Annotated in this window: 111 protein-coding genes, 1 pseudogene and 1 riboswitch (2 of these 113 cut by a window edge); of the genes and pseudogenes, 51 read left to right on the top strand and 61 right to left on the bottom strand. The window is 60.7% G+C overall.

All coding sequences use genetic code 11. The features are described from left to right. The 4 genes from gcvP to LOY67_RS21615 all read right to left on the bottom strand — a co-directional run. A protein-coding gene (gcvP, locus tag LOY67_RS21630; protein ID WP_265064358.1) for an aminomethyl-transferring glycine dehydrogenase crosses the window boundary here: on the bottom strand, positions 1-1,371 show its 5' end (the start). It extends 1,479 nt beyond the left edge of the window; 1,371 of the gene's 2,850 nt are visible here — the first part of the coding sequence; the start codon lies at positions 1,369-1,371; its stop codon lies off the left edge, out of view. 10 nt (positions 1,372-1,381) lie between these two features. Continuing rightward, the gene (gene gcvH, locus LOY67_RS21625) at positions 1,382-1,765 is read right to left on the bottom strand and encodes a glycine cleavage system protein GcvH (RefSeq protein ID WP_265064357.1); all 384 of its coding nucleotides are present in this window, start codon (positions 1,763-1,765) and stop codon (positions 1,382-1,384) included. 430 nt (positions 1,766-2,195) lie between these two features. Continuing rightward, positions 2,196-3,704, bottom strand: a complete 1,509-nt coding sequence (locus LOY67_RS21620) for a sigma-54-dependent transcriptional regulator (protein ID WP_265064356.1) — start codon at positions 3,702-3,704, stop codon at positions 2,196-2,198. Between the two features lie 212 nt (positions 3,705-3,916). Then, on the bottom strand, positions 3,917-4,822 hold the full coding sequence (locus LOY67_RS21615) for a LysR family transcriptional regulator (RefSeq protein ID WP_265064355.1): 906 nt from the start codon (positions 4,820-4,822) through the stop codon (positions 3,917-3,919). A 112-nt stretch (positions 4,823-4,934) separates the two neighbouring features. Here LOY67_RS21615 and LOY67_RS21610 point away from each other — a divergent pair, with 112 nt between their 5' ends. Both LOY67_RS21610 and LOY67_RS21605 read left to right on the top strand, forming a co-directional pair. Continuing rightward, a complete protein-coding gene (locus LOY67_RS21610) occupies positions 4,935-5,813 on the top strand; it encodes an MBL fold metallo-hydrolase (protein WP_265064354.1) in 879 nt (292 codons plus the stop codon). 193 nt (positions 5,814-6,006) lie between these two features. Continuing rightward, the gene (locus LOY67_RS21605) at positions 6,007-6,621 is read left to right on the top strand and encodes an NAD(P)-dependent oxidoreductase (protein WP_265064353.1); all 615 of its coding nucleotides are present in this window, start codon (positions 6,007-6,009) and stop codon (positions 6,619-6,621) included. 152 nt (positions 6,622-6,773) lie between these two features. Here the strand turns inward: LOY67_RS21605 and LOY67_RS21600 are convergent, their stop codons facing one another. The 10 genes from LOY67_RS21600 to glpK all read right to left on the bottom strand — a co-directional run bounded on the left by LOY67_RS21600 (position 6,774) and on the right by glpK (position 18,345). Continuing rightward, positions 6,774-7,103, bottom strand: a complete 330-nt coding sequence (locus tag LOY67_RS21600; RefSeq protein ID WP_265067802.1) for a GlpM family protein — start codon at positions 7,101-7,103, stop codon at positions 6,774-6,776. A 26-nt stretch (positions 7,104-7,129) separates the two neighbouring features. Continuing rightward, positions 7,130-8,458: a sigma-54-dependent transcriptional regulator gene (locus tag LOY67_RS21595; protein ID WP_265064352.1), complete on the bottom strand. Its 1,329-nt coding sequence runs from the start codon at positions 8,456-8,458 to the stop codon at positions 7,130-7,132. Continuing rightward, complete coding sequence (locus LOY67_RS21590; RefSeq protein ID WP_265064351.1) at positions 8,455-10,356, bottom strand: sensor histidine kinase; 1,902 nt, start codon at positions 10,354-10,356, stop codon at positions 8,455-8,457. The genes LOY67_RS21595 and LOY67_RS21590 overlap by 4 nt, the downstream gene beginning before the upstream one ends. 160 nt (positions 10,357-10,516) lie before the next feature. Beyond that, complete coding sequence (locus LOY67_RS21585; protein WP_018614195.1) at positions 10,517-11,251, bottom strand: amino acid ABC transporter ATP-binding protein; 735 nt, start codon at positions 11,249-11,251, stop codon at positions 10,517-10,519. Next, positions 11,248-11,919 carry an amino acid ABC transporter permease gene (locus LOY67_RS21580; RefSeq protein ID WP_265064350.1) on the bottom strand — a complete coding sequence of 224 codons (672 nt, stop codon included), beginning with the start codon at positions 11,917-11,919 and terminating at the stop codon, positions 11,248-11,250. The genes LOY67_RS21585 and LOY67_RS21580 overlap by 4 nt, the downstream gene beginning before the upstream one ends. Then, the gene (locus tag LOY67_RS21575) at positions 11,919-12,665 is read right to left on the bottom strand and encodes an amino acid ABC transporter permease (RefSeq protein WP_041020252.1); all 747 of its coding nucleotides are present in this window, start codon (positions 12,663-12,665) and stop codon (positions 11,919-11,921) included. Before LOY67_RS21575 ends, LOY67_RS21580 begins: the two co-directional genes overlap by 1 nt. 192 nt (positions 12,666-12,857) lie before the next feature. Then, positions 12,858-13,772: a glutamate/aspartate ABC transporter substrate-binding protein gene (locus tag LOY67_RS21570; RefSeq protein ID WP_265064349.1), complete on the bottom strand. Its 915-nt coding sequence runs from the start codon at positions 13,770-13,772 to the stop codon at positions 12,858-12,860. 440 nt (positions 13,773-14,212) lie between these two features. Further along, positions 14,213-15,751, bottom strand: coding sequence for a glycerol-3-phosphate dehydrogenase (gene glpD / locus LOY67_RS21565; protein ID WP_265064348.1), 1,539 nt, complete (start codon positions 15,749-15,751; stop codon positions 14,213-14,215). A 238-nt stretch (positions 15,752-15,989) separates the two neighbouring features. Next, entirely contained in the window at positions 15,990-16,745 is a 756-nt protein-coding gene (locus tag LOY67_RS21560; RefSeq protein ID WP_265064347.1) for a DeoR/GlpR family transcriptional regulator, read from the bottom strand. Positions 16,746-16,839: 94 nt separating this feature from the next. Then, on the bottom strand, positions 16,840-18,345 hold the full coding sequence (glpK, locus tag LOY67_RS21555; RefSeq protein ID WP_265064346.1) for a glycerol kinase GlpK: 1,506 nt from the start codon (positions 18,343-18,345) through the stop codon (positions 16,840-16,842). Positions 18,346-18,541: 196 nt separating this feature from the next. On the opposite strand from glpK, the gene ybaK reads away from it, so the two are divergent. Continuing rightward, a complete protein-coding gene (ybaK, locus tag LOY67_RS21550) occupies positions 18,542-19,012 on the top strand; it encodes a Cys-tRNA(Pro) deacylase (RefSeq protein ID WP_265064345.1) in 471 nt (156 codons plus the stop codon). A gap of 106 nt (positions 19,013-19,118) precedes the next feature. Beyond that, on the top strand, positions 19,119-19,901 hold the full coding sequence (locus LOY67_RS21545; RefSeq protein WP_265064344.1) for a PhzF family phenazine biosynthesis protein: 783 nt from the start codon (positions 19,119-19,121) through the stop codon (positions 19,899-19,901). 567 nt (positions 19,902-20,468) lie between these two features. Here LOY67_RS21545 and LOY67_RS21540 read toward each other — a convergent pair. Further along, positions 20,469-21,578, bottom strand: a complete 1,110-nt coding sequence (locus LOY67_RS21540; RefSeq protein ID WP_265064343.1) for an ABC transporter ATP-binding protein — start codon at positions 21,576-21,578, stop codon at positions 20,469-20,471. Beyond that, positions 21,575-22,495 (bottom strand): ornithine carbamoyltransferase, encoded by a 921-nt coding sequence (argF, locus tag LOY67_RS21535; protein WP_265064342.1) that lies wholly within the window; start codon positions 22,493-22,495, stop codon positions 21,575-21,577. Before argF ends, LOY67_RS21540 begins: the two co-directional genes overlap by 4 nt. Before the next feature lie 404 nt (positions 22,496-22,899). Here argF and LOY67_RS21530 point away from each other — a divergent pair, with 404 nt between their 5' ends. The 3 genes from LOY67_RS21530 (at position 22,900) to grxD (ending at position 25,865) form a co-directional block, all read left to right on the top strand. Beyond that, positions 22,900-23,184, top strand: coding sequence for a hypothetical protein (locus LOY67_RS21530; RefSeq protein WP_041020244.1), 285 nt, complete (start codon positions 22,900-22,902; stop codon positions 23,182-23,184). Positions 23,185-23,315: 131 nt separating this feature from the next. Further along, positions 23,316-25,424, top strand: coding sequence for a molybdopterin oxidoreductase family protein (locus tag LOY67_RS21525; protein WP_265064341.1), 2,109 nt, complete (start codon positions 23,316-23,318; stop codon positions 25,422-25,424). A gap of 99 nt (positions 25,425-25,523) precedes the next feature. Beyond that, complete coding sequence (gene grxD, locus LOY67_RS21520) at positions 25,524-25,865, top strand: Grx4 family monothiol glutaredoxin (RefSeq protein WP_265064340.1); 342 nt, start codon at positions 25,524-25,526, stop codon at positions 25,863-25,865. A 209-nt stretch (positions 25,866-26,074) separates the two neighbouring features. Here grxD and bfr read toward each other — a convergent pair whose 3' ends face one another. Both bfr and LOY67_RS21510 read right to left on the bottom strand, forming a co-directional pair. Beyond that, positions 26,075-26,548 (bottom strand): bacterioferritin, encoded by a 474-nt coding sequence (gene bfr, locus LOY67_RS21515; protein WP_258627133.1) that lies wholly within the window; start codon positions 26,546-26,548, stop codon positions 26,075-26,077. Positions 26,549-26,746: 198 nt separating this feature from the next. Next, positions 26,747-26,965, bottom strand: coding sequence for a bacterioferritin-associated ferredoxin (locus tag LOY67_RS21510; protein ID WP_041020240.1), 219 nt, complete (start codon positions 26,963-26,965; stop codon positions 26,747-26,749). A gap of 296 nt (positions 26,966-27,261) precedes the next feature. Here LOY67_RS21510 and LOY67_RS21505 point away from each other — a divergent pair, with 296 nt between their 5' ends. After that, positions 27,262-27,864 carry a peroxiredoxin gene (locus LOY67_RS21505; RefSeq protein WP_042729349.1) on the top strand — a complete coding sequence of 201 codons (603 nt, stop codon included), beginning with the start codon at positions 27,262-27,264 and terminating at the stop codon, positions 27,862-27,864. A 229-nt stretch (positions 27,865-28,093) separates the two neighbouring features. Here the strand turns inward: LOY67_RS21505 and rnt are convergent, their stop codons facing one another. Next, positions 28,094-28,771 carry a ribonuclease T gene (gene rnt, locus LOY67_RS21500; RefSeq protein WP_041020238.1) on the bottom strand — a complete coding sequence of 226 codons (678 nt, stop codon included), beginning with the start codon at positions 28,769-28,771 and terminating at the stop codon, positions 28,094-28,096. Beyond that, on the bottom strand, positions 28,768-29,814 hold the full coding sequence (gene pyrC, locus LOY67_RS21495) for a dihydroorotase (RefSeq protein ID WP_265064339.1): 1,047 nt from the start codon (positions 29,812-29,814) through the stop codon (positions 28,768-28,770). The genes rnt and pyrC overlap by 4 nt, the downstream gene beginning before the upstream one ends. 191 nt (positions 29,815-30,005) lie before the next feature. Here pyrC and LOY67_RS21490 point away from each other — a divergent pair, with 191 nt between their 5' ends. After that, positions 30,006-31,034 (top strand): flagellar protein MotY, encoded by a 1,029-nt coding sequence (locus tag LOY67_RS21490; protein ID WP_265064338.1) that lies wholly within the window; start codon positions 30,006-30,008, stop codon positions 31,032-31,034. Positions 31,035-31,162: 128 nt separating this feature from the next. Further along, the gene (locus tag LOY67_RS21485; RefSeq protein WP_027619731.1) at positions 31,163-32,380 is read left to right on the top strand and encodes an argininosuccinate synthase; all 1,218 of its coding nucleotides are present in this window, start codon (positions 31,163-31,165) and stop codon (positions 32,378-32,380) included. A 95-nt stretch (positions 32,381-32,475) separates the two neighbouring features. On the opposite strand, the gene LOY67_RS21480 is transcribed toward LOY67_RS21485, so the two are convergent. Continuing rightward, positions 32,476-32,970 carry a hypothetical protein gene (locus LOY67_RS21480; RefSeq protein WP_265064337.1) on the bottom strand — a complete coding sequence of 165 codons (495 nt, stop codon included), beginning with the start codon at positions 32,968-32,970 and terminating at the stop codon, positions 32,476-32,478. A 479-nt stretch (positions 32,971-33,449) separates the two neighbouring features. Here LOY67_RS21480 and LOY67_RS21475 point away from each other — a divergent pair, with 479 nt between their 5' ends. Continuing rightward, positions 33,450-34,076 (top strand): response regulator transcription factor, encoded by a 627-nt coding sequence (locus LOY67_RS21475; protein WP_265064336.1) that lies wholly within the window; start codon positions 33,450-33,452, stop codon positions 34,074-34,076. Between the two features lie 54 nt (positions 34,077-34,130). Here LOY67_RS21475 and LOY67_RS21470 read toward each other — a convergent pair whose 3' ends face one another. The 8 genes from LOY67_RS21470 to metG all read right to left on the bottom strand — a co-directional run bounded on the left by LOY67_RS21470 (position 34,131) and on the right by metG (position 40,905). Continuing rightward, entirely contained in the window at positions 34,131-34,310 is a 180-nt protein-coding gene (locus LOY67_RS21470) for a PA3496 family putative envelope integrity protein (RefSeq protein ID WP_265064335.1), read from the bottom strand. Positions 34,311-34,417: 107 nt separating this feature from the next. Next, entirely contained in the window at positions 34,418-35,056 is a 639-nt protein-coding gene (gene nth, locus LOY67_RS21465) for an endonuclease III (RefSeq protein ID WP_265064334.1), read from the bottom strand. Beyond that, on the bottom strand, positions 35,053-35,586 hold the full coding sequence (locus LOY67_RS21460; RefSeq protein WP_265064333.1) for an Rnf-Nqr domain containing protein: 534 nt from the start codon (positions 35,584-35,586) through the stop codon (positions 35,053-35,055). Before LOY67_RS21460 ends, nth begins: the two co-directional genes overlap by 4 nt. Further along, entirely contained in the window at positions 35,579-36,190 is a 612-nt protein-coding gene (locus LOY67_RS21455) for an RnfABCDGE type electron transport complex subunit G (RefSeq protein WP_265064332.1), read from the bottom strand. The genes LOY67_RS21460 and LOY67_RS21455 overlap by 8 nt, the downstream gene beginning before the upstream one ends. Next, positions 36,187-37,173, bottom strand: a complete 987-nt coding sequence (locus LOY67_RS21450; RefSeq protein WP_265064331.1) for an RnfABCDGE type electron transport complex subunit D — start codon at positions 37,171-37,173, stop codon at positions 36,187-36,189. The genes LOY67_RS21455 and LOY67_RS21450 overlap by 4 nt, the downstream gene beginning before the upstream one ends. Continuing rightward, positions 37,160-38,173 carry an electron transport complex subunit RsxB gene (rsxB, locus tag LOY67_RS21445; RefSeq protein WP_265064330.1) on the bottom strand — a complete coding sequence of 338 codons (1,014 nt, stop codon included), beginning with the start codon at positions 38,171-38,173 and terminating at the stop codon, positions 37,160-37,162. Before rsxB ends, LOY67_RS21450 begins: the two co-directional genes overlap by 14 nt. Then, the gene (locus LOY67_RS21440) at positions 38,170-38,742 is read right to left on the bottom strand and encodes an Rnf-Nqr domain containing protein (protein ID WP_265064329.1); all 573 of its coding nucleotides are present in this window, start codon (positions 38,740-38,742) and stop codon (positions 38,170-38,172) included. The genes rsxB and LOY67_RS21440 overlap by 4 nt, the downstream gene beginning before the upstream one ends. Positions 38,743-38,859: 117 nt before the next feature. After that, a complete protein-coding gene (metG, locus tag LOY67_RS21435; protein ID WP_265064328.1) occupies positions 38,860-40,905 on the bottom strand; it encodes a methionine--tRNA ligase in 2,046 nt (681 codons plus the stop codon). 339 nt (positions 40,906-41,244) lie between these two features. Here metG and apbC point away from each other — a divergent pair, with 339 nt between their 5' ends. After that, entirely contained in the window at positions 41,245-42,339 is a 1,095-nt protein-coding gene (gene apbC, locus LOY67_RS21430) for an iron-sulfur cluster carrier protein ApbC (RefSeq protein ID WP_265064327.1), read from the top strand. A gap of 141 nt (positions 42,340-42,480) precedes the next feature. Here apbC and LOY67_RS21425 read toward each other — a convergent pair whose 3' ends face one another. After that, positions 42,481-43,239, bottom strand: coding sequence for an SDR family oxidoreductase (locus LOY67_RS21425; protein WP_265064326.1), 759 nt, complete (start codon positions 43,237-43,239; stop codon positions 42,481-42,483). Positions 43,240-43,295: 56 nt separating this feature from the next. Here LOY67_RS21425 and LOY67_RS21420 point away from each other — a divergent pair, with 56 nt between their 5' ends. From LOY67_RS21420 to groL, 4 genes are all read left to right on the top strand, one after another. Then, a complete protein-coding gene (locus LOY67_RS21420) occupies positions 43,296-44,027 on the top strand; it encodes a HugZ family protein (protein ID WP_265064325.1) in 732 nt (243 codons plus the stop codon). Positions 44,028-44,094: 67 nt separating this feature from the next. Further along, the gene (locus tag LOY67_RS21415) at positions 44,095-44,571 is read left to right on the top strand and encodes an FxsA family protein (RefSeq protein WP_265064324.1); all 477 of its coding nucleotides are present in this window, start codon (positions 44,095-44,097) and stop codon (positions 44,569-44,571) included. Between the two features lie 238 nt (positions 44,572-44,809). Continuing rightward, a complete protein-coding gene (locus LOY67_RS21410) occupies positions 44,810-45,103 on the top strand; it encodes a co-chaperone GroES (RefSeq protein WP_024779525.1) in 294 nt (97 codons plus the stop codon). Between the two features lie 50 nt (positions 45,104-45,153). After that, positions 45,154-46,797: a chaperonin GroEL gene (gene groL / locus LOY67_RS21405; RefSeq protein WP_024779526.1), complete on the top strand. Its 1,644-nt coding sequence runs from the start codon at positions 45,154-45,156 to the stop codon at positions 46,795-46,797. Between the two features lie 98 nt (positions 46,798-46,895). On the opposite strand, the gene LOY67_RS21400 is transcribed toward groL, so the two are convergent. After that, positions 46,896-47,639: a phosphatase PAP2 family protein gene (locus LOY67_RS21400; protein WP_265067801.1), complete on the bottom strand. Its 744-nt coding sequence runs from the start codon at positions 47,637-47,639 to the stop codon at positions 46,896-46,898. A gap of 206 nt (positions 47,640-47,845) precedes the next feature. On the opposite strand from LOY67_RS21400, the gene colR reads away from it, so the two are divergent. From colR to LOY67_RS21375, 5 genes are all read left to right on the top strand, one after another. After that, the gene (colR, locus tag LOY67_RS21395) at positions 47,846-48,529 is read left to right on the top strand and encodes a two-component system response regulator ColR (RefSeq protein ID WP_024779529.1); all 684 of its coding nucleotides are present in this window, start codon (positions 47,846-47,848) and stop codon (positions 48,527-48,529) included. After that, positions 48,519-49,796 (top strand): sensor histidine kinase, encoded by a 1,278-nt coding sequence (locus LOY67_RS21390; RefSeq protein WP_265064323.1) that lies wholly within the window; start codon positions 48,519-48,521, stop codon positions 49,794-49,796. Before colR ends, LOY67_RS21390 begins: the two co-directional genes overlap by 11 nt. 114 nt (positions 49,797-49,910) lie before the next feature. Further along, positions 49,911-50,579 carry a class I SAM-dependent methyltransferase gene (locus tag LOY67_RS21385; protein ID WP_265064322.1) on the top strand — a complete coding sequence of 223 codons (669 nt, stop codon included), beginning with the start codon at positions 49,911-49,913 and terminating at the stop codon, positions 50,577-50,579. Between the two features lie 4 nt (positions 50,580-50,583). Beyond that, on the top strand, positions 50,584-51,294 hold the full coding sequence (locus LOY67_RS21380; RefSeq protein WP_265064321.1) for a lipopolysaccharide kinase InaA family protein: 711 nt from the start codon (positions 50,584-50,586) through the stop codon (positions 51,292-51,294). 2 nt (positions 51,295-51,296) lie between these two features. Continuing rightward, on the top strand, positions 51,297-51,524 hold the full coding sequence (locus tag LOY67_RS21375) for a hypothetical protein (RefSeq protein ID WP_265064320.1): 228 nt from the start codon (positions 51,297-51,299) through the stop codon (positions 51,522-51,524). 93 nt (positions 51,525-51,617) lie between these two features. Here LOY67_RS21375 and LOY67_RS21370 read toward each other — a convergent pair whose 3' ends face one another. The 11 genes from LOY67_RS21370 to LOY67_RS21320 all read right to left on the bottom strand — a co-directional run bounded on the left by LOY67_RS21370 (position 51,618) and on the right by LOY67_RS21320 (position 64,049). Then, positions 51,618-54,644: a multidrug efflux RND transporter permease subunit gene (locus tag LOY67_RS21370; RefSeq protein ID WP_265064319.1), complete on the bottom strand. Its 3,027-nt coding sequence runs from the start codon at positions 54,642-54,644 to the stop codon at positions 51,618-51,620. Between the two features lie 13 nt (positions 54,645-54,657). Beyond that, the gene (locus LOY67_RS21365; protein WP_265064318.1) at positions 54,658-55,806 is read right to left on the bottom strand and encodes an efflux RND transporter periplasmic adaptor subunit; all 1,149 of its coding nucleotides are present in this window, start codon (positions 55,804-55,806) and stop codon (positions 54,658-54,660) included. Between the two features lie 153 nt (positions 55,807-55,959). Further along, positions 55,960-57,057: a DUF1513 domain-containing protein gene (locus tag LOY67_RS21360; RefSeq protein WP_265064317.1), complete on the bottom strand. Its 1,098-nt coding sequence runs from the start codon at positions 57,055-57,057 to the stop codon at positions 55,960-55,962. A 2-nt stretch (positions 57,058-57,059) separates the two neighbouring features. Next, on the bottom strand, positions 57,060-58,124 hold the full coding sequence (locus LOY67_RS21355; protein ID WP_265064316.1) for an imelysin family protein: 1,065 nt from the start codon (positions 58,122-58,124) through the stop codon (positions 57,060-57,062). A gap of 27 nt (positions 58,125-58,151) precedes the next feature. After that, a complete protein-coding gene (locus LOY67_RS21350) occupies positions 58,152-59,588 on the bottom strand; it encodes a di-heme oxidoredictase family protein (RefSeq protein ID WP_265064315.1) in 1,437 nt (478 codons plus the stop codon). A gap of 254 nt (positions 59,589-59,842) precedes the next feature. Then, positions 59,843-61,183 (bottom strand): sensor histidine kinase, encoded by a 1,341-nt coding sequence (locus LOY67_RS21345; protein ID WP_265064314.1) that lies wholly within the window; start codon positions 61,181-61,183, stop codon positions 59,843-59,845. 66 nt (positions 61,184-61,249) lie between these two features. Continuing rightward, positions 61,250-61,684 carry a Spy/CpxP family protein refolding chaperone gene (locus LOY67_RS21340; RefSeq protein ID WP_265064313.1) on the bottom strand — a complete coding sequence of 145 codons (435 nt, stop codon included), beginning with the start codon at positions 61,682-61,684 and terminating at the stop codon, positions 61,250-61,252. 258 nt (positions 61,685-61,942) lie between these two features. Next, complete coding sequence (locus tag LOY67_RS21335) at positions 61,943-62,620, bottom strand: response regulator transcription factor (RefSeq protein WP_024779541.1); 678 nt, start codon at positions 62,618-62,620, stop codon at positions 61,943-61,945. Positions 62,621-62,627: 7 nt separating this feature from the next. Continuing rightward, positions 62,628-63,038: a translation initiation factor 2 gene (locus tag LOY67_RS21330; protein WP_265064312.1), complete on the bottom strand. Its 411-nt coding sequence runs from the start codon at positions 63,036-63,038 to the stop codon at positions 62,628-62,630. Positions 63,039-63,151: 113 nt separating this feature from the next. Then, positions 63,152-63,451 (bottom strand): YciI family protein, encoded by a 300-nt coding sequence (locus LOY67_RS21325; RefSeq protein ID WP_265064311.1) that lies wholly within the window; start codon positions 63,449-63,451, stop codon positions 63,152-63,154. 1 nt (position 63,452) lies between these two features. Continuing rightward, positions 63,453-64,049 carry a septation protein A gene (locus LOY67_RS21320; RefSeq protein WP_265064310.1) on the bottom strand — a complete coding sequence of 199 codons (597 nt, stop codon included), beginning with the start codon at positions 64,047-64,049 and terminating at the stop codon, positions 63,453-63,455. An 87-nt stretch (positions 64,050-64,136) separates the two neighbouring features. On the opposite strand from LOY67_RS21320, the gene LOY67_RS21315 reads away from it, so the two are divergent. The 5 genes from LOY67_RS21315 to rluB all read left to right on the top strand — a co-directional run bounded on the left by LOY67_RS21315 (position 64,137) and on the right by rluB (position 68,911). Then, positions 64,137-65,000, top strand: a complete 864-nt coding sequence (locus tag LOY67_RS21315) for a PHP domain-containing protein (RefSeq protein ID WP_265064309.1) — start codon at positions 64,137-64,139, stop codon at positions 64,998-65,000. A 13-nt stretch (positions 65,001-65,013) separates the two neighbouring features. Beyond that, on the top strand, positions 65,014-65,643 hold the full coding sequence (locus LOY67_RS21310; protein ID WP_265064308.1) for an L-threonylcarbamoyladenylate synthase: 630 nt from the start codon (positions 65,014-65,016) through the stop codon (positions 65,641-65,643). Between the two features lie 132 nt (positions 65,644-65,775). Then, complete coding sequence (locus LOY67_RS21305; RefSeq protein ID WP_173668659.1) at positions 65,776-66,474, top strand: segregation and condensation protein A; 699 nt, start codon at positions 65,776-65,778, stop codon at positions 66,472-66,474. Positions 66,475-66,485: 11 nt separating this feature from the next. After that, positions 66,486-67,412, top strand: coding sequence for an SMC-Scp complex subunit ScpB (scpB, locus tag LOY67_RS21300; protein WP_265064307.1), 927 nt, complete (start codon positions 66,486-66,488; stop codon positions 67,410-67,412). 281 nt (positions 67,413-67,693) lie between these two features. Continuing rightward, positions 67,694-68,911 carry a 23S rRNA pseudouridine(2605) synthase RluB gene (gene rluB / locus LOY67_RS21295; RefSeq protein ID WP_265064306.1) on the top strand — a complete coding sequence of 406 codons (1,218 nt, stop codon included), beginning with the start codon at positions 67,694-67,696 and terminating at the stop codon, positions 68,909-68,911. 233 nt (positions 68,912-69,144) lie between these two features. On the opposite strand, the gene LOY67_RS21290 is transcribed toward rluB, so the two are convergent. Together LOY67_RS21290 and LOY67_RS21285 are read right to left on the bottom strand one after the other, a co-directional pair. Further along, the gene (locus LOY67_RS21290) at positions 69,145-70,110 is read right to left on the bottom strand and encodes a leucyl aminopeptidase (protein ID WP_265064305.1); all 966 of its coding nucleotides are present in this window, start codon (positions 70,108-70,110) and stop codon (positions 69,145-69,147) included. A 102-nt stretch (positions 70,111-70,212) separates the two neighbouring features. Beyond that, positions 70,213-70,350 carry a hypothetical protein gene (locus LOY67_RS21285; protein ID WP_003178782.1) on the bottom strand — a complete coding sequence of 46 codons (138 nt, stop codon included), beginning with the start codon at positions 70,348-70,350 and terminating at the stop codon, positions 70,213-70,215. A 635-nt stretch (positions 70,351-70,985) separates the two neighbouring features. On the opposite strand from LOY67_RS21285, the gene LOY67_RS21280 reads away from it, so the two are divergent. Continuing rightward, a complete protein-coding gene (locus tag LOY67_RS21280) occupies positions 70,986-72,398 on the top strand; it encodes an amino acid permease (RefSeq protein ID WP_265064304.1) in 1,413 nt (470 codons plus the stop codon). 225 nt (positions 72,399-72,623) lie between these two features. Beyond that, positions 72,624-73,037, top strand: a complete 414-nt coding sequence (gene arfB / locus LOY67_RS21275) for an alternative ribosome rescue aminoacyl-tRNA hydrolase ArfB (protein WP_041020761.1) — start codon at positions 72,624-72,626, stop codon at positions 73,035-73,037. On the opposite strand, the gene LOY67_RS21270 is transcribed toward arfB, so the two are convergent. From LOY67_RS21270 to LOY67_RS21245, 6 genes are all read right to left on the bottom strand, one after another. Then, entirely contained in the window at positions 73,034-74,233 is a 1,200-nt protein-coding gene (locus LOY67_RS21270) for an MFS transporter (protein WP_265064303.1), read from the bottom strand. The genes arfB and LOY67_RS21270 overlap by 4 nt on opposite strands. Positions 74,234-74,327: 94 nt before the next feature. Next, positions 74,328-74,522, bottom strand: coding sequence for a hypothetical protein (locus LOY67_RS21265; protein ID WP_265064302.1), 195 nt, complete (start codon positions 74,520-74,522; stop codon positions 74,328-74,330). Positions 74,523-74,597: 75 nt separating this feature from the next. Next, positions 74,598-74,741, bottom strand: coding sequence for a hypothetical protein (locus LOY67_RS21260; protein ID WP_178111823.1), 144 nt, complete (start codon positions 74,739-74,741; stop codon positions 74,598-74,600). Positions 74,742-74,883: 142 nt separating this feature from the next. Beyond that, positions 74,884-75,906 (bottom strand): transporter, encoded by a 1,023-nt coding sequence (locus LOY67_RS21255; protein ID WP_265064301.1) that lies wholly within the window; start codon positions 75,904-75,906, stop codon positions 74,884-74,886. Positions 75,907-76,068: 162 nt separating this feature from the next. Further along, positions 76,069-76,380 (bottom strand): PepSY domain-containing protein, encoded by a 312-nt coding sequence (locus LOY67_RS21250; RefSeq protein WP_265064300.1) that lies wholly within the window; start codon positions 76,378-76,380, stop codon positions 76,069-76,071. A gap of 158 nt (positions 76,381-76,538) precedes the next feature. Next, on the bottom strand, positions 76,539-77,666 hold the full coding sequence (locus tag LOY67_RS21245; protein WP_265064299.1) for a glycerophosphodiester phosphodiesterase: 1,128 nt from the start codon (positions 77,664-77,666) through the stop codon (positions 76,539-76,541). A gap of 241 nt (positions 77,667-77,907) precedes the next feature. On the opposite strand from LOY67_RS21245, the gene LOY67_RS21240 reads away from it, so the two are divergent. Continuing rightward, on the top strand, positions 77,908-78,234 hold the full coding sequence (locus LOY67_RS21240; RefSeq protein ID WP_265064298.1) for a DUF2025 family protein: 327 nt from the start codon (positions 77,908-77,910) through the stop codon (positions 78,232-78,234). A 28-nt stretch (positions 78,235-78,262) separates the two neighbouring features. Here the strand turns inward: LOY67_RS21240 and LOY67_RS21235 are convergent. From LOY67_RS21235 to LOY67_RS21225, 3 genes and pseudogenes are all read right to left on the bottom strand, one after another. Further along, positions 78,263-79,224, bottom strand: a pseudogene (locus tag LOY67_RS21235) (IS110 family transposase). A gap of 287 nt (positions 79,225-79,511) precedes the next feature. After that, a protein-coding gene (locus tag LOY67_RS21230; RefSeq protein ID WP_265067800.1) for an IS3 family transposase occupies positions 79,512-80,659 on the bottom strand; the annotation gives its coding sequence in 2 pieces (ribosomal slippage) (positions 79,512-80,404 and positions 80,404-80,659; 1,149 coding nt in all). A 580-nt stretch (positions 80,660-81,239) separates the two neighbouring features. Beyond that, positions 81,240-81,950, bottom strand: coding sequence for a CTP synthase (locus tag LOY67_RS21225; RefSeq protein ID WP_265064297.1), 711 nt, complete (start codon positions 81,948-81,950; stop codon positions 81,240-81,242). 14 nt (positions 81,951-81,964) lie between these two features. On the opposite strand from LOY67_RS21225, the gene LOY67_RS21220 reads away from it, so the two are divergent. Together LOY67_RS21220 and LOY67_RS21215 are read left to right on the top strand one after the other, a co-directional pair. Beyond that, the gene (locus LOY67_RS21220) at positions 81,965-82,912 is read left to right on the top strand and encodes a LysR family transcriptional regulator (RefSeq protein WP_265064296.1); all 948 of its coding nucleotides are present in this window, start codon (positions 81,965-81,967) and stop codon (positions 82,910-82,912) included. Positions 82,913-83,004: 92 nt separating this feature from the next. Continuing rightward, positions 83,005-83,538 carry a DUF1003 domain-containing protein gene (locus tag LOY67_RS21215; RefSeq protein ID WP_265064295.1) on the top strand — a complete coding sequence of 178 codons (534 nt, stop codon included), beginning with the start codon at positions 83,005-83,007 and terminating at the stop codon, positions 83,536-83,538. A 33-nt stretch (positions 83,539-83,571) separates the two neighbouring features. Here the strand turns inward: LOY67_RS21215 and LOY67_RS21210 are convergent, their stop codons facing one another. Beyond that, a complete protein-coding gene (locus LOY67_RS21210; RefSeq protein ID WP_265064294.1) occupies positions 83,572-84,180 on the bottom strand; it encodes a TetR/AcrR family transcriptional regulator in 609 nt (202 codons plus the stop codon). A 188-nt stretch (positions 84,181-84,368) separates the two neighbouring features. On the opposite strand from LOY67_RS21210, the gene LOY67_RS21205 reads away from it, so the two are divergent. After that, a complete protein-coding gene (locus LOY67_RS21205) occupies positions 84,369-85,427 on the top strand; it encodes an MBL fold metallo-hydrolase (RefSeq protein ID WP_265064293.1) in 1,059 nt (352 codons plus the stop codon). 20 nt (positions 85,428-85,447) lie between these two features. On the opposite strand, the gene LOY67_RS21200 is transcribed toward LOY67_RS21205, so the two are convergent. Further along, positions 85,448-85,765 (bottom strand): helix-turn-helix domain-containing protein, encoded by a 318-nt coding sequence (locus LOY67_RS21200; protein ID WP_265064292.1) that lies wholly within the window; start codon positions 85,763-85,765, stop codon positions 85,448-85,450. A gap of 240 nt (positions 85,766-86,005) precedes the next feature. Between LOY67_RS21200 and LOY67_RS21195 the strand changes: the two genes are divergently transcribed. Both LOY67_RS21195 and LOY67_RS21190 read left to right on the top strand, forming a co-directional pair. Then, positions 86,006-86,371: a hypothetical protein gene (locus LOY67_RS21195; protein ID WP_265064291.1), complete on the top strand. Its 366-nt coding sequence runs from the start codon at positions 86,006-86,008 to the stop codon at positions 86,369-86,371. A gap of 16 nt (positions 86,372-86,387) precedes the next feature. Further along, a complete protein-coding gene (locus LOY67_RS21190) occupies positions 86,388-87,059 on the top strand; it encodes a DUF6933 domain-containing protein (protein WP_265064290.1) in 672 nt (223 codons plus the stop codon). A 46-nt stretch (positions 87,060-87,105) separates the two neighbouring features. Here the strand turns inward: LOY67_RS21190 and LOY67_RS21185 are convergent, their stop codons facing one another. Continuing rightward, positions 87,106-88,095: a hypothetical protein gene (locus tag LOY67_RS21185; protein ID WP_265064289.1), complete on the bottom strand. Its 990-nt coding sequence runs from the start codon at positions 88,093-88,095 to the stop codon at positions 87,106-87,108. 166 nt (positions 88,096-88,261) lie between these two features. On the opposite strand from LOY67_RS21185, the gene LOY67_RS21180 reads away from it, so the two are divergent. Both LOY67_RS21180 and LOY67_RS21175 read left to right on the top strand, forming a co-directional pair. Then, positions 88,262-88,486, top strand: a complete 225-nt coding sequence (locus tag LOY67_RS21180; protein ID WP_265064288.1) for a type II toxin-antitoxin system Phd/YefM family antitoxin — start codon at positions 88,262-88,264, stop codon at positions 88,484-88,486. 99 nt (positions 88,487-88,585) lie between these two features. Further along, positions 88,586-88,936 carry a helix-turn-helix domain-containing protein gene (locus LOY67_RS21175; RefSeq protein ID WP_265064287.1) on the top strand — a complete coding sequence of 117 codons (351 nt, stop codon included), beginning with the start codon at positions 88,586-88,588 and terminating at the stop codon, positions 88,934-88,936. Between the two features lie 373 nt (positions 88,937-89,309). Here the strand turns inward: LOY67_RS21175 and LOY67_RS21170 are convergent, their stop codons facing one another. The 4 genes from LOY67_RS21170 to LOY67_RS21155 form a co-directional block, all read right to left on the bottom strand. Next, entirely contained in the window at positions 89,310-90,023 is a 714-nt protein-coding gene (locus LOY67_RS21170) for an HNH endonuclease (protein WP_265064286.1), read from the bottom strand. A 103-nt stretch (positions 90,024-90,126) separates the two neighbouring features. After that, positions 90,127-90,660 (bottom strand): Bro-N domain-containing protein, encoded by a 534-nt coding sequence (locus LOY67_RS21165; RefSeq protein ID WP_265064285.1) that lies wholly within the window; start codon positions 90,658-90,660, stop codon positions 90,127-90,129. Between the two features lie 386 nt (positions 90,661-91,046). After that, complete coding sequence (locus LOY67_RS21160) at positions 91,047-92,294, bottom strand: ribonucleotide-diphosphate reductase subunit beta (RefSeq protein ID WP_024776511.1); 1,248 nt, start codon at positions 92,292-92,294, stop codon at positions 91,047-91,049. 485 nt (positions 92,295-92,779) lie between these two features. After that, complete coding sequence (locus LOY67_RS21155) at positions 92,780-93,043, bottom strand: DUF2790 domain-containing protein (protein WP_265064284.1); 264 nt, start codon at positions 93,041-93,043, stop codon at positions 92,780-92,782. 427 nt (positions 93,044-93,470) lie between these two features. Here LOY67_RS21155 and acs point away from each other — a divergent pair, with 427 nt between their 5' ends. The 13 genes from acs to astE all read left to right on the top strand — a co-directional run bounded on the left by acs (position 93,471) and on the right by astE (position 108,554). Further along, positions 93,471-95,426, top strand: a complete 1,956-nt coding sequence (gene acs, locus LOY67_RS21150; RefSeq protein ID WP_265064283.1) for an acetate--CoA ligase — start codon at positions 93,471-93,473, stop codon at positions 95,424-95,426. Positions 95,427-96,147: 721 nt separating this feature from the next. Further along, positions 96,148-96,921, top strand: a complete 774-nt coding sequence (locus tag LOY67_RS21145; protein ID WP_265064282.1) for an ABC transporter substrate-binding protein — start codon at positions 96,148-96,150, stop codon at positions 96,919-96,921. A 90-nt stretch (positions 96,922-97,011) separates the two neighbouring features. Beyond that, positions 97,012-97,701, top strand: a complete 690-nt coding sequence (locus LOY67_RS21140; RefSeq protein WP_025215109.1) for an ABC transporter permease — start codon at positions 97,012-97,014, stop codon at positions 97,699-97,701. Continuing rightward, positions 97,698-98,396: an ABC transporter permease gene (locus LOY67_RS21135; protein ID WP_265064281.1), complete on the top strand. Its 699-nt coding sequence runs from the start codon at positions 97,698-97,700 to the stop codon at positions 98,394-98,396. The genes LOY67_RS21140 and LOY67_RS21135 overlap by 4 nt, the downstream gene beginning before the upstream one ends. Before the next feature lie 52 nt (positions 98,397-98,448). Further along, positions 98,449-99,213, top strand: coding sequence for an ABC transporter ATP-binding protein (locus LOY67_RS21130; RefSeq protein WP_175363326.1), 765 nt, complete (start codon positions 98,449-98,451; stop codon positions 99,211-99,213). A 113-nt stretch (positions 99,214-99,326) separates the two neighbouring features. After that, entirely contained in the window at positions 99,327-100,307 is a 981-nt protein-coding gene (gene argR / locus LOY67_RS21125; protein ID WP_047701099.1) for a transcriptional regulator ArgR, read from the top strand. A gap of 412 nt (positions 100,308-100,719) precedes the next feature. Continuing rightward, entirely contained in the window at positions 100,720-101,940 is a 1,221-nt protein-coding gene (locus LOY67_RS21120; protein WP_265064280.1) for an aspartate aminotransferase family protein, read from the top strand. A 200-nt stretch (positions 101,941-102,140) separates the two neighbouring features. Then, complete coding sequence (aruF, locus tag LOY67_RS21115) at positions 102,141-103,160, top strand: arginine/ornithine succinyltransferase subunit alpha (RefSeq protein ID WP_265064279.1); 1,020 nt, start codon at positions 102,141-102,143, stop codon at positions 103,158-103,160. A gap of 46 nt (positions 103,161-103,206) precedes the next feature. Next, positions 103,207-104,232, top strand: coding sequence for an arginine N-succinyltransferase (gene astA, locus LOY67_RS21110; protein ID WP_265064278.1), 1,026 nt, complete (start codon positions 103,207-103,209; stop codon positions 104,230-104,232). Beyond that, a complete protein-coding gene (astD, locus tag LOY67_RS21105; RefSeq protein ID WP_265064277.1) occupies positions 104,229-105,698 on the top strand; it encodes a succinylglutamate-semialdehyde dehydrogenase in 1,470 nt (489 codons plus the stop codon). Before astA ends, astD begins: the two co-directional genes overlap by 4 nt. Before the next feature lie 132 nt (positions 105,699-105,830). Beyond that, positions 105,831-107,177: an N-succinylarginine dihydrolase gene (gene astB / locus LOY67_RS21100; RefSeq protein ID WP_265064276.1), complete on the top strand. Its 1,347-nt coding sequence runs from the start codon at positions 105,831-105,833 to the stop codon at positions 107,175-107,177. 69 nt (positions 107,178-107,246) lie between these two features. Next, positions 107,247-107,534, top strand: coding sequence for a hypothetical protein (locus LOY67_RS21095; RefSeq protein ID WP_024776525.1), 288 nt, complete (start codon positions 107,247-107,249; stop codon positions 107,532-107,534). 12 nt (positions 107,535-107,546) lie between these two features. Next, on the top strand, positions 107,547-108,554 hold the full coding sequence (gene astE, locus LOY67_RS21090; RefSeq protein WP_265064275.1) for a succinylglutamate desuccinylase: 1,008 nt from the start codon (positions 107,547-107,549) through the stop codon (positions 108,552-108,554). 120 nt (positions 108,555-108,674) lie between these two features. Here the strand turns inward: astE and LOY67_RS21085 are convergent, their stop codons facing one another. Then, positions 108,675-109,181 carry a 6,7-dimethyl-8-ribityllumazine synthase gene (locus LOY67_RS21085; protein ID WP_265064274.1) on the bottom strand — a complete coding sequence of 169 codons (507 nt, stop codon included), beginning with the start codon at positions 109,179-109,181 and terminating at the stop codon, positions 108,675-108,677. A 100-nt stretch (positions 109,182-109,281) separates the two neighbouring features. After that, a riboswitch (FMN riboswitch) is annotated at positions 109,282-109,449 on the bottom strand. A gap of 241 nt (positions 109,450-109,690) precedes the next feature. Here LOY67_RS21085 and ltaE point away from each other — a divergent pair. After that, on the top strand, positions 109,691-110,695 hold the full coding sequence (gene ltaE / locus LOY67_RS21080) for a low-specificity L-threonine aldolase (protein ID WP_265064273.1): 1,005 nt from the start codon (positions 109,691-109,693) through the stop codon (positions 110,693-110,695). A gap of 145 nt (positions 110,696-110,840) precedes the next feature. Beyond that, positions 110,841-112,588, top strand: the 5' portion of a protein-coding gene (gene alaS, locus LOY67_RS21075) for an alanine--tRNA ligase (RefSeq protein WP_265064272.1). The gene runs 874 nt beyond the window's last position; 1,748 of the gene's 2,622 nt are visible here — the first part of the coding sequence; the start codon lies at positions 110,841-110,843; its stop codon lies beyond the right edge, outside the window.

Raw genomic sequence — 112,588 nt, 5'->3', positions numbered from 1 at the left:
GCAGCTCTGCACGCTGGCGGCGAGGGTGGCGAAGTCCGGCAGGGCCTTGCCGCCGGCCAACACGCTCCAGAGGGTTTCGATGTCGGCCTGGCAGGTGGTTTCGTCCAGGGACAGGCCCAGGCGTTCAGCATCCACTACTCGCAGGTTGATGCGCTGGGCGCGGGCCTGGTCGTGCAGGGCGGCGGTTTGCGCACCGGTGTGCAGGGTCAGGGTATCGAAGAAGCTGTCCTGTTCGACGCTCACGCCCAACGCGCCCAGGCCCTTGGCGAGGATCGCGGTGAGGTGATGGATGCGGTTGGCGATCTGCACCAGGCCTTTGGGGCCGTGGTAAACGGCGTACATGCTGGCGATGTTCGCCAGCAACACCTGGGCGGTGCAGATGTTGCTCGTGGCTTTCTCGCGGCGGATATGCTGCTCGCGGGTCTGCATCGCCAGGCGCAGGGCCGGCTTGCCGAAACGGTCCACGGACACCCCGACCAGACGGCCGGGCATGTCGCGCTTGAAGGCATCTTTTGTGGAGAAATAGGCCGCGTGCGGGCCGCCGAAACCCAGCGGTACGCCGAAGCGCTGGGCGCTGCCAATGGCGACGTCGGCGCCGAATTCACCCGGCGGGGTCAGCAGGGTCAGGGCCAGCAGGTCAGCCGCGACCGCCACCAGGGCGTTGGCCGCGTGGAAGCGTTCGGTCAGTTCGCGGTAGTCGAACAGGTCGCCGTTGCTGGCCGGGTATTGCAGCAGCGCGCCGAAGAACGGGCTGGCATCGGTCAGCTCGCGTTCGTCGCCGACCACCACGTCAATGCCCAGGGGCTCGGCACGGGTGCGCAGCACGTCGAGGGTCTGTGGATGGCAGTGGCTCGAAGCGAAGAAGGCGTTGCTGCCCTTGTTCTTGCTCAGGCGCTTGCAGAAGGTCATGGCTTCGGCGGCGGCGGTGGCTTCGTCCAGCAAGGATGCGTTGGCGATCGGCAGGCCGGTGAGGTCGCTGATCAGGGTCTGGAAGTTCAGCAGCGCTTCGAGACGACCCTGGGAAATTTCCGGCTGGTACGGAGTATAGGCGGTGTACCAGGCCGGGTTTTCCAGCAGGTTGCGCAGGATCGGTGCCGGCGTGTGGCAGTTGTAGTAGCCCTGGCCGATGTAGGTCTTGAACAGCTGGTTCCTGGCGGCGATGGCCTTGATCGAGGCCAGGGCATCGGCTTCGCTCTGGCCGTCGTCCATGTCCAGCACGCTGGTGCCCTTGATGCTTTCAGGGATGACGCTGGCGCTCAGGGCTTGCAGGGAGTCGTAACCCAGGCGCTCGAGCATGGCTTGCTCGTCGCTGGCCCGTGGGCCGATGTGGCGGGCGATGAATTCGTTGGCGGTGCCCAGATTAACGGTCATGTGGCGCTCCTCAGGCTTGGGCGTTGGCTTTGATCAGACGGTCGTAGGCGTCCTGATCCAGCAGTTGGCCAACTTCAGCGGCATTGGCTGGCTTGAAACGGAAAAACCAGCCTTCACCCAGCGGATCTTCGTTGACCAGTTCGGGATTGCTTTCCAGGGCCGGGTTGGTTTCGAGCACTTCACCGTCCAGTGGCATGTAGACACCGCTGGCGGCTTTCACCGATTCCACGGTCGAGGCTTCGGCACCCTTGGCGTAGGTTTGCAGTTCCGGTAACTGAACATAGACCACATCGCCCAAGGCGTTCTGCGCAAATGCAGTGATGCCGACTGTAACGCTGCCGTCGGCTTCGGCGCGCAGCCATTCGTGATCTTCAGTGAAACGCAACTCGCTCATGGAAACTCCTGGGGCCAGATTCGTCTGGTGGACGCGAAGAAAGGCGCGGGGCTTGGCCCGGCCGTATGGTTATACCCATAGCAAGAATGCGGCCAATGTTGATAAGTGCTTGTATCTCAAGGAATTGTTCGAGTTTCTCTGGGCGTGAAAACACCACGCTGTAGCGAAATCGCTACAGTGTTGCGCCTAAATAAAAATGTTGTGGGATCAAAGCCTTATACGGCGCTGTTTACCGCTGTCTGTAGCGATATCGTTCCGCTGTAGCGCTTTCAGTACATGTGGAGGTCGTTTTTGGCTGGGTTTGTATAACACCGCCGAACTCCTGTGGGAGCGAGCCTGCTCGCGATGGCGGAGTATCAGCCAATATTTCTGTAACTGACACGCCGCCATCGCGAGCAGGCTCGCTCCCACAAGGGGGACAGCGGTGGACCTACGGCTTGTTGGAAATCCCATACTTGCGCAACCGATGGGCAATTGCCGTGTGGGATGTTTGCAGGCGGCTGGCGAGCTGGCGGGTGGAGGGGTAGTTGACATAGAGGCTTTCGAGCAGGTGTTTCTCGAAGGTTTCCATGGCCTGTTCCAGGCTTTCGACGTCCACATCGCCTTGTCGTGCGACGGAGGTGCCGGCGATGTCCAGGTCGCCGATGTCCACCAGGCTGCTTTCGCAAATGGCCGCGGCGCGGAAGATCACGTTCTGCAGTTGCCGCACGTTGCCGGGCCAGCGGTTGCCCAGCAGCGCCGGATAGGTGCCGGGGGCCAGGCGACAGACCGGGCGCTGGATCTGCGCACAGGCCTGCTGCATGAAATACCGAGCCAGCAGCAGGATGTCCTGGCCGCGCTCACGCAGGGGCGGGACTTCGACGTTGAGCACGTTCAGGCGATAGAACAGGTCTTCGCGGAACGAACCTTCGTTGACCATCTTCTCCAGATTGCGATGGGTCGCGCTGAGGATCCGCACGTTGACCTTGATTTCCCGGTCGCCGCCGACCCGGCGGAAGCTGCCGTCGTTGAGGAAACGCAGCAGCTTGGCTTGCAGATACGGTGACATCTCGCCGATTTCGTCGAGGAACACCGTGCCCTGGTTCGCCAGTTCCATCAGCCCCGGTTTACCGCCCCGTTGTGCGCCGGTAAAGGCGCCGGGGGCATAGCCGAACAGTTCGCTTTCGGCCAGGTTCTCCGGCAGCGCGGCGCAGTTCAGGGCCAGGAACGGCGCGCCATGCCGCGCGCTGATGGCATGGCAGGCCCGGGCCACCAGCTCCTTGCCGGTGCCGGTTTCGCCCTGGATCAGCAGCGGTGCATCCAGCGCCGCAACCCGTTGCGCCCGGGCCTTGAGGGTGCGGATCGCCGGGGAGTCGCCGAGCAGCGCGTCAAAACCTTCGGCATGGTCGTGGTGCAGCGCCGACAGGCGTTCGCCGATGCGGTTCGGCTGATACAGCGTGAGCAGCGCGCCGGCGTCGGTGATGGGTGTGGCGTCCAGCAGCAAGGTCTGGCCGTTGAGGGTGATTTCCCGCAGCGGCAAGCGAAAGCCATTCTCCAGCAAGCTGCCCAGCAGCGCCTCGTCCCCGAACAGCCCGGCCACGCTTTCACCGGCCGGTTCGCGACCGTACAGGGCAATCAGCGCGGGGTTGGCCAGCAACACGTTGCCGGCGCTGTCGAGGGCCAGCACCGGATCGGTCATGGCCGCCAGCAAAGCATCGAGCTGTAGATGCCGACGCTGGCCCGGCAGGATGTCCACCACGGTGACCGCCTGCACCCCGCGCACGCTGAACAGCGCCTCGCGCAGCTCGTCCAGCACCTGCGGGCTGAGGGTCGGGGCGTCGATGTAGACGTTGGGCGGCACCATCTCCACCGCATCCAGATTGAGATTGCGCCCACCCAGCAAAGCCAGGACTTCCTGGGTGATGCCGACGCGGTCGATGAAACTGACGTGGATACGCATGGGGCGGTTTCGGGTTCTGGAATGCGAAGGGTGGCAAGTATGCCTTGGGGCGGGCTATTGGTGAAATCCAGGTGCAAGACTTGAGAGGCGCATTACCCCTGTGGGAGCGAGCCTGCTCGCGATGGCGATGTGTCAGTTGCAGAAATGTTGGCTGATACTCCGCTATCGCGAGCAGGCTCGCTCCCACAGGGGACAGTGGTGAAAAGGTACTTTTACAACCCCACATCCCACCCCGGCGTCTCGGGAAACCTCACCACCAGGAAATCCAGCAGGCTGCGCAGCGCCGACGGCATGTGCCGGCGGGAAGCGTACACCGCGTACATGTTCATCTGCCGGGGCTCGGCGTTGGTCAGCAGGCGAACCAGTTCGCCACTCTTGATGTGGGCGCCGGCCTGGTAGCTGGGCAGCATTGCCACGCCGGCGCCGGCGATGGTCGCCCGTAGCAGGGTGCTGGCGTCATTGCCGCTGATATTGCCCTGCACCGGCACCGAGACCTGCTCGCCGTCCTGCTCGAAATGCCAGAGGCTCTTGCCCACGTAGGCATGGGTCAGGCAGTTGTGCTGGCTCAGATCCTCGACCCGTTGCGGCGCCGGGTGTTCGCCCAGGTACCTGGGTGAAGCACAGATCACCGAGCGGCAGATGCTGAGACGTCGGGCGATCAGGCTGGGGTCCAGGTCGTTGCTCATGCGGATCGCCAGGTCGATGCGTTCATCCACCAGGTTCACGATGCGATCGAGCATCTGCAGGTCGACACTCACCCCCGGATAACGGGCGACGTACTCGGTAATGGCCGTTGCCAACTGGGCCTGGCCGAACGAAGTGCTGGAACTGATGCGCAACATGCCCCGTGGGGCGTCGTCCGGTGTGCTGACGGCCGCCTGCATGTCGCTGGACAGCTCCAGCATCTGCCGGCAGCGCGGCAATGTCTCCATGCCGGCGGCTGTCAGGCTCAGCTTGCGGGTGGTGCGGTGCATCAATCGGGCACCGACCCAGTCTTCCAGTTCCGCCAGATAGCGCGACACCACCGGCCGCGACAGGTCCAGGTATTCGGCCGCCGCCGACTGGCTGCCCAGGTCCACCACGGTGACAAACACCCGCATTGCTTGGAGACGATCCATGATTTGCCCGCTTTCAGAAACAAACTATGTCGTAGCATCGCATTTTTTGGAATGAACCAGATGACTAAGCTCCGTTTCATTGCCTTTCGGGCTATCGACAATGGAGCACAGCATGACCGGATTCACCTCACTCAAGCGCCTGTTACTGGCGGCCGCCGGCCTGGCCTTCACCGCCCACGCCTGGGCCGCCGACCTTACGCTGGACGTCTACAATCCTGGCGAGGCGGCGGTTTTCCCGGTGACCTCGGTACTGGTCAGCGGCGCAAAGGAGGCGATTCTGGTGGATGCCCAATTCGGCAAAGCCCAGGCTGAACAGGTGGTGCAGAAAATCCGCGCCAGCGGCAAGCAACTGACCACGATTTATATCAGCCATGGCGACCCGGACTACTATTTCGGCCTGGAAACCCTGACCGCCGCATTCCCTGAGGCCAAGGTGCTGGCGTCTGCACCCACCGTCGAGCACATCCGGCAGACCGTCGACGGCAAGCTTGAATACTGGGGGCCAATCCTGAAGGCCGATGCGCCGACCAAAGCGGTCGTGCCCCAGGTGCTCAAGGGCGACAGCCTGATGCTGGAAGGCCAGCGCTTGCAGATCGTCGGCCTCGACGGTCCGCAACCGGACCGCAGTTTCCTGTGGATTCCTTCGATCAAGGCAGTGGTCGGCGGTGTGGTGGTGGCCGAGAACATTCACGTCTGGATGGCCGATACCCAGACGCCGCAATCCCATAAGGACTGGCTGGCGACGCTGGCCGGCATTGAGAAGCTGCAACCGCGCACCGTGATTCCAGGCCATTACCTGGGCGAGAGCGCCCGCTCCCTGGCCGCGGTCACCTTCACCGCCGGTTACATCAAGGCGTTCGACGAGGAGACCGCCCGGGCCAAGGATTCCGCCGCGCTGGTCGCAGCCATGAAACAACGTTATCCGAACCTGGGCGATGACAGTTCGCTTGAGCTCAGTGCCAAGGTGGCGAAGGGGGAGATGAAGTGGTGAACGAGAGAGTAAATCCCTTTGAAACGCGCCGTAGGAGCTGTCGAGTGCAACGAGGCTGCGATCTTGCCCCAAACAATTGAATCCAGAGCGAACGCTTATCAGATCAAGATCAAAGATCGCAGCCTTCGGCAGCTCCTACAGGTCTCTGCCACAACAGCATGTCTATCAAACTTGTTAGTCACAGGAGAACACCATGAGCAAAATCGCAATCATCGGCGCCACCGGTCGTGCCGGCAGCCAACTGTTGGAAGAAGCCCTGCGTCGCGGTCACAGCGTGACGGCTATCGCCCGTAACACCGCGAAAATCGGTGCGAGGGCCGGGGTGACCAGCAAGCAACTGGATGTACTGGACAGCGAAGCGTTGACTGCAGCGGTCGCCGGCCACGACGTGGTCATCAGCGCTGCGCATTTTTCCACCGTCCCGGCCGACAAGGTCATTGCTCCGCTGAAGGCCGCCGGGGTCAAGCGGTTGCTGGTGGTGGGCGGCGCCGGTTCGTTGCTGCTGCCGGACAACAGTCGGGTGATCGACAGCGACGGTTTCCCTGAGGAATACCTCGCTGAAGCCACGGCCGGTGCACTGTTCCTGGACGTGCTGCGCAAGGAGCAGGACCTGGACTGGACCTTCCTCTCGCCTTCGGCGGAGTTCGTTGAAACCGAACGCACCGGTCAATTCCGGGTCGGCAAGGATCACTTGTTGTTCGACGCCACCGGGCGCAGCTGGATCAGCTTTGCCGACTACGCCATTGCGATGATCGATGAAGTGGAAACGCAGCAGTTTTCACGCACGCGGTTCACTGTCGGTTACTGATCCGCTGTGTGTAGGAGCTGTGTAGGAGCTGTCGAGCGAAGCGAGGCTGCGATCTTTTGATCTTTTGATCGTTCACTCATGACTCAATTGACTGGGGTAAAGATCGCAGCCTCGCTGCGCTCGACAGCTCCTACACCGCTCCTACACAGCTCCTACGCGTGAATCCTCACCCAGACGCTGACCAGCACCGTCGCCGCCATCAGCCACGCCACTGCCGCCACGGCCAGTGAAGCCTCGAGGCGCATGCGGTCGACCATGATGTACAGCGTCGCCAGATACACGAAGTACGGAATGATCGACCACATGCCAAACACGATGGTGGTCTTCAAGTCGTCCACCGAGCGGCCCTTGCCGACGATGTAATGGGCGATCAGGGCGAAGGTGGGAAACAGCGGCACCAGCCCGGCGATGTAATAGTTCCGGGTCTTGGCGAGCATCGCCAGGATCACCACCACGGCCGCGCCGAGCGCTGCCTTGAAAATCAGGTCCACAGCTTCATCATCTCCGGTCAGTGGCTCAGGCCGTACTTTTTGACTTTGTCGAACAGCGTGGTCTTGGCCATTCCCAGTTCCAGGCTGGCCTGGGTCAGGTTGCCGCCGCTGCGTTGCAGGGCGTCGACCAGCAGGTTGCGCTCGAAGGCTTCCACCGCTTCGGCGAAGGCCAGGCCCTGGCTGCCGCCGCCGGCCCCGGACCGCTTGAAGGCCGGCAGGCCGAGGGCAAAGCGTTCGGCGACGTTGCGCAGCTCCCGCACATTGCCCGGCCAGTCGTGGCTCATCAGGTTCGACAGGGTCTGGTTGTCCAGCTCCGGCGCCGTGCGATCGAAGCGCAGGGACGATTGCTGAAGGAAATGCTCGAACAACTGCAGGATGTCTTCGCGTCGCTCGCGTAGTGGCGGCAGTTCCAGGGTCACCACGTTGAGGCGGTAATACAGGTCGCTGCGAAACTGTCCGGCCCGGCCCAGTTCATCCAGGTCGGACTTGGTGGCGGCGATCACCCGGCAATCCACCGCCACGCTCTGGTTCGAGCCCAGGCGTTCGAGGGTGCGCTCCTGCAGCACGCGCAACAATTTGATCTGCAAGGGCAGGGGCATGCTTTCCACTTCATCGAGAAACAGCGTGCCGCCGTCGGCGTGCTCGATCTTGCCGATCCGACGCTTGCCGGCACCGGTGAAGGCATTGGCTTCGTGGCCGAAGATTTCGCTTTCGAACAGGTTCTCCGGCAATCCCCCGCAGTTGAGCGCGACGAACTGTTTGCCGTGGCGTCGGCTGAAATCATGCAGGCAACGGGCGACCAGTTCCTTGCCGGTGCCGGTTTCGCCTTCGATCAACACGTTGGCCGAGGTATCGGCGACGTTGGCGATCAGTTCCCGCAGGTGCTGCATGGCCGGCGAGCGGCCGATGATCCGGCCTTCCAGGGAGTCGCGTTCAGCCAGTTGCCGGCGCAGCGACGTCACTTCCCGGGCCAGGCTGCGCTGTTCCAGGGCGCGGCGGGCGACGTCCACCAGGCGTTCGGGGGAGAAGGGCTTCTCCATGAAGTCGTAGGCGCCTTTCTGCATCGCGCCGACGGCCATGGAGATGTCGCCGTGACCGGTGATCAGCACCACCGGCAGGCTGCGGTCCCGGGCCTTGAGGCGGGTCAGCAGTTCCAGGCCATCGATGCCCGGCAGGCGGATGTCACTGATGACGATGCCGGCAAAGTCATCGCCGACCCGTTTCAGGGCTTCTTCGGCGCTGCCCACGCCAACACAGGGAATGTCTTCCAGGGCCAAGGCCTGCTGGCAGCCCAGCAGGACATGGGGATCGTCTTCGACGATCAGTACGCTCAGGTCGTTGTTCATAGCGGCTCGGCAGATAAAGGGCTTACCAGCGGTAAACCGAGGACAAAGGTGCTGCCACCGCCATCCGGGTGCTCGACATCCAGATGCCCGCCAGCGGCGGCGGCCAGGCTTGCCGAGAGCGTCAGGCCCAGGCCCAGGCCTTGTTCGCCGGGTTTGGTGGTGAAGAAGGGTTCGAACAGATGCTTGCGCGTCTCCGGGTCTATGCCGTGGCCGTTGTCCCGTACCCGCAGGCGATATTTCCCCTCCTCGGCCTGGCCTTCGAGCCATAGCCGTGGCTCGGGCTGGTTCTGCATGGCGTCCAGGGCATTGCCGATCAGGTTCACCAGGATCTGTTCCAGGCGTGTCTGGTCGATCTGCACCTGGACGTCAGCGAAACCGGCATGCACCTGGATATGCTGGCTTTCGAGGCGACCACCCAGCAATTGCAGGGCGGCCTCGATGGCCTTGCCGAGGCTGGCCCGCCCCTTGTCGTCCCCGCGTCGGGCGAAGGAGCGCAGGCTGGCGGTGATCCGACCCATGCGATCGATCAGTTCGTTGATGGTCTTGAGGTTGGCGCTGGCGATGTCCAACTGACCGCGTTCCAGGAAGCGCACGGTGTTGCCGGACAAGGTACGCAGCGCGGCCAGCGGCTGGTTGAGCTCGTGGGCGATGCTGGTGGACATCTGCCCGATGGCCGCCAGTTTGCCGGCCTGCACCAGTTCGTCCTGGGCCCGGCGCAACGTCTCCTCGGCCTGCCGGCGTTCGCGGATCTGGCCCTTGAGCCGTTCGTTGCTGGCCCGCAGGTCGGTGGTGCGTTCGGTAATCCGACGCTCGAGCTGGCTGTTGGCTTCCTGCAAGGCTTCGCGGGCGGCGAGGCGGGTGGCGATGACCTTGCGCCGCTCGTTCCAGGCGATCAGCAGGAACGCCACCAGGGCGAAGGCCACCGCCACCAGGATGCCTTGGTTGATCGACTGGCGGCGCAGGTCTTCAAGGGGGGTCAGCAGGGTGAAGTTCCACGGCGTGTCGTTCAGGGGCCGGGTCTGCGAAAGATAACTGATGGCCTGCTTTTCAGCCGCCACCTCGGTATTGGCCGGGAACGTCAGTTTCTCCATGCCTTCGGTCAGCCGCTCCCGAGCCAGGGGAATCAGTTCGTTCAGCGGGAACCAGTAATATTGCAGGCTGCGGGCCAGGCGTTCCTTGGTTTCATCACTCAGCGGGCGCACGGACTTGAGCCGGCGTGCCGGGTCGCTGGAGAGGATGATGATGCCGTTCTCGTCGCTGACGAAAGCCTCCAGGCGCGCCCGTTGCCAGCGCTCCTCCATGGCTTCGAGGCGTACCTTGACCACGGCGACGCCGATGATCTTGCCCTGTTGTTCGAGACCGTGGGCCAGGTAATAGCCCGGCTCGCCGTTGGTGCTGCCGATCCCGTAGAAGCGCCCCGGCTGGCCGCGCACGGCATTCTGGAAATAGGCGCGGAAGGACAGGTCTTCGCCCAGGTAGCTGTCGACGTCGCGCCAGTTGCTGGTGGCCATGACCCGGCCGGTGGTGTCCATTACATAGATGGCCCGGCTGCGGCTGCGGCGGTTCAGGCCTTCGAGGTATTCGTTGACGGTCTTGCGATGTTCCGGCGTCGGGTCGTCGAGCAGTTGCGAGACGCTGGATTCAAGCTCCAGCAGGCTGGGCAGGTAGGTGTACTTGCTGAGCTCGCTCTCGACCGCGCGGGCGTGCAACTCCAGCTGGCGCTCGCCGTTCTCTGCAAGACCGCGGATGCCGTAGTGCTCGCTGATCCAGAAACCGAGGTAACCCAGGCCGATCATCAACGCGATGATCAACGGCGGCAGGAACAGGTGGCGGATCAGGCGGGGTTTCACGGCAAGTGATGGCGGCGCGGCGCGATAGAGGGTGGGGTCGCATTTCATCACAGAAGCCTTGGGTCAACCACAACACAAATCTACATACCAGCGCAGGCCCCTTGTGGGAGCGAGCCTGCTCGCGATGAGGGCAGTACAGTCAACATGGATGCTGACTGTCAGTCCGCTTTCGCGAGCAGGCTCGCTCCCACAGGGTTGCGCGGCGATCTTAGTGCTGCAGGATTTTCTCAAGGAAGTGCTGCGCACGTTCGGAGCGGGCGCTGATGTCGCCGAAGAACTCTTCCTTCGGGCAGTCCTCGATGATCTGGCCCTGGTCCATGAAGATCACCCGGTTCGCCACTTTGCGGGCGAAGCCCATTTCGTGGGTCACGCACATCATGGTCATGCCTTCGTGGGCCAGTTGCACCATCACGTCGAGCACTTCGTTGACCATTTCCGGGTCGAGGGCCGAGGTCGGTTCGTCGAACAGCATCACCACCGGGTCCATCGCCAGTGCACGGGCAATCGCCACGCGCTGTTGCTGGCCGCCGGAGAGCTGGCCCGGGTGCTTGTGGGCGTGGGCCGACAGGCCTACGCGCTCAAGCAGTTGCAGGCCCTTCTTGGTGGCTTCTTCCTTGCTGCGGCCCAGCACCTTGATCTGCGCGATGGTCAGGTTCTCGGTGATGGTCAGGTGCGGGAACAGTTCGAAGTGCTGGAACACCATGCCCACCCGCGAACGCAGTTTCGGCAGGTTGGTCTTCGGGTCGGCGATGGACGTGCCGTCGACCACGATGTCGCCTTTCTGGAACGGCTCCAGGGCGTTCACGCATTTGATCAGGGTGGATTTGCCCGAGCCCGACGGACCGCACACCACCACCACTTCACCCTTGCTGACCTCGGTGCTGCAATTGGTCAGTACCTGGAAGTCCCCATACCACTTGTTGATGTTCTTGATAGAGATCATACGGCGAACCTTTTTTGCAGACGCTTGACCAGCAGCGAGGCGGCAAAGCTGATTGTGAAGTACACGAGACCTGCGACGATCAGGAACTCATTGGAGCGGCCGATGATGTCGCCATTGGCTCGCGAAGCATTGAGGAAGTCCACCAGGCCGACGGTGTAGACCAGCGAGGTGTCCTGAAACAGGATGATGCTCTGTTGCAGCAGCAGCGGGGTCATCTTGCGGAACGCCTGGGGCAGGATGATCAGGCGCATGGTCTGGCCATAATTCATGCCCAGTGCCTGGGCGGCGCCCATCTGGCCCTTGGGGATCGACTGCACGCCGGCCCGGACGATTTCGCAGAAGTACGCCGCTTCGAACATCATGAACGCCACGACGCAGGAACCGAACGCGCCGATGGGCGTGTCTTCGCCGGTGATCCAGCGCAGCACGAACGGCACCGCCAGGTAGAACCAGGTGATGACCAGCAGCAACGGGATCGAGCGGAAGTAGTTGACGTAGGCGCCGGCGATATTGGACAGCAACCTGTTATGGGACAGGCGCATCAACGCCAGGATCGTCCCCAGGACAATCCCGCCGACCACGCCCAGGACCATCAATTGAAGGGTCATCACCATGCCGTTCCACAGGCCGGGAATGGCCGGGACGACACCGCTGAAATCGAATTCCATTATTTACCCCCCACGGAGATGAGGCCGGGCACCGCGACTTTCTTCTCGACCATGCGCATGAGCAGCATCAGGCTCATGTTCAGGGTGAAATAGATCAGCGTCGCCAGGGTGAAGGCTTCGAACAGGTTGGCGGAGAACTCGGCGGTCTGCTTGGTCTGCGCGAGCAGTTCCATCAGGCCGATCAGCGAGGCCACGGAGGAGTTCTTGAAGACGTTGAGGAACTCCGAGGTGAGCGGCGGAATGATGATCCGGTAGGCCTGGGGCAGCAGCACGTTCCAGTAGATCTGCGGCAGCTTGAAGCCCATGGCCCGGGCCGCGGATTCCTGGCCGCGTGGCAGCGCCTGGATACCGGTGCGCACTTGCTCGCAGACCCGGGCGGCGGTGAACAGGCCCAGGCAGACGACGACGCTCAGGTAGGCCGACGTGGTCGGGTTCAGGTCCTGCTTGTACCACTCCTGCAGGTTTTCCGGCAGCAGGTCGGGCACCAGGAAGTACCAGATGAACAGCTGCACCAGCAGCGGCACGTTACGGAAAAGCTCCACGTAGCAGGTGGCGATACCCGACACCAGCCGGTTCGGCACGGTGCGCATCACGCCCAGCACCGAGCCCAGCAGCAGGGCAATGATCCAGGCCACGACGGCAATGGCGATGGTCCAGCCCAAACCGGCGATGTACCAGTCGAGATAAGTCTCGCTGCCCACGCCGGTGGACTTGAAGAACACGCCCCAGTCCCAGTTGTAATTCATTAGGGTCTCCCCTCAGATCGTTCGATGTACAGATGCCCGCCTGGGGAAACTCCGTTCCCGCCCGACCTCGAAGGCCAGGCACACCCGTGGGGCTCGACAGCCACCGGTTCGAGTGTTTCCTTATTGTCAGCTGGGAGTGACCATCCCCTGAAAGGGCCGGGCCCCTTCAGGAGATAAGGTTAGCCAGATAAATCAGGACTTCTTGTCGTCAGCCGCTTTGTCGGTCGGATTGGCGATCAGTGCCTTGAGCTCGTCGCTCATCGGGAAGTTCAGGTTCAGGTTTTTCGGCGGGATAGGCTGGGTGAACCACTTGTCGTAGATCTTGTTGATCTCGCCCGACGCGTAGGTGGCCTTGATGGCGTCATCCACAGCCTTTTTGAACGGCTCGTCGCCTTTGCGCATCATGCAGCCGTAGATTTCGTAGGACTGTGGCGTACCGGTCACGGCCCAGTCTTCGGCTTTCTTGGCCTTGGCGGCTTCACCGGCCAGCAGGGCGTCGTCCATCATGAACGCGACGGCACGACCCGATTCCAGCATCTGGAAGGATTCGCCGTGGTCCTTGGCGGAGATGACGTTCATGCCCATCTGCTTGTCGGCGTTCATCGCCTTGAGCAGCCGCTCGGAGGTGGTGCCGGCGGTGGTCACGACGTTCTTGCCCTTGAGGTCGTCGAAATCCTTGTACTTGGAATCTTTCTTGGAGAGCAGGCGGGTGCCGATCTCGAAGATGCCAACGGAGAAGTCAACCTGCTGCTGACGCTCGACGTTGTTGGTGGTGGAGCCGCATTCCAGGTCCACGGTGCCGTTCTGGACCAGCGGGATACGGGTTTGCGAAGTGACCAGGTTGTACTTGACCTGCAGGTTCGGCATGTCCAGGTCTTTTTTCAGGGCTTCGACGACTTTCAGCTGGATGTCGTGGGAGTAGCCGACCGGTTTGCCGGAAGCGTCCGCGATGTAGGAGAACGGAATGGAAGCGTCGCGATGCCCGAGTGTGACGACGCCGGACTCTTTGATCTTTTTCAGCGTGCCGGTCAGTTCGGCAGCGAAAGCTGGGGTGCTGATCAGAGCGACAGCAACGGCTGCGCCCAGGAGGTGGGGAACGATACGCATCGATGTTTCCTCGACATTGTTTTTTTTATTTCAGCCGGTTCGGCCCTGAGTACTTCGAGTGCCAGGTTGCTCCTGTTGTGTCGGCGTCCGGGCATTCGTCTCGAGGAGTGTAGAGCATGACCCGTGCCAGGCCAGGGAGCTGTGGTTAACTATTTGTTTTATATGAAAATTAATGTTTTGTTTCGGGTTTTTAGCAAAGAAAATATCCGGTTAGCCGAACCGACCGTCGGGTCGTGTTCGGAAAACCGACTGCCTGAGCTGCGCCCCAATCCCTGTGGGAGCGAGCCTGCTCGCGAAAGCGGTCTGTCTGAATCGATGATGTTGGATGTGCAATCGCTTCGCGAGCAGGCTCGCTCCCACAGGGAGGCGTGGCGAGGTTTCAGATAGCAAAAAGCCCCTGAATCGAAGGATTCAGGGGCTTGGTTGAGCAGGCTGAGGGATCAGGCTGCTTCAATCTTGCGGCGGTTCTGTTCGACTTTATCCAGGTACTGCTGCAATTTTTCCTGTTCGGCCGCAGTGGTGAACAAGCCCAGCTTGCTGCGACGCCACAGAATGTCCCGGGCATCGACGGCCCATTCGTCGCTGCACAGGTAATCGACTTCCCGGGTATAGAGGTCGGCACCGATCAACTCGCCCAGGTCGCTCAGGTTGTGCACGCCTTCGAGCATGCGCCAGGTACGGCTGCCGTACGTTGTGGCCCAACGGCGTGCGAGGGCGGTCGGTACCCAGTCGAATTTGTCGCGGATCGCCGAGCAGAGCGCTTGCGGGGTGGTCATGTTCTCGCCGCCGGGCAGCGAGGCCTCGGCGGTCCAGCTCGGCCGCATCTGAGTGAAATACGGGGCCAGTTGCGCCATGGCCGATTCGGCCAGCTTGCGGTAGGTGGTCAACTTGCCGCCGAACACCGACAGCAAGGGCGCTTCTTGGCCGCCACCGGAAAGTGCCAGAGTGTAGTCCCGGGTCACGGCCGACGGGTTGTCGGATTCGTCATTGCACAGCGGACGCACACCGGAATAACTGTGCAGGATGTCGTCGCGGCCGATCTGTTTCTTGAAGTGAGCATTGACCACATTCAACAGGTAGTCGGTTTCGCCGTCGGTGATCGCCACCTTGGCCGGATCGCCGGTGTATTCGCGGTCGGTGGTGCCGATCAGGGTGAACTGGTTCAGGTAGGGAATGGTGAACACGATGCGCTGGTCTTCGTTCTGAAGGATATGCGCATGCTCGCCTTCGTAGAGTCTCGGCACGATCACGTGGCTGCCCTGAATCAGGCGGATGCCATAGGGCGATTCCATCTTCAGGTCATCGCGAATGAACTTGGCGACCCATGGACCGGCCGCATTCACCAATGCCTTGGCGCGGATCGAAAACAGGCTGCCGTCGGCGCGTTCCAGGTGCAAATGCCACAGGCCGTTGCTGCGGCGGGCGTTCACGCAACGGGTACGGGTGTGGACGTGCGCACCTTTCTCTCGGGCTGCCATGGCGTTGAGCACCACCAGCCGCGCATCGTCGACCCAGCAATCGGAGTATTCGAAGCCCTTGGTGATCTCGCTTTTCAGGGCGTTGTCGGCGCCGAATTTCAAACTCCTGGAGCCGGCGAGCTGCTCACGCTTGCCCAGGTGATCATAGAGGAACAGGCCGGCACGAATCATCCAGGCTGGACGCAGGTGCGGGCGGTGGGGCAGGACGAAGCGCATCTGCTTGACGATATGCGGAGCCTTGGCCAACAACACCTCGCGCTCGGCCAAGGCTTCACGCACCAGGCGGAATTCGTAATGTTCCAGATAGCGCAGCCCGCCGTGGATCAGCTTGCTGCTGGCCGATGACGTGTGGCTGGCCAAGTCGTCCTTTTCGCAAAGGAACACCGAAAGACCGCGACCGGCAGCGTCCGCGGCGATCCCCACGCCATTGATACCACCGCCAATGACGGCGATGTCGTAGATTTCGGCGATAGGGGGCGTAGGCAACGTGGAGGTGGGCATCGGCTGGCCTCGGGCTCTGTTCGTAACATTTGAATTCGAACATAAATGTTCATTTGCGAAAATACTAGCCCATTACTACAGCAACGGCTAGTCGATCCCGATTGAAAAAACTCATCGAAAGTGGCTGAAAGGAAAATTTTCGAACATAAAAAATCGCAGGCTTCGCCCGCTCCTACAGGGATGGCGTAGGGGCTGGCGAAGCCTGCGATCTCTTGAAGCTGAAAGCTTGTAGCTGCCCCTAAACCACTTCCAGCCGAATTTTGTGCTGACTCAGCAGTTGCACCAATGCCGGCACCGGCTGCTGATCGGTCACCAGGCAATCGATCAGGCTGATGGGCCCCAGGCGGACCATGGCGTTGCGCCCGAATTTGCTCGAGTCCGCCGCCAGTAGCACTTGCCGGGCGTTGGCGATGATCGCCTGGGAGACGCGCACTTCCTGGTAGTCGAAGTCCAGCAGGCTGCCGTCTTCGTCGATCCCGCTGATACCCACCAGGGCGAAATCGACCTTGAACTGGTTGATGAAGTCGACGCTGGCCTGGCCGACCACGCCGCCGTCGCGGCGCACGTTGCCGCCGGCGATCAACACTTCGAAGTCGTCCTTGGCGCTGAGGATCGACGCCACGTGCAGGTTGTTGGTGATGACCTTCAGATGATTGTGATTGAGCAGCGCCCGGGCGATGGACTCGGTGGTGGTGCCGATGTTGATGAACAGCGAGGCGTGATCGGGGATCTGAGCGGCGATGGCTTCGGCGATGCGCTGTTTCTCGTCGCGCATCTGATCGGCGCGCATGGCGTAGGCGGTGTTTTCAACGCTCGAATCGTAGGCGGCGCCACCGTGGTAGCGACGCAGCAGATTAACCTCGGCCAGTTGATTGATGTCACGGCGGATGGTTTGCGGGGTGACGACGAACAACTGAGCCATTTCCTCGATGCTGACATAGCCGCGTTCACGGACCAGTTCGAGGATTTGCTGCTGACGGGGAGGCAGATTCATGGGACTTCCTTTGGGCTGCCATGCAAAATTTGCCCATGATGCCGCAGGAATCCACTCCCGACCAGTTTCAGTCCTTCTTCATGGCGGTTTCAGGCTACTCGGCGTCTTCGTGAGCTTCCCAGTCGCGGGTGCGGCTGATGGCTTTTTTCCAGCCGGCGTAGAGTTTTTCCTTCGCCTGTTCGTCCAGTTGCGGTTCGAACCGGCGCTCGATCACCGCTTTGCCGCGCAGCTCTTCCAGGCTGCCCCAGAAGCCGCATGCCAGGCCCGCCAGGTACGCGGCACCCAGGGCCGTGGTTTCACGCATTTTCGGGCGTTCGACCTGGGTGCCCAGGATGTCGGACTGGAACTGCATCAGGAAATTGTTCGCCACCGCGCCGCCGTCAACGCGCAAGGCCTTGAGGCGTTCACCGGCGTCCTGCTGCATGGCGTCGAGCACGTCGCGGGTCTGGTAGGCAATCGACTCCAGCGCTGCGCGAATGATGTGATCGACCCGTACGCCGCGGGTCAGGCCGAACAGTGCGCCACGGGCATAAGGGTCCCAGTATGGCGCACCCAGGCCGGTGAAGGCGGGCACCAGGTACACGCCATTGCTGTCCTTGACCTTGTTGGCAAAGTATTCGGTATCGAGGGCGTCGTTGACGATTTTCAGCTCGTCGCGCAGCCATTGCACCGTGGAGCCGCCATTGAACACGGCGCCTTCCAGGGCATAGGCGACTTCGCCGCGGGGGCCGCAGGCGATGGTGGTGAGCATGCCGTGATTGGATTTGACCGCTTTGTCGCCGGTGTTCATCAGCAGGAAGCAGCCGGTGCCGTAGGTGTTTTTCGCCTGGCCCGGTTCCACGCACATCTGGCCGAAGAGGGCGGCCTGCTGATCACCGGCGATACCGCCGATGGCAATGCCGCTCTTGGTGCGGCCATAGATTTCCGAGGACGACTTCACTTCCGGCAACATTTCCGGGGGAATGTCGAGAATCTCCAGCATCTTCGCGTCCCACTCCAGGGAGTGGATGTTGAAGAGCATGGTGCGCGAGGCGTTGGTGTAGTCGGTGACGTGGACCTTGCCGCCGGTAAATTTCCAGATCAGCCAGCTGTCGACGGTGCCGAACAGCAGCTCACCGTTGCGCGCCCGCTCGCGGCTGCCTTCCACGGTGTCCAGGATCCACTTGAGCTTGGTGCCGGAAAAGTACGGGTCGGTGACCAGACCGGTGGTCTGGCTGATGTAGGGCTCGTGGCCGTCGCGCTTGAGCTGTTGGCAGATCTCGGTGCTGCGCCGACATTGCCAGACGATGGCGTTGTAGATCGGACGACCGGTGGTCTTGTCCCAGACCACCGTGGTTTCACGCTGGTTGGTGATGCCAATGGCGGCCACCTGGTCATGGTGCAGGCCGGCCTGGGCCAGGGCTTCGACCATGACCGCACTCTGGGTGGCGAAGATCTCCATCGGGTCATGTTCGACCCAGCCAGCCTGGGGGTAATGCTGGGCGAATTCGCGCTGGGCGGTGCAGACCACATTGGCGTCACGGTCGAAGATGATCGCGCGGGAGCTGGTCGTGCCCTGGTCGAGGGCAATGATGTAGTTCTTGTTCTGGATGTCGGTCATATCGATTGCCTTGGGACGTAAATCTGGTCTCGGGTGATGCTCGAGATATGCGTTCTGGCTTTCACTTTCGAAAAAATATAGACAAGAAACGCTGCTGTCAAAGATTGAAAGTGAACCTTCGGTCATATTCTCAACTATTCGTGAAGTATGACTTAGAATCCCGGCCCACTCTTTTCTGATTTCTTCAGGAGCGGTCATGACCCCCGCATTGGATCTGCTTAAAAAAGTGCGCGCCGAGCATCGTATCCATAGTTACGAGCACGATCCCAAGGCCGCCTCTTATGGCCTGGAGGCTGCGCAAAAGCTGGGGCTGGATCCGGCGCAGGTGTTCAAGACGCTACTGGCGGCCAGTGAGAAGGGGGAGTTGCTGGTGGCGGTGGTGCCCGTGGTCGGCAGCCTCGATCTGAAAGCGCTGGCCCATGCCGCCGGGGTGAAAAAAGTCGAGATGGCCGATCCGGCGGCCGCACAGCGCTCCACCGGTTATCTGCTCGGCGGCATCAGCCCGTTGGGGCAGAAGAAGCGCTTGCGCACCTTCATCGACAATTCCGCCCAGCCCTTCGCCAGCATCTATGTCAGTGCAGGGCGACGCGGGTTGGAAGTTGAGCTGGCACCGAGGGTGCTGGCCGAGCATACCGGTGCATCATTCGCCGATATCGGACGCATCTGATTCATCATGCCCTACGCTGTAGGGTGAAAATTCAGCGAATCTGTCACTGGCAAACCCGTGCCCCGACGCCCCATGCTCGCGCATCCAATAAAAAGGAGAAATTGCCATGCAGCTTGCGTTTCATCAGGTCGATGCGTTCAGTGATCGGCCCTTTGGCGGCAACCCGGCGATGGTCTACCGGTTGGACGCCTGGCTGGCCGACGACTTGATGCAGAAAATCGCCGCTGAACACAACCTGGCCGAAACCGCGTTCCTGGTGCGCGAAGGCCAGTATTGGCACATCCGCTGGTTCACCCCTACCACCGAAGTCCCGTTATGCGGGCATGCCACGCTGGCCAGCGCCCATGTGTTGTTCGAGATCTATCACGAAACCGCCGAGCGGCTGGACTTCATCTGCAAATCCGGCCCCTTGAGCGTCAGTCGCGAAGGTGACCGGTTGTGGCTGGATTTTCCGGCCATGGTCCCCAGCGAACTGGGCGCCTCCCTGGCTGTGCAAAACGCCTTGGGTGTCGAGGCGGTAGATGTCCTGACATCCAATGTGCTGTTCGTGGTCCTGGAGTCGGAGCAGGCGGTGCTCGATTGCAAACCGGACATGGCGGCCCTGGCGAAACTGCCCTGGCCCGGCGCCATCGTGACCGCACCGGGTAGCCGACATGATTTCGTCTCGCGTTACTTTGCGCCAGCGATTGGCATCAACGAAGACCCGGTGACCGGATCGACCCATTGCAGCCTGGTTCCATACTGGTCCAAACGCCTGGGCAAGCTGGGACTGACCGCTTATCAATGCTCGGCCAGGGGGGGGGGGCTGTTCTGCCGATTGGAGGGGGAACGGGTGAAGATTGGTGGGGATGCGACGTTGGTGGCCAGTGGGACATTGTCGCTGGGCTGATGAGGTCGGCCGCAAGGCCGCCATCGCGAGCAGGCTCGCTCCCACAATGGGATTGGCGTACACCTGAGAGAGTTAGGCCGGCTGTAAGGCCGCCATCGCGAGCAGGCTCGCTCCCACAATGGGATTGGTATACACCTGAGAGAGCCAGGCCGGCTGTAAGGCCGCCTTCGCGAGCAAGCTCGCTCCCACAATGGGATTGGCGTACACCTGAGAGAGCCAGGCCGGCTGTAAGGCCGCCTCGCGGTGGACGTTGATCTCGGCGCCCCGTTAACCACGCTGGCCGAACGCAGGTATTGCGTAGTGGGCATCCCGGCATGGATGCCGGGATAGCCGCGCTGGGCCATGGATGGCCCTTCGCGGCGGGCCCACGGAGCAATGCCTGCGTTCGGGCACACCGAGCCTAGGCGAGGTGCCGAGTGGTGGGGCATGAGCGCTTTGGTTACTTTCGCGCTCTTCGAAAGTGACTCGGCGTAAGGCCGAAACCATAAGCCGCCGTTGCCGCAGCAATGGATATGTACTTGGTCAGAAGATCCTGGCCGGCTGTCAGGCCGCCACCGCGACCCGGAATCAATGACCCGCACTGTACCGCCGCACCCCACTCTCCACCGGCGGTACATGCGCAGCCATGCTCCCCGACGCCTGAAACAGCACCAAGTGTTCAGCCGACACCCGAATACCCACATTGGCCCCGACCCGATGATCGGCATGGCTCGGAAAGATCGACTCCAATTGTGCCCCCGTCGGCAATTGAAGGCGGTACAAGGTCGAAGCCCCCAGAAACGTCTTGCCAACGATCTGAGCAGTGAGCGGGCTGTCCGGTGCGTAGACGATATCGTCCGGCCGCAACAACACGTCCACCGCGCCACCGACGGGCCAGGTGTAGGCCCGGTTGCCGCGCAGGATGCCCAGCTCGGTCTGCACCGATTCCGGACTTTCGAGCCGGCCACGGATGAAATAACCCTGGCCGATGAAACTGGCGACAAAGGGTGTCAGTGGTTCGTGATACAGGTTGTAGGGCGTGTCCCACTGCTCCAGCCGACCTTCCTTGAACACCCCGACATGATCACTCACGGCGAAGGCTTCTTCCTGGTCATGAGTGACCAGGATCGCGCTGGTACCGCGCGCCTTGAGGATGTCCCGCACTTCATGGCTGAGCTTGCGCCGCAGCTCGCCGTCGAGGTTGGAGAACGGTTCGTCGAGCAACAGCAGTTGGGGTTCCGGCGCCAGTGCACGGGCCAGTGCCACGCGCTGTTGCTGGCCACCGGACAGTTCATGGGGAAAGCGTTTGCCCAGGTTCTTCAGGTTGACCAACTCCAGCAATTCTTCCACCACGCGATCCTTGTCCGGATGCTTGCGGATGCCGAAGGCGATGTTCTCGGCCACGCTCAAGTGGGGGAACAGCGCATAGTCCTGGAACACCATGCCGATGCGGCGTTTTTCCGGGGCCAGGGTGAAGCCGGCGCGGGAGAGGGTTTCCCCGGCCAGCTGGATTTCACCTTCGTGCACCGGCTCGAAGCCGGCAATGGCCCGCAATGTCGTGGTCTTGCCACACCCGGACGAGCCGAGCAGGCAGCCGATGTCGCCAGCATTGAGGTGCAGGTTGAGGTTCTGCACGACCCGTTGGTCCTGGTAACCGCAGGCCAGGTTGTGCAGATTCAACAGCAGGGAATGACTCATGCGTGGTGGTACGCCGGCTCGACAAGGAATTCGAGCAGGGCCTTTTGTGCATGCAGACGATTCTCGGCCTGGTCCCAGGCGACCGAGCGCGGGTCATCCAGCAGGTCGAAGCTGATCTCTTCGCCACGATGGGCCGGCAGGCAATGCATGAACAGCACCTCGGCATCCGCCAGGTCGAGCAAGGCCCGGTTGACCTGCAGCGGCGCGAACAGCTTGAGGCGCTTGGCGGTTTCTTCTTCCTGACCCATGGAGGTCCAGACGTCAGTGCTCACCAGATGCGCGCCGGCCACGGCCAGTTTCGGATCCCGGACGATGGACACCCGATCCCCGGCCTTGGCCACCAGTTCGGCGTTGGGGTCGTAGCCCTCGGGGCAGGCGATGCGCAACTGGAAGTCGAATTGCATCGCCGCTTCTATATAGCTGTTGCACATGTTGTTGCCGTCGCCGATCCAGGCCACGGTCTTGCCCTGGATCGAGCCCCGATGTTCGAGGAACGTCTGCATGTCGGCCAGCAACTGGCAGGGGTGCAGGTCATCGGACAGGCCGTTGATCACCGGCACGCGGGAATGGGCGGCGAACTCGGTCAGGGTGCTGTGGGCAAAGGTACGGATCATCACCACGTCGAGCATGCTCGACATGACAATGGCGCAGTCGCTGATCGGCTCGCCACGGCCCAGCTGGGTATCGCGGGGCGACAGGAAGATCGCCTGGCCGCCGAGCTGGATCATGCCGGCTTCGAACGAAATACGGGTGCGGGTCGATGACTTTTCGAAAATCATCCCCAGCACGCGGTTCTTCAGGGGCTCGAACAGTACACCGCGGTTACGCAGGTCTTTGAGCTCCACGCCTCGACGGATCACGCCCAGCAACTCATCGGGCGTGAAATCCATCAGGGAGAGAAAGTGCCTTGCGCTCATGATTGACTACCTTTTTTGTAACGGACCGCAGATGCTCAAAGCCTTGTTTAATGGAAAAACGGGCGAGACCTGCGGCAAAAGCCGCACGGGGCGACGAAATAGGGGAAGGCGCGATCTTATAAGGAAATGTCGCGTCTTACCAATAGGGCTACGGTTTTTGGGGATTTCAGCGAAGTCACCACATGACGTTGATGACATGTTTGAGGCCGGTTTCCTGACAGCAGCGACCCATTTGTACACTGGCGTTGCGCAGCTTGGCAATCAGCCAGGACGGGCCTGACGTTGCGGGTGGTCGGTTTGTGACCTGTCGCTTCATGATTCGCCTGTCTGTTGCCAAGTGTGAAACATTTCCTAATGCAAAAGGGCTGGGTTATAAAAGAACTCCTAGACGCAGGAGCCTCGAAATGGATTCGAAAGAGCAACAACTGATGGAGCTGCTGGGGCTGACGGCACGCTCCCTGACTCACCTCACCGCATCGGTGACGTCCATGTCATTCGAGTTGTTGCGCAGCGACGATGAAGTCATCAAGGCCGCCGGTCGCCGCATGATCGATCGCATGGCCACCATCAGCGGAGGGCTCGACGAGCATTGGCGGTTGATCGGTGAGCTGACGGGGGTGCCCATCGCCCAGGAGCAGGTGCAAACCGTCGAGGAGATCCAGCTGTTGGCACCGCCTCCCGAGCAATGAGGCCACTTCATCGGCGCGCCTGATGGCTGGCAATTCACAGGACGAACCTCGCTGGCAAAGGAGCGGATCACGCGCCATAGTTTTGTTCCCGCGGCCGAAAGTGCCCGCCACGAATAAAACAGAGACTGGCCATGACCAAGACTCTCCATCACCGTGCGTGCCATCTGTGTGAAGCCATTTGTGGCTTGACCCTGGAAACCACCGAAACCGAAGGCCAGGACCTGGCGATCACCTCGATCAAGGGCGATCCGCTGGACAGCTTCAGCCGTGGCCACATCTGCCCCAAGGCGGTGGCCCTGCAGGATATCCAGAACGACCCGGACCGTTTGCGCCAACCCATGCAGCGCATTGGCAACGAATGGCAGCCCATTGCCTGGGACGATGCGTTCGCGTTGGTGGCTGAACGCCTGGCGGCCATTCAGGAGCGCCACGGCCAGAACGCGGTGGCGGTCTACCAGGGCAACCCCAGCGTGCATAACTATGGGCTGACCACCCACAGCAACTATTTCCTGGGCCTGCTGAAAACCCGCAGCCGCTTCTCGGCGACGTCGGTGGACCAGTTGCCCCATCACCTGACCAGTCACCTGATGTACGGCCACGGCCTGCTGCTGCCGATACCAGACATCGACCACACCGACTTCATGCTGATCCTGGGCGGCAACCCGTTGGCGTCCAATGGCAGCATCATGACCGTGCCGGACGTGGAAAAGCGCCTCAAGGCGATCCAGGCCCGTGGCGGCAAGGTGGTGGTGGTCGATCCGCGTCGCAGTGAAACAGCGGCCATGGCAAGCCAGCATCTGTTTGTGCGCCCCGGTGGTGACGCCGCGCTGCTGTTTGGCCTGCTCAACACGTTGTTCAGCGAAGGCCTGACCCGTGACAGCCACCTGCCAGTGGATGGTCTCGAGGATGTGCGCCAGGCTGTCGCAACCTTCACCGCCGAGGCGATGAGCCCGCTCTGTGCAGTGCCGGCACCGCAGATCCGTCAGTTGGCCCGGGACTTTGCGGCCGCGCCATCAGCGGTCTGCTACGGACGGATGGGCGTCTCGACCCAGGCTTTCGGCACGCTGTGCCATTGGCTGATCCAGGTGATCAACCTGGTGACCGGCAATCTGGACCGGGTGGGCGGGGCGCTCTGCACCGAACCGGCAGTGGATCTGGTTGCCAGCACCTCGGGTGGGCATTTCAACCGCTGGCAAAGCCGCGTATCCGGGCGTCCCGAGTATGCCGGCGAGCTTCCGGTGTCGACCCTGGCCGAGGAAATGCTCACCGAGGGCGAAGGGCAGATCCGCGCACTGGTCACCGTGGCCGGCAACCCGGTGCTGTCCACACCCAACGGACGACAGTTGGAGCAAGCACTGGATGGGCTGGAGTTCATGGTCAGCGTCGATTTGTACATCAACGAAACCACGCGTTACGCCGACTTGATCTTGCCTTCGACCTCCGCTCTGGAAAATGACCATTACGACACCACGTTCAACCTGTTCGCGGTGCGCAACGTAACCCGTTTCAACCGGGCCATCCTGCCCAAGCCCGAGGGCGCGTTGCACGATTGGGAGATTTTTGTCGGCCTGGCCAAGGCCTTCGCCGCCAGGACCGGCAAGGAACTCAAGCCGACCATGCCGCCTGCGCAGATGATCGACTTTGGCTTGCGGACGGGCGCTTACGGAGATGCCTCGCCGCACAAGCTTTCCCTGGCGACGCTGTTCGACCATCCCCATGGCATTGATCTTGGTGCGCTCAAGCCCAACCTGGCGTCGCGCCTGAAGACCGAAAATCAGCGGGTGCAGGCCGCCCCCGCGGTGATTCTCGCCGACATCGGGCGTTTCGCCGCGTTGCCGGCGCCCAGGCCGGATGAATTGCTGATGATCGGCCGTCGGCATGTGCGCAGCAACAATTCCTGGATGCATAACTTCCATCGACTGGTGAAGGGCAAGCCGCGCCATCAACTGCTGATGCATCCGGATGACCTGGCTAGTCGTGGGCTGATCGACGGGCAACGGGTGAAGGTCAGTTCACGGGTGGGGGTGATCGAAGTCGAAGTGCAGGGCAGCCCGGACATGATGCAAGGCGTGGTCAGCCTGCCTCACGGTTGGGGCCATGCCCGGCCGGGTGTGCAGATGAGCATTGCCAGCGAACAGCCGGGCTCCAGCGCCAATGACCTGACCGATGATCGCCAGCTCGATGAGTTGTCCGGCAATGCGGCGCTCAATGGCGTGCCGGTGACGGTGGCGGCTGCGTGAATTTGTCCCTGGAGGAGACCGAGCACCCTGCTCGGCTTTCCGTTACAATGCGCCACCGTGTCGACGACTTAAGTCGCGAAGTTTAAGCCGAGGTGCTCCATGGATATCATCGAAACGATCAAAGACCAGATTGCCAACAACACCGTCCTGCTCTACATGAAAGGCTCGCCGAATGCGCCGCAGTGCGGTTTCTCGGCCAAGGCTGCTCAAGCGGTGATGGCGTGTGGCGAGAAGTTCGCCTACGTGGACATCCTGCAGAACCCGGAAATCCGTGCCAACCTGCCGAAGTACGCCAACTGGCCAACCTTCCCACAACTGTGGGTCGCGGGTGAGTTGATCGGCGGTAGCGACATCATGACCGAGATGGCTGCTGACGGCTCTCTGCAGACCACCATCAAGGACGCTGTGCAAGCAGCTGCGGCGAAGAAGACCGAAGCCTGATTCGAGGGACCAATTCACCACACATACTGTGGTGAGCGGGACCTTGTGGGAGCGAGCCTGCTCGCGATTGCGGTGTGTCAGCCACCATCACTTTATCTGACCCTCCGCCATCGCGAGCAGGCTCGCTCCCACAGTGGATGAGTAGCCAATAAAAAGCCCCGCCTCTCATCAGAGAGCGGGGCTTTTTATTGGCTCGTTCTGGGTGAAGATTATTCTTCGCCCATCTGCGATTGCAGGTAGTTCTCAAGACCCACTTTGTCGATCAGGCCCAGTTGGGTTTCCAGCCAGTCGATGTGCTCTTCCTCGGATTCGAGGATGTCTTCCAGCAGTTCACGGCTGCCGAAGTCGCCAACGCTTTCGCAATGGACGATGGCGGCTTTCAGGTCGGCGTGGCCGGTGCGTTCGATGCGCAGGTCGCACTCAAGCATTTCCCGGGTGTGTTCGCCGATGTGCAGTTTGCCCAGGTCCTGGACGTTCGGCAGGCCTTCGAGGAACAGGATGCGCTTGATCAGCTTGTCCGCGTGTTTCATCTCGTCGATGGATTCGTGGTACTCGTGTTTGCCCAGCTTGTTCAGGCCCCAATCCTCGTACATGCGTGCATGCAGGAAGTACTGGTTGATTGCGACCAGTTCATTGGCGAGGATCTTGTTGAGATGCTGGATGACTGTAACGTCGCCTTTCATGGTGAGGCCTGCCCTGTATTAGCTGTGTATGGGGCAGAGTTTGAGCCGCGCATTTACGGGTGTCAAACCTAAGTTATTGAATAATATATGAAAATTAATCGGAATAAGAATGTTTGTGTTCCGCGTCTTGAAGCTAAGCAATTGATTTACAGGCATAAAAAAACCGGACATTGAGTCCGGTTCTTTAAAAACTGTTTATTACGCGGCGGTGAATTCCACGGGGAAAGGGATCGACGCCTGGGCCGTTTGCACTTTGGCGAGGGTTTCACGAACCACTTCCTTGGCCAGGCAGGCGCATTTGCCGCATTGGCTGGCTACGCCGGTGGCCTGGCGGACTTCGCGATAGCTGCAGCAACCTTCGTAGATCGCTTCGCGGATTTGCCCGTCGGTGACGCCGGTGCAGAGGCATACATACATAAGTGAGAACCGTCGCTGGTTGTGACTCAATTGAGATGGATCTTAATGTTAACGAGAATGATTGTCAAAGTGGTTTCTGAAGTGCCTGGGCTAGAGCGGCGTCGGGCTGACGAACGGTTTTTTAGTGGCACTCTGGCGATTTTTCGATAACGCCAAAAAACCGTTGAGGACAGCCCAAATGCGCGGTGTATGATGGTCGGTCCTTGCGAAGCGGGTTCGTGTCACAGGGCTGTCGCCTGAGGGTGGCAGGCTGGCGCGAATCTGGTTTTTCACGTTACTACACCAGGAGATATCCAATGAGCGTACTCGTAGGCAAGCAAGCCCCTGACTTCACCGTTCCTGCCGTTCTTGGCAATGGCGAAATCGTCGACAGCTTCACCCTGTCCTCGGCCATCAAAGGCAAATACGGCCTGGTGTTCTTCTATCCGCTGGACTTCACCTTCGTCTGCCCGTCCGAGCTGATCGCCCTGGACCACCGCATGGACGACTTCAAGGCCCGCAACGTTGAGGTGATCGCGGTCTCGATCGACTCGCATTTCACCCACAACGCCTGGCGCAACACCCCAATCAACAATGGCGGTATCGGCCAGGTGAAATACACCATGGCTGCCGACATGAAGCACGAAATCGCCAAGGCCTACGACGTCGAGTCCGAAGGCGGCGTGGCTTTCCGTGGCGCGTTCCTGATCGACGACAAAGGCGTGGTCCGTTCGCAGATCATCAACGACCTGCCACTGGGTCGTAACATGGAAGAGCTGATCCGTCTGGTCGACGCCCTGCAATTCCACGAAGAGCACGGCGAAGTCTGCCCGGCCAACTGGAAGAAAGGCGACAAAGGCATGACCGCATCGCCTGAAGGCGTTGCTGCTTACCTGGGCGAGCACAGCGACAAGCTGTAAGCGCACAAGGCATAAAAAAACCGGCTCTCGATGGGCCGGTTTTTTTATACCTGATTCTCCAGGCGTACGCAGGACCTGTGGCGAGGGGATTTATCCCCGCTGGGCTGCGCAGCAGCCCCAATAACAACGACTCAACCGGACCTGATACACCGAGTGACTGGTTTTAGGGCTGCTGCGCAGCCCAACGGGGATAAATCCCCTCGCCACAAAAGCCAAGCCAGGATTTGCATCAGTCGTCGAAATCCTGCCAGCCACCCATCTCCTTCCAGCGATTGACGATGCCGCAAAACAGCTCGGCGGTCTTCTCGGTGTCGTAGCGGGCCGAGTGGGCTTCGCGGCCATCAAAATCGATGTCGGCCGCCTGGCAGGCCTTGGCCAGCACGGTCTGGCCGTACGCCAGACCGGCCAGGGTTGCGGTGTCGAAGCTGGAGAACGGGTGGAACGGGTTGCGCTTCATGTCCAGCCGCGCGACGGCCGCGTTGAGGAAACCGAGGTCGAAGCTGCTGTTATGCCCGACCAGGATCGCGCGTTTGCAACCGTTGGCCTTCAGCGCCTTGCGCACACCGCGGAAGATGTCGGTCAGGGCCGTTTCTTCACTGACGGCCATGCGTAATGGGTGGTCGAGCTTGATCCCGGTGAATTCCAGGGCCGCGGCTTCGATGTTGGCGCCTTCGAAGGGCTCGACGCGAAAGAAATAGGTGTGGTCGGGGAACACAAAGCCTTTTTCGTCCATGCCGATGGTGGTCGCGGCGATTTCCAGCAGCGCATCGGTGGCGGAGTTGAAACCGCCGGTTTCTACGTCGACCACGACCGGCAGGTAGCCCCGGAACCGGGCAGCCATAGGGTGGCGAGTGCCGCTTGAACCGCCGTTGCCGTCCAGTTCGTCATCGAAATGCTCTTCACTCACGCGCTTTCCTCCAGCAGGCGCCAGCGCAGTTTTTCACCGGCGCGCAGCGGGATGACAGTCTGCTCGCCGAAGGGCAGGCTGGCGGGGGCGGTCCACTCGTCGCGGACCAGGGTAATACGGTCGGTGTTCACCGGCAGGCCATAGAAACGTGGACCATGGAGGCTGGCGAAACCTTCGAGCTTGTCCAGCGCGTTGCGTTGTTCGAACGCCTCGGCGTACATCTCGATGGCGGCATAGGCGGTGTAGCAACCGGCGCAACCGCAGGCGGCTTCCTTGGCATGGCGAGCGTGGGGCGCCGAGTCCGTGCCGAGGAAAAACTTGGTGCTGCCACTGGTGGCGGCGTCGAGCAGGGCTTCCTGGTGGGTGTTGCGCTTGAGGATCGGCAGGCAATAGAAGTGCGGCCGGATCCCGCCCACCAGCATGTGGTTGCGGTTGTACAACAGGTGATGGGCGGTAATGGTTGCGCCGACGTTGGCCGCAGCCTCGTTGACGAACTGCACGGCATCGCCGGTGGTGATGTGCTCGAACACGACCTTGAGGGTCGGGAAGCGCTCCACGACGCGGCGCATGTGCTCGTCGATAAAGATCTTCTCGCGGTCGAACACGTCGACATCGCTGCGGGTGACTTCACCGTGGATCAGCAGGGGCATGCCGACTTCGGCCATGGCCTCCAGCGCCGGGAAGATCTTGTCGATGCTGGTGACGCCGGAATCCGAGTTCGTCGTGGCGCCGGCAGGGTACAGCTTGGCGGCGTGGACGAAGCCGCTGGCCTTGGCGTCGCGGATTTCTTCGGGCTGGGTACGGTCGGTGAGGTAAAGCACCATCAGCGGTTCGAAGCGGCTGCCGGCCGGGCGCGCGGCGAGGATACGCTGGCGATAGCCGTCGGCCTCGCTGGCATTGCGCACCGGCGGAACCAGGTTAGGCATAATGATTGCGCGCCCGAAGGTGCGCGCGACATCGGCGACGGTATGGGTCAACACAGCACCATCGCGAAGATGAATATGCCAGTCGTCGGGACGCAGCAGGGTCAGGCGGTCGGACATTGGGGGGCTTCCAGGCGGGTCAAACTCTGGGGAATGCTACCGGAAAAGACCGATGCAGGCACCCGCTATCAAGTTTTGCCGCAAGTTACCGATAGCCCCTTCAGGCATGAACCGAATCCGTGCGGTGTCCCGGACCGGCGTCATACTTTCAGCGTGTGTCGAATTTCGTACAAAAGCCAGTGGAGCCTCCCGTGCGCCAGCGTTATCTAGCCTTGCTCAGTGTGTTTGCCAGCCTTCCCGCGATGGCGCTCACTTTCCAGACCCGTCTGGAGAGCATCGAGTGGACGGTCGAAGGCGACAAGTTCGAGTGCCGGCTGAGCCAGCCGATCACCGATTTCGGCAGCGGCGAATTCGTCCGTCGGGCGGGCGAGCAGGCCACGTTCCGCCTCAAGACCTATAACCCGATGCAGGGCGGCGGGTCGGCCACCTTGCTGGCGGCGGCTGCGCCATGGCAACCGGGACGGGGCGACATCAACCTGGGCTCGGTCAGGATCGGCAGTGGCGATGTACTGTTCAATAGCTCCCAGATACAGGCGGGGCGTTTGATCAGCGGGTTGATGGAGGGACGTAGCCCGGTGGTGCGTCGCAACACCGAGGATGGGCGGGTGTCGGAAGTCCGGCTGCTGCCCGTGCGCTTCAACAAGGCCTTCAGCGACTATCAAGGTTGTGTGGCGAAACTGTTGCCAAAGAATTTCGAACAGATAAAGCAGACCCAGATCGGCTTTCCCGGCGAAGAGGTCGAACTCGACGCGCGCGCCAAGGCTCAATTGCAGGTGATGCTCGACTTCATCAAGGCCGACCCGAGCGTCAATCATGTCGAGCTTGACGGTCACTCCGACAACAGCGGTAACCGTTTGACCAATCGCGAGTTGTCCCGCCGCCGGGCCCTGGCGGTCCAGGATTTCTTCAAGGCCAATGGCTTCCAGGAGTCGCAGATCACCGTGCGCTTCCATGGCGAGCGCTATCCCCTGGTGCCCAACACCAACGCCGCCAACCGGGCCAAGAACCGTCGTGTGGTCGTCCAGCTGTCGCGTGTGTCTCCCACCGAGGCGCTGGCACCGCAGCCAACCCCTCAGCCAGTACCACCACCTGCGCCCGCCGCGGCTCCAGCCAAGGCTCCTGCACCGGCTGCTGCGCCAGCCAAGGCCCCGGCACCCGCGGCTGCGCCGGCCAAGACCTCGGCCCCGACGCCCATCCCGGCGACTGCGCGCACATCCTGAATCGATTCTGATCGTCGCGCGGTCGACATAATCTGTCGCTTCGTCGTCATAAGCTGTCGCGCCCCTGTAAATTATCTGCGCCGGACGTTAGACTTCACGGCTTTCCGTACAACCCGTGGAGTGATGGCATGGCGGACGTAAACAAGGTCGTTCTGGCGTATTCCGGCGGCCTGGACACTTCGGTGATCCTCAAGTGGCTGCAGGACACTTATAACTGCGAAGTGGTGACCTTCACCGCTGACCTGGGGCAGGGCGAAGAAGTCGAGCCTGCACGCGCCAAGGCTCAGGCCATGGGCGTCAAAGAGATCTACATCGATGACCTGCGCGAAGAGTTCGTCCGCGACTTCGTGTTCCCGATGTTCCGCGCCAACACCGTTTACGAAGGCGAGTACCTGCTCGGTACGTCCATCGCCCGTCCGCTGATCGCCAAGCGCCTGATCGAAATCGCCAACGAAACCGGCGCCGATGCCATTTCCCATGGCGCCACCGGCAAAGGCAACGACCAGGTGCGTTTCGAACTGGGCGCCTATGCTCTCAAGCCTGGCGTGAAAGTCATTGCCCCGTGGCGCGAATGGGACCTGCTGTCCCGTGAAAAACTGATGGATTACGCCGAGAAGCACGCGATCCCGATCGAGCGTCACGGCAAGAAGAAATCCCCGTACTCGATGGATGCCAACCTGCTGCACATCTCCTATGAGGGCGGCGTGCTGGAAGACACCTGGACCGAGCACGAAGAAGACATGTGGCGCTGGACCGTCTCCCCGGAGAAAGCGCCTGATGCCCCGCAGTACCTGGAACTGACCTATCGCAACGGCGATATCGTTGCGCTGGACGGCGTGGAAATGACCCCGGCCACGGTGCTGGCGACCCTGAACCGCATCGGTGGGGAACACGGCATCGGTCGTCTGGACATCGTCGAGAACCGTTATGTCGGCATGAAGTCCCGTGGTTGCTACGAAACCCCAGGCGGCACCATCATGCTGCGTGCGCACCGGGCAATCGAATCGATCACCCTGGACCGCGAAGTGGCGCACCTCAAGGACGAGCTGATGCCCAAGTACGCCAGCCTGATCTACACCGGTTACTGGTGGAGCCCTGAGCGTCTGATGCTGCAACAGATGATCGACGCCTCCCAGGTCAATGTGAACGGTGTCGTACGCCTGAAACTGTACAAGGGCAACGTGATCGTGACCGGACGCAAGTCCGACGATTCGCTGTTCGATGCCAACATCGCGACCTTCGAAGAGGACGGTGGCGCCTACAACCAGGCCGACGCGGCCGGCTTCATCAAGCTCAATGCCTTGCGCATGCGCATCGCGGCGAACAAGGGCCGCAAGCTGTTCTGATCCTGCCGATGTGAAAACGGCCTGCCCTGAGCAGGCCGTTTTTTTTCGCCTGTCCTGCCTGTGCTGCGCCTCGTTGCGGCGCTTTCTCCCGATTTTCATCCGTCCGGCACAACGCCAGCCCTGTCGCGGTTGTACATGATGATGTACACGACTATCTCTATTTGCCCTGTGGCCTGTTTTGAACGTTTTGCCCGATTAATCTCGATCAGCGGCTCCGATGGGCAGCGCACGAGAAGAACCACTCGCTGTGGATCGTGCTTGCCTCGCTGAAGGTCCACTCGCCATCTTTTGATCTTGTGCAGGCGACGGAGCACGCGTTTATCGCGGCACGCCGAGTCATCCATGGTCTTGACGAAGTGTTTGTTTTTTCGAAAGTCTGAAGGGGAATATAACGAACGATAATTGAAGTTGAGCGTGACGAAAAAAAGAAGCAGGAGATAGAAAGGAAAGCTGATCAGGAACCACAGGTAATATTTGCGATCCTGATCATCCAGAAAGGGTAGGGAGATGGCTGCGGAAGTTTCGGATAAGGTTGCGAATATGGCAATGAGGGTCATGGGGTTTGTGATGGTTTTCAAAGGCTTGTTCATGGTGAATGCTCATGGGTATTCCAGTTCAGTGATGGGAATAAAGTGAAGTGTCGTAAGTTGTTGGCTTGTGTGAGTTTTAATTTATAAGAGCGATGCTCTCCTGTGGCAGTCGCTGTATGGAGTTGTCCTGTTCTTTTATATGAATTTCTGAAGCGGGAATATGGGGGTAGGCAGTTTATTGGTAAATAATTCAGTTACTTTTTATGAGCGGCCAAGCCTTTATCGGTATGTGTGCAAGGCGGCTCCAGAGAGTAAAGGCCGCGTTATTCACAGGGGGGCGGGAGCCGTGAACGCATTGTCCGTTCTCTGCGGACCCATCCATGGCACATTATTTCCACGGGAATTTGTAGGATTTTTCTGTATTGCCTGTAGGTTGCGTCTTTCGGTGTGGGCGGCCAGGGGGCGCGGCATGCCAAGGTAGAAATGACTAGGCTATTGTGCCTGCTCTAAAAATTCGAACAGCGAAGTTGGATTTGCCCATGAATAAAGTGCTGATCGTCGATGATCATCCCGTCATTCGTCTTGCTGTACGTTTACTGATGGAGCGTCATGGTTATGAAGTTATTGCCGAAACGGATAACGGCGTCGATGCGTTACAACTTGCCCGGGAGCAGGCACCTGATATTGTCATCCTGGATATTGGTATTCCGAAACTGGACGGGCTGGAAGTCATCGCGCGTCTGACCACCAATCCTTCACCACTGAAAGTGCTGGTGCTGACCTCTCAGGCACCTGGGCATTTTTCGATGCGATGCATGCAGACGGGGGCGGCCGGATATGTGTGCAAGCAACAGGATCTCACGGAGTTGTTGAGTGCAATAAAGGCGGTACTCTCCGGCTACAGCTATTTTCCCAACCAGGCGCTGCACACGGTGCGTTCGAGCCTTGGCAATGCCAGCGAATCCGATATGGTGGATCGTTTGTCCGGGCGAGAAATGATGGTGCTGCAGCAACTGGCTCGCGGAAAAACCAACAAGGAAATAGCCGATGGAATGTTTTTGAGCAACAAGACCGTCAGTACCTACAAGACCCGTTTATTGTTGAAGCTGAACGCCCGTTCGCTGGTCGACCTGATCGAGCTGGCACAGCGTAACGGGTTGGTGTGAGGTTTCGGTCACGCGTACTCAGTAAAAAGCCTCCATCAGGGAGGCTTTTACGTGTCAGAGGTCAAAGTCGTAATCGGCCAGCTGCTTCTTCAGGCGGCGCTCTTCCAGCAGGTTGTCGATGGTGCGGCGCTTGCTCAGATTGGTCTTGGGCACTTCCACCACCGGTTCGGCGTCTTCGGTTTCAACGGCGATGAAATCGTCTTCTACATCCAGTTGTTCTTTGCCAGTACTCATGGGTTCGACTCCAGGCTAAGACTGCCTTTGGGGCACCTTATATCGATAAACCACGAGCGGGTAAAAAAGTTTTTTTCAATCGATGAATCTATAAACGCAATATCGGCTCAATCGTCAGAGGTCTTGTCCTTGTATTCGCACAGGTCTTCGATCCGGCAACTGCCACAGCGCGGCTTGCGTGCCAGGCAGACGTAGCGCCCGTGCAGGATCAGCCAGTGATGGGAGTCGAGTAGAAACTCCTTGGGCACGAACTTCATCAGCTTCTTCTCCACTTCCACCACGTTCTTGCCCGGCGCCAGGCCGGTTCGGTTGCTGACGCGGAAAATGTGGGTGTCGACGGCCATGGTCAACTGGCGAAATGCGGTATTGAGCACCACGTTGGCCGTCTTGCGACCTACGCCGGGAAGGTCTTCCAGCGCTTCGCGGGTCTGGGGAACGACACTGCCATGGCGCTCGATCAGCAGACGGCAGGTTTCGATCACGTTCTTTGCCTTGCTGTTGAACAGCCCGATGGTCTTGATGTACTCGGACAGGCCCTCGACGCCCAGGGCATGGATCGCCTCCGGAGTGTTGGCCAGCGGAAACAGCTTGGCCGTGGCCTTGTTGACACCGACATCGGTGGACTGTGCCGAGAGGATCACCGCGATCAACAACTCGAACGGCGAGGAATAGGCCAGTTCGGTTTTCGGCTCGGGGTTGTCTTCGTGAAAGCGACGAAATATTTCCAGGCGTTTTGCGGCGTTCATGGGCGCGGCGTTTCCTCGGAGGTGGATTGGGGTTTGGCAAGCGTACAAGCCTGGTGGGCCGCCAGCAGCAGACCGAGCAGCAGGAACCCTCCGGGGGCCAGCAGGGCCAATGGCACGCCATTACCGATCAGTTCGCGCAGGGCGCCCAGGCCGATCATCAACAGACCGAACAGCCCCGTCAGCTTGATAGAGCCTGGCAGGCGCGACTCGATGAAAAAGCTGTCGTGTTCCAGCGTCACACAGCTCAAGGCTATCCAACCGATGTAAAGGCTCAACGGGCGGTACCATTCCAGCAACCAGGCCTGCGCGGCAAGGCTGGCGCAAGCGGTCAGGGTAGCGGCCAGGATGACGGAGGCGAGTAAGCGCTGATAGGCGCCCAGGCGCGGCCGCAAGAGGCCCATTGCCAAGCCGTGGCCGCCGCTGATCAGGGTCCACGCCAGCCATAGGCCCAGCGCATTGCCCCATGAGTTGCTCGCGCCGATCAAAGGAACGAGCAGCAGGCCGCGGGTCAGTAGCGGCTGTTTATTCATGGGCAGCGCCTCCGGTCAAGGATGCCTTGTGTTCGTCGAAATAACGCAGCGCATCGTGTACGGCCTGGAGCACCGCCCGGGAGGTCACCGTTGCGCCGGCCAGTTGATCGAACTGTCCCTGGTCCTTTTTCAAGGCCCAGCCGCTGTCGCTGGGCGCTTCACGGGATTTACCGTTGAAGGTCTGCAACCAGGCATTCGGCCAGCCGGCAATTGCCGCGCCCAGGCCCGGTGTTTCCGCTTGACGCAGAGTCTTCACACCCAGCAGCCGGCCTGACGGGGCAATGGCGATCAACAGTTCGATACTACCTTCATAACCCAGCGCCTGGCTGCGTAGCAGCACAGCGGCGGGCTGGCCGTTACGGGTCGCGAGGTAGCCGCCCAGCAATGTGCTATGGGCCAGGGTCGCTGGATCGGTCAGAACCGGTTGTGCCAATGGCTGGTTGTCATACAGGTCGGTCGGCAGCACCTCGAGCAGGGTTCTGTTCGCAAGGGTCTGTTGCTGGGCCTCGATACGCTCGGCAGTGCCGATTTGCACGAGGTAAATCGCCCCAAGCCCGAGACCGGTCAACAGCGCCAGGATGGCAAGACCGCCAGGATTTCTCATGATGCTTGCCGTCCTTGCCGAGCCTCGACGAAACGCTCCAGCGCCGGCACCCCGAGGTTCATCAGCAGCACTGCAAACGCCACGCCGTCCGGGTAGCCGCCCCAGATGCGGATCAGGTAGACCAGCAGCCCCACGCCTGCGCCGAACAGCAGGCGGGCGAGCGGCGCCTTGGGCCCCGAAACCGGTTCGGTTACGATAAAAAACGCCCCCAGCAAGGTCGCTCCGGTCAGCAGATGAAACAGCGGTGAACCGTGGGAGTCCGAGCCGGAACCGTTCCAGCACAGCAGGCTGATGGTGAACAGGGTGGCCAGCATGCCCACCGGCGCGTGCCAGCTGAACACGCGTTGTTGCAGCAGAAACAGGCCGCCCGCCAGGAATGCCAGGTTGATCCACTCGGCCCCGCGACCACCGAAGCGTCCGAACGCCGGGTTGCTGGCGAACAGCTCATTGATGGTCAGGCTTTTGTTGATGCGCAGGCTGTCCAGCGCTGTCGCGCCGGCCCAGGCATCGGGTGTGGGATGAACGCCGAACACCTGTTGCAGGCCTTCAAGCAAACCGACGCCGTGGGGCATTGGCCATTGACTCATATGGGCGGGGAACGCCACCAGCACCAGGGCGTACCCGAGCATGGCCGGGTTGAACGGATTGTTGCCGACCCCGCCCCACAGATGCTTGCCGAACAACAAGGCGCAGGCGGCCGCGGTAACGGTCAGCCACCATGGGCAGTAGGCCGGCAAGGCCACGGCCAGCAGCGTGGCGCTGACCAGCGCGCTGCCATCGTTCAGTTCGGGTTTTAGCGGTCGGTGCCGCAAGCGCAGCACCAGTGCTTCGACCGCCAAGGCGGTGAGCCCGGACAGCAGCAGGTTGAGCGCCACGCCCCAGCCATAGAACCACATCAACGCCAGTACACCGGGCAGTGTGGCCAACAGCACGCGCATCATCGCTTGGCGCAGCCGTTCGTCCGGGGCCTCAGCAAGTGGCATGAGCTTGCACCTGGCGTTCAGCGGTTTCTACCGCTTGCTCCAACGCCTGTACGTCTGCCTCCGGCGCTGCCGCAGCCCGGGCTTTGCTGAGCTCTGCGCGCCGCATCGCCAGTTGAATCTTCGCTCGCTTCAGTTCGGCATCCTGCGAAGGTGCAGGGACGGGCGCGGCGGCTGGCGCGGCGCTTTCCAACTGCGCCAGGGCCTGTTCCGCCGCTTCGTACTGACGTTGCAGCAAGATCAATTGCGACTGCTGCTCAAACGTCGGCGGATGGCCGAATGCTTTCAAGGACTTGTTCAGTTGCGCCCGGCTCATGGCCAGGTCGACCTTGGCTTTTTTCAGCGCGGCATCGACGTTGGCGGCTTTTTGCGCGCGCACCCGCTCCAGTGCGGTTTGCACCGGATCAAGCGCCTGGGGCTGGGCTTGGGCCTTGGCGGCGTGCTGGGTGCGGGCCAGGCGCTGCGCCTGACGCTGCTCTTCTTCGCGATGCAAACGCGCATTGCGTTGTTCGAAGCGCCGTCGGGCATGGTTGCGCTTGGCGGTACGTGCCTGTTGTTCCTCGATGCTGAAGGCCAGGCCTCCGACAATCGGCAGCACGGTTGTCATCGGCAACGGCCGCATTTCAATGCAGTCGACCGGGCAGGGCGCCACGCAAAGATCGCAGCCCGTACATTCGTCGATGAGGACGGTGTGCATCAGCTTTGCCGCGCCGACAATCGCGTCCACCGGACAGGCCTGGATGCACTTGGTGCAGCCAATGCATTCGGCCTCGCGGATATAGGCGATTTGCGCAGGGGCTGAGCCACGGCTGGTATCCAGTTCCAGCACCGGTATTTTCAGCAGGTCGGCCAGGGCCGCGATGGTTTCGCTTCCGCCGGGTGGACATTTGTTGATCGGCTCGCCCTCGGCGATGCCTTCGGCGTAGGGCTTGCACCCCGGATGCCCGCACTTGCCGCATTGGGTTTGCGGGAGCAGGGCGTCGATACGTTGAATCAGATTCATGTCTTGACCAGCCCGCGTAATCCAAGGAACACCACCGCCATCAGCCCGGCGGCAATCAACTGAACAGGCAGGCCTCGAAAGGGCAGGGGAATATCGTTATTGAGGGTGCGCTGGCGCAAGTCGTCGAACAGGCTCAGCACCAGCCAGAAGCCCAGCCCGGAACCTAGGCTCAAGGCAATGGCGTGGACCAGGCCCTGGTCATCCAGGCTATTGAGCAGCGTGACACCCAGTATGCCTGCATTGCCGAGCAACAGCGGCCACAGCCCCTCGAACGGCAGTGCCGGCAGTCGGCGCGCCAGCAGGCGCAGCAATGGCCGCATCAGCAGGACGCTCAGGGGCAGCCAGGCGAACAGGCGCAGTGAAATCAGGTTTGCCGGGACCAGCAGCCAGTGGTCGATCAGATAACCCAGGGGGCCGACTATCAGCATCAGGCATGTCGAGGCCAGGCCCAGGGCATGGACCTGCCGTCTTCCGCCAGCCTTCAGCAGCGGATCGACGCCCAGCGGCCAGTGCAACACCAGGTTGTTGATCAGGGCGGCGCCGAGCAATGTGAGAAGGATGTCGGACATGATGGATTAGGCAACAAAAGGACCTGTTACAAGATTAGGCATTATCCGGCAGGCCAGATATGAAAATCCCACAGCCGCTTGCCAGCGTCTGTGGGATCGGTGTAGCGCGCAGTCGTTTTACTTGATCCGCTGACCCGGCTTGGCGCCGCTGTCAGGGCTCAGCAGATAGATTTCCTCGCCGCCTGGGCCCGCCGCCATCACCATGCCTTCCGAGATGCCGAAGCGCATTTTGCGTGGCTTGAGGTTGGCGATCATCATCGTCAAGCGGCCTTCGAGCTTGGCCGGGTCCGGGTAGGCGCTCTTGATGCCGGAGAACACGTTGCGTTGCTCGTCGCCGATGTCCAGGGTCAGGCGCAGCAGCTTGTCGGCGCCCTCGACGGCCTCGGCCTTGACGATCAGCGCCACGCGCAGGTCAACGGCGGCAAACGCGTCGAACTCGATTTCCGGCGACAGCGGGTCCTTGACCAGTTCGCCGTTGCCGGCAGTGGCCCCGGTGTCGGTCTGGCTGGCGGCCAGGTCTTCCTTGGAAGCGTCGGTCATGGCTTGCACCTTGGCGGCGTCGATGCGGGTCATCAGCGGCTTGAACTCGTTCAACTGATGATTGCTCAGCAGGGTCTGGTGATCGTTCCAGCTCAGCGGCGCGACGTTCAGGAACGCTTCGGCATCGGCGGCCAGCAGCGGCAGCACCGGCTTGAGGAAAATCACCAGTTGGCGGAACAGGTTGACGCCCAATGCGCAGATCGCCTGGACCTCATCCTGCTTGCCTTCCTGTTTGTTCAGCGACCACGGCGCTTTATCGGCGATCCAGGCATTGGCGCGGTCGGCCAGGGCCATGATTTCGCGCATGGCGCGGGCAAAATCGCGGGCCTCGTAGGCTTCGGCGATGCTTGGCGCGGCGGCCAGGAACGCGTCGGTCAGCTCCGGTGCAGCGTTACCCGCCACCAGCACGCCGGCGTTGCCTTTGTGGATAAAACCGGCGCAACGGCTGGCGATGTTGACGACCTTGCCCACCAGGTCGGAGTTGACCTTCTGCACGAAGTCCTCGAGGTTCAGGTCCAGGTCGTCGACGCCACGGCCGAGCTTGGCCGCGTAGTAGTAGCGCAGGTATTCCGGCGACAGGTGGTCCAGGTAGGTGCGGGCCTTGATGAAGGTGCCGCGGGACTTGGACATCTTCTGGCCGTTGACGGTCAGGTAGCCGTGGACGTTGATGCCGGTCGGCTTGCGGAAACCGGCGCCTTCAAGCATCGCGGGCCAGAACAGGGCGTGGAAGTTGACGATGTCCTTGCCGATGAAGTGATACAGCTCGGCGGTGGAGTCCTTGCCCCAGAACGCGTCGAAGTCCAGCTCCGGCGTGCGGTTGCAGAGGTTCTTGAAACTGGCCATGTAGCCGATCGGCGCGTCCAGCCAGACGTAGAAGTACTTGCCCGGCTCATCGGGGATCTCGAAGCCGAAGTACGGCGCATCGCGGGAGATGTCCCATTGTTGCAGGCCGGCGTCGAGCCATTCGGCGAGCTTGTTGGCGACGGCGTCCTGCAGGGTGCCGCTGCGGGTCCAGGCCTGCAGCATCTGCTGGAAGTCCGGCAGCTTGAAGAAGAAATGCTGGGAGTCCTTGAGCACCGGGGTCGCGCCGGAGATCGCCGATTTCGGGTCTTTCAGGTCGGTCGGTGCGTAGGTCGCGCCGCATTTTTCGCAGTTGTCGCCGTATTGGTCTTCGGTGCCGCATTTCGGGCAGGTGCCCTTGATGAAGCGGTCGGCCAGGAACATTTTCTTTTCCGGGTCGAAGTACTGGGTGATCGAACGGGTAGCGATGTGCCCGGCGTCACGCAGCTTCAGGTAGATCTGGCTCGACAGCTCACGGTTTTCTTCGGCGTGAGTGGAGTGGAAATTGTCGAAGTCCACCAGGAACTCGGCAAAGTCGGCGCTGTGTTCAGCCTGGACGTTGGCGATCAGTTGTTCCGGGGTGATGCCTTCCTTTTCCGCGCGCAACATGATGGCCGAACCGTGGGCGTCGTCGGCGCAGACATAGATGCATTGGTTGCCGCGATGTTTCTGGAAGCGCACCCACATATCGGTCTGGATGTACTCCAGCATATGGCCGAGGTGAATCGAACCATTGGCATAGGGCAGGGCGCTGGTGACGAGGATCTTGCGTGGCTCGGACATGGGGCTCGGCTACTTGATGAAACGGAGGTCGGCCACTATAAAGCGCCGGCGGCTTTTTTTCACCCTTCGGGCCTGTTTCGGTAGAGCTGAAGCGTGAGCTGTGGCAAGGGAATTTATTCCCGCTGGGGTGCGTAGGAGCTGTCGAGCGCAGCGAGGCTGCGATCTTGTCCCAGACAGTTGAGTCGCGAGAGGAAGATCAAAAGATCGCAGCCTCGCTGCGCTCGACAGCTCCTACAGGGGCCAGCGGGGATAAATCCCCTCGCCACAAAAGTATTCACATATGGGTAATCGGGTCTAGGATAGCGACCTGTTTTTCCAGTCCTGCTATCGGAGTTGCCCATGAGCGCCGTCAATCGCGCAACGGTGGAAGCCGTCCTTCGTCAATACACCGACCCCTACCTGAACCAGGACCCGGTCAGCGCCGGATGTGTGCGCGGTATCGACATCCAGGGCGATCGCGTCAGTGTCCAGCTGGAAATCGGCTACGCCGCCGATCTGTTCAAGAGCGGTTGGGCGCAGATGCTGCAGATGGCCATCGAGGCCCTGGACGGTGTGTCTGCCGCCAAAGTCGATGTCACCAGCGTGATCGCCGCCCACAAGGCCCAGGCGCAGGTGCCGGGATTGGCGAACGTCAAGAATGTGATCGCCGTGGCCTCGGGCAAGGGCGGGGTGGGCAAGTCCACCACCGCCGCCAACCTGGCCCTGGCACTGGCCCGTGAAGGGGCCAAGGTCGGGATGCTCGACGCGGACATCTACGGTCCCAGCCAGGGCATCATGTTCGGCATTGCCGAGGGCACCCGGCCGCAGGTCAAGGACCAGAAGTGGTTCGTGCCGATCCAGTCCCATGGCGTGGAGGTCATGTCCATGGCCTTCCTGACCGACGACAACACGCCGATGGTCTGGCGTGGGCCGATGGTGTCCGGTGCCTTGCTGCAACTGGTGACGCAAACCGCCTGGAGCGACCTGGATTACCTGGTGATCGACATGCCGCCCGGCACCGGCGATATCCAGCTGACCCTGGCGCAGAAAGTCCCGGTGGCCGGCGCGGTGATCGTCACCACGCCCCAGGACCTGGCCCTGCTGGATGCGCGCAAGGGTGTGGAGATGTTCCGCAAGGTGAACATCCCGGTGCTGGGCGTGGTGGAAAACATGGCGGTGCACATCTGTTCGAACTGCGGCCACGCCGAACATCTATTCGGCGAAGGTGGCGGGGAAAAACTGGCGACCCAGTACGGCGTCGAACTGCTGGCTTCGCTGCCGCTGTCGATGCTGATCCGCGAGCAGGCCGACGACGGCAAGCCGACGGTGATCGCCGAGCCGGATAGCCAGATCGCCATGGTCTATCAGGAACTGGCCCGCCATGTGGGCGCACGGATCGTGTTGCAGGAAGCGGCTGCACCGGCGATGCCGAACATCACTGTCAGTGACGATTGACAGGTCGGACTGCGGTCTGTTGTTGACCCGGATCCTGTGGGAGCGAGCCTGCTCGCGATAGCGGAATCACATTCAACCTCGCGTTGACTGACACACCGCCATCGCGAGCAGGCTCGCTCCCACAATGGGTTTGCGGCGGTTTTACATCCGCAACCCGCCGTCCATCTCCAGGATCCGTCCGGTGTAATAGTCGTTCTCGAAGATATAGGCCGCCGAATGAGCGATCTCTTCGGGCCGACCCATGCGCTTGAGGGGAATCCCGGACGTCATTCTTTCCAGGGCCTCGGGTTTCATGCCCTGGGTCATTTCGGTTTCGATGAAGCCCGGTGCGATGGCGGCGACACGAATACCGTAGCGCGCCAGTTCCTTGGCCCAGGTCACAGTGGCGGCCGCCACGCCGGCCTTGGCGGCCGAGTAGTTGGTCTGGCCGATGTTGCCGGCCCGGGAGATCGACGAGATATTGATGATGGCGCCGCTGTTCTTCAGCTCGACCATTTTCGCCGCCACTTCACGGGTGCACAGGAACACACCGGTGAGGTTGACGTCGATCACGGCCTGCCACTGGGCCAGGCTCATCTTGGTCATCTCGCCGTCCTTGACCTTGAGCAGCAAGCCGTCACGCAGGATCCCGGCGTTGTTGATCAACCCATGGATCGCACCAAAATCTGCGGCGACCCGGGCGACCATGTCGCTCACCTGTTCTTCATCGGCAACGTTGCACAGGTACGCCCGGGCTTCGACGCCCTTGGCCACGCAGGCGGCAACGGCCTGGTCGAGTTTTTCCTGGTTGAGGTCCACCAGGGCGAGCTTCGCGCCTTTGCCGGCAAAATACTCGGCCATGGAGCGGCCCAGACCCTGGCAACCGCCGGTGATAATGATTACTTTGTCAGTGAGTTGCATTCGTATGTCCAGGTGTCTGAGCGTTTTTAGACGAATTTCATTGTAGGAGTCATAAATTGAGCGTTGACGCTGCCAAGCATGCCCGAGAATTATTGCTCAAGGAATACCGTGGAATGCTCTCCACCCATTCCAAATCCATGCCTGGATTTCCGTTCGGCTCTGTCGTGCCGTATTGCCTGGACGAGCAGGGGCGGCCGTTGATCCTGATCAGCCGCATCGCCCAACACACCCACAACCTGCAAAAAGACCCGAAATGCTCCATGCTGGTGGGCGAGCGGGGCGCCGAAGACATACAGGCCGTGGGGCGCCTGACCTACCTGGCCGAGGCGCGGAAACTCGAAGACAGCACCGCCATCGACGCGGCGGCCGAGCGTTACTACCGCTACTTCCCTGAATCGCAGAACTACCACAAGGCCCACGATTTCGATTTCTGGGTGCTCGATCCGGTGCGCCATCGTTACATCGGCGGTTTTGGCGCCATCCACTGGATCGATCGCATCACTTTGGCCAACCCCTTTGCCGGCAAAGCCGAGGCGGGCATGATCGAGCACATGAATGCGGATCACGCCAAGGCCATCGCCCATTACGTCGATCTGGCCGACTTGCCCAGGACCGAACCGGCGCGACTGGTGGGCATCGACAGCGAAGGCATGCACCTGCGCATTGGTCAGGGGTTGCATTGGCTGGCTTTTCCTGCGCCCTGCAACACGCCGACACAAGTGCGCGAAGCCTTGGTTTATCTGGCTCACGCCGAACAATGGCCGAAAAATGCAGAGGCCGACGCTTGAATTCACGAAAGAGCGACGTCATTTAGGGTTTCATAGCAAGGATTTCTTGCGTTGAGGAAACCATTTGATGCGCCCTTTTTTATTGCTCTTTCTGCTGTTCCCGGTGTTGGAGCTGTTCGTATTCGTCAAGGTCAGTGGTGCGATCGGGTTTTTCCCGGCCCTGCTGCTGGTCATTCTCGGCTCGATGCTCGGCGTGTTCGTGCTGCGCATCGCCGGTCTCGCCACAGCCTTGTGTGCCCGTGAAAGCCTGAGCCGTGGCGAGCTGCCTGCCCAGACCATGCTCGAGGGCCTGATGCTGGCCCTGGGTGGCGGCCTGCTGATCCTGCCGGGCTTCATCAGCGACGTGGTGGGCCTGGTCATGCTGTTGCCTTTCACCCGTCGGTTGCTGGCCAACAAGATGCGCCAGCGTGCCGAAGAACAGGCGATGCGCCAGCGGGCTTTCGCCGACGACCTGCAGCCCCGTGGTGGACCGGCGCCGCGAGAACCCCTGGGCCGAGAGCCCAACGTGATCGAAGGCGAGTTCGAGCACCGCGACTCCAAATAAAACCCACCACACGGCACCTTCGGGTGCCGTGTTCGTTTGTGCGATGAAGAAATTTTTTCGATCCGCCCTTGTAATCCCCTTGCACGCCCTTATGTATCGGTCACCGCAAGGTTTCCGGTGGCAACACCGGACAGACTTCCGCGGTTCGACTGACGAACCGCACCCGGCTTTGCCGGCTTTTGTTAAACCCGCCGGGACTACACCGGCCGATGAAAACCAAAATTAGGAGAGATCGACAATGAAGCTTCGTCCTCTGCATGACCGCGTCGTCATCCGTCGCAGCGAAGAAGAGAAGAAATCCCTTGGCGGTATTGTCCTGCCAGGTTCGGCTGCCGAAAAAGCCAACCACGGTGAAGTTCTCGCTGTAGGTACCGGCCGTGTGCTGGACAACGGTGAAGTGCGTGCGCTGGCCGTGAAAGTGGGTGACAAGGTCGTGTTCGGCCCTTACTCCGGCAGCAACACAGTAAAAGTCGACGGCGAAGAACTGCTGGTAATGGGCGAGAGCGAAATCCTCGCTGTTCTCGAAGGCTGATTTCCCCGCTCATCTTCCCGCTACTACACAGTATTTAAGGAATATCGATCATGGCTGCTAAAGAAGTTAAATTCGGCGATTCCGCCCGCAAGAAAATGCTCGCCGGTGTCAACGTCCTGGCTGACGCAGTAAAAGCGACCCTGGGCCCGAAAGGCCGTAACGTGATCATCGAGAAGAGCTTCGGCGCTCCGACCATCACCAAGGACGGCGTTTCCGTAGCCAAGGAAATCGAGCTCAAGGACCGTTTCGAAAACATGGGCGCGCAGCTGGTCAAGGACGTTGCCTCCCGTGCCAACGACGACGCCGGTGACGGCACCACCACCGCCACCGTGCTGGCTCAATCGATCGTCAACGAAGGCCTGAAAGCCGTCGCTGCCGGCATGAACCCGATGGACCTCAAGCGCGGTATCGACAAGGCGACCATCGCCATCGTCAAAGAGCTGAAGGCCCTGTCCAAGCCGTGCGCCGACTCCAAGGCCATCGCCCAGGTAGGTACCATCTCGGCCAACTCCGACAACTCCATCGGCGACATCATTGCCGAAGCCATGGAAAAAGTCGGTAAAGAAGGCGTGATCACCGTTGAAGAAGGCTCGGGCCTGGAAAACGAACTGTCCGTCGTGGAAGGCATGCAGTTCGACCGTGGCTACCTGTCGCCCTACTTCGTCAACAAGCCGGACACCATGGTTGCCGAGCTCGACGGCCCGCTGATCCTGCTGGTCGACAAGAAGATCTCCAACATCCGTGAAATGCTGCCAGTGCTGGAAGCCGTTGCCAAAGCCGGCCGCCCACTGCTGATCGTGGCCGAAGACGTTGAAGGCGAAGCCCTGGCGACCCTGGTTGTGAACAACATGCGTGGCATCGTCAAGGTTGCTGCCGTCAAGGCACCAGGCTTCGGCGACCGTCGCAAGGCCATGCTGCAGGACATCGCCGTCCTGACCGGCGGTACCGTGATTTCCGAAGAAATCGGCCTGAGCCTGGAAAGCACCACCCTGGAGCACCTGGGTAACGCCAAGCGCGTGATCCTGTCCAAGGAAAACACCACCGTGATCGACGGTGCCGGCGTCGAGACTGACATCCAGGCTCGCGTTGCCCAGATCCGTGCACAAGTAGCCGAGACTTCCTCCGACTACGACCGTGAAAAACTGCAGGAACGTCTGGCCAAGCTGTCCGGCGGTGTTGCGGTCATCAAGGTTGGCGCCGGTTCCGAAGTTGAAATGAAAGAGAAGAAAGCCCGCGTTGAAGACGCCCTGCACGCCACTCGCGCAGCCGTCGAAGAAGGCGTGGTACCTGGCGGTGGCGTGGCGCTGGTTCGTGCCCTGCAGGCCATCAGCGAACTGAAAGGCGACAACGCCGATCAGAACGTCGGTATCACCCTGCTGCGTCGCGCTGTCGAAGCGCCGCTGCGCCAGATCGTTGCCAACTCCGGCGACGAGCCAAGCGTTGTGGTCGACAAGGTCAAGCAGGGTTCGGGTAACTACGGTTACAACGCTGCTACCGGCGAATACGGCGACATGATCGAAATGGGTATCCTGGACCCGGCCAAAGTGACTCGTTCGGCTCTGCAGGCAGCGGCTTCCGTTGCCAGCCTGATGATCACCACCGAGGCGATGATCGCTGAAATCAAGGAAGACGCTCCAGCTGGCGGCGGCATGCCAGACATGGGCGGCATGGGTGGCATGGGCGGCATGATGTAAGCCAGCCTTACCCCTGCACTGAAAAACCCCGCCTGCGAAAGCAGGCGGGGTTTTTTATTGGGCTTTCACTTGTCCGTGCAACGCCTGTGGGATGCCGCTCAGGCATTGACCGGTTGTGCTTCGACCACGGGTGCTGTTCTTGTGGCCGGTCGGTACAGGACGAAGTAGTAACATCCCAGGCAAATCAACCAGCAGAACACCGCTGTCCACACGTTGTGCGAGAAGAAGTGCGCCCCTTGCATCATCCGGCTCACGGAGAACACCGTGCCCAGGGTGAAGGCGAATACGAAGGCCCGGCGGGCCAGGCGCGGGCGGCGGTCACGCAATACGAAAAACAGCGCGAACAGTGTGAAACCGGTGGCGGCGTGGCCGCCGGGCCAGCATCTGCCTGGTTTGTGGGTGTCTGGGCGCGGGCTCAGCAGTTCACTGTAGGTTTCCTTGCCACCGAACTCCTTCAGGCTCCAGGGGCATTGCACCGCCGTCACCGCTTTCATCGGCGTGACAAAGGATGTCGCCAGCGCCAGGGACAGCACCAGGCAGCCCAACTCACGTTTAAAGGGTTTGAGTCGGGTGACAAAAAAAGCGCTTATGAAGCTGATGATGGAAAACACCGAAAAGGCGATGACCACTTGTTTGGCCCGGTCATGGAGGATGTTTTCCAGGAAAAAGCTGTGCCGCCCGATGAAGTCCCCAGCGGTCTGGTCATAGAACAGCTGGGCCAGGTCCATGTCCAGAGTGGTCAGCTCCAGCAACACCAGTATTGACGCAACAACAGCGGGCACGCCCAGGGCAATCCAGAAATTCAGCGGTCTAGAAGTGGGGCGGACGGCAGCGGAAACCATGGCAGTACCTTTGGTGGGGGTTTTCATGAAGAGCGCGTTGCGCGCAGTCTGCTCTACGTTGCGTTGGCGAGACGTGAATGCCTAGTGAAAAACTCGTCAAGGTTCGCGCGACTCCACCAAAGGGATTGTCCCGCTAGCCGTGAGCCGCACTTGGCCGTAAGCTGCGCGGGCCAAGACGGCCGTTAACCGTATACGCAGAGGTGCCCATGCGAATTCTATTGGTCGAAGACAACCGCGACATCCTGGCCAACCTGGCCGATTACCTGGGGCTCAAGGGCTATACCGTCGACTGTGCCCAGGACGGTCTGTCGGGCTTGCACCTGGCTGCGACTGAGCATTACGACCTGATCGTGCTCGACATCATGCTGCCGGGTATCGACGGTTACACCTTGTGCAAGCGCCTGCGCGAAGATGCCCGGCGCGATACGCCGGTGATCATGCTCACCGCCCGGGATCAACTGGACGACCGCCTGCAGGGTTTCAAGTCCGGGGCCGATGATTACCTGATCAAACCCTTCGCTCTGTCGGAACTGGCGGCCCGCATCGAAGCGGTCATGCGTCGGGCCCAGGGTGGCGGCCGGCGCGCGTTGCAGGTCGGTGACCTGAGCTATGACCTCGATACCCTGGAAGTGACCCGCGAAGGCAAATTGCTCAAGCTCAACCCGGTCGGCCTGAAATTGCTGGCGGTGCTGATGCAGAAGAGCCCCCACGTGCTGCGTCGGGAAATCCTTGAAGAAGCCTTGTGGGGCGACGATTGCCCGGACAGCGACAGCTTGCGCAGCCATGTCCATCAACTGCGCCAGGTGATCGACAAACCGTTTGAAAAACCGTTGCTGCATACCGTGCACGGTGTCGGTTACCGCCTGGCCGAGGGCCGCGATGGAGTTTAAGCAGAGCCTTGCCCAACGGATCATCATCGCGTTTGCATTGATGAGCGCGTTGGTGGCCGGGGCCTTCGCCATGGGCATCGTGGCGACGGTCCACCTGGTGGAAGAGAAGCTGATTTCCTCCGGACTGGGTGGCGACCTGCAACGCCTGTTGCTGATGGACAGCGTCTCGGACTGGAATCATCGTCCGGAGCCTGATCAGTTGTTCTATTTCAGCGGCGGCCCGGGTGATTTCGAATTGCCCAAGGATCTGCGTCACCTGGAGCCTGGCTTTCACGAGGTGTTTCGCGAGCAATTGTCCTACCACGCCATGGTGGAGATCGTTGACGGCCGCCATTACGTGTTGCTACAGGACCAGAGTGACTTCGAAGAGCGCGAGCGGGTGCTGTTCGCCGTCGTGCTGGTGGGCTTCGTGCTGAGCCTGGCGCTGGCGGTGTTCCTGGGGTGGATCCTGGCTCGCCGGGTGATGGCGCCGGTGGTGCGCCTGGCCCGGCAAGTACGGCATCGCGACCAGCTCCTCGGACTTGCTCCGCCGCTGGCACCGGATTATGCCGCCGATGAGGTGGGCGAACTGGCGGTGGCATTCGACGCGACACTGGGGCGGTTGCGCCAGGCCCTGACGCGCGAGCGTTTGTTCACCAGTGATGTGAGCCATGAGTTGCGCACACCGTTGATGGTCCTGGCGACTTCCTGCGAACTGTTGCTGGAAAACCCGGCATTGGATCAGCGTGGTCGCACTCAGGTCGAGCGCATCAGCCGGGCCAGTGAAGAGATGCGCGAACTGGTGCAGACGTTCCTGATGCTTGCCAGGGCTCAACGCGAGGACAACGGCATGTCGCCTCGCATGCCCCTTGGGCAGGTGGCGGAAAATCTCCTCGGCGTATGGCGCGCGGCCGTTGAGGCCAAAGGCCTGGCGCTGATTTTCGAACCGGGGCAGCCCCTCGATACACCTTATAACGCTACGTTCCTGACGGCGGTCATGGGCAATCTGCTGCGCAACGCCTTGCACTACACCGATCAGGGCTTCATCCGTCTCACACTGAACGGCACCGGATTCGTCGTCGAGGACAGCGGCGTGGGCATTCCCGAGGAGAAGCGTGAGGCGATGTTCGAGCCGTTCGTGCGTGGCAATGAGAAGCGTGGCGAGGGGCTTGGGCTGGGGTTGTCGCTGGTGCAGCGGATTTGCGAGAACCAGGGCTGGACGGTAAGTCTCAGCACGATGGAGCCCAACGGTTGTCGGTTCGAGGTTGAGTTGAATCTGAAGGAGTGAGTCTGTCCATTGAAAAATCTTGTAATCATTGAGAAGGTTACATGACTTTTTTTTCACAAAGCGATGACACACCGATTCATAAGGTTGGACCTGTCTGAAATGGAGGTCCCCTTAATGTCCCAGCCCATCAAGCTCGATTTTTCCGAAAAATACGACGAGCAGCATGCTCAGAAATACTTTCACAAACATCGAAGCGGCTTGAGCCGCCGTCTGTCCAATCAGCGCGATCAACAACTGGCCAAGCGTGCTTTGGCACTTGCCGGTGACCCGGGCCTGGTGCTGGATCTGCCTTGCGGTGCGGGGCGCTTCTGGTCTTTGCTGGCGGAAAAACCGAACCGCGTCATCATTGGCGCTGACAATTCCGAGGCCATGCTCAAGACCGCAATGGAGTCTCAGTCCGCCGATGTCGTGAAACGGGTACAACCCTTGCACACTTCTGCGTTCGACATTGCCTTGCCTGATAACGCCGTCGACAGCATTTTTTGCATGCGCTTGCTGCACCACATCGGTGAACCCGCGCATCGACTGGCGATACTGAAGGAATTCGCGCGTGTCAGTCGTGACAGCGTGATTATTTCATTGTGGGTCGATGGCAATTTCAAGGCCTGGAAGCGCAAGCGTCAGGAGCGTACTCGTGGGCAGAAAGACTACCAGAATCGATTTGTGTTACCGGTTGCTACAGTAGAAGAAGAGTTTCGGCAGGCGGGGTTTCGCATCCAGGAGCAACTGGACTTCCTACCGCTCTACGCCATGTGGCGAGTTTATGTATTACGCAAGAGGTAACAGCATGGTTGCGCAGGTAGTAGAGGCACCTGGGATTTCCCGCAGTAGCTTCGACCAGTTCTGGAGCATGCAAGGTGAGTGGGTAGAGGAGCCTAACGTGCGCCGTGGCGGTGAAAGTGGCGTTCAGCGGATCATCAGCAAGGATGGCGAGCTGTTTTATGCCAAGCGTCAGACCGGGCACATTTATCGCAGTTGGCTGCATCCGTTAGGTAGACCCACCGTGTTGCGAGAGCAGGATGCGCTGCTGGCATTGACCCGACTCGATGTTCGCGTCCCCCAGTTGGTTTTCTGCGGGGCCCAGCGGGACCCGGTCCATAAGTGGCGTGCTCTTCTGGTGACCCGGGCACTCGAAGGCTTCGAGGAGATCGAAAAATGGTACGCCGCAGGTGGGCGCGAGCGTCATGGCGAAGCGGTGCATGATCAGATCCTGCGGTCGTTGGCCGATAACCTGGCCCGCATGCATAGGGGGCGTTGGCAACATAGCTGCCTCTATATCAAGCATGTCTTTGTGCGCGTAACCGGGGAGGGGGAGGCGGCGAAGCCCGAAGTCGCCCTGTTGGACCTGGAGAAGTGTCGCCGACGCTTGACCGCCCGACGTGCTGCATCCCATGACATGAAGCAGCTACGGCGCCATTCGTCGTTCAGCGATTCTGACTGGAAAAAACTCGTCTACCTTTATGAAACGGCGTTTGGCAGCGCTATCAAAGGCTTATAACGATGAAACTTGAAATTGCTAGAGGTGTGTTTTTAGTAGGAGCCCTGGCAGTTGCATCAATGGCGGTGGCTGTCTGGGAACAGCCCCGTTCTAAGGTACTCAGTGCCTCCAACTCAGACGCTCACTGCCCTTTACCGCGGGTGACCAAGGCCAGCGAGGTTGTCCGACCGGATAACGACCTGTTGCTGTTCATGTTCAGTCTTTCCCAGGGCGTGAGGCCGCAGAGTTGAGAGGCATGGAGCCAGAATAAAGGCTGCCTTCGGGTAGCCTTTTTTATGTCTGGTTATTTAGTGGGAAGACAGGGGGAATCCCTTCAATTGGGGTCAGGCTTTATCCGGCTTGGCCAGCAGCGTGTAGATGCATGGCAATACAAACAGCGTGAACAGGGTGCCAATCGACATGCCGGTGGCGATGACCGTGCCGATGTCGAAGCGGCTCACTGCTCCGGCGCCGGTGGCCAGGATCAATGGCACCATGCCAAACACCATCGCGGCAGTGGTCATCAACACCGGTCGCAGACGAATCGACGCGGCCTGTTCCACGGCTTCCCGTGGCGTCAGGCCCTGTTCCTTGCGCAGTTGGTTGGCAAACTCAACGATCAGGATACCGTGCTTGCTGATCAGGCCGATCAGCGTCACCAGTCCCACCTGGGTGTATATGTTCATGCTCGACCAGCCGAGGAATAGCGGGATCAGTGCTCCGCAAATGGACAGCGGTACTGTCACCAGAATCACCAGGGGGTCACGGAAGCTCTCGAACTGGGCAGCCAGCACCAGGAAGATGATCGCCAGCGCCAGGGCAAAGGTGACCCACAACGCACTGCCTTCCTGGATGAACTGACGCGAAGCGCCGGCATAGTCGAAGGCAAACCCCACCGGAGCCTCTTCCCGGGCGATCTGGCGGACCGTTTCGATGGCCTCGCCCATGCTCACGACGGGAAAGCCCGAAATCGTCACCGCATTGAGTTGCTGGAACTGATTCAGTTGCCGCGGGCGCGCCCGATCGCTGACCTTGATCAGGGTCGACAGGGGTAGCGACTCACCCTGGGTATTTTTCACGTAGTAGCTGTCAAGCCAGCCAGGATTGTCCCGGAACGGTCGTTCGACCTGGGCAATGACCTTGTAGCTGCGCCCTTCGAGGGTAAAGCGGTTGATCTCCGACTCCCCCAGGAGGGTGGCCAGGGTTCCGCCCAGGTCCTGCATCGAAACGCCCATCTGAGCGGCCTTGTCACGATCGATGTCGACGACGACCTCGGGCTTGTCGAAGGCCAGGTCAATGTCCATGAACGCGAATTTTCCGGACTCCACTGCGCGCTTCTTGACCCGCTCGGCAACTTCCAGGAGCGTCGCATAGTCCTTGGGCGAGTTGATGACGAAGGCAAAGGGCAGGCCTTCGCCGGTACCGGGCAGGGAAGGGAGGTTGAAACCGAAGATCTGCAGGCCCGGGATGCCTTCCAGCTTTTCCTGGACATCAGGCAGGATTTCCATCTGGGTGCGGCTGCGTTCGTTCCAGGGCTTGAGCAGGAAGCCGCCGATGCCGGACTGCACGCCGTTGTAGCCGTTGATCTGGAACGAAGAGTAGTACTCCGGGAACTCCTTGAAGATCTCGAGGAAGTGGTCCGTGTAGGTGTTCAGGTAGTCGAGGTTGGTCGGCTGCGGTGCCGTGGCCATCATGAAGATGATGCCCTGGTCTTCGTCGGGGGCCAGCTCGGACTTGGTAAACATGATCAGCACCGGAATCAGCAGCAGGACGATCACGGCGAACACCAGCACCACCGGCCGGGTATTGAGCGTGCCGTGGAGCATGCGCTGGTAACGGTTCTTCAAGCGTTCGAAAACCATGTCCAGCCGATGGGCCAGCCCCGATGGGTTCTCGTCGTGGCGCAGCAGCATGGCACACATCATGGGCGACAGGGTCAGGGCAACGATCCCGGAGATCACCACGGCCCCGGCCAGGGTCAGGGCAAACTCCTTGAACAGTGCGCCCGTCAGGCCTTCGAGCAAGCCGATTGGTGCATACACCGCCGCCAGCGTGATGGTCATCGAGACCACCGGCATGGCAATTTCCCGGGCGCCTTCCAGTGCGGCGTCGAACGGGCTCTTGCCTTCCTCGATGTGCCGGTGGATGTTCTCCACGACGACGATCGCGTCGTCCACCACCAAGCCGATGGCCAGCACCATGGCGAGCAGCGTCAGCAGGTTCATCGAGTAGCCCATCAACTGCATGAAGAACATCACGCCGATCATCGACAGCGGGATGGTCACCACCGGAATGAGCACCGAGCGCAGGGCACCGAGAAACAGGAACACCACGACGATGACGATCAGCACTGCCTCGAACAGGGTTTTCACCACCTCATCGATGGACGCCTGGATGAACAGGGTCGCATCGTAGGCAATCTCGGCCTTGAGGTTCGTCGGCAGCTGGGCTTCCATATCCGGCATGATCTTGCGCACTTCCCGGATCACATCCAGCGGGTTAGCGCCGGGTGTGGCCTTGATCCCGATGTACACCGAGGGCGTCCCCCCGAAGGAACTGATGGTGTCGTAGTTCTCGGCGCCCATTTCCACCCGGGCCACATCCCGCAGCAGCACTCGGCTGTCACCGTTGGTCTTGAGCGGGATCGCGGCGAAGGCCTCTGCGGATTTGAGTTCGGTGTTGGCGTTGATGCTGGTGACCACGTACTCGCCTTTCACTTCACCGGCAGCGGAGAGGAAATTCTGCTGGCGCACGGCATTGGTCACGTCAGAGGCGGTCAGGCCGAAACCGGCGAGCTTGACGGGGTCGAGCCACAGGCGCATGGCGAAGACCTGGTTGCCAAGGATCTCCGCCTCGGCCATGCCCGGCAGGGTTGCCAGTTTGGGTTGGATCACCCGTGCCAGGTAGTCGGTGATCTGCGGGTTGCTCAGTTCCTTGCTGAAGAAGCTGATGTACATCAGGGCCGAGGCGTCGGCGGCCTCCCGGCTGAGCACCGGGTCCTCGGCATCCTGGGGCAACTGGTTCTTGACCTCGTTGGCCTTGGCCAGCAGTTCGGTGAAGAGCCGGTCGCTGTTGGAGCCGATGCGCGCGTAGACCGATATCACCGAAAAATTCTGGCGGCTGACCGAGGTCATGTAGTCGATGCCCTCGGCGCTGGCCAGGCTCTGCTGCATCGGCTGGGTGATGTAGCCCTGGATGGTTTCGGCGTTGGCCCCGGGGTAAGCGGTGGTCACCGTGATCAGGGCGTTTTCCATCTGTGGGTACTGGCGCAGGGGCAGCTTGCTCCAGGCCTGGAAGCCCAACAGCACGATCAACAGGCTGACCACGGTGGCGAGCACCGGACGGCGGATGAACGGATCGGTAAAAGCCATGGGGATTCCTTGATCAGTCCGCGCGTCGCGGGCTGTTCTGTTCGGTCAGGGTCTTGTCGTCGCTGATGGCGATGGGGGTACCGTTATCCAGTTTGATCTGGCCGGCGGTCACGACCTGTTCGCCGCTCTGCACGCCCTTGGTAACCAGCACCTGTCCGTCACGACGTTCACCGGTCTCGACGAAACGCCGTTCGGCGATCAGGACTGGCTGGCCCTTGTCGTCCTTCTCGACATTGCCATCGGCGGTTTTCTTCTGCGTCACCACGTACATGGAGTTGCCGTAGAGGGTGTAGGTCACGGCGCTCTCCGGCACGACGATCCCGGCCGCGACGTCCGGCAGGATCACCTGCAGGTTGGCGAACATGCCGGGCAACAGCCTGCCGTCGGGGTTGGCCAGGGTGGCGCGTACCAGCACATTGCGGGTGCTGTCCTCGACCTTGGGGTTGATGGCGCTGATGGTGCCGACGAACGTCTGGCCGGGGTAGGCCGAGACGCCGACGTTGACCGCTTGGGCGACAGCCAGTTTGGGTACCGTCTGCTCCGGGACGTAGAAGTCCACATAGAGGCTGCTGAGGTCCTGCAGGGTGGCGATGACCGTGCCGCTGGCGAGGTAGTCGCCGACATCCACCTGGCGAATGCCGATGGTGCCGCTGAACGGCGCGACGATGCGTTTCTTGTCCAACGACGCCTTGAGCTGGTTGACCGTGGCCTGGTTCTTTTTCAATTGTGCCGAGAGCCGGTCGAACTCGCCCTTGGAGATCGCCTGGCTGCCCACCAGTTGCCGCCCGCGGCCGAAGTCCAGTTGCGACAGGCCCAGGTCGGCCTCGGCGGTTTCCAGCAGGGCACTCTCGACCTCACTGTCCAGTTGCAAGAGCGGCTGGCCGGCCTTGACCTTTTGCCCGGACTGGAACAGCAGCTTCTGCACGGTCCCGGCGATCTCCAGGCTCAGGTCCACGCCTTGCAACGCCTTGAGGCTGCCGACGGTAGGCAGCCGGTTCTGCCAGGACTGCTCGGCGGCGCTGGCCACGGCAACACTGACCGGCGGTTTCGGTACAGAAAACGATTGGATCTGTTGGTAAACGGAGAAGGCCTTGTAGCCGGCCAGCAACAGCACCACCAGCAGGACAACACCCAACATGATCAGCATGCGGCGTCGCAGCATGTTCCACTTCCTTGGAAAGCCGATAGAAAAGACAGTCAGGCGGGCACATTACTCTGAGTGTGCTGGGGATTCCAGATCCCATAAGGCCCGCGTCGCGTAGGAATATTCCCGAAATACAAGGGGCTCTGCATTGATAGCTTCGCCCCCCTTCAATCAGACCAGGTGCAAATGGTTGTCCCAGAGCCCTGCCGGCAGGTCCAGCGGCTTTGCAACCAGTTGGGCCTGTCGACAATCGTAATAGCGGCAACGCCCCTGGCCCGAGGTCACGACGAAACCATCCGCCACCGCACCCACCCCGGCGCAATCCGGCAGAGGGGCATCCAGGCGGACTTCGCCGCTGTCCAGGTCCCAGATGAAAAAGCGGTTGCCACGCGGTGCCGTCAGGGCGACCAGGCGCAGGTCGCTGTGCACGGCGACGCTGGCGGTGTAATGCCCCATGGCTTGCAGTTGCTGTTCTGAGACCGGGAACGCCTTGAAGGGCTGGCCCGGGCGCTTGATCGCCACCAGCTCCGAAGACTCGTGGGCGTCCCCCATGAACTGCTGGCCGGAAACGATGGTGCCGTCACTGGCGATGCCCAGGTGGCGCACGCTGTTCATTGACTGAGGGAGGGTTTCCTTGCTCAGCAGCGTGCCGTCGCGCTGCATGAGGACCAGGCTCGGTTCCATGGCGTGGAGGTTCATCTCGACCCGGCTCTCGGCCTCGGTGCGGATACCTCCGTTGGCCACCACCAGGGTTTCGCCGTCGGGCATCCACGACACCTGGTGTGGGCCGATGCCGTGGGTGGGAATCTCGCCGCTGTGCACCAGCCGTTCACCTTCGAAACGGTAGACGCCCAACAGGCCGCGTCCCGGATCGGTGGTGTCATTCTCGGTGGCGTACAGCCACTCGCCGCTGCGATGGATCACCGCGTGGCCGTAGAAATGCCGGTTCGGCAAGGACGTGATGGTCTGCAGCAACGTGCCATCGCGCAGGTCGATCAGGTAGCTTTCGGTGCCCGGGCGACGGGCGACGAACAGCGCAACCGGCTGCGACGGATGATTGACGATGTCGTGGCAGCGCTGGCCGACCTGGGTGGCGAACACCTGTGTGCCGTCCAGTCGATAACCCACGGCGTAGTGCTTGCCGTCACCATCGTTGCGTGCCGAAAGCAGCAGCGCAGGCTTGTCCTTTTGCTTGAACAGCGTCCAGCCGCCCAGGGTAACGGCGCCGAGCAGCAAGCTGCCCAGTGCCAGGGCCTGACGTCGAAACATGATCAGTCACCGTCGTTGGCATTGAAGCCCAGTTGGATGCCCAGCGCCTTGGCCAGTTCGCCTTCGTGCAGGCGATGGACGACGTTGAGGCTGTCGTACAAGTCGTTGAGTTGCTGACGCCCGGCGTCGTCGTTGAGCATTTCGGTCAGCGAGCGCTGGGTGCTGGCGAACAGTTTCAACGATGCGTCATAGGCAGCGTCGATCTTGTCGGCGAGGGGTTTCTGGTCGCTCGGCAACAGACCGCGCAGGCCCTTGTTGTCCACGCCGACCCAGACCGTCCTGGCGGCGCTGAGGCTGGCTTCCAGGCCTTGCAGGGACGACTGGCTACGCCAGGCATCGGCCTGGAAAGGTTGCGGTACGCCCTTGGTCTGACGGCCCATCGGGGTGCCGAGTTTCTTCTTCAAGGTGTCGAGGGCAGTGACCTGGACCCGCAGCAGATCGGCGATCGCTTCGTGGGAATCGGCGTAGCGCTGGTTCGGAAACTTGCTCATCTGGGCGAGCATGCCGTCGTTGGTGTTCCAGCGCGACAGGATCTCTTCGGCCAGTTGTTTCTGGCGTTCACCGATGGCCATCAGCAGTGGGCAGTACTTGGCTTTCTGCGCGTTGTCGGCCATGTCGATCCTGGCGTCGAACAGCAGGTACTCGTAGGCCGAAAGGCCTTGGACCACGACGCTGGATTTGGCCAGGCCGGCGGCGTCGATCTGCGGCTGGCTTTCGACCAGTTGCTCGACCTGACGGCCCACCAGGTTTTTCTTGTCCGGCCAGAACTGGACCTGCCAGGCGCGGTTGCCCTCGGCCAGCGGACCGATCAGCAGCGGTTGCAGCTCGGCCCAGGCCTTTTGTGCCTTGAGGAAGTCGGCGCGGGCGGTGTCCAGGTTTTCCTTGCCTTGGCAGAACGCCAGGGCGCTGCTCGCCAGTTGCCGGTCGGCCTCGACCCAGCGACTGTAGGTCGGCAGGATCACTTGCTTGGCGATGGCGGCCGACGTGACGGCTTGCGGATCCTGCGGCGAGCAGGCGCCGAGGGCGAGGGCGGCGAGGCTGGTGAACAACAGCTTGGGACGGAACATGTCGGACTCCCGTTCTTCGGAAAATTATTAAAGGGAATTCAGGAAAGCCAGCAACGCAGCGCGCTGCTCGGCATTGAACGCTAAAACCTGGCGCTGCGCCGCTTGTGCTTCGCCGCCATGCCACAGCACGGCTTCGAGCAGGTTGCGGGCACGACCGTCATGCAGGAACTGGGTGTGGCCGCTGACGGTTTCGGTCAGACCGATACCCCACAGCGGCGGGGTCCGCCAGTCACGGCCGCCGGCCTTGAATTCGCTGCGGTTGTCGGCCAGGCCGTCGCCCATGTCGTGCAACAGCAGGTCGGTGTAAGGGCGGATGACCTGGTTCGCCAGCTCCGGCTCGGCGGCGTTGGCGGAGGTGGTGTATTTCGGCGTGTGGCAGGACTGGCAGCCGGCCTGGAAAAACAGATTCTTGCCGGCCAGCACCTCAGGCGAGTTGACTTCGCGCCGGGCCGGCACGGCGAGGTTGCGGCTGTAGAACAGCACCAGGCGCAGGATGTTGTCGCTGACTTCCGGTTCGCCGTCCGGGCCATTACCACTGGGCGCGCGCTTGCAATCGACCTGGGCTTCGGTGCAATCGTCGAACGGCCGCAGGCTGGTCGTCAGGCCCATGTCGCCGGAGAACGCGTGGACGTTCTGCTGGTTGAGGTTGGGCTGTCCGGCCTTCCAGCCGAAACGTCCCGGGACGGTTTTCTGTTGGGCATCGTCCCAGACCTGATTCGGCCGGCCGGCGATGCCGTTCTTCTCCCGCGCCTGGGCCTCGGCGTTCGCCAGGATGGCTTCATCGGGGATGGCTTCCAGCAATCCCAAGCCGATCATCGGCGGCGCGACGCGGGCGGAAAAACGCGTGTCGGGGTGCATCGGGCCGTAGCCCAGCTGGCTGATCTGCAGGTTCGGCTTGCGCAGTTCGACGACCGTGCCGTCCTTGAAACGCACCGGGACGGGGGAATAGTCAACCCGGACCTTGCCTTCCGGGGCGACGCCGGGGACGGACATATCCTGCAGTTGCCCACCGTAGACGGGTTCCGGGACCACGCCCAGTTGCTCGATGACCTTGGCGTAGGACGGCCCATCGGGGATCGACAGGCGCACCAGCATCGACACCGAATTGGCCGCGTCCGGTGCCGGAGGATGGCCGCGGCCGTCCTTGATGTGGCAGTTCTGGCAGGCGTTGGTGTTGAACAACGGCCCGAGGCCATCCCGGGCGGTAGTGGTCGAAGGGGCGATCACCCAGGGGCTGCGGAAGAAACTGTTGCCGACGCTGAAGTCCACGCGCCGCGAAGGCGGCAGGTTGGCCGAGGGCAGGGAGAATGCGTTCTGGTCGGCCTTGCGCACCGTCGCGGCACCGCCGGACCGGGCCTCGCCAGGCTCGGCCTGGGTAAAGCGCGGGGCATCATCGCAGGCACTCAGGCCCATGGCCATGGACAGTGCCATGAACAGCGCGCATAGAAGAGGCAACGACCGCATCGAACATCCTGGAAGGCGAGTGAAACGAGGGCGCAAAGTCTAACAGGAGCGGGGACTTTGAATAAGAGGAATTATCGTTTGGTTTGGATGAGGCAGTTCTGCGGATGTTGGCAGATGATGTGTCGCCACAACCCCTGTGGGAGCGAGCCTGCTCGCGATGGCGTCAGGTCGGCCAGTATCAATGGTGGCTGATACACCGCTATCGCGAGCAGGCTCGCTCCCACAATGGTTCTGTGGTGACTGCGGGCATGGGGTTAAGGCTGGACAACAGCCCCCGGCACCAACGGCAGCTCCAGACTAGCGATGAACCCACCGTCGGGGTGGTTGGCCAGTACCAATGCACCACCGTGGCGTTCGGCGGCACGGCGGGCAATGGCCAGGCCCAGGCCGTGGCCGGCGGCCGTCTGGCCCGGTGCACGATAGAATGGCTCGCCCAACTGACCCAAGTGCTCGGCCTCCACGCCCGGGCCATGATCGCGCACGCTCACCAGAATGCGTTCGCCCTGGCGCACCGCGCGCATTTCGATGGGGTGCCCGGCCGGGTTGAAGCGCTGGGCGTTGCGCAGCAGATTGTCCACCGCCCGCTCGACCATGGTCGGCCAGCCCTTGAGGGTCAGGTGCGGCTCCGCGTTCAATTGCACGCTTTGCTCGGGGGAGGCCAGTTGTGCATCTTTTTGCAGGGCAACCAGCAGGCCGTTCAGCTCGATCTCTTCGGCGCTGGCGTTGTCGGCATCGACCCGGGCCAGTACCAGGATTTCACTGATCAACGCCTCCAGGCGATCACATTCACGGGTCAGGCGCGGCCATAGCGCTTCACGCTCCTGGGGGCTGGCCCGCTCCGCCAGCGCGAGGGCGATGCGCAGTCGGGCCAGGGGCGAGCGCAGTTCATGGGACACATCCCGCAGCAATTGGCGCTGGCTGCCGATCAGGCTTTGCAGGCGTGCGCCCATGCGGTTGAAGTCGGTGGCCAGCACACCGAATTCGTCCCGGCGGTTGGCCAGTTTGGCCAGGCTGTTCTGTTGGTAGGTGGTCTGGCCCAGGTCATGCACGGCACCGCGTAGCCGGTTCAACGGGCGGGTAATGGAGAGGGTCACCAGGAGGCTGAACAAGGTCAGCACCACCAGGGCGATTCCCAATGCACTGAGGGGCCAGAGCAGGCTTTCGCGGTGCCAGGCGTCCAGTTCGGGGTGAGGGATGCGGTAGATGAACAGGTATGTGTCGCCGGTCTTGGCGCTGGTGAATTCGTCGGTCAGCCGCCGCCAGGGCAGGCGTCGGTCGTCGTTGTTCTGCCGTGCCTCGAAGGCGGCGGCCCTACGCGGGAATGTGCCGCGCACCACCGGGTCGCCGCTTTCGTTGAGCACCTGGACGTCGATGTGATACTGGCGCTTGCGCTGTTGCAGGATCTCTTGCGCGGCGTCCTCGCCCTGGCTTTCGTAAGTCTGCGTCCACGCTTCGGCCAAGGTGTTGAGCCCCGGGTGACGACTGAGGATCCAGGCGTCCTGGTTCAGCATATGCCCCAGTAGGATGGAAAGCCCTGCAACCAGCGTGATGGCCAGCCAGAAACTGGCCAGGATGCGCCAGAACAATGAACGCACGGTAGATCCTCGAAAGCAGAGAAAGCCCAACGGCCGTTAACCGTTGGGCTGGGATGCATCAGCGCATTATTGCGCTTTTTGCGGTTGTTGCGCTTTCCAGGCCTTGAATTCGGCCCACTCGGCACGACGTTCGGCCTGTTTCTTCTGGATCGCGTCGAACTCTTTCTGCTGCTCAGGCTTGAGCAGGCCGCGGATCTGGGCGTCGACTTTCTCGTGTCGTGCGGCCATTTCGTCTTTCATGGCTTTCTGATCGGCTGGCGACAGTTTCGCCAGGTACTTCTCTACCAGTTCGCGGCGCTCGTGGCGCTGTTCGCCCATGATCTTGCGGATCTGCTGGCGTTGTTCATGGGTCAGGTCCAGTTGGCTGTACGGACCTTTGCCGTGCATCTGGCCGTGACGCGGGCCGTCCATCGGCCCCATCGGGCCGGCGCCTTCCGGCATGGCCATGGCGACGGTCGGCAGGGCGGCAGCGAACATCAGAGCGATAAGGGTCTTGCGCATGGTGTATCTCCTTGTCTCATTCCCGGTCAGTTCCGGATGTGTGCAGATTACGGAGATCAAGGTCAGCGGCGGTCAGGGGTGGGTAAAGCTTGGGTAAAGACGGTTTGGTGTGGTCCTGACAAACACCTGATTTCAAGTCGGACCCATACCTGTAGGAGCTGCCGAGCGAAGCGAGGCTGCGATCTTTCCCCAGGCACTTGAATCGTGAGTGAACACCCGACCAGATCAAGATCAAAAGATCGCAGGCTTCGCCAGCTCCTACAGGCTGTAGTAGTAACCCCGGCTGCGCAGCGCCACGATGCGCGGGCGGCCGTCGGGATGGGGGCCGATTTTCTTGCGCAGGTTGCTTACGTGCATGTCGAGGCTGCGGTCGTACAAGGTCAGCTTGCGGCCCAGGGCGATCTGCGCCAGTTCCTGCTTGTCCAGCGGCTCGCCCGGTTGCTTGAGCAGCGCTTCGAGCAGGCGGCTCTCGGACACGGTGAGGGTCTGTTCCTGCTCATCGATACTGACCACGCCACGTACCGGGCTGAAGGTCAGATCGCCCAGTTCGATCTGGCTGGACACCGCCGTCGGATGACTGCGACGCAGCACGGCGCGCAGGCGGGCGGTCAGTTCCCGTGGGTCGCAGGGTTTGGCCAGGTAATCGTCGGCGCCCAGTTCCAGGCCGAGGATGCGGTCCAGCGGTTCGCCGCGGGCCGAAAGCATCACCACCGGCAGTTCCGGATGGTCGGTGCGCAGTTGCTTGAGCAGCTCCAGGCCACTGCCGTCGGGCAGCATTACATCCAGCACCACCGCTGCCGGAGCGGTTTCGGCCAGGGCCTTGCGGGCACTCTGGCCATCGTGGCAGGCCCGGACCTGGAAGCCTTCCTGGCCCAGCCAACTGCCGAGGAGCTCACACAGCTCCTGGTCATCATCAATCAGTAACAGCTCGCTCATGAATCACTCAATTTAGCCATTGCCGACGCTGTCTACGTCCACCGCTGGCAAAGATACCGCAGAGTAGGGCCAATAGCGCTACCCCGGCACCGATGACGAACCATTGCTGTTGATCGGTCAACAGGCGCGGCAGGGTGCTGGACTGGGCTTCCTTGAGCTGCAGCTTCAGGCGCTGGTTCTCCTGGCGCAACCGGCTCACCAGTGCGGTTTCGCGTTCGCTGTTGGTGTTCTGCAATTGCTGGGTGAGTTCTTCGCGCAGGCGTTCGCTGTCTTTCAAGCGTTGCTGCAGCTCGGTGATCTGGCCGCCAGCACTCAGGGACAAGGGCGTCGAATGACTGCCCTCGGTGCTTTCTTCACCATGGGCGGGAGCCCCGATCGCCAACATGACCCATAACAGGCACAACGGACCTTTGCGCATTGCCACTCCTGAATTCCAATCGATACCAGACAGATTAGACAGGTTGTCGGCAGGCAAACGAGAACAATGAGCAATTGAGCGCAATGAGCCACGAAGGCTCATTGCGCCTCGGGTTATGGCAGGACTTGCTTGAATGGCTTGACCACGACATTGGCGTAGACGCCGGCGGTCACGAACGGGTCGGCCTCGGCCCAGGCTTGCGCGGCGACCAGGGATTCGAATTCGGCCACGATCAGGCTGCCGCTGAAACCGGCGGCGCCAGGGTCATTGCTGTCTATCGCTGGGTGCGGGCCGGCCAGCACGACACGGCCTTCGGCCTTGAGCTGTTGCAGGCGCGCCAGGTGTTCGGGGCGGGCGGCCAGGCGTTTTTCCAGGGAGTTGGCGACGTCGGTGGCAATGATTGCGTAGAGCATGTCAGTCCTCGGTTTTTTGCGTAGGGGTGTCGGCATCGTGCAGGTGACGGGACAGGTAGATGCCCTGGCCGACCAGGAACAGCAGTGTCATGCCCAGGCTGCCGAAGACCTTGAAGTCGACCCAGTAGTCCTGGAAGGTGAACGCGACGAACAGGTTGGCGCCGCCACAGAACAGGAAGAAGGCGATCCAGGCGATGTTCAGGCGGGTCCAGATCAGGTCCGGCAGGCTGACGGCGTGGCCCATGATGCGCTTGATCAGCAGGCTGTCGCCGATGAAATGACTGCCGATAAAGGCCAGGGCGAACAGCCAGTTGACCACCGGTGCTTTCCATTTGAGGAAGGTGTCGCTGTGGAAGGCGAGGGTCAGGCTGCCGAACACCAGGCAGGCGATCAGGGTCAGCCACTGGCTTTTTTCCAGTTTGCGCTGGGAGATGAACAACGCGCCGTAGACCACCAGGGAACTGATGATGAGCACCGCGGTGGCGCTGTAGATACCGCCTACCGTCAGGGACTGGCCGGCAATGTCGACGGTCCGTGGGTCAAGTTTATAGGTGATGAAAAACAGCAGGAGCGGGATGAAGTCGATGAATTGTTTCACAATGGCAGCCAGAAGCAGGATGTGGCGGCATAATAACAAACATCCTTGGCCGCGATAGGGCCAGCTGATTTGAGGTAACAAAGCCCCGTGAATGTTGATTTGCACTGCCATAGCACGGCCTCCGATGGCGCCCTGGCGCCTGCAATTGTGGTGGCGCGGGCGTTCGAGCACGGCGTGCGAGTCCTGGCCCTGACCGATCACGACACTCTCGAAGGCCTCGGCGAGGCCCGCGACGCTGCGACGGCGTTGGGCATGCAACTGATCAACGGCGTCGAGTTGTCCTGCACCTGGGGCGGAGCGACCATCCATGTGCTGGGCTACGGTTTCGATGTCGGTGCGCCGCCACTGGTCCAGGCCATCGCCGAATTGCGCGATGGTCGCTGGCTGCGCGCCGAGGAGATCAGCCGCAAGCTGGCCCTCAAGGGCATGCCCGGTGCACTGGACGGCGCCCGGCAGATCCAGCAGGCGCTGGGCGACAGCGGTAACGCCCCGGCCCGGCCGCACTTTGCCGACTGGATGGTGCGCGAAGGTTTCGTCAAGGACCGCGCTGAAGCGTTCCGCAAATGGCTGGGGGCCGGCAAGCTGGGGGACGTCAAGCAGCATTGGCCGACGTTGGAAGAGACGGTTGAAACCCTGCGGGCCGCCGGGGCCTGGGTCAGCCTGGCGCATCCCTGGCACTATGATTTCACCCGCAGCAAGCGTCGCCGCCTGATAGCCGACTATATTCAAGCAGGGGGCCACGCCATTGAGGTGGTCAATGGCCATCAGCCGGCCGAGCAGGTCGGCAGCCTGGCGATTCTGGCCCGTGAGTTTGGCCTGCTGGTCACCGCCGGCAGTGATTTCCATGGCCCTGGAGGCTGGTCCGAGATCGGCGAATACCGTCCGTTACCCGAAGATCTGCCACCGCTTTGGTGTAGATTCAAACATGATCTTGTTACCGACGCCGTCTGAACAGGTAGAACACGTGAGTCAATTTTTCCAGATTCATCCGGAAAACCCGCAAGCGCGCCTGATCAAACAGGCGGTGGAAATCATTCGAGGCGGTGGTGTGGTGGTCTATCCCACCGATTCTTCCTACGCCATCGGCTGTCAGATCGGCGACAAAAATGCCGTGGAACGGGTCAGACGCCTGCGTCAGCTGGATGACAAGCACAACTTCGCGTTGATCTGCAGCGACCTGTCGCAACTGGGCCTGTTCGCCAAGATCGACACCGGCACCTTCCGGTTGCTCAAGGCCCATTTGCCGGGCCCTTACACCTTTATTCTCAACGCCACCCGCGAAGTGCCGCGACTGTTGCTGCATGCCAAGAAACGCACCATCGGCCTGCGGGTGCCGAGCCATCCGATTGCCCTGGCGCTGCTGGCGGAGCTGGGCGAGCCGCTGATGAGCGTGACGCTGATCATGCCCGGTGAAACCGATCCCCTGACCGATCCCTACGAAATGCGCCAGTTGCTCGAGCATCAGGTCGACTTGATCATCGACGGCGGTTACGGCGGCATGAAGGCCTCCACCGTGATCAACCTGGCTGACGGCGAGCCGCAGGTGGTGCGCGTCGGTTGCGGCGATCCGACGCCGTTTCTGGTCGAGGCCTGAATGTCCGCCGTGGAAACCGTGGTGGACAGCGTAGACAGCCAGGCCGGCGCCCAGCAGGAACTGCCGTTCGCCATGGTCTATGGCCAGGCGGTCACCGAAATGCCCCTGGACCTGTACATTCCTCCGGATGCCCTGGAGGTGTTCCTCGAAGCCTTCGAGGGCCCGCTCGACCTGCTGCTGTACCTGATCCGCAAACAGAACATCAACATCCTCGACATTCCCGTGGCGGAAATCACCCGCCAGTACATGGGCTATGTCGAGCTGATGCAATCGGTGCGCCTTGAGCTGGCGGCCGAATACCTGGTGATGGCGGCCATGCTGGCCGAGATCAAGTCGCGGATGCTGTTGCCGCGTTCGGCCGAGGTCGAAGCGGAAGAAGACGATCCCCGTGCCGAACTGATCCGCCGCTTGCAGGAGTACGAACGCTTCAAGGGCGCCGCCGAAGGCATCGATGGCTTGAGCCGGGTCGGGCGCGATGTGGTGGTGCCCAAGCTCGATGCCCCCGAGGCGCGAGCACGCAAATTATTGCCGGACGTGAGCCTGGAAGAGTTGCTGATGTCCATGGCCGAAGTCCTGCGCCGGGGCGACATGTTCGAAAGTCACCAGGTCAGCCGCGAAGCGCTGTCCACCCGCGAGCGCATGAGCGATGTGCTGGAGCGGCTCAAGGGCGGTGGTTTTGTGCCGTTCGTCGAGCTGTTCACCGCCGAGGAAGGGCGGTTGGGAGTCGTGGTGACGTTTATGGCGATCCTGGAATTGGTCAAGGAATCCTTGGTCGAGCTGGTGCAGAATGAGCCGTTCGCAGCGATCCACGTGCGGGCCCGAGCCGAATAACGAGCAAATCAATGAATCTGACTGAACCCCGCGAGCTGGCGCCCTTGCTTGAAGCTTTCCTGTTGGCCTCGGGAAAGCCGCAATCGATGGAGCGCCTGTTCGAGCTTTTCGAAGAAGGCGAGCGGCCGGAGCCGGCCGTGTTCAAGAAAGCCCTGACCCTGCTGGGCAAGTCCTGCGAGGGGCGGGCCTTCGAGCTCAAGGAGGTGGCGTCCGGTTATCGCCTGCAGATCCGCGAGAAATTCGCGCCGTGGGTCGGACGCTTGTGGGAAGAACGGCCCCAGCGCTATTCCCGCGCCATGCTCGAAACCATGGCGCTGATTGCCTACCGCCAACCAATCACCCGTGGCGAGATCGAGGACGTGCGGGGCGTGGCGGTCAACAGCCACATCGTCAAGACCCTGCTTGAGCGCGAGTGGATCCGGGTCGTCGGCTACCGCGACGTGCCGGGCAAACCGGCGATGTTCGCCACTACCAAGGCTTTTCTCGATCATTTCAACCTGAAGAACCTGGACGACCTGCCGCCATTGGCCGAGCTGCGGGAGATCGAACCCGAACCGATGCTCGAGTTCGACGACGCCCCGGTGCCCCAGGGTCTCCAGGACCTGGCCGATGCCAGCGCCGAACCGGAGGAGCCCAAGGAGGAAACCAGTTTCCATTCCTTGCTGCTGGAGCTGGACACCATGGAGGAGGGGCTCAAGACCGATTTCGACGACTTGCTGCGTGACGGTCCGGAACCTGAAGGCGAGGTGTCCGACCGTGAAGTTGAACCCGCGACCGAGCCCGAAGAGGACATCCTGGGGGTTGCCGAAGCCCGGGAAAAACTGCTGGCCGCCGTTGCCGCCCTGGAACCGCACGAGCCTGAACTGAGTGACGAAGAAGCCGAAGCCCAGGCGCTGGCCGAAGCAATCGAGAACGAACGTCGCCAGTTTGACGAGTGATCCAGCTGACACCGCAATCCCCCTGTGGGAGCGAGCCTGCTCGCGATAGCGGTCGTTAAGCCTGCATCAATGTTGGACATGCCGCCGTCATCGCGAGCAGGCTCGCTCCCACAAAGGGAATGCAGGGACAGTAGACCACCGATCGGCGGAAAACCCACTGAACACCCCTCGATCAACTAGTCTCTGATGCGCAAACGCCTCAACGGGCGTATGATTCGCGACCCTTTGGCGATCCCTTCGCCAAACGACCCTTTTCAAGACCACACCGGGAGGTGCCCAGCATGAAAGATCAAGACCAGAACGACAGCCACGAAATCGGCCCCGCAGGCGAGAAACTGCAGAAAGTCCTCGCCCGTATCGGCGTCGGCTCGCGCCGCGACGTGGAAGCCTGGATCACCCAGGGCCGGATCAAGGTCAATGGCAAAGATGCCACCTTGGGCCTGCGCGTCGACATGCACGACGCCATCACCATCGATGGCAAGGTCATCAAGCGCGAAGAGGCCGCCGAAACGGTGCGCCGCGTGATCATGTACAACAAACCCGACGGCGAGATCTGCACCCGTGACGACCCGGAAGGCCGTCCGACCGTGTTCGACAAGATGCCGCGTCCGAAAGAAGGTCGCTGGATCAACATCGGCCGCCTCGACATCAACACCACCGGCTTGCTGATGTTCACCACCGACGGTGAACTGGCCAACCGCCTGATGCACCCGTCCTACGAGATGGACCGCGAGTATGCCGTGCGTGTACGGGGCGAAGTCGACGATGAGATGATCGAGCGCCTGAAGACCGGCGTCGTGCTGGAAGACGGCCCGGCGCGTTTCACCGACATCAAGCAGGCGCCGGGTGGTGAAGGTTTCAACCACTGGTACCACTGCGTGGTGATGGAAGGCCGTAACCGTGAAGTGCGGCGCCTGTGGGAATCCCAGGGGCTGGTGGTCAGCCGTCTGAAGCGTGTGCGTTTCGGCCCGGTGTTCCTCAATTCCGACCTGCCGATGGGCCGCTGGCGCGAAATGAGCCAGCAGGAAGTCGACATCCTCTCGGCCGAAGTGGGGCTCGCACCTGTGGCAATGCCGCAGATGACCGCCAAGAGCAAGGACAAGCTGGAGCGGATGCAGCGTAAATCCTCCCGTCCGATGGGCAAGACCGAACGCGTGCGGACCTTGCGTCCAGCGGCTGAAGGCGCGGCGCCTGGCCCGCGTGCTCCTCGCGAGCCGCAGATCGAAGGCGAACGCCCGGCCCGCAAGCCGGCGCCTCGCCAGGACGGCGAACGCGGTCCACGCACGCCTCGCCCGGCCAATGGCCGTACCGAGCGTGGCGAAGGTCGCGGCACACCGGTGGCTGAACGCCCGGCCGACGTCAAGCGTCCGGCCAAGCCGACCTCGAAGAAGCGCCCGGCCATCACCCTGGTGGATCGTGATGCACCGTCGGGCAAGCGCCGCGGCACACCGGCGGGCTCGGGGCAGCGTCCGGGGTTTGGGCGGCGCAAGCCGGAGTAAGGCGGGTTTGAGCTGCTAGCGGCAAGCTGCAAGAAAAAACGCCAACCGTTGGGTTGGCGTTTTTTTTGGGGCTGGCTTTAGTGATGGGGTGCAAATGAGGCCGCTATCGCGAGCAGGCTCGCTCCCACAAGGGACAGTGGTGAACACAAGTTTTCCATACGCTGGAGATCAACTGTGGGAGCGAGCCTGCTCGCGATGAGGCCGGCAGCCGCACCGCATCTCCAAAGGCTGCCCTAAAGCACAAACCGCCCATCAAACATCGGCTCATCATCCAGCGCCAGCACACCGTTTTCGAAAATCAGATCCAGGTGATGACTGCCCTTGGCCCCACCACCCAGTCCCAGGTGCAGGCCGCAATGGCGTTCCTCGAACCCGGCATTGCGGGCATACAGGCTCTTGACCCCTTCGTTGGTGCCGATCCCCAGTTCCTCGATGCGCCGGTTGGACGGGTTGGCGTCCAGGTAGCGGTTGAAGTCGTGTTCCAGCCCCGGCACCTCGGTGGCGATTTTCTGGATGGTGGAGTCTTCGATCCACAGCTCCAGCGGCGATTGCAGCACGCCATATTTGCGTGCGAACGGAATGGTGCTCAGGAAGGTGCCGACAAAGCTCACCCGGCCATTGATGGTGTCGCTGTGGGTGGCGATTTCGCCGGGGGCCAGGTCGTAGTTGCCGACGCCGTTGATGTCGGTCCACTTCTTGACGCTGTTCAGGGCCGTGTCGAAGTACGAGCCATACTCATCCTGGAAGCTCAACGTCGTCGCCTGGGACATACGCTGGATGAGATGACTGTTGAGCCCGGCGATGCGCTGCGGGATGACACTGAAGGTGTCGTAGAAATAATCGCCGTAGTCCTTGAACAGCAGCGATTTCTTCCAGTTGTCCGCCATCACGCCTTGCAGCGCACGGACAAAGTCCGGGCCGTCAGGCCGTGGGTTGGGCAGGGTGGAAGAGTCGTAGAAGAAAATGTACAGATCGCTGTCGGCAATGGCCTTGGACAGACGCTCCGTGGGTTCAAGGTCCAGGCGCATGGCGCTGAACCGGAAAGGCGAGCCGCTGCCGGCCTGTTCGGCGATGGCGCCGGTCAGTGCTTCGTAATCGGCGGTATGGCCGAGCAGTACCTTGGCGGGTTGGATGCCGGCCAGGGCGGGATGGTGTTCGAGGTAGTAAAGGAAATGTGAGATGGCTCGTTGTGTGTCCATACTTGTTTTCTTCCCTGATAAATGAGCGTCCCGGACAACCTGCTAAAAGTGGCGGATAAAGTAGCGGAGCCTACCGGCCGGATCAGCTCCGCCGGGTTGCGCTTACAGAGGCCACATCGCCGTGCCGAACGGCACAACGGCGTCGGCTTGCATCATTTCAACGGCGGCTTCATGGGTTGGCGCTTCAAACCATTCGTCCAGTTGCAGTTCGGTTTCCAAGTCTTTGTCCAGTGCTTGCATAGTGAATCTCCTAGATGACTTTTACGGAAAGTTGCGGGCAATCGGGTGAGTGAAAAAACTGACCGCGTATGGCGCCGCAAGGCTTGCCGGCACGATGCCTGGGCAAGTCGCTAAAACCTAGTCGACGGTTTTTTGGAATGCAAAAAATAATTTTATTTTTTTGAGATGAACTTTTTATTCTATTTATTGCGAAGTTTTTTGCTCATTAAAAACAGCGACCTGTAGGGTTTATTGATTAGGAAGCTTCCTACCGTCAATTTGCAGACGGCCTACAGAAAATTCCTACATGGAAAAATTGCGTTACGCCTCGTAAAGAAATACTGACGAAAATTGTGCGCACGCCCGGTTTGAAGTTCCCCTCCCTGTGGATGTAAGAAAAAGCTTCCAGCAGACCTTTCATGCGTCGTGTCAGCGGGTGTTGGCCGGCTTGTTTCCAATCCGTGGGAAGGGTCAGATGCGCCTCATGCCTTGTCAGGGTGTCTGGCGGCCAAGGGTCGGCGGTGTACAATGCGCCCCGTTTTACTGTGACCCTTCGCGTACCCACGCATCTTCAAGGTTATCCGCCTTGCTCATTCCGCCACGTCACAAGCGTGTCGGGTTCGATTTCGTCACAGATAAAAACAAACAGGTGACGCATGACCGTTGGAAATACAGGCGAGCTGAAACGCGGCCTGAAAAATCGACATATTCAATTGATCGCCCTCGGCGGCGCGATTGGTACCGGGCTGTTCCTGGGTTCGGCGGGGGTGCTGAAATCAGCCGGCCCGTCGATGATCCTGGGCTACGCCATCTGCGGCTTCATTGCCTTCATGATCATGCGCCAGTTGGGCGAAATGATCGTCGAAGAGCCGGTGGCCGGTTCGTTCAGCCACTTTGCCCACAAGTACTGGGGCGGTTTCGCCGGCTTCCTGTCGGGTTGGAACTGCTGGATCCTCTACATCCTGGTGGGCATGTCCGAGCTGACGGCCGTGGGCAAGTACATCCACTACTGGGCACCGGACATCCCGAGCTGGGCCTCGGCGGCGGCGTTTTTCATCCTGATCAACGCCATCAACCTGGCCAACGTCAAGGTCTTCGGTGAAGCCGAATTCTGGTTCGCGATCATCAAGGTCGTGGCGATTGTCGGCATGATTGCCCTGGGCAGCTACCTGCTGGTCAGCGGTCACGGCGGCCCGCAAGCGTCGTTGACCAACCTGTGGTCCCACGGCGGGTTCTTCCCCAATGGCGTGAGCGGCCTGGTGATGGCGATGGCGATCATCATGTTTTCCTTCGGTGGCCTGGAAATGCTCGGTTTCACGGCCGCCGAAGCGGACAAACCGAAAACCGTGATTCCCAAGGCCATCAACCAGGTGATCTACCGGATCCTGATTTTCTACATTGGTGCCCTGGTGGTTCTGTTGTCCCTGACCCCTTGGGACAGTTTGCTGGCCACGCTCAACGCCTCCGGCGATGCCTACAGCGGCAGCCCGTTCGTGCAGGTGTTCTCGATGCTGGGTAGCAACACCGCTGCGCACATCCTCAACTTCGTGGTGCTGACCGCCGCGCTGTCGGTGTACAACAGCGGTACCTACTGCAACAGCCGCATGCTGCTGGGCATGGCCGAGCAGGGTGATGCACCCAAAGCCCTGGCCAAGATCGACAAGCGCGGCGTGCCGGTGCGTTCGATCCTCGCCTCGGCGGCGGTGACGCTGGTGGCGGTGCTGTTGAACTACCTGATCCCGCAACATGCGCTGGAGTTGCTGATGTCGTTGGTGGTCGCGACCCTGGTGATCAACTGGGCGATGATCAGCTACTCGCACTTCAAATTCCGCCAGCACATGAACCAGACTCGCCAGGTGCCGCTGTTCAAGGCGCTGTGGTACCCCTACGGCAACTACGTCTGCCTGGCGTTCGTGGTGTTCATCCTCGGCGTGATGCTGATGATTCCCGGCATTCAGGTTTCGGTGTACGCGATTCCGGTGTGGCTGGTGTTCATGTGGGTGTGCTACGTGATCAAGAACAAGCGCAGTGCCCGGCATGAAATGGCTGTGGCGGCGGTTGCCAAGTAGTAGACCTGAAACACAACAGACCCGGCTGAATGCCGGGTTTGTTTTTTCTGGTCCAGTGCTCGCCCTAGAACCCTGTGGGAGCGAGCTTGCTCGCGATAGCGGCATGACAGTCGAAATCGATGTTGGATATGCTTGCGCAATCGCGAGCAGGCTCGCTCCCACAGGGGGTAGGCGATGTCTCGGGAATTCGGGGTATTCTGTGGGGCCTGATACCGGACACTTTCCATGCTGGCGATTTCCAACAACGTGCACATTCCCGATGCCGAGATCGAGCTGACGGCCATCCGCGCCCAGGGCGCGGGGGGACAGAACGTCAACAAGGTGTCCAGCGCCGTGCACCTGCGCTTCGACATCCCGGCGTCGTCGTTGCCCGAGTTCTACAAGGAGCGGTTGCTGGCCCTGCGCGACAGCCGCATCACCAGCGACGGCGTGCTGATCATCAAGGCCCAGCAATACCGGACACAGGAACAGAACCGGGCCGATGCACTGGAGCGCCTGGCCGAGTTGATCCTCAGTGCCACCAAGGTCGAGAAGAAGCGCCGCCCGACCAAACCCACCCTGGGTTCGAAAACCCGTCGCCTGGAGTCCAAGAGCAAACGTGGCTCGATCAAGGCTGGGCGCGGAAAAGTGGACTTCTAGCTTCTATCCCGTTCCTCGCGATACCTCGGCGCCTGCCGGTACAGGTAGAGGCTCAACGCCAGGCCGCCGAGCGCTGCCAATGCCGCGAACAGGAAGATCGAGGCAAAGCCGAAACCCGCCGCAATCGCACCCGCCAACGGCCCGGTGATCCCCAGCGACAGGTCGATGAACAACGAGTAAGCGCCCACCGCCGCCCCACGGCTGGAGGCCGGCACCAGGTTGACGGCCTCGACACCCAGTGCCGGAAACACCAGGGAAAACCCAAAGCCGCTCAACGCCGCGCCCGCCAGCGCCCAATGGGCATCCGGTGCCAGCCACAACAGCAACAGGCCGAGGGTTTCCACCGACAGGCAGGCAATCGCCACCCGAAAACCTCCCAGGCGGTTGATCAAGTTGCCGAACAGCAGGCGCGCACCGATGAAGCAGGCACCGAACAGGCTCAGGCATAGCACCGCGTTGTCCCAGTTCCGGGTCGCGTAGTACAGGGTGATGAACGTGGCGATGGTGCCGAAACCAATAGAGCCCAGGGCCAGGCCGCTGCCGTGGGGCAGGACGCGCCCCAGCACATGCATGAACGGCAGGCGTTCGCCGACGACGATGGGCGCGGCGGTTTTCGGCCAGGCCAGCGCCACCCCCAGCACCGCCAGCAGGATGATACTGACGCCCATGCTCCACAGCCCCAGGGACTTGACCAGCCACACCCCCAGCGGCGCGCCAATCGCCAGCGCGCCGTAACTGGCGATGCCGTTCCAGGAAATCACCTTGGCGGTATTCGCGGCGCCGACCCGGCCGATGCCCCAGCCGATCGAGCCCGAACCCACCAGGCTTTCCGCGCTGCCCAGCACCAGGCGACCGATCAGCAGACTGATCAGGCTCAGGGTCGGCAGATCATGGGTCCAGGCGGCCGCCAGCATGAACACGCCGCTCAACCCACACCCGGCAAGGCCGAAGATGACGGCGCGCTTGCTGCCCAGGTTGTCGATAATCTTGCCCGCGTAAGGACGGCTGAGGAGGGTGGCCAGGTACTGGACGCTGATCACCAGCCCGGCGATCACCGCGCCAAAACCCAACTCGCCGTGGACGAACCCGGGCAGCACGGCCAAGGGGATACCGATATTCAGATAACCGATGAAGGTGAAGAGGACGATGGAAACGACTTGCAGCGTGACCGCCAGGGGGCGCTGGGAATCAGACATGGGGAAAAGGTCCACGGGGCAGCAGGATAGATAGGCTGCTTATGATAACGGCGCGCGTGGCGGTGAAGCGTGGAAAAGTAAAACTATTTGCCTGTCAGTCGTCGTTTTGCCCGGCGACCAGGTGTGTGGTGACCAACGCGGCGAGGGCATTTTCCTCGGTGCCGAAACGGGCCAGCAGCGCGGCTTGTTTCTCTGGCGAAAGGCGCGTCCAGATTTCGACCATTTTTTCAGTGGTGCCGATCAGCACATTGGCTTGGGCTTCGCTGAAGGGGGAGGTGTCATCGGTCATGGTGGGGGCTCGAGGTTCAGGCAGTGTGGAAAGCGCATCTTAGCGCTTTCCACACGGTCTGGTGCTGCGGGTGGATCAGTCTTCGCTGTCGGCCTGGCGGCGTTCAGTGGCTTCTTTGGGCTCGGGTTGCCGGGCGTCTGGCTGCCCTGCGGCCTGTAGCGTGGTCGTCTGCTCAGTGTCGTGCAGGCTTGGGAAGGGGAGATTGGGAATCTCGTGCATATCGCGCTCCTCGCAAAGTCTGTTGGTAGATCTGGTAGATCCTCGCTTGTGTAAAGCCCGGGCAGGATACCCCAGCAGAGATGACAAAAAGACTTTTAAATCCCGGTGCACCGACAAATGGGATTGTCTAGACAGGTCAGTCTCAATGGTCTTTTTGCTTGCGAAACGCCCAGCGGCCGGCGATCAGCGTGAAGGTTGCCACCAGCGCTACAAGAATCCAGAAGCCTTCGGGATCAGTGGCAAGTGGTACACCGCCGACGTTCATGCCAAAGAAACCGGCGATGATGTTGATGGGCAAGGCCAGTACCGTGACCACCGTCAGGGTGAACAAGGTGCGGTTGGTCTGTTCGTTGAGGTTGGCGGCGATTTCTTCCTGCAACAGCTTGATCCGCTCGCCCAGTGCGGTGAGGTCGTTGATGATCAGGGCGAACTCCTCGGTGGATTTGCGCAGCTCCTTGACGTCTTCCTTCTGCAGCCACTGCGGCGGCCGGTTGAGCAGGCGCAGCAACGAGCCCGGCTCCAGCGCCAGCAGGCGTTGCAGGCGCACCAGCACCCGGCGCTGGGCGCCCAGCTCGGCGCGGTTGGTGGACAGGCGCGAGGAGAGCAACTGGTCTTCGATCTGATCGACGCTGAGGCTGGTCTTGCGCACGATCTGGGTCAGCACTTCGCCCTGGTCGCGCAGCAGGTGCACGAGCAATTCCAAGGGCGAGCGAAAGCACTCGCCGGCCTTGACCGATGAGCGCAGCTTGTCGACCGAGTGCAGGGGTTGCAGCCGTGCGCTGACAATCAATCGGCTGTGGACGCAGACCCACAAGGTCGAGACGTCCGAGGACACCAGGTTGCTGAGGTTGAACACGACATCGTTCACCACCGCCAGCAGTGCCGAGTCCACATGCTCGATACGGGTCGAACGCGAGCCTTCGTGCAAGGCTTCGAAAAACTCCTGGGGCAAGGCCAACTGACTTTTCATCCAGCGCTCACAGGCGGCGTGAGCCAGGTTCAGGTGCAGCCAGAGGAATTCATCTTCGTCTTGCGGCTGTTGCAGGCTTTGCAAGGCTTGGGCGGAGTCGATCTCCCGGCCACGCTCGCCAGGACGGAAACGAAACCCGTAGAGCAGGCCGAACAGGTCCGGGTCGCGGTGGCTTTGGTCAATGCTGTGGTTCATGAAGTCTCGCTGGCGGGAAGTGCCTGTGCTGGCTACAGGTTCACTTGAGCGAGATCATCGCAAGGATTCTTGATGGTTTTGTGACAATCGCGTGATGCGGGGACGTTTTTATAAGCACAATAAAAAACCGCGCAACCTGAGGGTTGCGCGGCTATTTTTTTATCAGTCATCCAGTTCGTTTTTCAGGACTTTGCCGGTGGCTGCATCGAGCTCTACGTCAAACTTTCTGCCGTCGGGATAACGTACTTCAACTTCATATTCGTAACCATTAAAGCGCTGTTCCAGATCAGCGAGGCCGACAGTTGCTCCTGGGTGCAACTTCTCGACGATTTGCTTCAGTTCTTGGTCCGGCTTGATCTTGCCTTCCTTGACCAACTGAGGAACCTGGTCAGGCCGAACATCATTATCCGCTTGGGCCAGGCCGGCAGTCAGGGTCAAGGCAGCGGCGGTGAACAGGGCAGTCAACGTTTTCATAAGGTCTTTCCTTGGGTGTGTCGTTTAAGTGGGATCAGATTAACTGTGGCAACTTAATTCACCCTTAATTTGAAAAAACCTCGACTGCAGAACCATGACTGTGGAAGCAGACTACACTTCCACAGGTTTCCCTCAAGGGGTTCTTTCACCGATCCATCTCAATAACCGTTCTTCTCCAGCAACTGCGTCACACTGCCAGTTTCGGGACGCTTGAAGTACTTGAGCAACTCACTGGCCCGGTTGGTGAAAATGCCATCCACGCCGGCATCCAGCACTTTCTTGAAGTCCACCGGCTCATCCACAGTGTAGACATGCACCAGCAAACCCTGATCGTGGGTGTACTGGTTCATCCATGGCTGCACCAGGTCCGCATAACTCTGGCTGCCGCCGTGGGTCAGTGCGGCGGACGGTCCGGTGCCGATGGCGCCCTGGGCCTTGGCGTACTGGACCCATTTCTCGAACTCGGCGCGGTCCTTGGGTTGCTGCTTGGCGTAGTAGGCGGCTTTGTCGGTTTCACCGGACTCGGCAAATGTCACCTTGGACTTGGGCTCGATGTTGCCTTCGCCCACCCACAACAGCAGGACTTTCGGTACCTTGGGCATTTCCTTGTGCAGCAGTTCGAGGCTGCTCTTCTCGAAGGTCTGCAAGACCACTTTGCCCTTGCCTTGGCCCACGCCAGTCGCACTTTTGGCAAGCTTGGAGCCGGCCGGGCTCAGCCAGCCGCGGTCCTGCAATTTATCCTTCAGGTCGCGCTCGATGCCGGGGAACAGCTTCGGCTCCTTGGTTTCGATGTACAGCCCCGGTTTGTGCTGCGGATTACCCTCTGCAATGTCGATCACTTCATCGAGGGTCAGGATCTTCAGACCCGCGAACCCAGGGCGCGCACGGTCCGGGTAGGCGGTGTTGAACCAACTGCCGGCGTCGAGGGTCTTGAGCTCGGCCATGGTGAATGCGTTGGCGCTGGCGTCCTTGCGCTCGGGGAACCTGGTCGCGACGTCCGTGGTGCGCAGCAGGCTGTCATCGTGCAGGACGAACAGCACGCCGTCCTTGCTGCGTTGCAGGTCCAGCTCCAGGTAGTCGGCACCGAGGTCGCGGGCCAGTTTGTAGGAGGCTGCGGTGGATTCCGGTGCATCGAACGAAGCGCCACGGTGGGCGATTACTGCTGGGTGGGGGATACCTTGGCGGGTGGCCAAGGCCTTGGGGTTCGGCGCCTCGGCGGCCTGTGTCTGACCGAAGCCGAGCAACAGGCTCAGAATCAATGCGCTACGGGTGAAGGTGACGGGCATGCTCGAGATCCTTTCGTCGTTGTGCAAAACCTATCTTTTAACAACTGAACGCTCTGAGCGCTATCGCCAGACTGACATAAACCTGTGGGAAACAGATTTTTCCCACGCTCTTTCAGACAGGTTTGCAGTACCCTTGGCCGCAGCAGTTTCCCCGGCAGAGGGAAACCTGAACCAGCGTTCGCTTGCCCTGCGTGTAAACCATCGATCAGACGTCCCGCGGGACGCATCCATGAGGTTTACCATGCGCACCACTTCAAGCTTTATCTGCCAGGCTGCCGACCAACTCCAGGGCTTTGTCGGCCTGAACCGCAAGACCGGCCAGTACATCGTGCGCTTCAGCGAAGACGCCTTCGGCATGGACGTGGCCGACGACGGCATCATCCCCACCTGCGAATTCGTCTGGGTCCCTGTTGCGGACGGCACCATGACCCTCAAGCGCGAACGGATCCAGCTGTTGCTGGAGCAGAACATCGACGACTGCATCAACCTCACCGAACCGTTGCGGGTCTACATGGCACGCAGCGACCTGCCGGAGATTATGGCGGTGCGGCAGTTGGTCGATGGCTGATCCCTTGCCGCAAGTCCTGTGGGAGATTCTATGGTGCATGACTAGCCTTCAAATGCCTTTCTGGCTGGTATTCGCTCTGATTCTGCAGCAGAGCGAATACTACGCGGGCAAGCTTGCGCGACAGCGCCACCATGGCCTGAGTTGTACTTAGTCCCCGTGCCAGCAACGCCTCATAGAACCCCTTCCATCGCTCCGTGCGCCTTGCCGACATCGCTGCGTTGTGCAGCAGTCGGCGAGCTTCTGGATCACCTCGTTTGGTCAAGCAGCGGCGACCCTGTTTTCGCCCTGATTGCGATATGCGCAGGTCCAGCCCCAGAAAAGCGATGAAGGCATCGGCATTTTTGAAATCCCCCCGCTGAAACGAGGTGAGCAACCGGGCGCCGGTCAACAGGCCAATGCCTTCAACTTTCATGCAGCGCTTGAGCTGACCCAGCAAGCCTGCGTCCTTCAGCTCATCCTGGATCTTTTTTCGACCAGGGTTTCCAGCCGTTGCATCGCGCCTATCTGGCGTTTGAACGCGGCTTTGAGTAACGGCTCGTTCGCCCAGCTTTGGCTCAGGCTGACACGGGCCTGGACCACAGCCGCACGGCGTCGGAAAAGGCTTACGAGCCGGCGATACAAGGGCGATGGCGGGTTCCAGGGATGCAGTTCCTGGCCTTCGTTCTTCAGGTAACGGGCCAACAGGCGAGCATCCAGTGCATCGGTTTTGGCGCGCACGTTCACGCCTTTGCGGTAGTGACTGAGCTCATAGCCACCGACCATGTAGATCACGCAGCCGGCCTTGTGAGCCAGATCGGCGAACTCCAGGTGATAGATATTGGTGGCTTCGATGGCAATATCCACCTGCATGGACAAGGCCTTGAGCCACTTCTTAATCGCAGTTTTGTTATTGGGGACTATCTCAAGCTGATCGGTTTCGGCGTGATACATCACCAACTCATCCTTGGCGACATCCACACCCACAATCGGCTTGACGAGGGGAATCGGCATTGCCATTGAAAACTCTCCGGGCTAAGGTTTGAACACTTGAAGGGTTCACCCAGAGGCGCAGGCTTGTTCCTATCGTCGGTCTAGGCCAGATGCATTCTTTATCGGCGCTTGGGTGTGAAAGGAGGAGGGGTAAAATCTCCCACGGTCTGTACTGCGGCTAACAGTCAGAAGCGAACCTTGTCCCTCCTCCTCCCTTCAAGTCCTACCATACAAGCGAGCCTGCTCGCGAAGGCGGCAGTTGACTCGATGAGGTGGTCAACTTTTTCCGGACACCTCAATCGGTGTTTTTAGGCTGCTTGCCGCTCGTACTGATTGGGCGGCAAATAGCCCAAGGATGAGTGCATTCGCCTTCCGTTGTAGAACCGCACAATGTAGTCCGTAATGTCCTTGATCGCTTCGCCTTGGTTGGCGTAATCCTTCCTCCAAACGCGCTCCATCTTCAGGTTCAAGAAGAAGCGCTCCATAACTGCATTGTCCCAGCAGTTACCCTTGCGACTCATGCTGCAACGCATTCCATGCCGCTTCAGCAAGTCCTGGTAGTCCGTACCGGCATACTGGCTGCCTCGATCCGAGTGTGCGATCAGGCCCGGTTCTGGTTGCCTCTGCGCGATGGCCAGTTGCATCGCACTGCATACCAACTCTGCCCGCATGTGGGGTGCCATGGCCCAGCCCACGATCTTGCGTGAGTACAGGTCCATGACGGCCGCCAGGTACAGCCAGCCGCTGCGGGTGCGGATGTAAGTGATGTCAGCGACCCACGACTGGTTGATGCGCTCGGGGTTGAACTGGCGATTGAGCAGGTTTTCAGCCACCGGAAAATTGTGATTGCTGTCAGTGGTATGAACGAACTTGCGTTTCCAGATCGGGCGCAAATCCTGTTGTTTCATCAGGCGGCGGACCTTGTTCCGTCCAACGGAGACGCCAGTGTCACGCAGCGCTTTCACCAAACGACGACTGCCATAACAGTGTTCATTGGACACGAAGGCAGCCTTGAGCTGAGCGGCAACCGAGCACACAGGTTTTGGCTTCAAACGCCTCTGACGAGCTTCGTAAAACCCCGAACGACTGATCCGCAACACCCGGCAGATACGCGCCACCGGGTAGGCCTTGCATTGAATTTGGTGAACCAACTGGTGGATCACTTCAACTCGCGGGCAAAGAAGGCCGTAGCTTTTTTTAATATGTCATTATCCGTCTTCAGTTCGCGGACTTGCTGTTCAAGCTGGCGAATACGCTGCTGGTCGCTGGTCAATGGTTTGCCAATCCCCGTACCGCCCGACTGCTCGGTTTGATACTGCTGAACCCAGCGGCGCACGGCGGTGTCGCTCAGGCCTAAATCGGTACAAACCGAGTTCACGCTCAGACCTTGATCAACAATCATCTTGCAGACCTTCAGCTTGAACTCGGCGTCGAATTTTCTGTATTTCTTAGTCATGGAATATTCCTCAATGGGTGTAGTTTCACCCATTGAGGTGTCCGGGGCCATTAGACCAGCTCACGACATGGATGCAAGCTGACCCACCGCTATCGCGAGCAGGCTCGCTCCCACAGGGGATTTGTGGTGGGGCACGATTCGGACGCATAACGCCGAAAAAGTGTGGGAGCGAGCTTGCTCGCGAAGGCGTCGGCACATTCAATATGGATGCAAGCTGACCCACCGCTATCGCGAGCAAGCTCGCTCCCACAGGGGATTTGTGGTGGGGCACGATTTGGCGCACAACGCCGAAAAAGTGTGGGAGCGAGCTTGCTCGCGATGGCGTCGGCACATTCAATATGGATGCAAGCTGACCCACCGCTATCGCGAGCAGGCTCGCTCCCACAGGGGATTTGTGGTGGGGCATGACTCGGGCGCATGACGCCGAAAAAGTGTGGGAGCGAGCCTGCTCGCGATGGCGGCAGTTGATTCGACATGGATGCAAGCTGACCCACCGCTATTGCGAGCAAGCTCATCTCCCACAGAGGATTTCTGTGGCGGGAATCAGGTCTGGCTCAGGGAGGTAGAATCATGGCGGCGCTCATGCCGTCTCCCTTGCGCACGCTTCGACAAAGGCCCTGACCAGCGGCGGCACACGATCTTCCAGCGCGGCGCGTTCAGGTTGGAATAGGGTCGCGACAAAGAACGGGTGATCCCGCAGTTCCACGGCCCGCAGTTCGCCGGCCGAATCCCGGGCCACGGCATGCAGATGGTCGCTCAGCAAATCCCGCTCGAACGCTGGATTCACCCCAAAGCGGCAGCGATAACCTTCGAACACTGTCCGGCGGCCATAGGCCTCGGCAATCAACGATCCCGCACCTAGCTGAAGACTGTCGATGGTTTCCACCAAGGCGCAGCTCAGCGGCGTCAACAGCGCCCGTTCTGCTTCCGGGGAGGTTTCACCGTGGGCGGCATCGGCCCAGCCCATCACGTTGCGAGCATATTCCAGCACGGCGTGCTGAAAACCGCCGCAGGTGCCCAGGAAAGGGCGACGTTGTTCGCGGGCAAAACGAATCGCCTGCAAGGCGCCGTTCTCGTTTCGGTAGGGGCTGCCCGGTACGCACCAGACGCCATCGAAGTCGGCCAGAGCGGTACCGTCGCTGATCAGATCCGTCGCCAACCATTGAAAGCTGACGCCATGGCCGGTTTGCCTGCTGGCCAGCTCAAGTGCGATGGGAATAGCCCGATGGGCCGTTATCTGCGGATCGTGGTCGCCAATCAGGGCGATGTGCAAAGGACGCTGGATTTCCATGGAGGGCTCGCCGCTTGTTGATTCCTGGTCGCCACTATAGATTGGCGTTCACGCACTCAATATTGGCGTTTATCCAAGTGTTCAATGCAGCTGCGCACTATCGTCTGGAGTATCCCGATCTCTCCCTGATCCTGGCGTTGGTCCGTGGCGGCTCGCTGGCGCGGGCTGCGCGGTTGCTGGAGGTGGATGTGTCCACGGTGTTCCGTTCGGTACGCCGGCTCGAGGCCGCCCTGGGCCAACCCTTGTTCGAAAAAAGCCGGGCCGGGTATTTGCCCACGAGCCTGGCCCAGACGCTGTCCGAACAGGCCGAGCGCGCCGAGCAGGCCTTGGAGGCGGCGCGTATCGGTGTGGAGCAGGGCGGTGAGGTCGTTACTGGTACCGTCCGCCTGACCTGCACCGACTCGGTCCTGCAAGCGTTGCTGCTGCCGGCACTGGCGCGGTTCATGCCGGCCTACCCGGCATTGATTCTTGAGTTGAGTACCTCGAACGACTTCGCCAACCTGAGTCGCCGCGATGCCGACATTGCATTGCGATTGACCCGCACGCCGCCGGAACATCTGGTCGGTCGGCACCTGGGCGATGTCGGCTACCGAGTCTGCGTCAGCCCGACCTACCTGCCGTGCGCGGATCTGGATGACTTGGTGTCCCTGACCTGGATCGCCCCGGACGACTTCCTCCCCGATCACCCCACCGTGGCCTGGCGCCGACAACACCTGCCCGGCGTGAAACCTGCCTATCGTTGCAACAGCATGCTCTCAGTCGCCGAGCTGGCACGGGCGGGTTTGGGTGTCGCAGTGTTGCCGGACTTTCTGATTGGTCAGGGCAAGGGCCTGATCCCTCTAGGCGAACCGCTGGAGGGATATGACACGGCGCTTTGGCTCCTGACACGACCAGACTGCCGGGCCTTGCGTCCGGTGGTGACATTGTTCGACGAGTTGGGGCGCCATCTGCGGCAACGCTGATGTTTCACGAGCGCAGCGTGCATGGCTGATAGATGATGATCGGCCAACGGTTATAGTGCCTTCAGCACCAGTCCCAGGCGGAGAACATCACGATGGCGACCCCTTACCAACCCACCCCCGCAGCGCCCGTTGACCACCTGCGTTTTCAGCGCCCTCATGCGCACCTGGGGCCAACCTTCGGGAATGATCGCTTTGCGCTGCGAGCGGAGGCGTTCGCGCGTTTTTTCGGCACGCCGATGTTCCTCGGCGCGCAAACCCTGATCGTGCTGATCTGGGTAGGCCTGAACCTGTCGGGCGTCGTGCATTTCGATGCCTACCCGTTCATCTTGCTCAACCTGGCGTTCAGCCTGCAGTCGGCCTACGCCGCCCCGCTGATTTTGTTGGCGCAAACCCGCCAGGCCGCTCGGGACAAAGCCCAGGCGGAAGCCGATGCGCAACATCGCGAAGCCTTGGCCATTGCCAACACCGAGCGACAGGCCCAGGCCGCGCACAATACGGCGCAGTTGCTTGAATTGTTGGAACAGAACACCCGCCTGACAGAAATGACCAAGGCCCTGACCGAGCGTATCGACAGCCTGACCACCGAAATGCACCAGAAATTTGTGAATACGCCCTCGGGGCAATGACCCTCCATACCGCGGTTCGCGGTGGTGGGGCACTCAAGCCTGATAGCGAATCAGGAACATGTCGAGGGCCGACTCGATCACCTGCAGTTGCTCCTCCAGGGTCAGGACCGGCTGCCCCATTGAGATCTGTGGCCAGAATGCGAACGTCTTGATCAAACCGTGCATTTGCTGGGCAGCAAACGCCGGCTCCACGGGCTTCAGCCGGCCATCGACCTGGGCTTCGCGGATCCAGGCGGTCAGGCCTTCCTCACGCTGGCCCATGCGCGAAACCATGTCCTGGGCCCGCTCGGGGGAATGGATGGTCGCGGCGATGGCGATACGGGCCAGATCGAGGAGGTTCTCGTCCGACAGCAACTGCAGCTTGGCTTGCAGCAACCGATGCAATTGCTCACGCAAAGGTTCCAGCGGGTTGTAGGCTATTTCTTGCTCAGCGGTGACGCTGTTCCATAGCCGATTCAGGATTTCAGCGAACAACGCTTCCTTGCTGGGAAAGTGGTTGTACACCGTACGCTTCGACACACCGGCGGTGGCCGCGATCTTGTCCATGCTGGTGATCTCGAACCCGCTGCTGCGGAATTCGCTAATCGCGGCCTGGAGGATGGCTTCGCGTTTTCGGTCGGTAAGGCGTTGCGGTGCGGTCATGGGCATTCGTCGGTTGAGAAGATTGAAATTACACTTGGTAGTTTACTTGCTCCCGGGATTCATGCAATCTAGAAACTACACCGAGTGGTGTAGTTTCACAGCTGGTGGCTGAGCGCCTACGTTGCAGCCATAAAGTTTCCCACAACGGCGAAGCGCAATTGCGACGACGCCCTTGGAGTTATCGCACCATGAGCCTGCCTGCTTCCTCGACCGACAGCGCCGCTGCCAACCCAGCTTCCCGGCACGAACAAGGGAAGTACCACAATCACGCCCACACGCCGCGAGAAGGGTTCGGCCAGATGATGCGCATTATCTGGAACATGCTTCTGCACAAGCCGCGAACCACCCGTCCTGCGGGCGCCATCACCGTTCAACCGCTGACACGCACCGAGCTGCTGGCAGCACCGAACCACAGTGTTTTCCGCCTTGGCCATTCCACCGTCCTGCTCAAGATGCGCGACAAATTCTGGCTCACCGACCCGGTTTTCTCCGAGCGTGCGTCGCCTGTGCAATGGGCCGGCCCCAAGCGTTTCCATCAGCCGCCCATCAGTCTGGAGGACCTGCCGCCGATCGAAGCGGTGATCCTCTCCCATGATCATTACGACCACCTCGACCATCAGGCCATCCTCAAGCTGGCCGCCAAGACGCAGCATTTCCTGACGCCCCTTGGCGTCGGTGACACCTTGGTCAAATGGGGCATCGAGGCCAGCAAAGTATGTCAGCTGGATTGGTGGCAAGGTACCGAAGTGGACGGCATCGAGTTCATCGCCACGCCCTCGCAGCACTTTTCCGGCCGCGGGTTGTTCGATGGCAACAGCACGCTATGGGCGTCCTGGGTGATGATCGACGGCGGCACGCGGATCTTCTTCAGCGGCGACACCGGTTATTTCGACGGTTTCAAACGCATCGGCAAGCGATACGGCCCCTTTGACCTGACGCTGATGGAAACCGGCGCCTATAACGTCGATTGGCCCCATGTCCACATGCAGCCGGAGCAAACCCTCCAGGCCCATATCGACCTCAGGGGCCGCTGGCTACTGCCGATCCACAACGGCACCTTCGACCTGGCGATGCATGCCTGGTTTGAACCCTTCGACCGCATCCTGGCCCTGGCCTGGGAGCGTAACGTGTCCATCACCACGCCGCAGATGGGCGAAGCCTTCATCCTGGCCCAGCCGCAGCGTGGCCGGGCCTGGTGGCTGGACGTGGAAGCGTCGGCCTATCAGCATCAGACTGGCGCGGCCTGATACCTGACGCAACGATCCGGCTATTCGATCATCGCGTAGTCGGCCCGCCCCATCGGATCCGGCGTGGCGCCCTTGATATTCATGCCACGCCCCGGTGCGAAGCCGGGGAAGAACACCAGGCCTTCGGCTTCAAGGCAGAACGCAAGCGCCAGGCGTGTCACATCGAGCAACTCACCTCCCGCTTCGAAGCGCCGGATGGCCTTGACCGAAACCCCGGATTGCCGGGACAACTCCTCGACACTCCAGCCCAGCATGACTCGGGCCTGTGCGCTGTGGGCAGGGGTGAATTGATAGACAGCGATGCGTTCCAGGGTGGTTTTGATTGCGAGAGAGGCCATGGGATTCTCCAAAGCAGTGGATTCAAAAATACTGTGTTTTTGTACAGTTGTTTTGAAGTCGGATCAATCTCATTTTTTTGATGGGTGACCAGCGGTCTTCTCCAACCAGGCGCTTGAGGGCTGGCCCAGCACCCGACGGAGCAGGGGGATGCGTGGGGGACGACCTGCCGGGATTCGGCTATGTTGATCTGCTAGCCTTCTGGGGCTCTCACTTGGCGTATTTTGCCCGGAGGACTCGACATGGTTATTTCCGAATCTGACTGGAAACAATTCAAGAAGCTGCGCGAAGTCGCCCTCGACCGTTTCTGTCGAGGTGTCCTCAACGACGCCACCACCATCAGCCAACATGAAGCTTTATCGACCCATGATCGATACCTGAAGCTTTACCGTATGATTCATGGCCGCGACAAAGACATGGCCGAAGCTTTTGACCATTTCAGCCGGTCAAGTGCCCCCATGTGCCTGGGCTATATGGTGAAATACGATCTGCTCACTGATGACGAGTTGTCCGTGTTCAGCGACGTCATGTTGCGTGGAATCGATTATGTGGTTCGTCGGCCTTATGTGTTGAGGTTGGACGAAGAGCCTGAGCGACGAAATAAATAGTTCACTGGAAAGAATCATGCTGGTATTCAACTGCACCGAAGACGCGAGCAAATTCTTCAGTCGCGTGCATAAGGGCAAAAAAGTCACACCGGTTGAAAAACCACCTTTGGCTACTCAGGAATACGATTCAACGGATGGCCTGCCATGCGAGGAATGGCTGGTCCATGCCACAACCATTTACCGAAAGCATGTGCTGTTCGTCATGCACGTCAAGACGCGCTACTGCATGGTGTTTCCAGAGGCGAGGAAAGCTGATCTTCCAGGTTTCCTACAGCGTCTCCTGGGCCGTTGGGTCCACGGCATGATGCAAGATGCGACGCGTAGCGGTGCGCTGGAGTATTTCAAACTCGCATCCGAATTCGAACGTCTACAGGCCGGTGACAGCCAATATCATTTCTACAAACGCGGTAATCGTAGCGTTCAAGGGCATCTCAATGAAGTCGTCTGGATGTTTACAAATCTAGCCATGGAAGAAGGCCTGCCTCCGGATGAAGCCTCTGTTCTCGGATGGGATCAATGGGTCAACGGTATGCTGAAAAGTGTCAAAGGCTCTGGGGGCTACCTCAGGCCGAGCGAGCTAATGTTAGTGCACTGGCTCCAGCAGTATTGTGGTGTCGGCGAAGCAGAGGTAGCGGCGGTCCTTGAGCGACACAAGAACATGAGGCGCAACAGTGGGGTTTTCCAGTGACAGCTCTTATGCCCAGCTAACAAGTGACCGCAGCTATTGAACCGGATCACCCGGCATCCAACCCCGGCGCTTCACGAATAATGAAGTGCTCCAGGTTCTCGATGTTTACGCTGAATACCCCGAACGTCTGTTCGGGGTTTTTCTTGCTCGGCACTTGCTTGAGTTCCGGCGTCACACCATAAAAGAAACAATACAAATCTCGCCCGCTCTCGGCGGCCTGCTTGATCTCTTCGAGAAATGCCTTGCGCTTGCGGTAGCTGTCGATCAGCTTCTTGCTCAGGTAAACGTTGACCGAATAAGGCTTCTTCTTCGCCTCGCCCGGTAGCTTGACCCAGACCTTTTGCTCGAAGTCGACGCGAAAACTGGCACTGTGATAATCCTCGATCTTCTTGATCTTGCCCCAGTAGATCAGCCCCTTGTTATCTAGCAGGTATTCGATCTTCTTGAAGAACGATGCATAGGGCGCCGTGTGCTCGCCAATCTTCAGCGACATGCGCTTGAGCAGGTCCTTGTCCGCGAAGTTCGACACAAAGCACTCCACCGGATGGGCGAAGACACTGGTCTTGTCCGGCGCTGAATCACGGCTCGGGTGCTCGACTTTATTGTCGGCTGAAGGCACTCGCGCCTCGCGCATCACGTCCGCCGCCGCCACCGGGCTGGACGGCTTGCGCACATACTCGCGCCGGGTCAGCAATAACTCCGAAGGGAAGTGTTCCTCTCGACCATCATCCGACTCCGCAGCATCCGCCTCCAGGCCGGTAGCCGGAGTTTTCAGACTGGTATAAGGACAACCCTCGACATGCCGCGTGCTGGGAATGTTCTTGAAGTGCGGCGTGCGCACGTAATTCACATTCTTGGCATTGAACGTCCCCAACACATTCGCCGCATCGAACGCCGCCCGACAGGCATCGTTGGGGCACTGGAAATGTTCCTTCGCGGAATCGAAGTCCATCGTTTCGTCAAAATTCAGATCGCGCACGTCATAGATCGACAGCTTGTCGTCGAGGCTGCGGCAGTAGGCGAGGTCGAATTTCATGACGGGCTCGGGTCCGTGAGTGGGGGAGGGTATTAATAGCGGGTGGTGGGGCGGGTTGCACTGAATGTTTTTAATGCGGCGCAAAAAACGTCAGGCGGTCAACCCGAGCATGCCTATCGAAAATATTCTGCTCAGGTTAACTTGGCTAATCCGATGGAGGTGTTAGATGAGTGAGCGGGTGCAAGTGAACATGCACGAGGCAAAGTCCATGCTCTCCCAACTGGCTGAGCGTGCATGGCGTGGCGACAAGGTGGTGATCACCAAGGGCGGCAAGCCTTATTTGGACCTGCTGCCTCATGTCGATTCATCTCGGGTGCGCAAACCTGGGCGGTTGAAGGGGAAGATTTGGATATCTACTGATTTTGACCACCCTACCGAAGATATATGGTAGTCGGTATTATAATGCCGGATATGAGTGCGAATGCTCAGGTAACCGGAATTATATTGCTGGGAATGGGTGACTGTTGCTTATGGTTGAACGAGAATTTCGATGAATGAGAACCCTGGCGAACGGCGCAAGATGCTCATTGAAGACATCGCGACTCAGCATGCAATGGGGAACGAAACCCTCGGAACCGCTGTTCGCCGGCTAAGGCTCGAGGTAACCGGTCTGGACCAGGACACCTTTGCGCTGATGTGCAAGATGTCGACGAAAGCGCTGTACCAGATTGAGAAGGACAAGGGCAATCCGACCCTAAGCACCATCGAATCCATCTTGCGGAAATTCGGTCTTCGCCTGGGACTGACCGCAGCGCTCCAAACCATTTATGCGCCGCCGCCTAAACCGCACAAGCCCGCCGCTAACGCGCCGATTCGTGGGGCTAAGCCTCGGCGCAAGTAGGCGGGTTGAGCTCCGCAGAGTGGCTGCTCTGCGAGCCAATTGAGCGGCTAAGGATGGCGACAAGGGCTCAACCGGATGAGTAAAGGCCCCTTCCTCATCTACTAGCCAGGTTTACTCAATCTGAGCAGGCGGGATTTCAACAGGCTCCTCACCAATGCAGGCCTCGTCGAACTCGCCCATGGTGACCTCGTCGATAGCGCCGATCTTCAGCAGCGCTTCAGCCGAGCTGTGAATCGACTCGAAGCCGCACTTTTAAACTCGTTAGCCATTAAATATCTCCAGTAGAAGTTGGACTGGAGCCTTGCTCCATCCCCGTGGCGAGGGAGCCCAGCTCCCGCTGGGCTGCGAAGCAGACCCGCTTAACTAAATGTCGTCACTCAACAACCAGCCGCCCAACCCTCTCATACAACGACAAGGTGAACGCCTCTCGATCACTGGCAAGGTGACACCGCCGATGGCAGTTCGGACACAACGCAACGGCATTAGTAATACTGTCCGACCCTTGCTGCGCCAAATGCTTCACATGATGCACCTCAAGAAACGGCAACCCATCCACCTCGAACGGTGCCTTCTGGCCGCAACCTTCGCAAACACCTTTTGCCAACTCTGCAACCCACGCCCGAACTTTCGGATCCCGAACGTAAGCCGTCGTAGTCATACTGACCTGCGCCGGATTGGGATTCCCTGATGGTTCGACCTTGAGTCCATTCTTTTGCAACTTCGAGGCTCGGCTGATCAAGGTTCGCTGATCAGATGTCGGAGCAACTTCATCTGCGTCGGGCATCACCTTGTTGGCAAGCACCTTACGAATTCGCTGAGCTACACCCGCGCCAATGTTCTTAGCGGGCATGTAGCCGCTGATGCGCTGCATACCCATCTGTTCCAACACCGCCGAGATATTTTGCATGCGGTATTCCACCGATGAGGCACTGCGCTTGTTCAGCGGTCCATCACGCAAAAGCTGGTTCTCAACCGACTTCTTGAATGTCTGGCCGCTTAACTCGCGGGCGAGCATCGTCAAGTACGCATCGACCGACGCCTCAAGCTCATCATCGCTCCAGCCACTTTTTTCAGTTGGTGTGTCCATACAGCCGCCGAGGGTTGAAAACCCTCGGACGATACTGACTGGCCTTTACCCCTGTCTACGAAAATTCCTACAGAAAAAGGCAGAGCCTTCTCTCGGAATGCTCCTAGGAAACCGAATGCCCAGACACATGAAATACCTCAAGCAATCTACGCCACCACGGCTTGATCGACCTCGCCCGGCCACGCGTCCGGTTGAGCAACAGACAGGGCATGTCCCGAAGCCGAATCCAGCCGTCGTTTTGCCAATGCAGCAGAATCATGGACATCTCCGGCCAATCCAAAACACTCAGCATGGGCCGGTCGGTATCGCTTGGTGCCTGCGCGTCTCGCATTGCCGGTACCACTTGGTGCGTCAGCCACTCGCGTAACAAGCGATTTCCCGGTGCGTAGTGGTAAACCAGTAGTGCATAGACGCCGGATTCGCTGAGCATCAGCCGTTTTTCAGGCTGGCCGTGGTAACGGATTAACAGAACGTGTCGCTGGTCCTCGTCCAGTTTGCTGACCATGCGGTCGTTTAGATGCACACCCATCAACCGCCCTAGGTCGCGAGCACAGAACCAAGGTTGGTTTTCCAGGAGGAGGGCGTGAAGGTGGCGGTTGTGGTGGGTGAAAACCGACGGGATGTAGGCTTCATGCATGATCGATCTCCGAGGTACGCGGAGAACAGGATGGTTTCTTTATGAGCATAACGACCTCTACGTATGAAGTTAGCGGCGCGAGCCCGACGTAGAGGATGTAAGAAAAATCCCAACAAGCTGTTGCTCTGCACAGAATGCATAGGTCCTTAGACCGTACGCGGTTCTCTGTTCGGCGATTAGCTACTACGTTGGGCGTTTCTTAGGCACCTGCGACAAAGAGTAGATAACGAGGCGATACGGCGTCAATGCGGAACGATTCTGAGTCTTTCGTAGGGTAAAGGTGGTGAGCCTGCTCCAGAGTTAAACGCGGTTCTGGTTCCGCAGAATGCAAAAAACCCCGTTTTCACGGGGTTTTTAATAAAGCGTTAGCTGACAGGCTTAGCTTATCAATCCCAGCTCAAAGCCCCACCCGTCTGATACTCAATCACTCGCGTCTCAAAGAAGTTCTTCTCCTTCTTCAAGTCCATGATCTCGCTCATCCAAGGGAACGGGTTGGTCGTCCCTGGGTATTCCTCTTTCAAGCCAATCTGCGACAACCGACGGTTAGCAATGAACTTGAGGTAATCCTCCATCATCGCCGCATTCATCCCCAACACCCCGCGAGGCATGGTGTCACGCGCATATTCGATCTCCAACTGAGTCCCTTGCAGGATCATCTGGGTCGCTTCTTCCTTCATCTCGGCATCCCACAAATGTGGGTTTTCGATCTTGATCTGGTTGATCACGTCGATGCCGAAGTTCAGGTGCATGGATTCGTCGCGCAGGATGTACTGGAACTGCTCGGCGACGCCGGTCATTTTGTTGCGACGGCCCATGGAGAGGATCTGGGTGAAGCCGCAGTAGAAGAAGATGCCTTCCAGGACGCAGTAGTAGGCGATCAGGTTGCGCAGCAGCTCTTTGTCGGTTTCCGGGGTGCCGGTTTCGAACTTCGGATCGGAGATCGAACGGGTGTACTTCAGGCCCCAGGCGGCTTTCTTCGCGACCGATGGGATCTCGTGGTACATGTTGAAGATTTCGCCTTCATCCATGGCCAGGGATTCGATGCAGTACTGGTAGGCGTGGGTATGGATCGCCTCTTCGAAGGCCTGGCGCAGGATGTACTGGCGGCACTCCGGGTTGGTGATCAGGCGGTACACGGCCAGGACCAGGTTGTTGGCAACCAGGGAGTCGGCGGTGGAGAAGAAGCCCAGGTTGCGCATCACGATGCGGCGCTCGTCGTCGGTCAGGCCTTCCGGGTTTTTCCAGAGGGCGATGTCGGCGGTCATGTTGACTTCTTGCGGCATCCAGTGGTTTGCGCAGCCGTCCAGGTACTTCTGCCAGGCCCAGTCGTATTTGAACGGCACGAGCTGGTTGAGGTCGGCGCGGCAGTTGATCATGCGCTTTTCATCGACGGCGACACGGGCGGAGGCGCCTTCGAGTTCGGCGAGGCCTTCGGCGACGTCGAGTTTGTCGAGGGCGGCTTTGGCGCGAATGATCGCGGCCGAGTCGCTGGCCGTCACGGCGCGGGCTTCGAGCGCGGCGGCACCGCCGGCGCTGTCGAGGCGGTCCATGTTGGCTTCAGAAGCGTGGCCGGCGTTGGCGCCTTTTACAGCGACTTCGCCGTCTTCTTTGTCGAATTCGTCCCAGCTCAGCATGACGTGTCGTCTCCTGCGTGAGGGCCAGAAGCCGGTGAAGGCCTGCTGGCGGCGGTGGATCTTGGAAAATCGTTTGTTGCAGCTGACGCAGGCAATAAACAGAAAAATGTACGGGTCGTGCTGAAGCGGCTGTGAACGCGAACAGGCGAGGGGCCTTTGCGTGGGCTTCAGGCTGGCTTGATCCCCTGTAAGGGAATATTGCAGGCCCGTTTAAGGCGGCATTATAAGGACTTTTTTGCCTACGTGGTGCGGCGAAATCGCCCACGGAGGGTGCGGTGAGGGGCGTATCCGCGTTGGAGCGAGGGTTTACAAGGCTTTGGCGGTTATAGATTTTTTTTGCATGAATCGGCTGGCGGGATTTTTTGATCAAAAAACGAGCTGTTTTTGCGTTTTTACACTACATGTTGTGTTTGGGGAGGGTTTTCGACGCCGTCAGACACAACCAGGCCCGATCGGAATCGGGCCCTGAAAAATACCGGTATTGATCAGCCGTTGGAGCAGCCATTGCCCATGAGGCTGTAGCGCAGGATGTGGCGTTGGCCTTTGGAGTCTTCGTATTCCATCTTCGCCGGGACGACTGCGCAGACGTTCGGGACTGTGCTCATGGAGATGACTTTGGCGATGTCCAGGTGGGTGGAGTAGGTGTATTGCTCAATGGCCGGTTTCTGCTGGGCGACATCGGTCGGGGCCTCGTCAGCCATTGCTGTTGCGCAGAGGCTGCCGAGGACCAGAACCCATAAAGCTTTCATTTGATTTCACCTTTTTTGAGGTCGAGTGGGGTCACGCAACCTTTTTGGGGGTGCGTGTGGAGCAGGTTTGGGAAGTTGGATTAACGGCCTTCGTGGGGGCTTGTTGCGTTAATCGTGTTTGCCGGTTGGCGGGGTGGATTCTAGGGAGTGGGGGTGGATGCAAACAGACCGGGTTTTGATAAAGACTTTTGGTTGATTTGGTAATAATCGCCAGGAACTGAGGACTGTCTGTTGGATATGTTCTGGATTGACTGGCGTCATCGCGAGCAGGCTCGCTCCCACAGGGGGATGGCGGTAATAGTGGTCGTGCACGCTAGTACCGACATTTTGTAGGGGCTTGTTACTACCATCGTCGAATGGTTCCATAGGCCCGCCCCGGGCTACAACGGGACCATACAAAAACAACTATGTCACCGAGGTAAGAAACATGAGTGCGGCTTCTCTGTATCCCGTTCGTCCCGAGGTAGCAGCCAGTACGCTGACTGACGAGGCGACCTACAAGGCCATGTATCAACAGTCGGTGGTCAACCCGGATGGCTTCTGGCGCGAGCAGGCCAAGCGCCTGGACTGGATCAAGCCGTTCACCACGGTGAAGCAGACCTCCTTCGACGATCATCATGTCGATATCAAGTGGTTTGCCGACGGCACCTTGAACGTTTCCTACAACTGCCTCGATCGTCACCTGGCCGAGCGTGGCGATCAGGTCGCGATCATCTGGGAGGGCGATGACCCGGCCGAGAGTCGCAAGATCACTTATCGCGAACTGCATGAAGAAGTCTGCAAGTTCGCCAACGCCCTGCGCGGCCAGGACGTGCACCGCGGTGACGTGGTGACGATCTATATGCCGATGATCCCCGAAGCCGTGGTCGCCATGCTGGCCTGTACCCGGATCGGTGCGATTCACTCGGTGGTGTTCGGAGGCTTCTCGCCTGAAGCACTGGCCGGTCGCATCATCGACTGCAAATCCAAAGTGGTGATCACCGCCGATGAAGGCCTGCGTGCCGGCAAGAAGATCCCGCTCAAGGCCAACGTCGATGACGCGCTGACCAACCCGGAAACCAGCAGCATCCAGAAAGTCATCGTGTGCAAGCGCACGGCGGGCAACATCAAGTGGAACCAGCACCGCGACATCTGGTACGAAGACCTGATGAAAGTCGCCGGCACCGTTTGCGCGCCGAAGGAAATGGGCGCCGAAGAAGCGCTGTTCATCCTCTACACCTCCGGTTCTACCGGCAAGCCCAAGGGCGTGCAACACACCACGGCCGGCTACCTGCTGTATGCGGCCATGACCCATGAGCGGGTGTTCGACTACAAGCCGGGTGAGATCTACTGGTGCACCGCTGACGTCGGCTGGGTCACCGGCCACAGCTACATCGTCTATGGTCCGCTGGCGAACGGCGCGACCACGCTGTTGTTCGAAGGCGTGCCGAACTACCCGGACATCACCCGCGTGTCCCAGGTCATCGACAAGCACAAGGTCAATATCCTCTACACCGCGCCGACCGCTATCCGCGCGATGATGGCCTCGGGCACCGCCGCCGTCGAAGGCGCCGATGGCAGCAGCCTGCGCCTGCTGGGTTCGGTGGGTGAGCCGATCAACCCGGAAGCCTGGGACTGGTACTACAAGAACGTCGGCAAGGAACGTTGCCCGATCGTCGACACCTGGTGGCAGACCGAAACCGGTGGCGTGCTGATCAGCCCGTTGCCAGGTGCGACAGCGTTGAAGCCGGGTTCGGCCACGCGTCCGTTCTTCGGCGTGGTGCCGGCACTGGTGGACAACCTCGGCAACCTGATCGAAGGCGCGGCCGAAGGCAACCTGGTGATCCTCGATTCGTGGCCAGGCCAGGCACGGACGCTGTACGGCGACCATGACCGTTTCGTCGACACCTACTTCAAGACTTTCAGCGGCATGTACTTCACCGGTGACGGCGCCCGTCGCGACGAGGATGGCTACTACTGGATCACCGGTCGGGTGGATGACGTGCTCAACGTGTCCGGTCACCGCATGGGCACGGCCGAGATCGAAAGCGCCATGGTCGCCCACCCGAAAGTCGCCGAAGCGGCGGTGGTCGGTGTGCCGCATGACATCAAGGGGCAGGGCATCTATGTCTACGTCACCCTCAATGCCGGCGAAGAAACCAGCGAAGCGTTGCGTCTGGAGCTGAAGAACTGGGTGCGCAAGGAGATCGGTCCGATTGCTTCGCCGGATGTCATCCAGTGGGCACCGGGCCTGCCGAAGACCCGCTCCGGCAAGATCATGCGCCGCATCCTGCGCAAGATCGCCACGGCGGAGTACGACGGATTGGGTGATATCTCTACCTTGGCCGATCCGGGTGTGGTGGCGCATCTGATCGAGACGCACAAGACCATGAACGTCGCCTGACGACGGTTTGTGATCCCTGAAAGCCCCGCCGGTAATTGCCGGGCGGGGCTTTTTTGTATGTGGCGCATTCCCGTGTGGTGAGGATGCTTCTGTGGCGAGGGGATTTATCCCCGCTGGGGCGCGAAGCGGCCCTAAACCCTGACACCTCGGTGTGCCAGACAGATTGAGTCAACTGTCTTGGGGCTGCTGCGCAGCCCAGCGGGGATAAATCCCCTCGCCACAGGGTTTGTGTGCGCCTCATGGTGGCTGCGAATAAATATCGACGTTCAGCGTCAGACCCTTCTGGGCGTTACCGATGTTTCGAAATGTGTAACCAAAGGCACCCTACCGAGGCGATGGGAAACGCCGAGCCCTGTTTCATCGCGTTCGCAGCTTCTCGATAAAATAAGCCGACACGCTGTGCTTGCCGGATTAGAAGGGTTTGCGAATAATGGGCCCGCAATTTGCTACGTGTATTGGTTTCCTTTCTTTTGCCTTTGCATGAATTTGCTGGGCTGTCAATGCGCTCGAACCGCTTTCTCGATGCTTCTGTAATTTGTTGTCGCATTGAAGAAATATCGGCTTCGGGCCTGTCGTTAGAATGCCGATCACTCGCTCGTCGTGGCCCGCGTTGATAAAAACGCCCGCTTCCTAGGACGCAGCATCTACGTTCGTTTCACCCATTCGCATATTGGGCTGTCGCTCACTCTGCCGTTTTGCCCTTTACCGATGGAGTCCCAAGATGAAGAAACTTGTGCTGCTTGGCGCCCTGGCACTGTCCGTGCTGTCCCTGCCGACATTCGCCGATGAAAAGCCCCTGAAGATCGGTATCGAAGCGGCTTACCCTCCGTTTGCCTCGAAAGCCCCGGATGGCAGCATCGTCGGTTTCGACTACGACATCGGCAACGCGCTGTGCGAAGAAATGAAGGTCAAGTGCGTGTGGGTCGAGCAGGAATTCGACGGTCTGATCCCGGCGCTCAAGGTGCGCAAGATCGATGCGATCCTGTCCTCGATGTCGATCACTGAAGATCGCAAGAAGTCCGTGGACTTCACCAACAAGTACTACAACACCCCGGCCCGCCTGGTGATGAAGGCCGGTACCCAGGTCAGCGACGGCCTGACCGAGCTCAAGGGCAAGAACATCGGCGTGCAGCGCGGTTCGATCCACGAGCGTTTTGCCCGTGAAGTCCTCGCTCCGTTGGGTGCCGAGATCAAGCCATATGGCTCGCAGAACGAGATCTACCTGGACGTCTCCGCCGGCCGCCTCGACGGCACCGTGGCAGACGCTACGCTGTTGGATGACGGCTTCCTGAAGACCGACGCCGGGAAAGGCTTCGCATTCGTGGGGCCGGCCTTCACCGACGTCAAATATTTCGGCGACGGCGTAGGCATCGCGGTGCGCAAGGGCGACGCCCTGAAAGACAAGATCAACGGCGCTATCGCCGCTATTCGCCAGAACGGCAAATACAAGCAGATCCAGGACAAGTACTTCGCCTTCGACATCTACGGCAAGTAACACCGTCCCGCCACTCGTGCGAAATGGCGCAAGCAACAGGCTCCCTGCGGTTTGCGCCATTTTTTCATCCCACTTTCGAGGACCTGAATCATGTTGAAAGGCTACGGGGCTGTCATCCTCGATGGCGCATGGTTGACGCTTCAGCTCGCCTTGTCGTCCATGGCCCTGGCCATCGTCCTGGGACTGATCGGTGTCGCGTTGCGCCTCTCGCCGGTGCGCTGGCTGGCGTGGCTGGGTGACCTGTATTCCACGGTCATCCGCGGCATTCCCGACCTGGTGCTGATCCTGCTGATTTTCTACGGCGGCCAGGACCTTCTCAACCGCGTGGCACCGATGCTCGGTTACGACGATTACATCGACCTGAACCCGTTGGCGGCCGGTATCGGCACCCTGGGTTTCATCTTCGGGGCCTACCTGTCGGAAACCTTTCGCGGGGCGTTCATGGCGATCCCCAAGGGGCAGGCCGAGGCGGGCATGGCGTATGGCATGAGCGGGTTCCAGGTGTTTTTCCGGGTGCTGGTGCCGCAGATGATTCGCCTGGCGATTCCCGGCTTCACCAACAATTGGCTGGTGTTGACCAAGGCCACCGCGCTGATTTCGGTGGTGGGCCTGCAAGACATGATGTTCAAGGCCAAGCAGGCGGCGGATGCCACCCGCGAGCCTTTCACCTTCTTCCTGGCAGTGGCGGCGATGTACCTGGTGATCACCAGCGTGTCGTTGCTGGCATTGCGTCACCTTGAGAAGCGCTACTCGGTAGGCGTAAGGGCGGCTGATCTATGATCTTCGACTACAACGTCATCTATGAAGCCTTGCCGCTGTACTTCGGTGGTCTGCTGACCACCCTGAAGCTGTTGGCACTGTCGCTGTTCTTCGGCCTGCTGGCGGCGTTGCCCCTGGGGCTGATGCGGGTGTCCAAGCAGCCGGTCGTGAACATGACGGCCTGGCTCTACACCTACGTGATTCGCGGCACGCCGATGCTGGTGCAACTGTTCCTGATCTACTACGGCCTGGCGCAGTTCGAGTTCGTGCGCGAGAGCTTCCTCTGGCCGTGGCTGTCCAGCGCGACCTTCTGTGCGTGCCTGGCGTTCGCCATCAACACCAGCGCCTACACCGCCGAGATCATCGCCGGCAGCCTGCGGGCCACGCCTAATGGCGAGATCGAGGCGGCCAAGGCCATGGGCATGTCGCGCGTCACCCTGTATCGCCGGATCCTGCTGCCATCGGCCCTGCGCCGGGCGCTGCCGCAATACAGCAACGAAGTGATCATGATGCTGCAGACCACCAGCCTGGCCTCCATCGTGACCCTGATCGACATCACCGGTGCCGCGCGCACGGTGAACGCCCAGTATTACCTGCCGTTTGAGGCTTACATCACGGCCGGCGTGTTCTACCTGTGCCTGACCTTCATCCTGGTGCGCCTGTTCAAGCTGGCCGAGCGTCGCTGGCTGAGTTACCTGGCCCCGCGCAAGCACTGATAACGCATCGACCCGATCGACTGCCCAACGACGACGTTTTGTGAGAACCGACATGTACAAGCTCGAAGTCCAAGACCTGCATAAACGCTATGGCAGTCACGAAGTGCTCAAGGGCGTGTCCCTGAAGGCCGCCGCCGGTGACGTGATCAGCATCATCGGCTCCAGTGGCTCCGGGAAAAGTACCTTCCTGCGGTGCATCAACCTGCTGGAGCAGCCCCATGCCGGCAAGATTCTGCTCAACAACGAAGAGCTGAAGCTGGTAGCCAACAAGGATGGCGCGTTGAAGGCCGCGGACCCCAAGCAACTGCAGCGCATGCGTTCGCGGTTGTCGATGGTGTTCCAGCATTTCAACCTGTGGTCCCACATGACCGCGCTGGAAAACATCATGGAAGCGCCGGTGCATGTGCTGGGCGTGGCCAAGGCAGAGGCCCGCGAGAAGGCCGAGCATTACCTGAACAAAGTCGGCGTGGCCCATCGTAAGGACGCCTACCCGGGCCACATGTCCGGCGGCGAGCAGCAGCGCGTGGCGATTGCCCGGGCGCTGGCGATGGAGCCGGAAGTCATGTTGTTCGACGAACCGACCTCGGCCCTCGACCCGGAGCTGGTGGGCGATGTGCTCAAGGTGATGCAGGCCCTGGCCCTGGAAGGCCGGACCATGGTGGTGGTGACCCACGAAATGGGCTTTGCCCGCGAGGTGTCGAACCAACTGGTGTTCCTGCACAAAGGCATCGTCGAAGAAAGCGGCAACCCGCGTGAAGTGCTGGTCAATCCGCAATCGGAGCGCCTGCAACAATTTCTTTCGGGAAGCCTCAAGTAATTGCTCCCGTTACGCACCTGATTTGGGTCATGCTGCGCACCACGTGCCAGATGGTCTAATTTGGTTGCAGCCGCTTTTGGCTTTAACACTGTTTTTGTTTCGGATCGCCCGCCATGACTGCCCATCGAATTGGTTTCCTGATTTGGCCCAGCACTAAAGCCTTGACGCTGGCGCTGGCCGAGGAGGCCTTGCGTGTCGCCCAGCGGGTGCATCCGGAAGTGGTCTACGAACTGTCGTTTCTGCAGGCCGAACCGGCGGGCGAGGGCGCCTGGCAGTTACCCGGCGAACCCTGGGCTGGCAAGCTTGAAGGTCTGCAGAAGCTTTTCCTGCTGGCTGATGAACCACCGGCTGCCCTGGCCTCGAACCTGAGCAGCGCACTCAAGCAACTGGTGCGGGCTGGCTGTGTGATCGGCGGCTTGTCGGCCGGTGTTTACCCCTTGGCTCAATTGGGCCTGCTTGACGGTTATCGCGCTGCCGTGCACTGGCGCTGGCAGGACGATTTCTCCGAGCGTTTTCCCAAGGTCATCGCCACCAGCCATCTGTTCGACTGGGATCGCGACCGCCTGACGGCCTGCGGTGGCATGTCGGTGCTCGACCTGCTGCTGGCGGTGCTGTCGCGCGATCATGGCGCGGAACTGGCCGGGGCGGTGTCGGAAGAGCTGGTGGTCGAGCGCATCCGTGAAGGCGGCGAGCGCCAGCGCATCCCGTTGCAGAACCGCCTCGGCTCCAGTCATCCGAAGCTCACCCAGGCGGTGCTGCTGATGGAGGCCAACATCGAAGAACCGCTGACCACCGACGAAATCGCTCAGCACGTGTGCGTATCCCGTCGGCAACTGGAGCGGATCTTCAAGCAATACCTCAACCGCGTGCCGAGCCAGTACTACCTGGAATTGCGTCTGAACAAGGCTCGGCAGATGCTGATGCAGACCAGCAAATCCATCATCCAGATCGGCCTGTCCTGTGGCTTCTCCTCGGGGCCGCACTTCTCCAGCGCCTACCGCAACTTCTTCGGCGCCACGCCGCGGGAAGACCGCAACCAGCGACGCAGCAGCAGCCCGTTCGAATTGTCTTCGGTACCGGCTGAGCGGGGCTAGGGCAGACACAACACCTGTGGCAAGCGTGCTTTCTGTGGCGAGGGGATTTATCCCCGCTGGGGCGCAAAGCGCCCCTAAACCCTGATGCCTCGGTGTGCCAGGCAGATTGAGTTGGTTGTTTTGGGGCTGCTTTGCAGCCCAGCGGGGATAAATCCCCTCGCCACAGTTGTCCTTTCCCAAACTGCTGTTGTGCCTGGCAATGGAATTGTGGATGTCAGTGCCTCAAATCCCCCCGCAACGTTTAAACTGCGCCTTTGCGACGCTATTTGTCGCATTGCCATAAACCCAATGAAAACGGGGGTTGGCGCTATAAGAAGTTGTCGCTTGGCGGCAAGGCCGGGCTGAAAACTGTCCTTACAATCCCCTCATCGCTCGCCATTCCCAGGCGAGTGTTTCTCTTCAGGAGACTCCGATGTCCGTTGAGCAAGCCGCGGTACAACGCGCCGATTTCGACCAGGTAATGGTCCCCAACTATGCGCCTGCTGCCTTCATTCCCGTGCGTGGCGCCGGTTCCCGTGTGTGGGACCAGTCCGGCCGCGAGCTGATCGATTTCGCCGGCGGTATTGCAGTCAACGTGTTGGGCCACGCCCACCCGGCCCTGGTTGGCGCGCTGACCGAGCAGGCCAACAAGCTGTGGCATGTCTCCAACGTCTTCACCAACGAACCGGCCCTGCGCCTGGCCCATAAACTGGTCGACGCGACATTCGCCGAGCGTGCGTTCTTCTGCAACTCCGGCGCCGAAGCCAACGAGGCCGCCTTCAAGCTGGCCCGTCGTGTTGCGTTCGATCGTTTCGGCACCGAAAAGTACGAAATCATCGCTGCGCTCAACAGCTTCCACGGTCGCACGCTGTTCACCGTCAACGTCGGCGGACAGTCGAAATATTCCGACGGCTTCGGTCCTAAAATCACCGGCATCACCCACGTTCCCTATAACGACCTGGCAGCCTTGAAAGCGGCCGTTTCGGACAAGACCTGCGCCGTGGTGCTGGAGCCGATCCAGGGCGAAGGCGGCGTGCTGCCGGCCGAGCAGGCTTACCTGCAAGGTGCCCGCGACCTGTGCGATGCGCACAACGCGCTGCTGGTGTTCGACGAAGTGCAGACCGGCATGGGCCGCAGCGGCGAGCTGTTCGCCTACATGCATTACGGCGTGGTCCCGGACATTCTCACCAGCGCGAAGAGCCTGGGCGGTGGTTTCCCGATCGCGGCGATGCTCACCACCGAAGCGCTGGCCAAGCACCTGGTGGTCGGTACCCACGGCACCACTTACGGCGGCAACCCGCTGGCGTGCGCGGTGGCCGAGGCGGTGATCGATGTGGTCAACACCCCTGAAGTGCTCGGCGGCGTCAAGGCCAAGCACGACAAGTTCAAGACCCGCCTGGAGCAGATCGGCGCCAAGTACGGCCTGTTCACTCAGGTACGCGGTCTGGGCCTGTTGATCGGTTGCGTGCTGAACGACGCCTGGAAAGGCAAGGCCAAGGACATCTTCAACGCCGCCGAACAGGAAGGCCTGATGATCCTGCAAGCCGGCCCGGACGTGATCCGTTTCGCCCCGAGCCTGGTGGTGGAAGACGCCGACATCGACGCCGGCCTGGACCGCTTCGAGAAGGCTGCGGCGAAGCTGACCCAAGCCTGATTCATTTCAATTGAACCGGCTCCACTGGGGGCGGGCTTTTGTGGGAGCGAGCCTGCTCGCGATTGATATCACCTCGGTCCGCTAGACAGACCGAGTCGTCTGCATCGCGAGCAGGCTCGCTCCCACATAAAAGCGGCATTTTTTCTATGTGTATCGACCCTTTTGGTCGAACCCTTTATTTCAAGTTAAGGAGTGACACCATGCTGGTGATGCGCCCCGCGCAAATGGCGGATCTGGGCGAGGTACAGCGTCTGGCTGCGGACAGTCCGATCGGTGTCACTTCCTTGCCGGATGACGTGGAACGCTTGAGCGACAAGATCGCCGCGAGCGAAGCCTCGTTTGCCGCCGAAGTCAGTTTCAATGGCGAAGAAAGCTATTTCTTCGTCCTTGAAGACACTGCCACCGGCAAGTTGGCAGGCTGTTCGGCCATCGTTGCGTCGGCCGGTTATTCCGAGCCGTTCTACAGCTTTCGCAACGAGACGTTCGTTCACGCCTCCCGTGAGCTGAAGATCCACAACAAGATCCACGTGCTCTCCCAGTGCCACGACCTGACCGGCAACAGCCTGCTGACCAGTTTCTATGTGGTCCGGGACCTGGTGGGATCGCCGTGGGCGGAACTCAACTCCCGCGGGCGCCTACTGTTCGTCGCCAGCCATCCGGAGCGGTTCGCCGATTCGGTGGTGACCGAGATCGTCGGCTACAGCGATGAAAATGGCGACTCGCCGTTCTGGGACGCCATTGGCCGCAACTTCTTCGACCTCAACTACGCCGCCGCCGAGCGCCTGTGCGGGCTGAAAAGCCGTACCTTCCTCGCCGAGCTGATGCCCCATTACCCGATCTACGTGCCGCTGCTGCCGGACGCCGCCCAGGAAGCCATGGGCCAGGTTCATCCGCGTGCGCAGATCACCTTCGACATCCTGATGCGCGAAGGCTTCGAGACCGATCATTACATCGACATCTTCGACGGCGGCCCGACCTTGCATGCTCGGGTCTCGGGGATCCGCTCGATTGCCCAGAGCCGCGTGGTGCCGGTCAAGATCGGCGAGCCGGTCAAGGGCGCCGGTCGGCAATACCTGGTGGCCAATGCCCAGTTGCAGGATTACCGCGCCGTGTTGCTCGAGCTCGATTACGCGCCCGGCAAACCGGTGACCCTGGACATGGAAGCGGCCGAGGCCCTGGGTGTTGGCGAAGGCGCCAGCGTGCGCCTGGTGGCGGTTTAAGTCTGAGTTTCGCGGGTGGCATGAGCGGCCCGTCTGAGGAGATAGCATGATCGTTCGTCCCGTACGCAGCAGCGATTTACCCGCTCTGATCGCCCTGGCCCGCAGCACCGGCACCGGCCTGACCACCTTGCCGGCCAACGAAGAGCGCCTGGCCCACCGGGTCGGCTGGGCCGAGAAGACCTTTCGCGGCGAAGCCGGGCGTGGCGATTCGGACTACCTGTTCGTGCTCGAAGACGACGACGGCAAGGTTGTGGGCATCTCCGCCATCGCCGGTGCCGTGGGCCTGCGTGAGCCCTGGTACAACTTCCGCGTCGGCCTTACGGTGAGCGCTTCCCAGGAGCTGAGCATCTACCGGGAAATCCCGACGCTGTTCCTTGCCAACGACCTGACCGGCAATTCCGAGCTGTGTTCGCTGTTCCTGCACGCCGACTACCGCAATGGCCTCAACGGCCGCATGCTGGCCAAGGCGCGGTTGCTGTTCATCGCTGAATACCCGCAGTTGTTCGGCAACAAGATCATCGCCGAGATGCGCGGCATGTCCGACGACACTGGCCGTTCGCCTTTCTGGGAAAGCCTGGGCCGGCACTTCTTCAAGATGGAATTCAGCCAGGCCGATTACCTGACCGGTGTCGGCAACAAGGCGTTCATCGCTGAACTGATGCCCAAGTTCCCGCTGTACACCTGTTTCCTGTCCGAGGATGCCCGCGCCGTGATCGCCCAGGTTCATCCGGATACGGAGCCGGCGTTGTCGATGCTCAAGAGCGAAGGGTTCAACTATCAGGGCTACGTCGACATCTTCGATGCCGGCCCGGCCGTGGAATGCGAAACCGCCAAGATCCGCGCGATTCGCGATAGCCAGGCGCTGGTACTGGCCATCGGCACGCCCGGCGACGATGCCACGCCGTTCCTCATCCATAACCGCAAGTGCCTGGATTGCCGCATCACGGCGGCCCCGGCGCGTTTTGCCTCGGGCACCCTGGTGGTCGATCCGCTGACCGCCAAACGCCTTCAACTCAACGCCGGCGATCAAGTGCGCGCCGTTGCGTTGTCTGCTGCTCGGGAGTCGAAATGATGAACTCGCTGTATATCGCGGGAAGCTGGCTGGAAGGCCAGGGCGACATGTTCGAGTCGTTGAACCCGGTGACCCAGCAAGTGCTGTGGTCGGGCAAGGGCGCCACGGCGGCGCAGGTCGAGTCGGCGGTGCAGGCGGCGCGCCAGGCGTTTCCGGACTGGGCCCGGCGTTCGCTGGATGAACGCATCCAGGTACTGGAAGCCTTTGCCGCGGCGCTGAAGAGCCGCGCTGACGAACTGGCCCACTGCATCGGTGAGGAAACCGGCAAGCCATTGTGGGAAGCGGCCACCGAAGTCACCAGCATGATCAACAAGGTTGCCATCTCGGTGCAGAGCTACCGCGAGCGGACCGGCGAGAAGAGCGGCCCCCTGGGCGACGCCACCGCTGTGTTGCGGCACAAGCCTCACGGCGTGGTGGCAGTGTTCGGCCCTTACAACTTCCCCGGTCACTTGCCCAACGGCCACATCGTGCCGGCGCTGCTGGCCGGTAACAGCGTGTTGTTCAAGCCGAGCGAGTTGACCCCGAAAGTCGCTGAGCTGACGGTCAAGTGTTGGGTCGAAGCCGGGTTGCCGGCGGGCGTGCTGAACTTGCTGCAAGGCGCACGGGAAACCGGCATCGCCCTGGCGGCGAATCCGGGCATCGACGGGCTGTTCTTCACCGGCTCCAGCCGCACCGGCAATCTGCTGCATCAACAATTCTCCGGGCGCCCGGACAAGATCCTGGCGTTGGAAATGGGCGGTAACAACCCGCTGGTGGTGGACGAGGTGGCGGACGTCGATGCGGCGGTCTACACCATCATTCAGTCGGCATTCATTTCCGCCGGCCAGCGCTGCACTTGTGCACGCCGCTTGCTGGTGCCGGAAGGGGCGTGGGGCGATGCCCTGCTGGCGCGCCTGGTGGCGGTCAGCTCGACCGTTGACGTCGGTGCTTTCGACCAGCAGCCGGCGCCGTTCATGGGCTCGGTGGTTTCCCTGGGTGCGGCGAAAGCCCTGATGGACGCGCAGAATCATCTGCTGGGCCTCGGCGCCGTGGCGCTGCTGACGATGACTCAACCACAGCCCCAGGCCGCGTTGCTGACGCCGGGGATTCTCGATGTGACGGCAGTGGCCGAGCGGCCTGACGAAGAACTGTTCGGGCCACTGCTGCAAGTGATCCGCTACGCGGATTTCCCAGCGGCCATCGCCGAGGCCAACAACACCCAATACGGCTTGGCGGCTGGTTTGTTGTCGGACTCCCAGGAGCGCTACCAGGAATTCTGGCTGCAAAGCCGTGCCGGTATCGTCAATTGGAACAAGCAGTTGACCGGTGCCGCCAGTAGCGCGCCGTTCGGCGGCGTCGGCGCCTCGGGCAACCATCGCGCCAGTGCCTATTATGCGGCCGACTATTGTGCGTATCCGGTGGCGTCCCTGGAGACGCCGAGCCTGGTGATGCCAGCCAGCCTGACGCCTGGCGTGAGAATGGGGTGAACCCCAATCGCGAGCAGGCTCGCTCCCACAAGGGTTGCGCAAAACCCTGTGGGAGCGAGCTTGCTCGCGATGGCCGCGCCGCCGTTGTTATTTGATGCCTATAAAAAAACAGATCCTCGTGGAGCCTCGCTGATGAAATCCTTTGAAGTCAACTTTGACGGTCTGGTGGGGCCGACCCATAACTACGGCGGGCTCTCGTACGGCAACGTCGCGTCCCAGAGCAACAGCCAGGCGTGCTCCAATCCCAAGGAAGCGGCGTTGCAGGGCTTGGCGAAAATGAAGGCGCTGATGGACATGGGCTTCCAGCAAGGTGTGCTGGCGCCCCAGGAGCGCCCTGACGTGGCGGCCCTGCGCCGGTTGGGTTTTGCCGGCAGCGATGCCGAGGTCATCCAGCAGGCCGCGAAAGAAGCGATGCCGCTGCTGGTCGCCAGTTGCTCGGCCTCCAGCATGTGGGTAGCCAACGCCGCCACCGTCAGCCCAAGCGCCGACACCGCGGATGGCCGCGTGCATTTCACCGCCGCCAACCTGAACTGCAAATACCATCGCAGCATCGAGCATCCGACCACCAGTCGCGTACTGGGAGCGATGTTTGCCGATCAACAGCACTTTGCCCATCACGCCGCATTGCCGGCGGTGGCGCAGTTCGGCGACGAAGGGGCGGCCAACCACACCCGGTTCTGCCGGACCTACGGTGAGGCGGGCGTCGAGTTCTTTGTGTTCGGTCGCAGTGCGTTCGACACCCGTTACCCGGCGCCGCAGAAATACCCGGCACGCCAGACCCTCGAAGCGTCCCGCGCGGTCGCCCGTTTGCATGGCCTGCGGGAAGAGGGCGTGGTCTACGCCCAGCAGAACCCGTCGGTGATCGATCAGGGCGTGTTCCACAACGACGTGATCGCGGTCGGCAATGGCGAGGTGTTGTTCTATCACGAGGATGCGTTTCTCGAGACGGACAAGATGCTGGCCGAACTGAGCAGCAAACTCGCCAGGGTCGGTGGGAAATTTCAATCTGTGTGCGTGCCGCGTTCCGCAGTGAGCGTCGATGACGCGGTGCGTTCCTACCTGTTCAATAGCCAGCTGCTGTCGCGTCCTGACGGCTCGATGCTCTTGATCGTGCCGGAAGAGTGCCGCAGCAACCCACGCGTCTGGCAATATCTGCAAGGCTTGACGGGCGCTGGCGGGGTGATTCGCGAAGTGCAGGTCTTCGACCTCAAGCAGAGCATGCAGAACGGTGGCGGCCCGGCGTGCCTGAGGTTGCGCGTGGCCCTCAATGAAACCGAACTGGCGGCCGTCAACCCAGGGGTTATCATGACCGCGCCGTTGTACGATTCGCTGACCCAGTGGGTCGAGCGGCATTACCGCGACCGGATGACCGAAAGCGACCTGGCGGACCCGCAATTGCTGCTCGAATGCCGGTCGGCACTGGATGAGCTGACACAAATCCTTAAACTTGGCGCGGTTTATCCTTTCCAGATCAATTGAAAGCGCCCGCGACCTGACTACAGTCAAAGCAGGGCGCGTGGCCTTATTTCCAGACGAGAACGTAAAAACATGAGCGATGCACTGCAGCTGATTCTTGAAGACACCGACGGCACCCAACTGGAAACCTCTTGCACCCGCGTGGCGGTGATGTGGCAGGGCAAGGAGTTGTGGATCCAGCAGGACGGCCGCGGTCAGCTGCTGATCGGCGTGGATGTCGAGGAAGGGGATGAGGAATACGCCAACCTGTTGTTGCGCCCGTTGGCCACCAACCTGGTCAGCCTGCAGCTGGAAATGGAACCGGCCGACCTCGGCGACGATGACCATGTCCATGGCCCGGATTGCGGCCACGACCATTAAGGAAACCGCGCTATGCTCGCCCTCGGCAAACTGCTTGAACTGACCCTCGCCGGCCGTGAACCGGCGGAGAAGACTCAACTGACTGTCGAAGGCGTACGGATGCGCTGGTTGAGCGAGGGCGCGCTGGAGGTCAAGCCGCCCGAAGCCCGGGACAATGGCCTGGACCTGCTGTTGTCGGCGGGGATCCACGGTAACGAAACCGCGCCGATCGAATTGCTCGACCGCCTGCTGCATGACATCGCCCGTGGAGACGTGAAGCCTCGGGCACGCATTCTGTTCCTGTTCGGCAACCCCGAGGCCATTCGTCGCGGTGAGCGTTTCGTCGAGCAGGATGTCAACCGGCTGTTCAACGGCCGTCATGAACTGAGCGGTGGCCTGGAGGCGTTGCGAGCCTGTGAGCTGGAGCGGCTGGCCGCGAGCTTCTTCAGCCGGCCGGAGCGCAGTCGCCTGCACTACGACCTGCACACGGCCATCCGTGGTTCGAAGATCGAGCAGTTCGCCCTGTACCCGTGGAAGGAAGGTCGCCAGCATTCACGTCGGGAACTGGCCCGCCTGCGTGCGGCGGGCATGGAAGCGGTGCTGCTGCAGAACAAGCCGTCCATCGTGTTCAGTGCCTACACCTACGACCAGCTCGGGGCTGAATCCTTTACCCTGGAACTGGGCAAGGCGCGGCCGTTCGGGGAGAACGAAGGCGTCAACGTCAGCCTACTGGAAACCCGCCTGAAACAGATCATCGAAGGCAACGAGCCTGAACTGGACGAAGGGCTGGATGGCCTCCAGCTGTTCAGCGTGGCGCGGGAAATCATCAAGCACAGCGACAGCTTTCGCCTGAACTTGCCGGCGGACATCGAGAACTTTTCGGAGCTGGGAAAAGGCTATGTGCTGGCCGAAGACATCGCCCAGACCCGTTGGGTGATCGAAGAAGAGGGTGCGCGGATCATCTTCCCGAACCCCAAGGTGAAGAATGGCTTGCGGGCGGGCATCCTGATTGTGCCGGCCACGGATGAAAACCTGGCCTGAATCCAGCGCCGAGCCCTTGTGGGAGCGAGCCTGCTCGCGATAGCGGTATATCAGCCGACATTCATGGCGACTGACACTCCGTCATCGCGAGCAGGCTCGCTCCCACAGGTGGTTCGGTGTTTAGACTGCCACCGCGCGCGGCTCAGTGCGACGCAACGCCCGGGTCTTGTGCAGCGTATCAGCGCAGGTCTTCGCCGCTTCCTGGCCCTTGTGCACGAAATGCTCGAAGAAGAACTTCTGGTGCTCTTCCCCGGCGTGGAAGTGATGCGGCGTGAGCACCACCGAGAACACTGGCACTTCGGTTTCCAGCTGCACCTGCATCAGGCCGCTGATCACCGATTGGGCGACGAACTCGTGACGGTAGATGCCGCCATCCACCACCAGGCCGGCGGCGACGATGCCGGCGTAGCGGCCTGACTTGGCCAGCAGCTTGGCGTGCAGCGGGATCTCGAAGGCGCCGCCGACTTCGAAGAAGTCGATATCACTTTCCTGATAACCCTGGTTGATCATTTCCGCGACGAAGCCGTTACGGCTCTGGTCGACGATTTCCTTGTGCCAGCAGGCCTGGATGAACGCAACGCGCTCGCCCGGATGTTTGATTTTGCTGTCGATTGCAGTGGGTTGCATGTTCTGGTTCCTGTTTGTGTGAAAAACAGGGCGTCATGAATCGAAGGGGAGTCGAGGGTGCGCCGCGCACAGATAGCCGCAGGCGGTCCTTGGGTGCCGATCCCGTTCTCTCTTCATCCGGACTATGACCGTCGGCCCCGGGATCTCACCGGGTCTGCTGACCTTGCCGCCGCACCGCAAAAGCCGTGCATCGCCAAGCGCTCGCGGGCTATGCACCTTGCGTGCAATTACCGCCGGTGGGGAATTGCACCCCGCCCTGAGAACGTTTTGCCGCTACGCTGTGTGGCGGCGCAGGATTTTTAACACATAACCCTTGTGGGAGCGAGCCTGCTCGCGATGGCGGTAGTACATCCAGCATCAATGCAAGCTGAACCACCGCTATCGCGAGCAGGCTCGCTCCCACACTGGGTTGTGTCTTTTCCGTCGACCAGTCTTGATTATTCGTCGCCATGACCGCAGTAATTGCCCTTCGAAAGGGAATTCACCCACCAGCACCCGAGGCCAGATTCATGAGCGTTATCGATCTTCGCAGCGACACGGTCACCCAACCTTGCGCCGCCATGCTGGATGCCATGGCCAGCGCACCCACCGGCGACGATGTGTATGGCGAGGACCCGACCGTCAATCGCCTCGAAGCCGAGCTGGCCGGGCGCCTGGGTTTTGCGGCGGCGCTCTTCGTGCCCAGTGGCACCATGAGCAACCTGCTGGGGTTGATGGCCCACTGCGAGCGTGGTGATGAGTACATCGTCGGCCAGCAGGCCCACACCTACAAATACGAAGGCGGCGGCGCGGCGGTGCTCGGTTCGATCCAGCCCCAGCCCCTTGAGGTGCAGGCGGACGGTTCCCTGGACCTGGCGCAAGTCGCCGCAGCGATCAAACCCGATGACTTCCACTTTGCCCGCACCCGCCTGCTGGCCCTGGAAAACACCATGCAAGGCAAAGTGCTGCCATTGGAATACCTGGCCCGCGCCCGGCGTTTCACCCGGGAGCACGGCTTGGCGCTGCACCTGGACGGCGCGCGGTTGTACAACGCGGCGGTCAAGCTCAACGTCGATGCGCGGGAGATCACTCAGTATTTCGATTCGGTGTCGGTGTGCCTGTCCAAAGGCCTGGGCGCGCCGATCGGTTCGGTCCTGTGCGGCAGCGTCGGCTTGATCGACAAAGCGCGCCGCCTGCGCAAAATGGTCGGTGGCGGCATGCGCCAGGCCGGGATCCTCGCGGCAGCGGGGCTGTATGCCCTCGATCATCAGGTCCAGCGCCTGGCCGACGACCACGCCAATGCCCAGCGCCTGGCCGACGGCCTGCGGGCGGCAGGTTATGAGGTCGAGCGGGTGCAGACCAACATGGTCTACGTGCAAATGGGCGAACGGGCCGAGGCGCTCAAGGCATTTGCCGCCGAACGTGGCATCAAGCTCATTGCTGCGCCGCGCCTGCGGATGGTGACCCACCTGGACGTCAGCGCTACGCAAATCGACCGGGTGATCGCCACTTTCGTCGATTTTTCCGGCAACTGATCGCCCAAGCGACCCAATTGACAGTTTCTATCGCATAACACGCTGTACCCCAAGCGCAGGGCCGATATAATGCGGCCCTTTGCCGTTGCTTCGTCTGTTGACGTTTTGCACAGGCCTTTGGCCGCAGCCTCCGTGGAAGAACCTAATGAAAAGCGCAGAAATCCGTGAAGCCTTCCTTCGCTTCTTCGAAGAGCAAGGCCACACCCGAGTAGCCTCCAGCTCTTTGATTCCGGGCAATGACCCGACCCTGCTGTTCACCAACGCGGGGATGAACCAGTTCAAGGACTGCTTCCTGGGCCAGGAAAAACGTGCCTACACCCGTGCGGTGAGCAGCCAGAAATGCGTGCGTGCCGGCGGCAAGCACAACGACCTGGAGAACGTCGGCTATACCGCTCGTCACCACACGTTCTTCGAAATGCTGGGTAACTTCAGCTTCGGCGACTATTTCAAGCGCGACGCCATCACCTTCGCCTGGACCTTCCTGACCTCCGACAAGTGGCTGAACCTGCCCAAGGAGAAACTCTGGGTAACGGTCTACGCCACCGATGACGAAGCCTATGACATCTGGACCAAAGAGGTCGGTGTCCCGGCCGAGCGCATGGTGCGCATCGGCGACAACAAGGGCGCGCCTTACGCCTCCGACAACTTCTGGACCATGGGCGACACCGGCCCGTGCGGCCCTTGCACCGAGATCTTCTACGATCACGGCGCCGACATCTGGGGCGGCCCACCCGGCTCGCCGGAAGAAGACGGCGACCGTTACATCGAGATCTGGAACAACGTCTTCATGCAGTTCAACCGCACCGCCGATGGCGTGTTGCATCCGCTGCCAGCGCCGTCGGTCGATACCGGCATGGGCCTGGAGCGGATCAGTGCGGTGTTGCAGCACGTTCACTCCAACTATGAAATCGACCTGTTCCAGAGCCTGCTGAGCGCTTCGGCCAAGGCCATCGGTTGCACCAACGACAACCAGGCTTCGCTGAAAGTGGTGGCCGACCATATCCGTTCCTGCGGCTTCCTGATTGCCGATGGCGTGCTGCCGTCCAACGAAGGTCGTGGCTACGTGCTGCGCCGGATCATCCGTCGCGCCTGCCGTCACGGCAACAAGCTGGGCGCCAAGGGCAGCTTCTTCTATCAGATCGTCGCGGCCCTGGCGGCCGAGATGGGCGAGGCCTTCCCGGAGCTGAAATCCCAGCAGGCACACATCGAGCGCGTGCTCAAGGCCGAAGAAGAGCAGTTCGCCAAGACCCTGGAACAGGGCCTGAAGATCCTCGAGCAGGACCTGGCCGAGCTCAAGGGCAACGTGGTACCGGGCGACGTGGTGTTCAAGCTGTATGACACCTACGGTTTCCCGATGGACCTGACCGGCGACATCGCCCGTGAGCGCAACCTGACCCTCGACGAGGAAGGGTTCGAGCGCGAGATGGAAGCCCAGCGGGTGCGTGCGCGTTCCGCCAGCTCCTTCGGCATGGACTACAACAGCCTGGTCAAGGTTGACGTGGCCACCGAATTCACCGGTTACGCCGGTACCACCGGTTCGGCCAAGATCGTGGCTATCTATAAGGACGGTCAATCGGTCGACATCCTGAGCGAAGGCCAGGAAGGCGTGATCGTGCTGGACACGACCCCGTTCTACGCCGAGTCTGGCGGCCAGATCGGCGACTGCGGCTACCTGCAGGCCGGCAGCTCGCGCTTCGACGTGCGCGACACCACCAAGACCGGCGGCGCGTTCCTGCATCACGGCGTGCTGGCTTCGGGCAGCCTGATGGTCGCCGCGCCGGTGTCGGCTCATGTCGACGCCGAGGTGCGCCACGCCACTTCGCTGAACCACTCTGCGACACACTTGCTGCACGCGGCGTTGCGCCAGGTGTTGGGCGAGCATGTCCAGCAGAA

The organism is Pseudomonas sp. B21-056 (assembly GCF_026016325.1).
Lineage (GTDB): Bacteria > Pseudomonadota > Gammaproteobacteria > Pseudomonadales > Pseudomonadaceae > Aquipseudomonas.
Note: the sequence above shows the minus strand (reverse complement) of the source record. Positions and strands in the feature narration are given on the sequence as shown.

Excerpts from the sequence above, each read along its gene's own strand:
- gcvH (WP_265064357.1), bottom strand. The coding sequence starts at position 1,765 with ATGAGCGAGTTGCGTTTCACTGAAGATCACGAATGGCTGCGCGCCGAA.
- LOY67_RS21620 (WP_265064356.1), bottom strand. The coding sequence starts at position 3,704 with ATGCGTATCCACGTCAGTTTCATCGACCGCGTCGGCATCACCCAGGAA.
- LOY67_RS21615 (WP_265064355.1), bottom strand. The coding sequence starts at position 4,822 with ATGGATCGTCTCCAAGCAATGCGGGTGTTTGTCACCGTGGTGGACCTG.
- LOY67_RS21610 (WP_265064354.1), top strand. The coding sequence starts at position 4,935 with ATGACCGGATTCACCTCACTCAAGCGCCTGTTACTGGCGGCCGCCGGC.
- LOY67_RS21605 (WP_265064353.1), top strand. The coding sequence starts at position 6,007 with ATGAGCAAAATCGCAATCATCGGCGCCACCGGTCGTGCCGGCAGCCAA.
- LOY67_RS21595 (WP_265064352.1), bottom strand. The coding sequence starts at position 8,458 with ATGAACAACGACCTGAGCGTACTGATCGTCGAAGACGATCCCCATGTC.
- LOY67_RS21590 (WP_265064351.1), bottom strand. The coding sequence starts at position 10,356 with ATGAAATGCGACCCCACCCTCTATCGCGCCGCGCCGCCATCACTTGCC.
- LOY67_RS21585 (WP_018614195.1), bottom strand. The coding sequence starts at position 11,251 with ATGATCTCTATCAAGAACATCAACAAGTGGTATGGGGACTTCCAGGTA.
- LOY67_RS21580 (WP_265064350.1), bottom strand. The coding sequence starts at position 11,919 with ATGGAATTCGATTTCAGCGGTGTCGTCCCGGCCATTCCCGGCCTGTGG.
- LOY67_RS21575 (WP_041020252.1), bottom strand. The coding sequence starts at position 12,665 with ATGAATTACAACTGGGACTGGGGCGTGTTCTTCAAGTCCACCGGCGTG.
- LOY67_RS21570 (WP_265064349.1), bottom strand. The coding sequence starts at position 13,772 with ATGCGTATCGTTCCCCACCTCCTGGGCGCAGCCGTTGCTGTCGCTCTG.
- glpD (WP_265064348.1), bottom strand. The coding sequence starts at position 15,751 with ATGCCCACCTCCACGTTGCCTACGCCCCCTATCGCCGAAATCTACGAC.
- LOY67_RS21560 (WP_265064347.1), bottom strand. The coding sequence starts at position 16,745 with ATGAATCTGCCTCCCCGTCAGCAGCAAATCCTCGAACTGGTCCGTGAA.
- glpK (WP_265064346.1), bottom strand. The coding sequence starts at position 18,345 with ATGACCGACATCCAGAACAAGAACTACATCATTGCCCTCGACCAGGGC.
- ybaK (WP_265064345.1), top strand. The coding sequence starts at position 18,542 with ATGACCCCCGCATTGGATCTGCTTAAAAAAGTGCGCGCCGAGCATCGT.
- LOY67_RS21545 (WP_265064344.1), top strand. The coding sequence starts at position 19,119 with ATGCAGCTTGCGTTTCATCAGGTCGATGCGTTCAGTGATCGGCCCTTT.
- LOY67_RS21540 (WP_265064343.1), bottom strand. The coding sequence starts at position 21,578 with ATGAGTCATTCCCTGCTGTTGAATCTGCACAACCTGGCCTGCGGTTAC.
- argF (WP_265064342.1), bottom strand. The coding sequence starts at position 22,495 with ATGAGCGCAAGGCACTTTCTCTCCCTGATGGATTTCACGCCCGATGAG.
- LOY67_RS21530 (WP_041020244.1), top strand. The coding sequence starts at position 22,900 with ATGGATTCGAAAGAGCAACAACTGATGGAGCTGCTGGGGCTGACGGCA.
- LOY67_RS21525 (WP_265064341.1), top strand. The coding sequence starts at position 23,316 with ATGACCAAGACTCTCCATCACCGTGCGTGCCATCTGTGTGAAGCCATT.
- grxD (WP_265064340.1), top strand. The coding sequence starts at position 25,524 with ATGGATATCATCGAAACGATCAAAGACCAGATTGCCAACAACACCGTC.
- bfr (WP_258627133.1), bottom strand. The coding sequence starts at position 26,548 with ATGAAAGGCGACGTTACAGTCATCCAGCATCTCAACAAGATCCTCGCC.
- LOY67_RS21510 (WP_041020240.1), bottom strand. The coding sequence starts at position 26,965 with ATGTATGTATGCCTCTGCACCGGCGTCACCGACGGGCAAATCCGCGAA.
- LOY67_RS21505 (WP_042729349.1), top strand. The coding sequence starts at position 27,262 with ATGAGCGTACTCGTAGGCAAGCAAGCCCCTGACTTCACCGTTCCTGCC.
- pyrC (WP_265064339.1), bottom strand. The coding sequence starts at position 29,814 with ATGTCCGACCGCCTGACCCTGCTGCGTCCCGACGACTGGCATATTCAT.
- LOY67_RS21485 (WP_027619731.1), top strand. The coding sequence starts at position 31,163 with ATGGCGGACGTAAACAAGGTCGTTCTGGCGTATTCCGGCGGCCTGGAC.
- LOY67_RS21480 (WP_265064337.1), bottom strand. The coding sequence starts at position 32,970 with ATGAACAAGCCTTTGAAAACCATCACAAACCCCATGACCCTCATTGCC.
- LOY67_RS21475 (WP_265064336.1), top strand. The coding sequence starts at position 33,450 with ATGAATAAAGTGCTGATCGTCGATGATCATCCCGTCATTCGTCTTGCT.
- LOY67_RS21470 (WP_265064335.1), bottom strand. The coding sequence starts at position 34,310 with ATGAGTACTGGCAAAGAACAACTGGATGTAGAAGACGATTTCATCGCC.
- nth (WP_265064334.1), bottom strand. The coding sequence starts at position 35,056 with ATGAACGCCGCAAAACGCCTGGAAATATTTCGTCGCTTTCACGAAGAC.
- LOY67_RS21460 (WP_265064333.1), bottom strand. The coding sequence starts at position 35,586 with ATGAATAAACAGCCGCTACTGACCCGCGGCCTGCTGCTCGTTCCTTTG.
- LOY67_RS21455 (WP_265064332.1), bottom strand. The coding sequence starts at position 36,190 with ATGAGAAATCCTGGCGGTCTTGCCATCCTGGCGCTGTTGACCGGTCTC.
- LOY67_RS21450 (WP_265064331.1), bottom strand. The coding sequence starts at position 37,173 with ATGCCACTTGCTGAGGCCCCGGACGAACGGCTGCGCCAAGCGATGATG.
- rsxB (WP_265064330.1), bottom strand. The coding sequence starts at position 38,173 with ATGAATCTGATTCAACGTATCGACGCCCTGCTCCCGCAAACCCAATGC.
- LOY67_RS21440 (WP_265064329.1), bottom strand. The coding sequence starts at position 38,742 with ATGTCCGACATCCTTCTCACATTGCTCGGCGCCGCCCTGATCAACAAC.
- metG (WP_265064328.1), bottom strand. The coding sequence starts at position 40,905 with ATGTCCGAGCCACGCAAGATCCTCGTCACCAGCGCCCTGCCCTATGCC.
- apbC (WP_265064327.1), top strand. The coding sequence starts at position 41,245 with ATGAGCGCCGTCAATCGCGCAACGGTGGAAGCCGTCCTTCGTCAATAC.
- LOY67_RS21425 (WP_265064326.1), bottom strand. The coding sequence starts at position 43,239 with ATGCAACTCACTGACAAAGTAATCATTATCACCGGCGGTTGCCAGGGT.
- LOY67_RS21415 (WP_265064324.1), top strand. The coding sequence starts at position 44,095 with ATGCGCCCTTTTTTATTGCTCTTTCTGCTGTTCCCGGTGTTGGAGCTG.
- LOY67_RS21410 (WP_024779525.1), top strand. The coding sequence starts at position 44,810 with ATGAAGCTTCGTCCTCTGCATGACCGCGTCGTCATCCGTCGCAGCGAA.
- groL (WP_024779526.1), top strand. The coding sequence starts at position 45,154 with ATGGCTGCTAAAGAAGTTAAATTCGGCGATTCCGCCCGCAAGAAAATG.
- LOY67_RS21400 (WP_265067801.1), bottom strand. The coding sequence starts at position 47,639 with ATGGTTTCCGCTGCCGTCCGCCCCACTTCTAGACCGCTGAATTTCTGG.
- colR (WP_024779529.1), top strand. The coding sequence starts at position 47,846 with ATGCGAATTCTATTGGTCGAAGACAACCGCGACATCCTGGCCAACCTG.
- LOY67_RS21390 (WP_265064323.1), top strand. The coding sequence starts at position 48,519 with ATGGAGTTTAAGCAGAGCCTTGCCCAACGGATCATCATCGCGTTTGCA.
- LOY67_RS21385 (WP_265064322.1), top strand. The coding sequence starts at position 49,911 with ATGTCCCAGCCCATCAAGCTCGATTTTTCCGAAAAATACGACGAGCAG.
- LOY67_RS21380 (WP_265064321.1), top strand. The coding sequence starts at position 50,584 with ATGGTTGCGCAGGTAGTAGAGGCACCTGGGATTTCCCGCAGTAGCTTC.
- LOY67_RS21375 (WP_265064320.1), top strand. The coding sequence starts at position 51,297 with ATGAAACTTGAAATTGCTAGAGGTGTGTTTTTAGTAGGAGCCCTGGCA.
- LOY67_RS21370 (WP_265064319.1), bottom strand. The coding sequence starts at position 54,644 with ATGGCTTTTACCGATCCGTTCATCCGCCGTCCGGTGCTCGCCACCGTG.
- LOY67_RS21365 (WP_265064318.1), bottom strand. The coding sequence starts at position 55,806 with ATGCTGCGACGCCGCATGCTGATCATGTTGGGTGTTGTCCTGCTGGTG.
- LOY67_RS21360 (WP_265064317.1), bottom strand. The coding sequence starts at position 57,057 with ATGTTTCGACGTCAGGCCCTGGCACTGGGCAGCTTGCTGCTCGGCGCC.
- LOY67_RS21355 (WP_265064316.1), bottom strand. The coding sequence starts at position 58,124 with ATGTTCCGTCCCAAGCTGTTGTTCACCAGCCTCGCCGCCCTCGCCCTC.
- LOY67_RS21350 (WP_265064315.1), bottom strand. The coding sequence starts at position 59,588 with ATGCGGTCGTTGCCTCTTCTATGCGCGCTGTTCATGGCACTGTCCATG.
- LOY67_RS21340 (WP_265064313.1), bottom strand. The coding sequence starts at position 61,684 with ATGCGCAAGACCCTTATCGCTCTGATGTTCGCTGCCGCCCTGCCGACC.
- LOY67_RS21335 (WP_024779541.1), bottom strand. The coding sequence starts at position 62,620 with ATGAGCGAGCTGTTACTGATTGATGATGACCAGGAGCTGTGTGAGCTC.
- LOY67_RS21330 (WP_265064312.1), bottom strand. The coding sequence starts at position 63,038 with ATGCGCAAAGGTCCGTTGTGCCTGTTATGGGTCATGTTGGCGATCGGG.
- LOY67_RS21325 (WP_265064311.1), bottom strand. The coding sequence starts at position 63,451 with ATGCTCTACGCAATCATTGCCACCGACGTCGCCAACTCCCTGGAAAAA.
- scpB (WP_265064307.1), top strand. The coding sequence starts at position 66,486 with ATGAATCTGACTGAACCCCGCGAGCTGGCGCCCTTGCTTGAAGCTTTC.
- rluB (WP_265064306.1), top strand. The coding sequence starts at position 67,694 with ATGAAAGATCAAGACCAGAACGACAGCCACGAAATCGGCCCCGCAGGC.
- LOY67_RS21290 (WP_265064305.1), bottom strand. The coding sequence starts at position 70,110 with ATGGACACACAACGAGCCATCTCACATTTCCTTTACTACCTCGAACAC.
- LOY67_RS21285 (WP_003178782.1), bottom strand. The coding sequence starts at position 70,350 with ATGCAAGCACTGGACAAAGACTTGGAAACCGAACTGCAACTGGACGAA.
- LOY67_RS21280 (WP_265064304.1), top strand. The coding sequence starts at position 70,986 with ATGACCGTTGGAAATACAGGCGAGCTGAAACGCGGCCTGAAAAATCGA.
- arfB (WP_041020761.1), top strand. The coding sequence starts at position 72,624 with ATGCTGGCGATTTCCAACAACGTGCACATTCCCGATGCCGAGATCGAG.
- LOY67_RS21270 (WP_265064303.1), bottom strand. The coding sequence starts at position 74,233 with ATGTCTGATTCCCAGCGCCCCCTGGCGGTCACGCTGCAAGTCGTTTCC.
- LOY67_RS21265 (WP_265064302.1), bottom strand. The coding sequence starts at position 74,522 with ATGACCGATGACACCTCCCCCTTCAGCGAAGCCCAAGCCAATGTGCTG.
- LOY67_RS21260 (WP_178111823.1), bottom strand. The coding sequence starts at position 74,741 with ATGCACGAGATTCCCAATCTCCCCTTCCCAAGCCTGCACGACACTGAG.
- LOY67_RS21255 (WP_265064301.1), bottom strand. The coding sequence starts at position 75,906 with ATGAACCACAGCATTGACCAAAGCCACCGCGACCCGGACCTGTTCGGC.
- LOY67_RS21250 (WP_265064300.1), bottom strand. The coding sequence starts at position 76,380 with ATGAAAACGTTGACTGCCCTGTTCACCGCCGCTGCCTTGACCCTGACT.
- LOY67_RS21245 (WP_265064299.1), bottom strand. The coding sequence starts at position 77,666 with ATGCCCGTCACCTTCACCCGTAGCGCATTGATTCTGAGCCTGTTGCTC.
- LOY67_RS21240 (WP_265064298.1), top strand. The coding sequence starts at position 77,908 with ATGCGCACCACTTCAAGCTTTATCTGCCAGGCTGCCGACCAACTCCAG.
- LOY67_RS21225 (WP_265064297.1), bottom strand. The coding sequence starts at position 81,950 with ATGGAAATCCAGCGTCCTTTGCACATCGCCCTGATTGGCGACCACGAT.
- LOY67_RS21215 (WP_265064295.1), top strand. The coding sequence starts at position 83,005 with ATGGCGACCCCTTACCAACCCACCCCCGCAGCGCCCGTTGACCACCTG.
- LOY67_RS21210 (WP_265064294.1), bottom strand. The coding sequence starts at position 84,180 with ATGACCGCACCGCAACGCCTTACCGACCGAAAACGCGAAGCCATCCTC.
- LOY67_RS21205 (WP_265064293.1), top strand. The coding sequence starts at position 84,369 with ATGAGCCTGCCTGCTTCCTCGACCGACAGCGCCGCTGCCAACCCAGCT.
- LOY67_RS21200 (WP_265064292.1), bottom strand. The coding sequence starts at position 85,765 with ATGGCCTCTCTCGCAATCAAAACCACCCTGGAACGCATCGCTGTCTAT.
- LOY67_RS21195 (WP_265064291.1), top strand. The coding sequence starts at position 86,006 with ATGGTTATTTCCGAATCTGACTGGAAACAATTCAAGAAGCTGCGCGAA.
- LOY67_RS21190 (WP_265064290.1), top strand. The coding sequence starts at position 86,388 with ATGCTGGTATTCAACTGCACCGAAGACGCGAGCAAATTCTTCAGTCGC.
- LOY67_RS21185 (WP_265064289.1), bottom strand. The coding sequence starts at position 88,095 with ATGAAATTCGACCTCGCCTACTGCCGCAGCCTCGACGACAAGCTGTCG.
- LOY67_RS21180 (WP_265064288.1), top strand. The coding sequence starts at position 88,262 with ATGAGTGAGCGGGTGCAAGTGAACATGCACGAGGCAAAGTCCATGCTC.
- LOY67_RS21175 (WP_265064287.1), top strand. The coding sequence starts at position 88,586 with ATGAATGAGAACCCTGGCGAACGGCGCAAGATGCTCATTGAAGACATC.
- LOY67_RS21170 (WP_265064286.1), bottom strand. The coding sequence starts at position 90,023 with ATGGACACACCAACTGAAAAAAGTGGCTGGAGCGATGATGAGCTTGAG.
- LOY67_RS21165 (WP_265064285.1), bottom strand. The coding sequence starts at position 90,660 with ATGCATGAAGCCTACATCCCGTCGGTTTTCACCCACCACAACCGCCAC.
- LOY67_RS21160 (WP_024776511.1), bottom strand. The coding sequence starts at position 92,294 with ATGCTGAGCTGGGACGAATTCGACAAAGAAGACGGCGAAGTCGCTGTA.
- LOY67_RS21155 (WP_265064284.1), bottom strand. The coding sequence starts at position 93,043 with ATGAAAGCTTTATGGGTTCTGGTCCTCGGCAGCCTCTGCGCAACAGCA.
- acs (WP_265064283.1), top strand. The coding sequence starts at position 93,471 with ATGAGTGCGGCTTCTCTGTATCCCGTTCGTCCCGAGGTAGCAGCCAGT.
- LOY67_RS21145 (WP_265064282.1), top strand. The coding sequence starts at position 96,148 with ATGAAGAAACTTGTGCTGCTTGGCGCCCTGGCACTGTCCGTGCTGTCC.
- LOY67_RS21140 (WP_025215109.1), top strand. The coding sequence starts at position 97,012 with ATGTTGAAAGGCTACGGGGCTGTCATCCTCGATGGCGCATGGTTGACG.
- LOY67_RS21135 (WP_265064281.1), top strand. The coding sequence starts at position 97,698 with ATGATCTTCGACTACAACGTCATCTATGAAGCCTTGCCGCTGTACTTC.
- LOY67_RS21130 (WP_175363326.1), top strand. The coding sequence starts at position 98,449 with ATGTACAAGCTCGAAGTCCAAGACCTGCATAAACGCTATGGCAGTCAC.
- argR (WP_047701099.1), top strand. The coding sequence starts at position 99,327 with ATGACTGCCCATCGAATTGGTTTCCTGATTTGGCCCAGCACTAAAGCC.
- LOY67_RS21120 (WP_265064280.1), top strand. The coding sequence starts at position 100,720 with ATGTCCGTTGAGCAAGCCGCGGTACAACGCGCCGATTTCGACCAGGTA.
- aruF (WP_265064279.1), top strand. The coding sequence starts at position 102,141 with ATGCTGGTGATGCGCCCCGCGCAAATGGCGGATCTGGGCGAGGTACAG.
- astA (WP_265064278.1), top strand. The coding sequence starts at position 103,207 with ATGATCGTTCGTCCCGTACGCAGCAGCGATTTACCCGCTCTGATCGCC.
- astD (WP_265064277.1), top strand. The coding sequence starts at position 104,229 with ATGATGAACTCGCTGTATATCGCGGGAAGCTGGCTGGAAGGCCAGGGC.
- astB (WP_265064276.1), top strand. The coding sequence starts at position 105,831 with ATGAAATCCTTTGAAGTCAACTTTGACGGTCTGGTGGGGCCGACCCAT.
- LOY67_RS21095 (WP_024776525.1), top strand. The coding sequence starts at position 107,247 with ATGAGCGATGCACTGCAGCTGATTCTTGAAGACACCGACGGCACCCAA.
- astE (WP_265064275.1), top strand. The coding sequence starts at position 107,547 with ATGCTCGCCCTCGGCAAACTGCTTGAACTGACCCTCGCCGGCCGTGAA.
- LOY67_RS21085 (WP_265064274.1), bottom strand. The coding sequence starts at position 109,181 with ATGCAACCCACTGCAATCGACAGCAAAATCAAACATCCGGGCGAGCGC.
- ltaE (WP_265064273.1), top strand. The coding sequence starts at position 109,691 with ATGAGCGTTATCGATCTTCGCAGCGACACGGTCACCCAACCTTGCGCC.